This window comes from Paenibacillus sp. PvR098 (genome assembly GCF_017833255.1).
Lineage (GTDB): Bacteria > Bacillota > Bacilli > Paenibacillales > NBRC-103111 > Paenibacillus_G.
On the sequence record NZ_JAFIBU010000001.1, the window covers coordinates 2,485,001 to 2,600,343 of the forward strand.

Genomic DNA, 115,343 nt, shown 5'->3' on the forward strand with positions numbered 1-115,343 from the left:
TCAGCTTCGGTATTTCGACCGAATTGCCTAAACCTCTCGTTTGCAAAGGGCGGCACTGCAGAAGATTCACCTTAAAATGGTTGTCCTCCGCAAAATTGGCTGTAAATTCAATGTCCACCGGGTAATCATAAGCCTTAGACAATAGAGCTAGCATATCCCTCATCAGACTGGGGAATTCGGTATTCTTAAGCAATTTTTGAAAATCAAGAATATAAGGCGCTTTACTGTCGGTATATCCAAGCTCGTGAAGGCGATTTAGCGTTTGGTAGTCCAAAGAGGCAAACAACTCTTTATCTACCTTTAAGTCATAGGGGATGACGTCTTCCAGGATTCTACTTGTTAACTTATTTTCTTTTAGGGAAAGAAGGTCAACATCATGTTGAGAAAATTTCTTATGATCTTCAGCATTCATCAGCGGTATGCGCTCAGGATGATCAAGGGTTACAATTCTTGCATAATCACCGACCGTTCTGTCTACCGCCCTTGTGCCAAGTCCAAACACTAAGCGAAGCATGCCTGCGTCCATATCCACACTTTTGTCCCATACATAAAGGTTGGAGGAGTTTCCTACGCCTGCAATATGGGGAAAAAATTCTTCATGATAATGATCTCCGGAAACACGCTGAATCAATATGGCCATCTGCTCATCACTCTCAAAAAGCCCTCTGTTCATCCTGTAGACAAGCGCATCCTCATTCATTGTGCTGGCATAAACGGTACGTATCGCCTGTTCAAAGGCTTCATATCGTTCCTCGGGCGTACCCTGATTCGCGCAGAACACACTGTCATATTTTCCCGCAAAGGCATTCCCGTAATTATCCTCAAGCAAGGAGCTGGAGCGCACAATAATAGGAGACTGCCCAAAATATTCGAGAATTCGGACAAATTTCTCTTGAATATTCTCCGGAAACCTTCCGTGTACAATTTTCTCTTTCAGCTCAGGCGCATATTTAAAATATCCTTCTTTCGTCTTTTGCTTTGTGCGAAGCTTCCAGCAGCCGTTTTGAACAATATAGGTGTAAAATACATCCGAGCCCAAATAGTAGGAGTCATGGGGCTCCATAAAAGGTGCAAAGCGATCGTTTCCATCCCGCTCCAAAATCTTTCTGGCCACAAGCATACCCACGCTTTTTCCTCCGATAAAGCCTGTTCCTACCTCTCTCGATGCGATCGTCAGAATATCGTTTAAGGTAAAATATCGGTCGCAAAGCTCGAACATTCTGGATTTCTTGAATATGAGCATGGACATTAAGAGCCTTTTGGTTGTTTCCTGCTGCTCAAGGTCAAGCGTGAGCGCTTCTTTTGCCTTGATAAAAAGAACATCCCAGTAATCAAGCCGTTCCTCACCGCGATGGATGCTGGAGAACAGCTCCGCGGCCTTGGAACTTGCTGTGATGCAGATTGACTCTTGTCCCCGTATTAAATGCGGAAAGAACATGGTAGGGGAATATCGCTGCCACGCCTTGAGGGGATGAATATAGTAATTCTCATTCACTTGATATAAATCAAGCAAAAGCTGAGTCGTTTCACGGATACCTGCAATGGTGCTGTAGGTATGAGCATTTCGTATGATAGCAAAATAGGCAATCGTGTCCAGCTCATATAAATACGGGCAGGCCACCTTAAAAAAGTTTCCGATCATCAAATCGGAATGCCAGTATTCTAACAAATCGGTCAGGCAATCAAAAACATAAAAGGCCTTCCTGCCCTCTTGCTCGATCAAATGATGCACCGCGGTCGCAAAGCTTTCAAAACCTTTTTCGGCCTCGACATGAACAATTTTGATATCCGGGCTTTCCTCCAGAATCGGTTTATGGCTGCCAAAACGGACGTAGACCAGCTTTCTTTTATCCAGCTTAGCCTGTTCGACATACGGTTCAACCATTTTCTTATAATTTGAAACTGAATCCACCTGCCAAACGACATTGTCCCCCAGCCGAAGCTTGTCGATGACTTGATCAAAACCCTTCAATCCCGTGCTTACCTTATCGTGTATATCCATTACGCACCTCCGCTTGCCTGACTTAATCTGTATACTGTCTTGATAAGAAATAAGGGAAAATGATTGAGGTTAAGGGGTTTGTCCCTTCTTCCTTGATTCCTTTTCCCTATTTTATCAAATCTTTAGCCCGATATTGTCAGGAATATTGTTTTTTGAGCCTAATTGTGAAAATATCGTATTTATATCCGTACCCCTCTATAATAGTAATGGATTGAATCCTTTATTTTTAGCAAGGAGCTTTGCTATGAGTTCTATTCCCGTTTTAAATGATGAGCAATGGTTGAAGCTGCTTGAGCAAGTAGCTTCAACCTTTAATGAGGTTACCCTTAGCCGAGGGTTTACTTATTTTAAACAGCAGCGCGTAGCAACACTGATCATTTCTGAGGATCGCTTGGTTCAGGCAAGGGTAACAGGCTCGGAGGAGTACAGGGTTACGCTGAATTTAGATAAGCTCAGATCCAGTTCCTGTACTTGCCCGGTCCAAACCTCCTGCAAACATCTGGCAGCGGTTATGATGGAGCTTGCTAACCGATTCGGTTATACAGCTACCCAGATTGTGAATGCCAAGCATCACCTCAAGCGGACGGATTCGGTTTCCGCCTCAGAGTCGTTGCTCAACTCACTGCCCAACATGGATGTTTTCGGCTGGCATGAGTTTCTGAACCAGTATACATCCCATGTTAAACCGGGTTATGATCAGGGGATGTTTACGGACCTACTACGGTATCAACTGCAAAATATCCGGAAGGGTGCCATTCCTTTTTTGGCAACGGACTGGATTTATTTCGAACTGCATCAAGAGTTATTCATCCTACGAAAGATAAAAGAGCAGAACGCTCAAGGCAGTGTAAACTACTACACCTCTTTTGCGCTGTACCGGATGTACGATGAAATTCATGCCTTGTTAAAGCAGAAATCAGCCCAATTCAACTTCACCCACTCTGGGGAACGTCTTAAACAAACGTTAAGTTATATAAGGCAGCAGCTAGCCGAAGAAACCGGTCATAAGTATCTGGATTATGGCCTGTATACGGCGCTGTGGAAGTACTGGATAGCCCCCCATCCCAAGGCCGACGACTGGGTGTCGCAAGAAATTAACGAGATAGAGAAGCAACCAACCGATTCGCCTTCCGATTCTCTCTCAACAGTGAGGGCTTTCTTGTATCTTCATCAATCCAGAAGCAACGAAGCATGGGCGGCTTTGGAAGCGAGCGGTTCGTTAAAAAAAGCGCCTGCGAGTCTATTTCTTCCTTTCCTGAATCATATTTCCGATACTCGCGACTGGGCAAATCTAGTGGATTGGTTGAAGAGGACTGCCTCTTACTTTTATGGCCAAAAGACCAAGGAGCTCGATGCCTATATAAGTTACTGGAAAGAAGCTATCGCGCATGATCCTGAAGCCGAGAAGCATTTGTGGAACGTGCTGGAAGGGATGCTGCCCCATTCTACCCCGATCATCGAAGATGTGCTGTACGAGCAGCGAAAATGGAAGCCTTGGGTAGAAATGCAAATCCTTCAAGGACATGATCCCCTCTACCATCGCGTCAGCGTCCTGCAGCCGATTGAGAAGGAAGCGCCAGGTCTCCTACTGCCTTATTACCATCAAGCCATCGACCATTATGTCACCCTTAAAAATCGGCATAATTACAAATTAGCGGTCAGGCTGCTGAAAAGACTGGAAAAGGTGTACAAGAAGATGAAACAAATCGAGCGCTGGGATCGCTTCTTAACCGGTTTTATGGAACGTCACAGCCGACTGCGGGCGCTGCAAGAGGAAATGAAGAAAGGAAAGCTGTTGGAATGAGCACAAAATTGTGTGATATGACCTTGCATGTGATTCTAACGGACAGCGGGGATGCCCTGCTATGGGGGCTTCAGGATGGAATTGATATTCCCGGCGATAAATTCCGTAAATTATTGTTCGCTTGGCACCAGCCATCCTGCTATGGTACAACTCTGGAGCTGCAGCAGGCTGGTGAACTGACCATGACGGTTCTCCCTGCGGAAATGGTGCTGCCCTTCTTCGCCGAGCCGAATTTCATGGACATCCTCCGGTGGGAAGGCGGAAATGAAGCAACTAAGGGATTACTTGAGGCAGCACCATTACTCTACAGAGAGGCCAAGGATGGCCGTTATTTACCAAGCTACAGCTCTTTCCGGAATGGGGTGCTGCAATGGACATGGGAGGCCGGATCCGAAGGGCTTAAAGAACTGGATTGGGATACACTGAAAGGCCTGGACGTCTTAGGCGAGGAAATGTCCGGTTTGCGCTCGGCCTTCTCCGCCACTGTTTCCACGGAGCACTATGCGGACGAAGCCGCCGCGTCCGATCTTCGGCGCGAGTATCCCGCGCTGTTTCAAGGACCCCCAGCGGCAGCCGCCTCGGCTGCTGCGTTTACGGAGGAAGAGTGGCTTGCAGCACTCGGCTGGAAGCCGGACACGGCCCCCTTCCGCCCTGCTTTGCAGCTGCTGGAACCGGACGAAGAGCAGTATGATTGGCGTCTCCGTTTAGTTTTGCAGGATAAAAGCGAAGGCTCAGCCCTCGTGCCCATCCGCCTGGCGGCAGACGGGCAGGCTTACGGCGCATGGGCCAGCGATTGGAGCCCTTACATCCGGGAGCGTTCTCCCGGATGGGCGGCAAGGCTTGCAGCTAGGCTTCCAAACGGGAATAGCAGCGGCGAGCTCTTCGCCGAGCCGTTAAGCGACGAAGCCGCTTGGCGGTTCCTGACTACGGACAGCCGTCAATTACTGAGTGACGGCTGGAACGTCATGCTGCCCGGCTGGTGGGAGGCCGCCTCCAAGCGGAAGCCCCGCCTGCGGGCACAGGTTACATCTGAAGCCGGCGGCAGAGGCCAGTCGTTATTCGGGCTAAACGCCCTTGTCAACTTCGACTGGCGGATTGCCATCGGCGATGCGGATCTGAACGAAGCCGAATTCGCAGAGCTGCTTAGCCGCAAGGAACGGCTTTTCCGCTTCCGCGGTGAATGGGTCTTCTTGGATCCTGCTCTGCTGGAGCAGATCCGGAGGTTCATGGAAAGCATGAACCCGGAAGAAGGATTGTCCTTGCAGGATGTCCTTCAACTGCATCTGTTAAGCGAATTGGAACAAGAAAAGCCGTTATCAAGTGATCCTACAACAGGAGAGGATGCGGAAGACGAAGAAGAACGGATCAAGCTGGAGGTTGAGTTAAACTCACACCTCTTAGCGCTGCTTCGTCAGCTTGGACAGCCGTCCGAATTAGAAGAGCTTGCCGTACCTGCCGGGCTGCGCGCAGAGCTGCGCGGCTACCAGCGTGAAGGCTTCACATGGCTGAGTTTTCTTAGAAAGTTCGGGCTTGGCGCCTGTTTAGCCGATGACATGGGGCTTGGCAAAACCGTTCAATTCATCACTTATTTACTGCATCACAAAGCAGAGTCTGAGTACCCTGCCCTACTCATCTGTCCAACTTCTGTGCTTGGCAACTGGCAGAAGGAGCTAGCCCGCTTTGCTCCCGATTTAAAGGTTTTGCTTCATTACGGGAAGGGACGGTTAAACGGTGAGGCACTTTCACCCGTTTTGAAAGATACGGATGTTGTCATCACCTCTTATACGACTGCTCTGTTGGATCAGGAGTCCCTGAAGGAAATCATGTGGAGTTCACTCTGTCTGGACGAAGCCCAGAATATCAAGAACGCGCAAAACAAACAGTCGACAGCTATCCGCTCGCTCAAAGCACGGCACCGCATTGCGCTCACAGGGACGCCGATCGAGAATCGATTGTCCGAGCTGTGGTCCATCTACGACTTCCTTAACCCCGGTTACCTGGGGAACCAGCGCGGGTTTCAGCATCGTTTTGCCAATCCCATCGAGAAGAATCACGACGAGGAGCAGACGGTGCAGCTCCAGAAGCTTGTCAAGCCCTTCATGCTGCGCCGTAAAAAGAATGATCCCGCTATCCAGCTGGATCTACCGGACAAGCTGGAGATGAAGGTCTATATCAACCTTACCGCCGAGCAAGGGGCACTCTACGAGCAGGTGGTCAAGGATCTAATGGAGCGAATGAAGAATCTAGAGGGGATTGAGCGAAAAGGAGCCATCCTCGCTGCCTTGACTAAGCTTAAGCAGCTATGCGACCACCCCGTGCTTCTAACGAAGGAAGCTCCGCTATCTGAGGAGACACTGCTGTCCGAAGAACACCGTGAAGCGTTCATCACGGGTTCGGCGAAACTGGAGCGGCTCGTTGCCATGGTTAGCGAGCTCCGGGACGAAGGAGATTCCTGCTTGATCTTCACCCAGTACGTAGGCATGGGCCGCATATTGGCTGACGTGCTGCGGACGTATCGGGGCGAGCCCGTGCTGTACCTAAACGGCAGCACGCCCAAGGCAGAACGTGATAAGATGATCGACACGTTCCAGGCGGCAGACGGAACTGGCCCCGGCATCTTTGTTCTATCGCTGAAAGCCGGGGGAGTCGGCCTCAACCTAACGGCGGCCAACCATGTGTTTCATTTCGACCGCTGGTGGAACCCCGCCGTCGAGAACCAAGCCACCGACCGCGCCTACCGGATGGGGCAGAAACGCAACGTGCAGGTGCATAAGTTCATTTCCCTCGGCACCCTGGAGGAGAAGATCGACGAGATGTTAGAGAGCAAGATGAGCTTGAGCGAGAACGTCATCTCCACCTCCGAAAGCTGGATAACGGAGCTCTCAAACGAGGAGCTGGGCGATTTATTTGCGCTTCGGCAGGCGTGGTGATACAGCTGTTAATGCGTCTGTATTAATTAGAGGCTTAAAAAACCCGAGCGACAGATAATGTCACCCGGGTTTCAATTTATCACTACAAACACTATAAACGTAACTCGGGGAGAGATAGCCTAAGAACTTTATCCCATAAACAAAAAGGCCCCGATTTACATGACCTTGAACAGGTCAGGTCGCAAACTTCCAGCGTTTAGATAAAATCCTGACTTATGAGAAGACCAAGTTGTTTGGATTTCGCTACAGCTTCCTTTCTAGATTTCACGTTTAATTTATGGAAAAGCTGTGTTAAAGAATATTCCAATGTACGTTGGCTTATGAACAGTACTTCAGCAATCTCTTTGTTAGTATTTCCTTTTGCTAGATTCTTCAAAATGGTAAGTTCTCTTTCATTGATCGGAACTGTCGTAGATCCTCTTACCGTACCATTTTCAGTATTTTCACTACGCAGTGCCTTGAATAAATGTGTCGGAATCACGGTCTCTCCGTTAAAAGCGCAACGGATTGCCCTCACCAGACTCTCTTTGACAGCCCTTTTAGGAACATAACCTGAAATACCTGCTTCAATTAACTGGTTATAATGAGGTTCGATATCGTAATCCGAATAAATCAAGATCATAGCATTGGGCACAATATGTAAAATTTCTTGTATCAAATCAACCCCGTTTAAGCCAGGTAAATCGAATTCGAGCAGCAATAAATCAAACATTTGGTGCTGCAATTGCTCCAGCGCTTGAATTCCAGAAACGGCATAGGATAACTTAATATCTTGTTCCTGTTCAAGCATTGCTCTAATTCCTTCCATTATAACAACATGGTCATCTATTAATAAAATTTGATTCAAAATTTTCACCTCAAAAAAATATATATAAAGCTCCCTGATGAGGGTGATCCTGATTGTAAAATTGGACATCCGTTCTGTGTGGCTGTTGTCTGTTGCCCGGCCTTTACCGTCCATCAAGACCTTGACACCCTCCTTCTCTAACCATTCGAGGTAAACGGCATTGGTGAAATGAGAGCCTTGGTATCTGTTCATAATTTCCGGATTGCAGCGGCTAAAGGCCCAGTTTTGCTTCGCGGTCCCACATTTGACCGTCCAAATCAAGCCTGGGCGCCGAGATTGCGTATCTACGGATAGGCAAGCGATTCATGTACTTTTTCAATAGTGCATGTGCAGTAATATTCGAATTCATTACGAAGGATAAGAGTTGATATGGAAATAATAATGACTTGATAACCATTGTTTGTATTAGACTCAAATTGAATTTGTTCGCAAATACGCCATTTAGCAATAAACATTGAGTTGAGCAGACTGCTCCTCCGTCTGCTCAACTCAATGTTTACTAATGTTAATCGTTTAATACCAAACATTGGGTTAACTTCTATTGCAAACAACATACGTATCCCGGTGAGATATTTTATACAAAAAGCTGCACTAAATCTCTTTGAAACAATGAAAACTTGAAGAAGCCTACGCTTCTTCAAAGTTTAGAAAAATGTAAAAATTGAATAGGAAAAGTTCATGATTGCAGTACTAAAAGCAACTTCTGAATCATTGATGATTTTTGAACGAGCTCCTTAGTTTCTGCAATTGTCCGTTTGGCGTCATCTATATTCTGGAGCATCACTTGTTCGATCTCCGTAATGGTAAGATCTAATCGCCCCATTTGTTGCAGCTCTGCCTTCGCTCCCTCCGTCACTTCGGCAGCTTGCTTGGTTACGTTGTATACAGATTTAATAATATCTTGTCCATGTCTCGATTGTTCTAATGTCGCGACCTTGATCTGATGGACCTGTTCGCGAGCATTATTAATTCCCTGAACGACCTCTTCAACGCTATGCGCCTGTTCTTTAGTTGCCTTGGCGATTATTTTTGCCCGCCTGGATACATTATCGGCCGCATAAACGATGTCTTTTCCATGCTCCGCTTGTTCGACGGTAGCAACATAAATTTGACGAACCCGCTCACGGGCGTTAGCTATTCCCTCAATCATCTTTTCTACGCCTGCTGCTTGTTCTTTTGTAGCCTTTGTGACTGTCTCTATTTGGTTGGACACATTGTGAACCGCACTGACAATATATCGCCCATACTTCGCTTGCTCAGCGGTTGCCAATGCGATTTGACGAACTTGTTCTCGGGAATTGGAAACTCCTTGGATAATTTCATCAACTCCGACAACCTGCGCTTTTGTGGATAAAGTTACCATATCCGCCTGAATTGTGACATTCTCTACCGCATTGATAATGTCTCGACCGTGTTTTGCCTGCTCAACTGTCGCCGCTGTAATTTGGCCGACCTGTTCACGGGCGTTTGTGACACCCTTAATGATCACGTTCATGGCCTGGACTTGCTCTTCTGTGCTCGCGGTGACCATTTCCGCCTGATTTGTTATGCTTTCTACAGCTAGGACAATACGCTCACCGTGTTTCGCCTGCTCCCCGGTAGCAATGGTAATTTGCCGCGTTTGTTCGCGGGTATTTATCACGCCCTTAATGACTTCTTTTACGTCCTGAGCTTGTGATTTGGTAGCTTGGGTCACCATTTCTGCTTGCTTAGTTACGTTCTCTGCGGCTTTCACAATGTATCGGCCTTGTTTGGCCTGCTCTACGGTTGCAGATGTGATTTGACGGATTTGTTCGCGGGCATTGGCAACTCCTTTGATGATATCTTCTACTCCAGCAGCCTGCTTTGTGGTCCCCTTTGTGACCATCTCCACCTGATTCGTTACATTTTCTACCGCTCTTACGATATGCTTGATTTGTTTTTTCTGTTCTACCATCGCTACAGTAACCTGACGAACTTTTTCCCGGGCGTTGACCACGTCTTTGATGATCTCTGTCACACCTTTAGCTTGTTCTTTGGTAGCGGACGTCACCATGTCAGCCTGTCCAGTTAATGCAACGACGCATTTAACGATTTCTTTGCTTGCTTTCGACTGCTGTTCGTTAGCGTTAGTTATCTGCCTAACTTCTCTAGTAATGATGTCTACCTCTGTATCTATGTTTTCAATTGCAACTCGAGCATCATCGGCTAGCCGCTTACTTTGCTCCACCTTGTCCGTACCTACTGCAATCACGTTAATAGCGTCACAGGTTTCGGATTGAATTGTCTTGATTAACTGAGTAATTTCCTTAGTTGCGTTCGAACTATATTGGGCCAACTTTTGCATCTCGCCAGCAACCACGGCAAAACCTTTGCCATTTTCACCGGCTCTGGCCACTTGAACCGCAACGTTTAAAGCGAGCAAATTAGTCTGTTCCGCCATATAGTAAATCAGTTCGATAATACTATCCATTTGTCTGGAACTTTTACCCAGATTCGTCATGGCATCAGATGCCTGACGGATCACCTCCTCAATATCCTTCATGCCGGATAAGGATTGCGTGATCGAATTTTGCCCGTTTTGCGCAGCGACTTGAATTTTTCTCGTCAACTCGTTCACATTGCCGACATTCTGTGCAACCTGCTCGATAGATGCCGTCATTTGTTGCACGGAAGCGGAGGTTTGCCATGCGGAATTCTGAAGCTGTTCTGCGTTACCTGCAACGCCTTTAATAGATTTATCCATTTGTTCAATGGAGGCAGAAATTTTTTCCACGGAAATTGCCGTAACTTGACTATCACCTTCCACTTGTTGAACCGAAGCAGCCATTTCTTCGATTTTGTCGGACATTTCTTTTGACGATGCCGTTAAGCTCGCGGCATTGTGGGCAACACCTTTAATGGATATTCCCATTTGTTCAATCGATACAGAGACTTGTTCCACGGAACTCGACGTACTATTGCTATTTCCAGCTACTTGTTGAATGCAAGCGACCATCTCTTGAATCGCATCCGAGGTTTCTTTAGCGGATGTAGACATGCTTTCGGCATTCTCGAGAACACCTTGGATTGACTCCCCCATTTGTTCGATAGATACCGATATTTCTTCCACCGACCGTGTGGTGCTTTGGCTATTTCCTGCTACTTGTTCAATGGATATTACCATTTCTTCAATAGCCACTGCAGTTTCTTGCGTAGAAGCAGTCAAGCTTTCCGCATTTACAGCTATTCCTTTGAGGGATTTGCCCATTTGTTCAATGGATATAGAGATTTCCTCGACCGATCCTTTAGTGCTTTCACTATTGCCGGCAACTTGATGGATGGAAGCAACCATTTCTTGAATAGCCAGAGATGTCTCTTGCGCAGATTCAGTTAAGCTTTGTGCGTTGTCGGCAACCCCTCTAATAGACTTCCCCATTTGTTCAATGGCAACTGAAACTTGTTCTACGGATCCCGCTGTACTTTGACTGTTGCCTGCCACTTGCTGAATGGACGTCACCATTTCTTGTATAGCATCCGAAGTCTCGTTTGCAGATGAGTTAACGCTATCGGCATTTCCAGCAACACCTTTTATTAATTTCCCCATCGCTTCGATGGATACGGAGATTTGTTCAACGGACCCCGTTGTACTTTCACTGCTTTCCGCCACTTGTTCAATGGAAGCAACCATTTGATTGATTGCTGCAGCGGTTGCCGCTGCAGAAGCGGTAAGACCTTCCGCATTCCCGGCAACACCTTTAACGGATTCAGCCATATCCCCAATGGAAGCGGAAATTTTCTCTACGGATTTGGAGGTACTATCGCTGTTTCCTGCTACTTGTTGAATCGAAGCGACCATTTCTTGAATAGCAGAGGCCGTTTCATCCGCTGACGAGGTTAAACTCGTTGCATTTCTGCTTACAGTCGCAATAGACTTAGATAATTCTTGTATGGTCTCGGAGGCAGATTCGAGCGCAGCCGCCTGATGCCCCGTTCCTTCCGAGATTTGTCCCGTAATACTGGATAGTTCCTTTAACTTTTGTTCCACAGATTTAGAATTTTCGAACGCCTGATCGACATATTGGGACATGCCGGTATAATTCATAATTTTGCGAACAAGTTTTTGTTTCAAATTCATGTATTGATTCCTCCGGTAATTGCACTATGAAACTAACTCCATTTTGGTTTCACCGGACATTTGGTCCAACCGAGAAGTATTATAATCTCCCTGCATCACTGAATAGTTAATCCGAATTTTCCGGAACTATTCTGCCATAGGAGTTCACCCAATACTTTTTAATTCGTGTCATTCCATAATGGTTTAGCATCTTTCGAAAATCATACTACTTTTTTTGCGAGTGGTAACCGCAAAACCGCTTTCGCTATACCGCAATTTTTTTGCGTGATCCATCACAGCTGAGAGGCACTAATTTATTGATATGACAGGCAGAAGATGGGTCCAACATTATTTTTAACGTGTGCTTCATGAGCATAATTGACATAAAAAAACAGCAGCCTAATTTGCAGCTGCCGTTCGATTATTACCTCCTGTTTTACACCGCCGTCAACCACAGGGGGCGAATGTAAGGAGCAGAGTTGAAATTTAAGAGTACCGGTCAATCGCTTCTATAATTATCGATAAGGCGTTATCTCTAAATTAATAAATAGTAAGCTCAAATACTTTTGCTTTTCCTCCGCCTCCTGCCTTGACATAGGACCCAACAGTTTTTTTCCTTTGTAGGTTATATAATATTGTTCCATCTTTTCTCACCTCTCAATTCTGGCAGGTCAGAAAAGTGGGTAATCCAGCCGTATGCCATAATGTCTTGTATTTTCACAGAACATACGCTCTAATTCATCCGCCGGAAGCGGCTTACTGAACAGATATCCTTGCGCCGCATTACATAAATGCTGTTTAAGAAAATCAAGGTGTTGCTTAGTTTCCACGCCTTCCGCTATGACATTGAGACCCAAGCTATGAGCCATGGAAATAATCATCTTTACTATCTCGGCGTCTTTTATATGAACAGTGCAGTCATGTACAAAGGACTGATCAATCTTTAATGTATCAATAGGGAATTCTTTCAAATAGACAAGTGAGCTGTATCCTTTACCAAAATCATCTATACCTAGATAAACGCCAAACTCTTTCAACTTTTCCAAAATTGCAAGATCACGATCAACATCCATCTTGCGGCTTTCGGTAATTTCGAGCTGAAGATAACAGGGATCCAAACCCGTCTGCTCTAGTACCTTTTTTACTAGTTTGATTAAATTACTTTTTACGAATTGGCTGGGGGATAAGTTGACCGATACGACCATAGGATCATAACCCATGTCTTGCCAAGCCTTGTTCTGAGTACAAGCAGCGTCTAATATCCATTCCCCAAGAGGAACAATAAGACCTGTATCTTCGGCTAACGGGATAATATCCTGCGCTGATACCATCCCCCTCTCCGGATGCTTCCAACGGATTAACGCCTCGGTACCTACAATTCTTCCCGAACGGAGATCCACCTGCGGCTGATAAAACAATATCAACTCATTCCGTATTAGCGCCTTGCGCAGCTCCTTTTCCATTGTCAACATGGATTGATATTCATTCCCTCGCTATAGAATTGATAGTTATTCTCTCCCTCATCTAATGCTCGCCGCATCGCGTGTACAGCATTTGCTAATAAGTTTTCGCCTTGGTTCCCATCCATTGGGTACAAACTTATTCCGATACTCGGCAAAAACACGATTTTCGAATTTTCATGAAAAAAAGGCATCTGAAAATCTGTAATGATACGTTCAGCTAGTAGCTGTATTTGAAGAACATTCAACTTGGGCAGCAAAACAGCAAAATTGTCCCCATTGTACCGATATACAGTATCCATAGGAAAGTGCGATGTCAATCGTCTCGAAGCTGCAGCCATAACATCATCTGCCGGGTCACAAATATGCGGCACGTCCACTATTTTAAAACGTTCTAAGTTAAGAATCATTACGGCAACATGATCGTTGTTACTTTTGGCATTCATAAGAAAATCATTCAGACGCTCTTTCAATTGTTTTTGATTTGATGTTAAAATATCATTATAGGCGATAGTAGTTAGTTGCTGTTCTGCCCTTTTTCTGCCTGTAATATCTAGAAGAAACACTGTCAATCCTTGCTTTGATGAATGAACATGCACTGAATACCATTGATTGGTTAACTTGAGATAGGTATCATAGCGGACGGTCATCTGTTCATACATTGCTTCATGTAACTTTGTAGAACTTAAACTCCCGACTTCTTGCGGGAAAATATCCCATATTGGAGCATCTAAGATTTCTTTGGCAGTTTTACCAGTGATTAGTTCAGCTTCTTTGTTCCAGTAGGTGATTCGCCAATCCCTGTCTATTGCGATAAAACCATCTAATATTGTGTCGAGGATTGCAATTTTGTGATCTCTTAGAAGCATTTCATGGTTCATGATTACACCAACTTTTCGTTTCGGTTGTGGTAATAAGCACTTACTCGATACGATTTGTTTTGGGATGCAGATCATGTTATAGATCAACAGAACCCCGGAAATCAGCCAATACCTCGGGCCCTAATATTTCAGGCAGTTGTAGCAGAGCAAATATTTGCATCACTTCCGCACTTAGATTCACGATTACTACAGTATTACCTTGTGTTTGTATATTCTGAACAAGTGTAATCAGCAAACCAATGCCGGATGAATCCACAAAGAGAACTTTGGAAAAATCGATTTCAATTTCGCTGCTCGTTAGTAACGCTGGGGTTAGTTCCTCTTCAATCAACTCCGTGACGTCGATATCCATATCCCCTTCAAATACAACAATGGTTGTAGAATCTATATTTTCAATCGTATATTTAAACAATTTAGACACTCCCTTTTATTAAATTAGCAAATCTCCGTCTTCACTAAGCCGCGCAAAAATATGAGAAGATTGATCGGAAAATTTATGGATTTTTGAACCGACTTGGATTACAACATCTTCCATAACCGAGTTTAACTTGATCGTTCCCTCTTTCGGAACCACAATCTTTGTTGGTACCCCACCCTTTGTTCCCGCCTCGCCAATCGTGACACTATGGGTTGCAAAAAATTCACCGCCACGGACATAACCTTCAACCTCGATGTCGCCGCCTGCGTGCAATTTTGAATTATAAACTCCTTGTCCAATTACTGTAATATCACCACTGGAATAGATCTTGCTGTTATGCACAAAGCTGGCTTTGATAAAACAATTTGTATTTTCCGGATCTTCCTCGATACTTAGCAATAGAGCCTCCGCTTGTTTTGTCATTTGAACCAATTCTTGTACCGACCTGAAGGGAGAAGCATGGGGCATCATAAATCCCTTATATATGTTTTCACCAAACTCTACCCATTTATGGTCTAAGATTTCGATACCGCTTTTGATGTTGTTTTTTAAGGCCATGGTTAAGGTTGGAACAGATTTAAATTTCCCGTCACATAAGATTTTAATCAAGGGTCCCAATCCGGTCTGGGTAAAAGATGATACCTTAAATGCCGACACGCTGGAAAGTTGACTGATTGCTTCTACCATTTGTTTCATTTGCGTGATCAGTTTTCCAAGAATTTGGTGAATCTCCGCGAGTAAAATGTTATTATTGCCCGCGGTAACTTCACTTGAAATGATATTATTACGAATAATCACCGAGTCTCCCGCACTGATTTTCGCCATATTCACATTTTGATGGATCATCACACTGCCTTGTGCTTCCACCACCATTCCATCCTGGACAGACCCGACGACTTCGACATCGCCTATGTAGTGCACATTTCCGTTATTTAGGTTGACATCGTTTGTAATCATCAATTTGGGAACTACTGAAATTTCAGCGAGGTTTCCTTTAACCTTGATCTTGGGTTGTCCCGCATCGGTCGCAACCACTTTAGTGCCTTCTTCTACTAAAACAACACCGTGCCCCTCTTTAACTGCGAGCGGGAAAACTTCCGGAGGGAGCACAGGGTCATTCGTGACCGTTTTACCCGGCGTTCCCGGAATAGGTTGATAAATAATTCCCAAAACTTGTCCGCGCTCGACCGAAGGGAACTCTTGAATTTCCCGATAATCGATCGTACCATCCGAACGCTCTTTCAATCCCCTTTTGATATCCACTTCAATCGCCGGTTTAAAATATCCGTTTTTACCCGGTGAAGGAGGCTCACCTTGCGCGATGATATAAGAACCCGCTTCATCATTCGTACAAGCCCGGACAATTTCGGAATAATTCACTCCATATACGATTCCCAGGTCGCTAAGCTGTTCCATGACCCGATGGGCGTCAATAATCACTGGGATTTTCTTTTCCTCTATCTCCAACTGTATATAGTTGCTTGGCTCCTTGTCTTTCAATCTTCTATAAATGCGAGCGCCTGTAGACACTACCTTCAAGAAAGCTTCCATTTTATTTGCACTGACATTGATTTCCCACTGGGGCAGCTGCTCTCTGTCCTGAAGTTCCACTTCCATAATATCTTTTTCGCTTACAATAACCGTCTTTTCAATCAATTTTTCGTTTATAAAGAGTTTCATTCCTTCTCCAGGCATCACGAGAGGATATTTATCCGGCGCATCCCTGCAGTGAATATGACCGCCAGACACCCATACCATCCCAGACAAATCAGGTTCTGTTGCTTTAATATCTATATCGGTGACAGCACTGGCAGCTGCAAATTCCTCGATGTACATGGTGGATTGAAGCATTTTTTCCAGCTCAGATCCGGTAAAGGAAGTGTTCGAAGTAAGATCTTCATTTATCTTATTAACCGTTACCCTCACAACAGCAAGCTTCGAACCAAAACCTAAAATCCCTCTCGATTCGTTTTCAATAATCTCTATTTCTGCGTCTTCCAGCGCAGCTTCCAATAGATTTAGAGCGATAACGACAGCCTCTTTTACGGTTTTCCCTTTTGAAACAACACTTTTTCCCTTTGCTATCAAGTTAAGTGCGCCTCCTTACTATCTTTGGTTCGGAGCGTTAAAATCGATTATCTTGCCGTAACTTTAAGTGTCACCATCGTTATATCATCTTTCTGCGGTAACCCCTCAGTAAAAACATTTATACTGTCAATCACGATTTGTTCAATGTCAGATGCCTTTTTATATCCATGTTCGATCAATAATTGGACAAGGCGTTCTATTTTAAACATTTGGCCTTGATTATTGCTGGCTTCCACGATTCCATCGGTGTAAAAAAACACAAGATCATCCTTTTGAAGCCGCAACTTCTCTTCCTTGTAATTCTGTCCCGGCAATCCGCCGAGCATAACACCTTTTAAGTCCGGTGGATCGATCGCACCGACACTGGCTCGAATGATAACCGGCAGGCTGTGGCCTGCGTTAGCATACATAAATATACCCTCGATTGGATCCCAATCCGCACAAAACACGGTTACAAATGACCCTAACGTCCTTAGGTCCTTGTATAAGGCCTTATTCATGGCGGTGAGCGTCTCTCCCGGTCCTCTCGTTACTTCCGCCGCGCTGCGAAAGGCCCCGCGAGTCAAAATCATAAGCATCGCCGCAGGTATTCCTTTTCCCATTACATCTCCGATAATGATTCGAATTTTCCCGTCTGAAAGAGGGTAAAAATCAAAGTAATCTCCGCCGATCATACGTGCTGGAATCGAAATACCTGACACTTCGCCACTTGGTAATTCAAGCTTCCCCCCATTTAACAGCTTGGTTTGAATGTTGCGCGCAAGATGAATTTCCCGTTGCAGCGTTTTATTCATTTCAGTCGAGCCAATTTCCCCAAGAGATTGAAACTTATTTTCGCGAATCATGTAAATCACCGTCCTCTTTTTTGCAGGGCCTCTATGATTCGAAAAACGCCAACGGTGTCAAATAACTCACCGACTGTTTCATTAAGACTTACGAACTCCACGACTATTCCTCGATCAACCGCTTTATAGATGATTGAGAGAATCGCGCCGATACCCGTAGAATCAATAAATTCCAAAGCCGAAAAATCGACGACAATTTCCGTTATTTTCTCCGGAATCTCTACATTGAAATTATCGATAGTTGAATAATCCATGAGACCGACAATCTTGATGTAAAAGATCGATCCTTTAGTTTCATACTGCGTTTCCAGCGACATATCCATCAGCCTCCTTTTATTTCATTATTTGGGTAAAGCATACTTATAACCGAATAAATCCGTAATTTTAATCACACCGTCCTCTTCAACGGAAGCAATAATCCACTTCCCTTTCATGCGGTGAAGCCATTCCCTTGCTTTACTTAAGGCTTGGTCCCAGTGGAAGATGTGTTTATAATCCTTGTCATAACGTGAAACATTTAACATACTAAAGCTATTCTTCTCCACCAGTACCATGTGGTGTAAAATCCACTCGAATTCGTTCGGGACAACAAGCCTAATTCCATCGTTACCTTTAACCGGAATGGGACGGGCAACTTTAACCGTTTGGGTTTCACTAATTCCTTCCTCCGATATCAAAGGAAACTGATAATAAAAAGTGAACTGCCCTGTCTCGTTAACGAGATCTACATCAGGAAGAAAATGATAGGCAGTCACGTCTATACGATCATTTTGATTCTGCAGCGCCTGGATCTCCCGGGCTGAAACCGCCGTCCTTCTCCGTTTGACATATTCGTTACGAACGAAACAACGAGGCTCAAACTCATCCACCGTGTAATACGAGTTAAATGAACCTTCAATTTTACGCAGCCTTTCCTGCGTCACTTTCATCGAAAGCGGTGTGTTATCGCATGCCAGCCATCTACGCCGTTTCTTTTCCGCTACGTAAGGCAAAGTTCCGCTTCCACAGTAAAAATCCGCTACCCAGTCGCCTTCCTTGGTCGCAATGTCTAAAATTCTTTCGACCAATTTCTCCGGTTTTTGCGAAGGGTAGCGGGTTTCCTCTTCTTCACCGTATTGATACCCTGTGATATCGTCCCAGACGGACGGCCAGTTGGTCGCAGTGTGCAACCGTTCCGCAAATCGGGCGGATTTGCTGTAAAACAAAACGGTCTCGTGTTGATAACCGACGGGAAAGCCCCATGGATTTTCCCAAGGGGTATCGCTATGTTTCCAGATGACCTCACACTGGAAATTTTCTCTGCCAAAAATCTCATCCAAAAGTACTTTTAAATGATGCCCGCAAACCATATTGGTTTGAAGCACGAAGATTCCGTCTTCGCGCAAGAGCTGTTTGGCCAGCGTAATTCGTTTTCGATAATGATCCAGGTAAAGCTGCAGGTTAAAATAGTTATGAATAGTTTCGTGTTGTGACCACGGATAAATGTACTCAAGTCCAAATTCAGGCTGGGTTGCAGAAAATAGCAGGCCGGAGTTAAAGGGGCCGTCACAGTATACTAAATGAAAAAGCTCCTCATATCCCTTTTTCAACAGGGATTGCATGATTTCGATATTTTCGCCCTCTATTAAGGCGTTTTTATCTGTAGACATTTCAGGGACGAACAGCATGCGCACACTCACACCTTTCTAATTTCCAAGCTTGAACTTTGCCAAATGCTGCAATAACGATTTCGATATATCGGACAAATCGCTGGACTGGTTGTGCAGTGATTTAAACAAATCAGACAGTGTAATCGTAATTTCCGTTGTATTATTTGTTCGGTCCCTGGCGAGTTGACGCATATGATCCAATCGGTCAAGAATTTCTTTTACCATGGCAGTATATTCTTGATTTTTGAGATGCCCCTCAATTAAATCGATAAAATAGAAAATCTCTTCAACGGATTCTCTGGCCTTGGAAGTAGTTTCCATCGAGATAGTAAACACCTTTTCGACAGATTGGTTTGCTTCAGTTTCCAGCAACACCGAAAGTCTCTGTGCTTTTGTTGCTTGATCATGCGTATCCGTTAATAATTGGTTCAAGGTATCTGTCATTTTATTTGTCGAAGCTGATAACTCACCAAGTTCACCGCCATCGGACACTGTGCTTTTTGCGGTCAAGTCGCCTAGCTCAAGCTGTTTGATTTGAACCATTATTTTCTGTATATCTTTGTAAATTTTGTTAAAGAAGCTGGCTGCAAACATAAACAGCGCAATCAATGAAACAAAACCGGACACGATCAATAGGAGCGAAAAATTCTTAAGCGGCGCACTGAGTTTTTTATAATCCAAAGCAATATAGATGACCTTTCCGTCATTCAATGGAAGGAACATTTTATAGAGGGATTGACCATTGATTTTTTGAATATACTTATGCTCTTCCTGTATTTCTCCTGTTTGGAGAAGTGCCAGATCTTGATCGTTTCTAAATTTATATTCTCCGTAAACGACTTGTTTCAACGGAGGATATATGTCTTTTTCGAGAGACGGATTCGCAAACACTCGCGGGTCCAAGACAGCAATTTCTTTGGCATAGGGATTCTCTTCCAATACGCTAGCAATCCATGTGTCTGTACCAACCTTCTGAATAAAGTTATAAACTTCACTTGCTTCAATCGAGGTACTGATAATGTAGTCCGTACCGGGCGGATGATAATAGGTATATTTGAAAAATGCCGGTTTATCCGAATGAACAACGGCTTGGGCCGCAAATAAAGTAAAGATTCCCTTACCCGTATAACTTACCGTTGGATCCTGTAAAACTTCGTCTTTCATGATTGCAGCGTACGAATTCATGATTTGCGCCCTTCCAACGGTTTTCCAGCTGAAGCCGACATCTTTGGCATCCGTCGATTTGACATTCACGAAATCGTCACCCTGCGGCGCAATAATCGTAATTCCTGCTGTTTCCATTTCATCTCGAAGCTGAAAAAGTTGTTCCGTGCTAATATTTTGATGGCTGCGCGCCTGTAATCGGTCAACGATACGCCTCACATGCAATTCCAATTTCAAGTCAATCTGATGCTCTATGTTTTTAGACGCCAAATCCGTCTCTGTGATGCCGTGTTCAATCGTCCCGGCGATCATGGATGCTTGCTGCATGGTATCCTCATTGATTTTATTGTATAAAACGTATCCTTGAATCGCTCCAGAGACAACCGATATTAAGACGAGCAGAAGCAGCATTCTGGAAATAAATTGCTTTAGTAATGTTTTCTTCGTCTTCAATTTCATTTGCTTTATCCTTTCTTTGCTAAAAACATTTTCCGTAATGTGATTTTATCCGCTTTACCTTGCACGATGGGAATTTCAGATAATACCTCTATGGCATCGGGGACTTTATAACCTGCGATTCGGCCGGAACAAAACGGATATAGTTCCTTTACAGAGGTAGCGTCATGCAAAACAGTAAAAGCTACAACTTGCTCGCCATACACAGGATGCGGTGCGCCGAGTACAACCGCTTGTTTCACATTCGGGTGCTGAAGCAGGATATGTTCAACCTCCCCAGGCGCAACCTGTTGTCCCCCTTTTTTAATGAGATCCTTCTTCCGCCCGATGATTTCAAATTTGTTATCTTCGTTCATACGGACCAGGTCCCCCGTACGAAACCATCCATCGAGGGTCCAGACCTGAGAAGTTAGGTCCTCACGCTTATAATAGCCCAAAAAGCCATGAGGAGTTCGAACGAGCAGTTCCCCGTCGAGGTCTATTTTGTAATCTATTCCGCTGTAAAGGGACCATTGCGCCTTTTTACGCAAATCACAATCTAGAATGCCTCCATGTTCACTGCAGCCGTAAATCCCGCTGATCCGGCATTTATCATTAAATGAAAATTGATTGGATATTTCTTCCGTGACGACTTCCCCGGCAAGACCGCAAAACTCCAGATTTGCTATCGTTACAGGCGCCATTTGTTCCGCGAAGGGGTAAATGGCTTTCAAGATGGAGGGAGTCGTGAGCATTTTATTTATGTTCGAGTCCTTCATAAGTTTGACCATTAAAGGCAGTTCGAAAGAGTCAGGCAATATAATTTGCGCACCTTGTTTGAATCCTACGCTTATGATAGCTAACCCCATCACGGAGCTTGCAGGTGCTGTGACAAAAAGCCGATCGCCTGCTCTCATATCGGAAGTGTCTTTGAAACACTGACCGAGCGCTTCAAGATTGCTCGTTTGTAACATGAGTCCCTTGGGTACTCCCGTGCTGCCTGAAGTGAAGCTGATAAAGTCGATTGGGGCAGCTTCGTCCGGTTTTTCCCTGCTCATATCTCCGATATTCCTTTCTTCCCATTGAAAGCTATCGTCCGACTTATAGAGCACGGTGTAATTGTCGCTGGATTTTGCCCATTCCTCGACTTCATGGGCAAACGGAAAACCGCCATGCGTTGTTATCGTAAAGACAATATGCGGATCAAGGAAGCTCAGAATCTGCTTTAAATCATCGCTACGGTACGAGGAACTGATAGGAGAAACAACGCCTCCAAGTTTATTGATCGCCATGATTAGAGAGACGTATGAGAATACATGGGGCACGAGCACCGCGACCCTTTTCCCGCGAATTTTCTTATTATGGAGAAGATCCACATAGGCATCCATTTGTTGTGTCAACTCCGCTGCATTATAGCTTCCCGTAAATGTGGTCAAAATCGTTTTTGAGCGATCCTGAGTTTGCATGTATCTATCGAAAAATGTGTTCATTTAATTTCCCCCCTATGCAGTGCCCGATAAAGATTGCCTACTGTCAGCAGGTCATCGGCACTTTCAATCACTTCGACCCCCACTTGGAATCGCACTGTAAGTTGTGTGAATAAATTGACCATTTGCAAGGAATCGATTCCCAAATCCTCCCTGAAGCGGGAACTTTCCCGTACATCTTCAAGCCGCACGTTAGTTATGTCTGAAACCAGTTGACCGAACTGTTCAAATCTCATTTTTCATCCTCCAAAAGCCACTTCCCGGAAATTTGTCGCAATGTTTCCAATTTAAAGTTACAGCAATGCCCCTCGTTGCTATATTCAATAAGCTGCTTTCCTTGGGGCAGCTTCTCATACAAGCGATAAATATCTTCATCTTTCACCATCACATCTTTATTCCCATGGAAAAGCAGCACCGGTTTATCTGTTTTGAAATGTTCAAAATCGGGCAGGATGGTATCTGTCCCTTCCTCCAAAACATAAGACAACCGCTCGGTGAAATAATCCGGTAATTTCACATCGTTTTGGCAAGCAGGACTCACGGAAACGACCCTGCTGACTTGGGGGTGGACACTGCCGTACACAGCCCAGGCTCCCCCGGAGCTTGTTCCGAATAAATTCACGGGAAGTTCAGGAAAACGCTCTGCAGTGAAATCGATCACTTGATTGACAAACCGATTCCATCTTGAGCGTGTAGCTTTATGTTCGTTACATACGTAAGACTCCCCCTGTCCTGGACCATCAAAACTGACCGTCACAAGGTTCATCGCCGCAAAATCCATTTCGTAGGTAAACAATTCCTCTTTTGAAGAATCTATAGGGTTAATAATGACAACGCATCCCCTCGGTTTCTCAGGGATACGAATTCTCCCGATACAATCCTTGCCCTCAACTTGAATAACATTGTGTAAGATTATATCCGTTGAAATGACATCAGCCAGCGTAAACATTGCGATACAGCGAATAAACCAATTTCGCTTTTCATTACTAGTTTGTGGAAAAATCCATTGGATCAAATTATAGTGCAGACCAGCTTTGCGGTAAAAATATTCCGCTTCTCGCCTAAACCCCTCCCCAAGTAAGGCATCTGCCTGTTGTTCATACTCCTGCGCAGTTTGATCCCAAAAGCATTTCCATTGCTCCAAACTTTTTAACTGTGTTCGAAATTGATTAACCTTCTCTCTTTCCAAGCCATGGGCAATCCAGCGGTCCCAAAATCCCTCGAAAAGCAGGCTCGTCATCAACGTTTTTTGTACCGTATCTGTTACAATGAGATTATCCGACAGATTGCTTTTCAGCATTTTGTTCTCCCCCTTTTCGGTTAAAAACAAGTATTAGTGTAGAGCCCTCGTCGGGGACTGTTGATAGTAATACCTGATCCGTCATTTTCATCATTAACGTAAACCCTTGCCCAAGCGATTTTTTTGTGGAGTAACCCGCCATAAGGGTTGTATTTGGCAAAAGCTTGAGCGGAAATCCGGATCCTTTATCCTCAACCAGAACATGGATCTCCGTGTCAGTCGCAACAATGAACATTATTCCTTCTTTCGCATGCTTAAGGATGTTAGTTATCGCTTCGGAAATGACAAGAATCTGACTCATAACAACGGACTGGGAAAAGCCCAATTCAAGCAGATTCTGTTTTGCCAAATCTCTGGCTTTGGGTATATCGGAACGTTCCGTGATGGAGACTCTGCACAATAAGCTGCCCTGCTTGTATTCGTCCACCTCGGTTTTTCGAATAAGCAGAAATTTGCGCTGCGTCGCCGCGAAAATAACATCACGGTAGACCTGCCAAATTTCATCGTCTTCCGTCACATGCGAAATTTCGGGACTTCTTCCCTCAGGTATATAACGGCCTATGTCCTGCTTAATTTCCTCATAAATCTCCAGCAAACAAACATGAAACTTATCCGGAAGACGCATTTCCTTTAGACTGAGGTAAACGTCGCCTGTCAACCACTCGACTAAACAAGAAGAGAGATATAATAAGTATTGCTGCTCATCGTTCGGATTATTGGTAACAGAGTCGCTTGTAAAAGAAAGGTAGATTAGGGCACCGGCCTGCTTATTATCCATTTGAAGCTTCTGCCCCATGCGATTGGCGATCCACCCGACCAATGCACGTCTTTGATTATCGTGAATGTTTTCTGTGGACAGAGGTGTAGGCAACTCCGCATCTAACCCTCGTCTTCCTCCATCGGAAAAACCCATTAATTTGTTAAATATGGATTTCACAAATCGGAAACCCCCTTTATAAAATGCCGAGGGGAGGCATAATCGTTACTTCATCTACCACTGCACCGCTAGGCTGACACAAAATATAAACCAGATGTTTAGCTATTGTCTGTGCGGGTATCATCTGCGATAGATCCGGTTTTTGTTCCATCTTGTCCCAAAATGAAGTATCTACTGCCCCGGGCAGCACAGCCGTAACCTGAATACCTTTATCTCTTAATTCTGCTTGCAATACTCTCGTGAGTCCTAAGACTCCAAATTTAGAAGCTGAGTAACCCCCGCATCCGGGCAGTGCCATCGTTCCTGCAATAGAGACGAGATTGATTATTTTCCCTTGTCTGTTTTGATTCATATGCCGGCCAAAGGATTGGCAGCAAAGAAACGTGCCTTTCAGGTTTACCGAAATCATTCGGTTGAAATCTTCTATGGACAGCGAAAGCAGGGAGTCGAAAGTACCTACTCCGGCACAATTGATCAGTGCGTCAATTCTTTTGAAATGCGATACCGCTTCTTTCGTAAATGTGTTTACAGACGTTTCATCGGATACATCCAAAGGTAATACTAATGTTCGCGAATTCATTTGGTCGGTAACCGATTTTAAATCTTCTTCGTTTCTTGCCCCAAGAACAAGATTCGCCCCCAGTTGACTGAGTAAACCTGCCGTTTCTCTACCGATTCCACGGGAGGCCCCTGTAATGGCAATAGTTTTCCCTTTGAGTTGTTCAAAATCAATCATCTTTATTCTCCTGGTCCATAATATTCAAAATAATTTTTTTCGGTTTCCCAAAGTCCGATCTTATAAAGTTTAGGAAGATGCGGTTGCAGCATGTTATAAATGACCAGAGCAACGACTTCCGAAGTCGGATTCAACTCTTTAAATTCATCTGTATCCAGGTTTAAATGTTTATGGTCGAACTTAGCAAGTACGACCCTCTCCACAATTTCATCCAGTTCAGCCAAATTCATAATCATTCCCGTGACGGGATCGGGTGTCCCTGTGACTGTTACGTCAAGGTAGTAATTATGGCCGTGTCCGTGGGGATTATTGCACTTGCCGAACAACTCGAGATTTTCTTCTGCCGTTAAATGATCGCTGTGTAAACGGTGTGCCGCGCAAAAGTGATACTTTCGAGTAAGCCGGGTCAATGAGCCCGCCTCCTTTTCCGAATATAAAAAGTCGTTTTCATGCAATCTAATCCGATGCAGTTCACATCCGTCAAACTGAGACTCAAGGGAAAACCAAATATACTCTACAAGGCTCTCCGTAGTCGGTATGTGAATTTGAAAATATGGGTGTTCGCGATCCAAAAATTTACCGTCGAGTTCCCGTTCGACAAACGAATTCACGATACGCTTAATGTCCGTTGTATTAACCACGATGCCCGTGCTTTCGTTTAACAATCCTTTGGCCATAACTTCAAGTTTATAATCGTGTCCGTGTCCGCTTGGATTATTACAAAGCCCAAAAATTCGGCGATTTTCTTCATCACTCCATTGCGGAACGCGATAAACATGGGTTGCGGAAAAATCGACTCTTCTTGATAAATAAAGCATAATGGTGTCCCCCGCCTCTGTTATTGAACGATTCAAATGCGCGAAATGGAACGGTCAAATTCTTCACATAAAGCAACGCTTTCGGTGAATATCCCTTTTTTCACCGTTGTCACTGTAGCAGTGCCAGGTTTTTTAACCCCTCTTGCACACATACATAAATGGGTTCCCTCAATCGTCACGATGACACCTTTTGGTTTCAGCACGTTTATAATGGCAGCTGCGACTTGCTGGGTCATTCTCTCTTGTACTTGCGGCCGCTGGGAAACGAGCTCCACTAATCTGGCAAATTTGCTTAAACCTACAATTCTTCCGTCCGGTATGTAACCGATATGGGCTTTCCCATAAAAAGGAATCAGGTGGTGTTCACAGAACGTATAATAAGTAATGTCTTTTACGGTTATGATTCCTTCATAATCTTCCTCAAACGTTGTGGTTAATGCCGTTTCGGGATTGACCTCGACACCGGCAAACACCTCCCTGTACATTTTTGCTACTCGTTTTGGGGTATCCAAAAGGCCTTCCCTGTTTGGATTTTCACCAATTTCCTCAAGAATCGCCCGAATGTTTTCTTCAAGAATATCGTTGTTTTTTTTAAAGTTGTTTTTAACAAGAGCCACTGGTTTTTTCCTCCTTAAATTTAAAAATCTAGTCCGAATAAGGGACTGGATTCGTGTATAGAAATCCTCCTAATTCGGTAACCCGGCTGCCGTAGCGTGTTACACGCCGTTGACCCTTGGCTTTGCGTCCCCACCTTTCGAATGGGTTGGCCGTTATCGTTAAGAAATGAATAGAATGGTGCACATGCTGATTGGACTATTAAAATAAGAACCTTTGTAACCTTTGTACTATCCATACGACTGTTTCAACTTCATTCGAGACTGGACTTCGATACAACGACCTAGGTATATAACCCTATTACAAAGTATACAATGACATCATTCGACAGTAACCGAAAAATAAGCCTTTTTCACGCACATTTCACCGCGTGAGTCACGCTTGAAAAAGCGTGTTTTTCACGTGTGGTTACTACGCGACTTACGCAAAAAAATGCGTTTATCACGCACTTTTTAATGCGCGATAAACGCAACCATGTAAGCAGTTCAGTACTTCAAAAACAGGCTTCCGTGCCTCCTCCGCATCTCCAGTTGCTCTTTACCAATGCTGTATGCTGTACATCGAATGATCCAAAATAGAAAGCTGCTTACTCGTTTAGCATGGCTTTATTGCAGAATATAAGCAATTTGGCTAACCTCATCGCAAAATCTAGCGCAAAGTCGGAGTCCATTAAAGATGATTTGGCTATAACGCCTATTAGCAAAATAATACAACAGGTGAGATTTATTAAGAACATTAACTTCGAAGGAGAGAGAGTGATGAAACGGTTAACGTGTTTGGTTTAAGCATTGCTGCAATGATTAACATGTAATCTGTGGTCTTCGCCGATGAAAAAGAAAGCTTCTCGATTGAGCAGGAATATACGAGTCTTTACGGCTTTAACGATGTACAAAATACATTTAGCGAAGGCATGGCTTGGGTTCAATTGTCCCGTTACGGCAACATGGGAGTCATTGATAGACAGGGAAATTTGATTATCGACGATCTGTTTTTGGATACGAATAAATTATTCAGGGTGTATATATTCAGCGAGGGATTAGCTCGTTATCAAAATAAACAAGGCGAGTGGGTCTACCTGGATAAGTACGGGAAGGAAGTCATTAAAACATCTTATGATGAGGTACTTAATTTCAGAGAAGGCCTAGCGGCGGTAAGAAAAAATGGAAAATGGGGTTTTATCGATAGGAAAGGGAAGGAAGTCGTTCAACCCCATTATGATGAAATACGTGACGATGATGGATACGGTATTTCTGTTGAAACCGCCGGATTTTATGATGGTCTATCGGCAGTAAATAAAAATGGCAAGTGGGGATTTATCGATAAGAGCGGAAAAGAAGTCATTCCACTCAAATATGACTGGGTGAATAATTTCCATGAGGAATTAGCTGTTGTTTCGAAGAATGAAAAATGGGGTTAGATCAATAAAAATGGTGATGAAGTAACTAAGATTGTTTACGATGATGCCGTGAATTTTAGTGAAGGAGTAGCAAGTGTATTACGTTTCAATAATATAGGTAACGGATATAACTGGATGTTCATAAATAAGAATCAATAGCTTCCTATCGTGAGGATAGTCCGGATGATATTTATGTTATCCTGGATAAGAACGGTAACCAAGTGGTGAATTTAGGGAAAAAGTACGCTCAGGTGGAAGACTTCAGCGAAGGCTTGGCTCGGGCAGAGAAATTAGATGGCGGAGTAGTTTTTATTGACAAAAATGGCACCGAAGTAACTGGGCAATACGCAAGGGCGCATAGTTCCAGCCAGGGATTAATCGGAGCAAAAATTAACCACGGTGATAATTATGGTTTTATTAAAAATCCATTGGATGTTCCTTCAACATGGGCATTACCAGAAGTTAGTTCAGCGACATCATTAAATCTCGTACCCATAGAATTAGATTATGGTTACAAGACAAACATTAATCGTGCGGATTTCAGCAAACTTGCATTGCATTTGTTATCGGTTAAAACCGGTAAAACCGTTGACGAGATGCTTGCTAACGCCGGTAAAAAGATAAACTACGATACCTTTGAAGACACATTTGATCCCACTGTATTAGCCGCTAATGCTCTGGGTATTATCGGAGGGAGAGGCAACAATAAACTCGACCCTAACGGATTCATTACCCGTCAAGAAGCGGCAGTCATGTTATCAAGAGTTTCAGGAATGTTAGGAATAACCAAAGGTACCAACGTTGTCACTTTTACTGATGAGGAAAACATGGCGAACTGGTCGATAGAATCGATAGCCCTTATGAGTTCAATTGTTGATAATACTAATCATGCAGCAGTGATGGGCAGCGTTGGCAACAATAAGTTCGGTTCCACCGAACATTTCACAAAACAACAAGCATTCATCACAATGAAGAGATTATTTAATGCGAAGTAGTTTGGGTACAAGACATTAGCCCCGTCAAGTAGATAGTAAGAAAAACAGAATAAATCTATGCGGCGGCCATTTCCCGTTATTCAATCGGAGAAAGGTCGCCTCATTTTTTTCTGGAAGCGCTCATTGTTATTGAACAAGATGTATTCCGTGATATACCTTTCAACCTGGGCTTGGCTATTTGGCTTTTCAATTCAGGTTCGATTGCAACCATTTGCTGTTGCGCGGCGGCGACTGGATTCATCGGGGGAGAGGGTAGGGCTGCAAGTGCAGTTTATGCGCTTATTCTCCGGGAATCGCGTGAATACCGCAAAAAAATGTGTCGGGGACCGTTGTATAGCCTTGTATTTATTCCCCCATAATGAATGAGGAGACGCTAATAAATGCCATCTGGAGGAAAACTATATTGGAAGAAGTAAGCATCGGTTTACTGTCAATCAAAGTCGTCATAGGTTTTATCACCTTATTTTTTATCATAATCGTAACAGGGAGAACTTCCATCCTGCAGCTCACCCCTTTTCACTTGATTTTCGTGTTGGTGCTCGGGGATTTTTTGAGAAATACGATTTATGAAGATGAGATAGGAGTTTTTTATTTTATACGCGATCGGATTATGGACGGTTCTCATGTTGGGCGTAGAGTTTTTAACCCAAAAGATGAAATCGGCTCGTTCCCTGCTGGTTGTCAATCCTTCCATTATTATTCGAGATGGAGTCATTGACCGGAAGACGCTTAAAAAGAATAAAATAGACGTAAATCAAATATTGAGTATACTACGACAAAGTAATGTTTTTTCAGTGCGTGAAGTCAAGTACGGAATACTGGAGCCTAATGGCCAAGTAAGTACATTGCTGAAATCCAAGTATCAAAAACCGACAAAGCAGGACTTTAATTTTCCGGATCGCACGAAAGATCTCCCGACCACCTTGATTATCGATGGTGAAATTTTATGGGATAATTTGCACGCGCTCGGATTTGATAAGCAATGGTTGGATAATGAATTGGTTTCTAACGGATATAGCAATGAGAAGCGTATATTCTACGCCGATTGGCGAAATAGTGAGGGCATTCATATCAGCCCCAAATGATAAGACATTGTGCAGGGAATCGCTGATCCAGGCGGTATCGTGACTGAATTATGGAGCACTTCCCCTCTCATCCAATGGAGTGAGCGGAAATAACCCCTCACGCTCACTCCTTTTTCTAATAAAATCGAGCTGCCATTCACATAGGCTATTTACGTCCCAATCACAACGACACGCCCAGCAATCCTCGCGTCAATTGAAAATCAACGTTACCCTGTTGATAGAGACGCGGAGTATAGCTATGCTCAATGATTTGCTTACAGCTTTCGAGAATCTGGTTGGTCCAAGCGGCGGGATTCCCGGTGAGTAACAGATCCAAATCATTGGCATATTGCTGCATAGTCGGCTCCGATGCCACTTGCAGCATAGGCACGAACGGATGCGTCTGCATCGGGCGACGATCGACCAGCGCTATAATTAACTCTACACCCGTGGCTGCTAAGCCCGTGACGTTCTCCACCCAGTGCTCGGTCGGTGTTTCCATGATATGGAAACCGGTTTGGCGGGCATGTTCGCCATAGGCCAATGACGGCTGGACATTGGAAGTAGTCAATACATTCTCACTGTAAGCAGGCGTTGAAAACAGATCACTGTTCTCGGGGACAACCACCATGCCGCCTGCGCCGACAATCATTTTTGTCAACATCGCCAGTTGTTCACCGGCTGCGTCTGCCACGGAACCATCACTTAAGATCCCAATACGCAATGCTTCTAGCCCGACATTCTCCTTCGTGATTGGCCCGGCTGCTGACAATTGATCGACAAACCACGCTTCCACCTTCTGAGTTACCTTATCTATCCCGCCGTCAAGTTGAATACTGGCAAAGCCAAGACGGCTGGGGTCAACCCCCATCTCCTCCATCTGGTGACGCATAAAGTCATTGTGGGTTTTCTCGCAGCCATGCTCCAGTAACAGACAATGCTTGACTAGCGGATGGGTAACATAGCCAATCATTGTGCGAGCATACAACTGCTCTGGTTGGCCAGCCGAATTACCGCATCCTTCCGTGTGAGCCAAGGCCACAAAGCGTGAGAGGTGCTCGGATTGACCAAGCCCCTGTTTGTTCATCCGCAGCGCAATCATATTCGCCACCTGTCCGGCGCAAAGACTCGTGGGCAGGATTAAGCCGATGTGATCACTGGCTCGATGCTCTTGGTGACGAGTGATTGTGAAGCGGATGGGGTTGGTGGCCGCGGCTGCATCCGTTCGAATCGCAATAGGTTCTCCCGCCGGCAGAGGTGCATTGAGCAAGGTATCCAGTTGGATTGCATCGGTTTGCCGCCAGTTACGCCAGATCTGCACCTGTGCATGGCCAGCCTTCTCACCAACGCTTCGCTGACCAGAGGCTATTTGTATCGAATGTTCAAAGGCATGCTTGCCCAACTCATCCATGGACATGCCGTCTTGATACTGACCGGCGTTGATATCCATATCATTGGCTAGCAATTGGTAACGACGTGTAGTCGTCACCACCTTGACCGTCGGCACAAAAGGAAAGTTGGTGATCGAGCCGTTACCTGTCGTAAAGAAAATCAGGTTGCAGCCTGCAGCCACCTGCCCCGCAACGCTCTCGAGGTCATTACCCGGGCTATCCATAAAATAAAACCCGGACTCTTTCATGGGCGAACCATAGTCAATCGCATAGTCGAGGCGAGTAGCCGGATCTTTCTTGCGGGCAGCCCCAATGGACTTGAGATAGATATTATAAAGGCCGCGATATTTATTCCCACCGGATGGGTTTCCTTCAGCGTTAGCGCCGTGCCAAGCCGTACGCGCCCTGAATTCCTCTACAAGCGTCAAGAATTTGCGAGCGGTTTCAATATCGCGTACCTTCTGCAGGACATAAGGCTCGGCGCCAATTAATTCATCGGTTTCAGCCAGATTGGCGGCGCCGCCGTAGCGTATCAATTCCTGTGCAATCCAACCCAGCAGAGGGTTAGCAGAAATGCCGGAAAAGGCATCTGAGCCTCCACATTGCAGTCCAATCTTTAGATGACTAATGGATTCAGCGGTCCGTTCCATGGCGTTGACCGTTGGTAACCAATCTTGCACAATAGCTTCCCCTATGGTCAGATTATCTTGAAATCCTCCTTTGATGGACAGGAACCGATGCAGCACTTCGTCTAACGGATAGTTATGTTCGCGTAAATACGCTTCTACCATCTGGTTGGTCACGGATTCAATGCCATAATCTACGATTAAAACCGCACCCACGTTGGGATTGACAATAAATCCGGCCAACGTGCGCAGCAATAGTGCCAGGTTATTAGGTTGTTCCGTGTCCCCCTCCGTATGCGCCACGGGGACAATCCCATCCACTTGAGGATAGTTCTTCAGTTCATCTTGCAAACGAGCAGCGAGCTGCTTGACATAGCTCCCTGTGCGTGAAGTGGTGCCCAACAAGACAATCGTGTTACGGGTACCGACGCCTCGCGCTTGGCTGCGCCGATAACCCAGGAAGGTGCGCGTCTCCGGGTAAGCGGGTAAGGCCGGGGCCGATTGGAAATTCGCCTCGTCAAGAACAAAAGGAGGTACTTGATCGGCAAAATTGGGCGTCGCCGGCAGCGCAAATCCCAGCGAACGCATACTAAGCGCCTCCAACACACCCTTGTTGATCACATAATTGCCGGGCTGAATCGATTGCAGAGCCACACCAAAGGGCAATTCCCAGGAAAGCAAGGCATCACCTGCGGCAATCTCCTTCACCGCAAAGCGATGGCCTTCCATGACCGTATAATCCAGGGTCAGCGTTTGACCTTGATAGTAAATGATAGTGCCAGCGTCCAGTTGACGAGTGGCAACGGCGACATTATCTCCGGGTAAAGGAAGTCTGCCGACTTCGTCAAAGTGATAAGATAGGTTCATAGATTCATAACTCCTTAATTAAGATTTTTACTTGAGTTAAATATAAATCATTAGCCGCACTGATCTTTGAAGAGCTTGCTGAACACCAATAGAAAAGAGTTGAAACCGATTACATGAAGTTGCAGCCGAAAATTGGCTCCAGCGCATATTCATGCCAGTATTGTATCATAAATTCAAATAACTGGCTTATATTTTCTGTACAAGGGAAGGTGCTTTATGTGGGTTTTAGTGAAAGGACAGCAACACCGATGGCCCTAGTCATGTTGGTTTTCGAAAGTTTCGCCTTTAACATAAATGCTATAAATCCTTGCTACTAGAGATAAGAATATCTCCAGACACCTTATAAGGTAAAATTTTCTCCCTGCATCTGCCTGAACAAACTTCTCTCTTTCCCAAAAATGTTGCCATATGTCATCAAATCCACTAAAGAAGCTTTTTGTTTACAATTCGTAATGAAGGTGCAATATGACATAATTAATGATTCTGTACTCCGCGGCGCATATTCGAATGACATCATGACATGATTTTTGTCACTTTTTCTGATGATTCAGTTCCTCATTGTTAATTTTAAACGTGACATAATGATAAGACCCCAAACGATAATGTATTTTCAATCGTTCGGGGTCTTTCTGGACTATAACAATATAAAAGCAAATAATTTCTAGTGCCTTTGCCTGGAAAATTTCGTTGATTCTTCGTTCTTTGTTGTTAAACTATAACCCCAAATCACCAATGGCCAGTACTCATAACCGTATTCACATCTTGCTGTTTTGGCGAAAATCCCCTTTGTTAACAAGGCCTTTTCAGCATCCCTTACCAGCGAATTAACACATGCACCGTATGCGGGAACATAACTAAATTCGACTGCGGTTATTGAAGTTGATTAATGCATTGACCCTATAAGGATTCTCTCTATTCCAGTGGTTAATTTAGTTACTCCATGTCCAGAAAAAACAGTTATCCCTCCCCAATTAAAAAAGAAAAGGTTATCTGTCAAAGTCCTAAATAGTCGTATCACGCATGTCACCTTTGCCCAACCGCCGCTCCGCCTTACAGCCACAAGGCTTTTCCCGCCCTCCCTCGTACCTATCCCCAATCCCTTCGAGCAATTAAAGTCGTACTACAAATAGGGGAAAAACAGGGGCTACGACCGAGAAAATCGGAGTCAAAAAAGCAATTAAAGTCGAACTAAGAGCAGGGAGAAAAACAGGGAAAGACTGGGTATAGGGCTAAAGATAATCGGAGAAAAAATCGGAGGAAAGCCAGATTTATCAAGAGGTTTCGGGTCTTGCGACCCTTATGAAGAAGAGAAATGAGCCGAGGAAAAACAGGAGTGGATCCCTGAATTTCGCTCGGCTCGTAACATGACTTTTTAGGCTTTAATACGACTATTTAGGCTTTGAGATGACTTTGAGTGCTTTTTACATAGTAGGGAATAGGAATTAGGTAAAAGCTCAGGATAAACTTGGAATAGAAAGTGCCCTACTGATTGAAAGATAACGTTAAATCTTCCTTTAAAAGCTGTTTTAATTCATTTCTTGCATTCGGTATAACCATCGTTTTTAGCTCATTAATTGCACGTAAATCCTCAGAATCAAGTGGGGCAATTGGCTCAAGATACTCAAGGTATTCCCATAAGAAATCGAGTAATTTCCTCGCTTGTCCAGCTACCCTTTCACTAAAGTAAAGCTCATTGTAAATAAAAAAGTCGTTTGCTTCGTGCCAAAGCTCGTAAGCTTCATTGTAACTTATCATTTTTAGGACTTTTCTTATTCTTAGTATCGCATCATTCTTGGTGGCATTATTATTCCATAATTGCAGGATATCATCCTTATCTTTTGCAGTAACATTCAATGACTTCAGATAGTCCTCCAAATCTTCACTACTAACATTTTCAAATGACGGAAAACGGGTTTCGCCCTTTAATCGCATTATTTTTCCAATGGCTTTTTCTAAACACTTGTAAAGCTCTGGATACGTTTCATGTTTCTTCGTAGTATATAGGTCAAAATCCTTTAATATTTTCTGTTGTTTATGCTTTAATTCCTCTAATTCCGAGTTCAAATGTTTTTTGAATTGGTCGTTTTCAATCATTAGTTGAGATTTGTGTCTTTCAAGGTTTTTATTGAAAAAATTCCCTACTGTTAACCTTGTAATTAATGCAATAAGAGCACACAAAACCGTTAATAATCCAACTATCGAGAAAATATTCGGGAGATTTGACGATAAGAAAACCCACACTTTTTGTATCATTTTTCTCTCCTCACTACTTAACGTCTAAACACACGGTTTACTTTTATTGTGTAAGGTTTAACGTAACATCTTTGAAACGTGGAGAAAGCTCCAAACAATCATGGAGCTTTCATGGGTTAAAAATTATTTTTTAACAACCTAATAGTAGGCTCAGGTTCTTTGTAATTTAGAGTTCCTTCATCAAGATTACATAGCATCTCAATGTACTCTTGCGGAACGGATACTTCTTGGATCAATTGTAATTCATTTTTGATCTTATTCTCCAGTAACATTAAGATGCTTTTCCTTAGAACGACAGGTTCTTGTAATGGAACGACATCATCGAGAGGCTCTTTAGTTCTCATCTTCTTCATAGACATTTGTTTGACTAAAGAGGTGTACTTACTCTCGTCAATGATTTTCAAATCTAAGCACCTGAACAACATAGCGGCAATTGACACATTCCAGTACTTTTTCAGATCTACAAAATGGAGCAACGAAGTAGAAGTTACTGTCTTAGCAAAAGCTTCTGCTGGCATTAACAAGGCTGACGCAAAACGATTCGCTTGGTTCTCCATATTTTTAAATTCATCACGGTTAAGTACATCCTGATTATCAATTTCCTTATGCATCAATATGTGTCCTAATTCATGAGCACCATCGAATTGCCGTCTGAATGCGGACTGCTTATCATTGCCAAGAAAAATAAAAGGTCTGCCTTTTCGGTGCTGACAAAAAGCATCGACCTTTTCGCTATCAGTATCTACTGAAAACACAATGACCCCATATCTCTCCAATAAGTGAACAATATTCGTGATTGGTTTATCACCCAAGTCCCAATACTTCCGAACTTGTTCGGCTAATTGCTCAATTGAATTATTCTCCCACTCTGAGTCGAGGCAAAAGGAACTGTCTGGCAAGTTTAGATCAGGGAATTCGATATACTCGGATAAATACTCATAGATATACCCCGCTAATAATGTCTTTTGAAATTGGACTTCCTTGCTCTTCTTTGTAGCTGTAGCATTGGCACGAAAAAATGTGTTACCAACATATTGTTCAGTGAACTCTCGATAAAAAAAACTTTTAGGGAATTTGAGTGTATTGATTAACGCCAACACTGTCTCTTGTTTTGGGGAATGCTCTCCCAGCTCAAATTGGGATATTGCTTGTTTTGATACTCCAATCTTTTCTGCAAGACCACTAATTGTCATGCCCCGTACTAAACGTGCCTCCCTTAGCCTTTTCGGGTTAAACTGCGGCTCTTGTTTTACATTCATAATAAATTTCTCCTAATCTGCAGAAGTCTTTCTAAGTTGAAGGGGAATTCTTTAATTTAACCACAATATCGCTGTCTTCTTTTGGTGTTTTTAGCCGAGGTTCGATATCAGAAGCTCTGTAGTTGTTCAGTGGAATAATGCCTTTTGTATTGTCGATGATTGAATCCGTAATATCTTCCTTGTAGATCCATTCTTCTTGGTCGGGTCTTAAAGCCCCCTCATAAATGACATCGCTGTCCCGATCATAACTTATTACGATTCCAAAGGGGTGATTGTCTGGACCTTGAAATAACGAGGGTTGATAAATGGTATCCCCCATTAAATCTTCTTTTGGTGCACCTGCATCAAGCAGACGATCAAAATTCGATGAAGCAAAATCTCCTCGATATCCGCTTGGGTTATAAATATATTTGTTTTTCGGCAACTTTGACACCAGGATAAGTATGTTTCTAATTGTATCCTGAATCACGATATATGGGTGGAATCCTGCTTTTTTCTTGAAAACTTTCATTTGTGTATGTGGGTTGCTCAATATCATTCTTTCAACATGTGAATTTACGGCATCATATTGTAAACGAGGGGCATATGTATTTGTGGTGAATTCTGGAAGCAACGCCTTTATTGACTGATACTCCTTTTTGCCTTCTTGTATCCCCCTTACAATAAGGCTCCTCTGCTCGTCCAACAACGTGCATTCCTCAAGATACGTTTTCATTAAACGACCCCTCCCACGCTCCAATATATACCATAATTATTTACCACTTTTACTATATTGTCAAGTAACATTGGTTTTTTATATTAAATTTCAAGTTTCGAGGTTTTTATAAATCTTTCTATTTAGACTCAAAGTGATCATTTATTCAGTCAGCTCGATTTCTATTCTTCCAAAGTCGTTTAAGTCTGGCACAAAAAAGCCCCCATCCTTCCTTACAATGATTCTACGGAGAAAGCAATTGGGGAACTACTGATTTATTGTCCGAGTAAGTTTCGACCTTTAGATCGCTAAAGTATTTATATGGAATAAGGACAAAGAGGTGTTAAAATAGATTTATAACAGTCATTTACGGTAATGTCATCGGGGGTCGGGACTTAGGTGAATGGTAACTTTGTAAGTATCATAGGCTATCAGTTTGAAAGGGTACATACAGGTGTAATCTCTTGGATTCTTGAAACAAAAAATGTTTTGGTTACAATGGACCGTAAATATGAAGTCCTTCGTAGAATCTATCGTATGTGCAATCAAACCATCAATTTCAAGGAAACGGATATACAGAATATTACCTGCTCACCTGAATACTCTTTTGGTCGCAAGCGGAAGATCGATCTTGTCGTAAGGGTTGATCTAAACAATCAGAGTACAAAATATTTAGTTATTGAAATGAAGGTAGATTCAATCCCCTACAGTGAACAACTTAACGGAACACGAAACGATTTTCTCCAAGACAAAAACTGCAATCCTGATGATGCCTCATTTTTGTTATTCCTTTTTGGCTCGGCTCAAGTTTGTGTTCAGCCTGTCCTTCACTCTTTTATAGTGTTTCGACTCCCAGAAATTCGTGAAGTTTTTTCGGGTTTATATATCGACCATCATGTTTATGATGATTGGATTGAAGCTTTGACAGATGAGGATTTCAGAAGAATGGACATAATGAAAGAACTGGAGATTACCCCCAAAATTTTTGATGAAAAGTATTGGAAGGGTCGGGGATACCACCTTTGGTTTCCACTGTTTTACTATATATATTTCGAATTAAAACGATATTCAAAATATTCTGTTCAGTGGGATATATATAGCGGCAGTAATAATCCTGTTATGAATTGGAGGGATGGTTGGCTCAAGAAGAAAATCTTGGGTTATAACGTTGAGTTTTATTGGGAGTTCAACTATGAGGATTTCATATTGAAGGTATTATTGGATGAGAACAATAAGATGCCTCAAGACGATCTGAACTGGCTGAGGGATGAAATAGCAACCTTTTGTAACTATGAGACAATGAAGTGTGGAAAAAGTACTCAAAACCGTTATGGGAAGTTTAACTCCCTATACAAATGGAAATTCGATTTCAAGACACAAGATTTTGCTCAAATCATGAAAGAAGTTGATGAGATACTTGATAAGGTACATCCAAAGGTAATTTCTTTATAAATAGGAATCGTACCGCAGTTTTCAACTTAGTGAAACTGCGGTTTATTGGAGCATTTTATTTTAAATTTCATCAGGACAGAATAGTATCATGCCTTTAAAAATGGATCTTCCGAGTTTATCATTGTCTCAATTATAGAAGCATCTATGATTTCAGGACGCACACCAGCCTTTCGTAACACCTCCCATCTTGTAATCCTCCTACCTTCCCGTTTCAGTTCTTTAATAGCCCATTTTAATCTCCGCAATCGATATTGTTCGTTGCTCCCAACCACGAGTTTTAAATAAGCCTTAGTTAGCGGCAATTTATCAAGATACTTGTCCAAGAGAGTTCTATTACCAATTTCAAGCCCGATAGAATTTATACTTATTTGTTTTGGCTTTCCGTCCCTGGCTTGAATAGCGACGACTGAGATTTTAATCTTCTCAACAAGATCTCTGTCCCGACTATTCCAATTAATCCTGGTTTTCGAAGCACCTCTTCTCTTTACCTTCGTTGGCGATTCCCGTTCGAGCCATGACCGATCTAAACGATACAACCGATTAAATAGTGTGGGATTCAGTTTTCTCAGTTCTGTTCTGGACAAACACGGATACTTATTTTGCATAGTCTTCCATTCCGCTCGATCCTCTATTCTTTGCTTTTCCTCCTCTAACTGCCTTTCCTTTTTTCCTCCCCCCTCTTCCTTATCTATGTATTTTTTTACAGTGCGTATATTGGCTTGAATTCGTATACCAATCTCCTGCAAACTCATGCCTGCCTCAGCTAACCTCTTACACTCTTTTTCCCATACCATTCCAAATCGCTTTACTCTCATACTTGTCTTTGCGTCTTCCCCAGCCCGTAGAGTATATACGAATCCACATGAGCAATGGAATGTCCCAGTAGCTTTCTTATCTTGTACGGTCAAATAAATCTCATTAACAACAAGACTTCCATGATGATCAGCGGCGGGATTCATACACATCCATGGTCCATTACCAAATGGTTTGTACGATCCACAATTTGTGAAGAATTCCTCTACATCGGCATTGAGAAATTGTATTAATAGAAGATGGCGAATCGGGTGGAAAGTTCTATGATGCTTCCTGGTTAGTTGTTTTAGCCAATTATTTTTTGTATGAATACCAGATTGCAAATGTTCAAGAAAGTTCTCACCAAAATTAGAAATAAAATCTCGATAAAGCCTATCTTGGTCAACCTTATGTCCAATGGTACTGGAATAACCATATTCTTTTAACTTATTCCAATACTACTGTTCAAACCAATCAAACGATCGATTCGGATACCGATTACTAAGGAGCATCTTTATATTGTTGCTAAGATGTTGGTATTTCCCGATTTCGTTCAAAGATGTTATCTCGGTAACACCATTAAGCGGACTATTACTTGCATCCGCCGCTATAAACTTATATTTGTTTTCTCCGTGCAATTGAATATCACTATCTAAAAGAATAGTTCCATGTTCGACACATACATCTAAACCAGGGATTTGATGCATTCTGTGCCAGTATCTTTCGCCATAGGTCTTGAGGTCTTGAATTAGGCACTCTCTGCAAAATCGGATCCTCTTATTCCGACGTATTGAACTGCCCATAATACCAAGCCGAGAATAAACTTCGTTTCCAATACCCTCAACCATCGATCTATATACTGCATCTGCTTGACCAGGAGGCAAGAATGCCGAATAAAATGGGAACAAGGTATGTTCCATAATCAATTGTTCTACTGTTATTTGGGACGTAATCGGCAGTCTCTCAACTAATCCGCCAATTTTTGTGGGGAGATCAACGGAAGCAGTAATATGCTTGTCTCCAAAAATATGTTGCAACATGTTGCGGTGATTCGGTTCTCCTGACCATTTTTTCAGCCTACCTATAATTGAATAGAGTAGCTCGTCAGGATAGGGGGTCGGGAAAAATAGAAGCATTGCCAATTATCACCCCGTATATCCAAAATCATGTCGAATTATTCCCGCTCGTTTTAACGATTCATAGGCAGATATGCCTTCTTTTTCTCCAACCTTCACAATGTGCCGAAGATCCCCTTCCCATTTTTTTTGAATCCCTTTCTCCTCAAGCTTCTCCTTCCCCTTGTCTATTGAAATTTGATACGTCGCTTGAACAAGCTCATTCAAGTCAGTCATAGTTGGTTGTAGATTCAGTACCACATTTACCAGACGATCCGCTTCCTTCTCTTTAATCCCCAGAAGTTGTAATCTGTTCACCGCACTCTCCCTAAGATGTGTGATTTGTTGTTGTCTGGAGTCTGAATGCTTTCGCGTTTCCTTAATGAAGGTTTGTACTTGGATCTGGGTCTGCTCCTTGTGCATAAACTCCGTGATATCTGGCATAACGATATCTTGATAATCAATTAATTGAGATGTTCTTCCGCTTCTAAGTGCATCCAGCATTGGACGAATCAACTTTAACTCATTTGCCACTTTACGAATCATTGCTCCAGTAATGGTTTCCTTCCCCGTTGATATCGCCCGTACTTGTATCATCATGAACAGCTTAACCACAATATCAGGTATGCCTTGCGTTTCGTCGTAAAGAACAGATAAAATTTCATCAGTCAATTCAACTGGCTTTTGGATCCATTGATACTTCCACAGTCCTGAAAGAAATAAATCGAACGATGCATCCTTCTGGAGCCGATCCCAGAAAAAATTCCCATGTCCACTAATATTTCTCCTTGCCTGACGAAACTCGGATTGTAATACATTTAACGATTTTGGCGTGCCGACTAACAAAATGGGAATATTGGCCGTATTGATTAAAGTCGTAAAAAAGTTGAGAACAGCTGCACTACCTCCACTTTTGGCAAGGCTAAGGTGTTGTATCTCGTCGATCACAAGTATTCCAAGACCTATGTTCTGCAAAAGCTTGGATATGATCGGAATCATGATATTGGTTGACTTATGACCGCTTCCATACCTCTCCATGTAATTAGTTCCAAGTAAAGCATCGATGGTCATGAAAAACTGTAGACAAAGGGCTTTCAATGATCCGTCATAGCTCGTCTCAATTCGAAGGTATGAAACCATATATCTTGAGAAGTCAATTCCCTTGTATTTCGAATGAACAATAACTTGCGGGGTAAGGGAGAGAATTCTTGCAAGGGAACTGGTCTTTCCTGATCCCGAAATGCCAATTAAGGTTAAGGACTTAGATGATGAGTTTTGATGGGGAATGGCGGTTTGACTTACTCTTCCCTCTCCCTCTTTGCCCAATCTCCACCTGACATAACTCGGAGAAATAGGATTCCGATCAACGTATCCATTCCGAAGCATGGTGGAAATCGCTTGTTCAAGCCGAATGTGTTCATGAGTCGGTTGGAAATATTGAAATAACCTTTGAAGTAAATGAACACGCATATATGGCTCCAGCAATCGTTCATTCGGATCGAATGCAGGATAATATGCTAACTGCTCAATCACCTGCTTAGGTGACAAGATCTGTGGCAGACATTCAATGAATGGATTCCCTTCATAATCCTTGATGAGCTGTTCCTTATATTCTGCTACTACCGCTTCTGTCCCATTCGGCAAACTAACGATTTCCATGTAGCCCCTCCTGCTGTAACTGCTTCAATAATTCAAGATGATTGGGCATATCATTATCATCTTTTTGTTCGTTCGAATCAGCGGCAGGGGCATTCGGTTGCCTTACTCCCGATAAAATAATGCTTTCCTGCTCTCGATTGTGTTCCGTCTCTTTTCGTCTATTTTCACGAATATCCCTCAGCTTTTTGGCATTGGATTCTGGAACTGCTTCCGCTTTTGTTTTTTTGACTGCTACTTGGACGATCTCCTCTATCTCCGCCGCTAACGAAATACGTTGCCCTAATTCTTGTTCTTTGAATCCTGCCTTTTCCTGTTGTTCCATGGCTAACAAAAATATAACATCATCTGTTGACCTGTCCTTATATCGTAACTGGGACTCCAGCAAATAGCAGACATCATATTCGTTACGTCCTAACCGCAAATATATTTGAGTCACGCATCGGGGGTCGTAAGAAATATCCACTTTGAATGTCCCTTTCCTTGCCCGAATAAACCATTTTTCTTTTAGAGCTGTTTCACAACTGTACAACATGCCGTTGAACCTGATTCCTTTTGGAGTCACAGTTGCTCTTTCGGATGGAAGGAGATTAAATCGAAGAACATCTTGAGATACCCTCCGAAGCTTGCCAGATTTATATTGAATACCGTAATTCCACAAATGAATCGGAATCGGCGGGACATTCTCTGCAATTTGGTTTTCATCACGTTTATAGTCTGCAAGATGATGAAAGTTGTTATAGTGGAGCACGCATTTAATGAGAATTCTGGTCACATCTGCTAAGGTCAAAGATGTGTTCAAACGTCTATCCTTCACGCCTCGATCATTTGCATCTTTATATACCGCACCTGGCATGAATGGCTTTGCATGGTTTTGAATTATTCCGAAGTATCGTTCTACTAACGGCTTCCAATCTGGGGAAATGGAGTGGTGTTCTTTACCGCAATCTGCAAATGCTCGATCATTGATATTGCCTTAGAAGTTAACATTTCCCCACGGTCTGCCAAAACAGACTCAGGAATGAATCCCGAAACTGGCCACTCTTCTTCCTGTATTTCGATTCCAAAACGCTTACAATATTCCACCTTATCTTCAGATACATTCATTAGGGCCATCATTGCCCCACCTGCCCAACTTGGTGACTCCAGCGAAACATGTATTCCAGCGATAAGATGGCTGTATGAATCAACCACAATGTAACAAGTCGGTCTTCCCAAAATCCTATTTCTGAAAAATTCTGATACAACATGTACGTCGAGAATAGTAGCATCTATTTGAAAGACCGCCGCTGGAGCGTAAGCATCTTGTTGCGTTGACCCCAACACTGGTCGGTAATTCTGTTGAAACTTCCTTGTCCCTTCTCGACTCGTAACCTCTCGCTTCGGATCTCTCCATTTATTGAACCAATATCGAAACTGCCCGAACGACGGAAGTGGAGACCCTTCTTCCACAACAGGGATTATACTTCCACTTTCCGTATTTTGTTCTATGGCAAAATACTCTTTAATCATCTGTTCATACGCCCATCGTAAAGATGGTCGATTGGGTTTTGCGGTGTAATAGAATTTATCTAATGCAATGCGAAATAACCGTTTCACTTCATCTGAAATCACCATCTCTCCATACAAGGAAGAATATTTGCTACGACGACCCACTTTCAAGCTAAGCTTTCTCTCTTGCCCAGCTCCCCCACAGGAATCGTAATCCGATAATAGTGCGTAGAAGTTTTTCCCACGTTTCCAATACCGCTTCAGATACTTTGCAATAGTAACAGGACTTAGACCCGATTGTTCGGATGCATTTTGAATCAGTTTTGCACGCTCATTGGAGAGAAAAATATTAGGTTCAGACCCGTTAGCAGCAATCATTTGGATGACTTCCTTGGCCTGATTCCAACGCTTTTGTTCCTTTTCCGACATCGTTTCAAGACCAACAATTCTGAACCAAGGATCTGTTTCTTCTATTATATATGTACCTTCTTTGATCCCCTCTTCAATGTCCAACACTTGTCTTGGATCAGGATAGGAGTTGTTGTAAATGTCTACGACAAAGCAAGCTTGTCGATCCGAACTGATCCAAACAACACGTTCTATCTGATTTCGATCATCCGCATACCGATAAAGTGTATTAACCACCAATAACATGCTTTTTCCCCCTTCCTTCGCTCCTCTGAACTATGGCCCCGATCTCCGATGGAGTTTTATCAAGTTTTATCTCTATGTCCATATTGATTCGAATCCTTCGGCTGGCTATCAGGTATCGAAATACGAGCAATCCCGTCCCGACTTCAACTTTCATATGCCGATCAAAAGAAGTCAGAACAAAATTTAGGGGATTATCTGTTGTGGAAATGATGTCTATTAGTTGCTCTGCATAATTAATCATTTCAGTTTTCGTTAGACCATAGTCCTCTATGTTCAGAGCAGGTAACACCCATTCAATGTTCTTGCTTCTTTGCACGGGGATTTCATTCGGTGTGACGATACCAAAATCTACTTTGCGGGATTTCCAGAATAACCTCTGCAATTCCAGCCGCTCTATTGTTGCCTTCTTCCCCAACTCTGCCGCATCTTTTATCGTTCTGGCAAATTGATATTCCTTCCCCTGCTCATTGATCGCTGTCACCAGAAATGTTGTAAGCATGACATGAGGTAAATTTGTATCTCTATCCTTCAGTCGTTTTAAAAGTGGGTCGTCCAATTGATCAATGATAGACTCCATACCCAACAAGGGATACTGTTCGTTGAGATCGATCAAATTCTCGTTATGGTTCCATTCAAGAAGATAGAAATATCTAAGCTGTGAATCAGTAAGAAGATGGACAACTCGATTGGCTATCCTTGAGAAGATTCGGGTAGACCTCCCTCTACTTGGAATATCCGACACAGTGAGCCACGGACGGTAGTTCTCTTTTTTTCCTTGCCCTCTTCCTTCTGACAGAAATCTTTCAAATTTGGCTTCTGTCCAATCTGAACTTCGTGCCATCTTTAATTCCCTCCATTTCCCCTCAGTGGATACCCCCTAATTAAATTTGCAATCCATCTACTGCCCGCTGTTTGTCCTCCGCATTACTGCTCACATAAAATCGATACACAATGTCGATGGAACTATGCCCCGATAATAGGGCGACCGTCTTAGGATCAACACCGCTTTTGATTAATTGCGAGCAGAAAGTATGCCTTGCGGCATGCGGATTTACCCTTACTTCTAACTGAGCTTTTTTGCTGTACTTGTCCATTATTTTGTTAATTGCCATTCTACTGAGTGGCCCTCTTTGTCCGATAAGCAATCTATTTGATTGGTCATGTGCTCTGACTTCTAAATATTCCTTTATTGCAGTCACAGCGGCGGCATTTAGGTTTACTTTTCTGGATTTGTTACCTTTCCCGCTTCGAATAAGAACATGACTATAATTGTTCTTCCCATTGCGATCCGTCAAAACTAAATCATCAACCTCAATTCCCACCATCTCCGAACAGCGTATTCCCGTACCGAACAACAGATAATATATGGCGATATCACGCTTGTTGTTTTCCGCTTCAATGGTTCTCTTAAATCGATACAATTCTTGTTTCTCTACCACTTTTACTTCGTGATCGAGATCTATCGTATTTTTTAACAACACCCTCTTTAATCCGATCTCTTCTTTGCAAATACCCCGCTTAAACAAAAACCGCTGAAACAGTACAACGCTCTTCATTTTCCGATTGATGCTGGTTGCCTTCAGTTTTTTCTGCAAATTCAAATATTGACGATACTCCCTAACGTCTGTCTCCGTGATGGCATCAGTTTCATATCCGAGTGTATCTTTCAACCAGCTTGAAACTGCTTAATGTCAGTTCGATACGCCTCAATTGTAAGCAAACTTTTTCCTTCCCTTTGTAATTCCTCTCTAAACTGATTCAACAAATTCTTATCTCCTTTCTTCGTGTGAAGTATTAATTGAGATATGGTAGGTTTCCGTTAATGAAGAGTGTATTTGACCAAAGCGATAGTTCGTTAAAATTACATTTTTGAGGAGATCACCATCAAAAAACTCCCTAACACTTCTCACTTCCCATTTTTTTAATTCTTCATCTTCTACCCATCCTCGAATATGACCACTTCTAAATGAAACTACTATTCCATTCAGATCATAAAATTCTATGGAAGCTCGGCTGATAATTTCGCCATTGTAGAAGTCAGAGAATTTACCAACATTATTATCGATATAATCAATGGATTTAATTGGTATCGTAAAAGGAGAACCCATTAAACCCTTCACAAGATCCTTAAAATTGTTCAACTCGATTTCGAAATCAAAAATAATGACAGCAGTATTCTTGAAACCTTCACCTGGATCATACTTTACAATCTTGCAACTAAATTCAAATTCCATTGGGATCATCCTTTCGTATTATAGGCAATAAAAAAAGTGCCCTGTCCTATATGCAATACGTTTCCTTTTTTTAAAGGAAACTGCACATAAGACAAAGCACTCTTGTTTTTATTTTACTATAATCAAATTATAGTGACTGCCCGCTGGTATGGCAACCTTCTTTTCAGTGTAAATATAATCTCGCAACATAATTATATGTTCTGAATAGAGTCTCTCTTTTTCCAAGTCCGCTAACCTTCATTCCTTCGTCGCCATCTTGAAAATAAGATATAAAAAACTTGTGACATAACTTTTTTAGGAATTTTTTCTTCCAACTTTACTTCCCATAAAGCCATCATCCTGATACACTCTCCCCTCTTGCCCCAAAATTGCCTTTCAGAAAAAATGCAAAAAAGCACTTCAGTTGGGCAACGAATCTCGTTTTTTTTTGCCCGCACCGAAAGTGCTTCTACTTGTTTTATGAAATTAAAAACAGAATAGCACAATCATCATAACCAGACAACCGTGAATTCATTGGGCTGTTGCAAACTAAAAAAATGTCGAGTATAATTTGTCCAGATTACAGGAACGTATATTCCCATTAGGGTTTATGAAGTAACATTATTGGATTACCTCGAATATGGGGGGGATAACAGATGGTTAAGTATGAAATTCCTTGCAATGGCGATGGCAGGAAAACCAAGGTTTTGGATTTAGGGTCCGTGGGTCGCATCTTTGTAACTACTGATTGTGGATGTCCATTCTGTGAAAAAGGTGTTCAGTTCATGGACGAGGAATATGGAGATTGCGAGGGTCAAGTTGATGAATATTTCGAGGAAAGACTATCGGACTGCGTCGAATGATGGTTAGATGAAATCCACGGACATTTATTCAGCAGAATGCGTCGCACATTATTGTCCAAATACTGACGAAGTTGCCTGTCCAGTCATTGACTAATGCATGTCCAATTGAAAACATTAATTCCGCATATGTAATGACCAAAAATTGAACTTGGTCATATATTAATTTGCTCAATATGTGTACAACACTTAATTAAACTAAAGTCTTTTACGCCAGCTTCTTTCCGCTAACTTCTGCCTTTACTTTTTTCATCATAGCAACAAGCATTTTACGCAGTTCAATCGCTTCATTATCCAAACATTCGAATGTGGCTCGATCCATTAAGCCAGCTTTATAAGCCACTTCAAACCACATCATGCTTTCAGCGGCGGACCCTAAAGCGTTGTTAATAAAGTTTACTTCTTTCTGCAAGTAAAGTTGTCCGTTTCCCTCAACCAGATTTGCAATTACTGAGCTGGAAGAACGGAGGAGTTGAAGACCGATCACATGTTTGTCCTCCCAACTCCAGCCTTTAACCATCTCTCTGATTTCTCCTATCCAAACCATTCCCTTTTGGTACAATTGCCAGTTTTCGAAAATCCCTGATCTGTGGTTCTCTCATTGATTCCAGATTACATCACCCTACTCTTTAATGCTCTGGGGAACACTCACTCATTATCTATTCCCCAGGCATCATGATTATTTATCTGTCCTGTCTTCTCCCAATTCCTTGACCGTACGAAACCATTAACATATTAAGCTTCTCCAGACGTTCAGCCAACCTGTTCCTTTTCGTTTCCAATGCCTCCGCTCGTTCATTAAGTCTCCAGATGATGTTGCTTATGATTAGTTCATACCTGTACTCGCTCTCATAATCTACCTCTGCCACTTCCCTCGAAATACTTTTGTGTACAACATCACAATCTGAACAGTTGAACGTTCTATAAATCGTATCGAAGGTTTTAAAGGTCCCGTCATCAAAAAGAAAAACCTCCTTGTGAAGCTCCCATTCCTCCTCATCTTCTTCATCGGAAGAGTCCTCGATCATTACTAATACCTTTACCCCTTTCAGGACATTGCCCTCATCATCAAGGAAATAATCCTCTACCTGTGCAACTTCTTCATCTTCATCATGGAAAAAAGCCGTCTTGTTAATCACCTCAAACTCTAATCCATTCACGGCAACATGAATGATTTGGTTTAGTTTTTCTTGAGCACTAATAGCAATCATGCTTTCCATTTCAGCCACCTCTTGATCCTTCTTTTGTATGCCCTTCACTAATGCTACTACCGTTTCCATTCTCATTCTTTCATTCTCCTTTTTTGTATAATTTATTGCTACTTGCTATGATTCTATTGTATATATGAAATATGTCTGGAGGCTTGCCTCACAGGCAACAACATGAGGAGGCAGAATAATAATGAGGTACAAAGAATTAAAAGAAAAGATATCAATACTTATCTCATCAGGCTCATTGGTTGAGAGGTACCTAAAAATCTATGAGGATAATCTTGAAACAGACGATTCATCACCTGTTTTTGGACATAGTTTAAGTAGTTATCAAATAGAAAATGTTCGATCCAGACTAAAAAAATCAAAGCAAACCAAATCACTTGGAAAATATATCCAAATACTTGCCGCAAGTAAAGGACATTTTCAATATGATGCAGGCTTTTTTGGGCAAGCTCAAATTACAAATCCCACTTGGTCCAAATTAATTAATGACAAAAGACCAAACCCAGAGAGAGAAACCATTTTAAGAATTGCTATCTTGTTGAAATGTAATTTAGAGCAGACGCATGAACTACTTGCAAAGGCTGGATATGTCGCATCTGACTGTAATAATAGAGATCAATTGGTTTTAGGTTGTATCGAGATGGGGGTATATGATTTTGCAGACATTGAAGAACTGATAGCAGAAGAGGGATTAAAATCTCTTTTTAGATAAGCTCTACAAGTTATCAACACATTACTATGGCAGTTGCAAGAATAAAGGGCCGTACTTCCAGGTTATCCGCTTGGTAAAATATGGGTTGAATAAATAAATATCTATTACTAATGTTATTTTTTCTACTCACCCAGGTAATAAAGAAATCTTCTACCCAATCAACTATGGACATAATCCTTCATACCTTTTCGTACTTGATGTGATGCCTTAGACTACGAAGTAATTGGCAAACGTCTTCCGTCCGTGGTATCAATAAACGCCTACGCTTTAATAAATTTTAAAGTCGGCTGGCATTATTCATTGGATAGATAAAACACCAGTGGTTTCCAGCCGTCAAAGATTTTGGAATCATCCAAATAATAAATCAACATCAACAATCAGGAGATTTCTGCAATCATTAAATAGGTTTATACACATTGGACTATACTTCAATCATCAAAAGAAGAGCGAACCAACTTTAATGCATTAAATCATTATAGTGTGATGATAAAAATAGACGAAGCATTGATTTTGCTTCGTCACCTGACTGCGGTTATTCAAAAGGCAATTCGTCATCCTCTGGATGCCCCTGGTTGTCATTTGGTTCATATCCTTCAGGAAAGCGAAAATAAATACTCTTAAACATTACTCCCCCAAGAAATTTGCCTATGTTCTTTTTACTTACATCCCTACCATCACAGATCCCGACTGTTTCAAGTTTTTTCGCCATCTTTTCAGCCTGAAGTAAAACATCAGCGTTTAATGGCGGAATCTGATAAAAGGTTACATATCGAAAACCTTTGTTGTTACCTCGAATCCCCTTTGCAACAGCTTGGATATCTGCCGTGAGATCGTCGAAAGGGATCTTCTTTATTAATCCGAGTAATGCCAACAGGTTAACAGCCCTGTTTACAGCTGGTTGATCCAATCCCAGTGTTTCTTGCTTAGCCAACTCTGTTGTTGACACATAAAAAATATGCTTATCTCTATGGGTAAACATTCGATTGGTGTGCTTTTTTCCGTAATCATTCAGAACTTTAAGTATTTCCATTTGTTTCTGTACATATCGATACAAAGTCGGGTATTTTTTCTTTATCTTCACCTCATTGCCGTTGAGGTAATCAATGTTAGCCTGGTACTTTTCCCGCTGAACCATTTCCCATTCATCTTGTAAATTATTGAGATCTAATAGTCGGGCTAATTCCTCAGTGGCATACTGAAATCCTCTAACACCGTCCACAATCTCGATCAAATCAAAAATACTGAGACTATAGGGCTTTTCACCAGGGTGCATAGTGAAATAACGATGCTTACCCGTTTCCTCACTCTTGGAAATCCACGCTCTGTTTCCTTCAATCAACTCGCACGGGAATACACGATCGATTTCAAAATTCTTGAGATTCTCAAATATCAATTCAAACATGTTGACTCGGTTTGCTATACGGACAAGTTGTTGCTTTGTCTCAATCAGCATATACAACTGCGACCGTTGTTGAATCTTTTTAAATCGATCAATCGCTCCTGATTTCTTTGCCATATCCCTGATTAATTCTTTATTTTCAGGAGTTGATTTAATATATCTCTGACTTCTTGCTCGTTGCTCTTCTATCATCTTGATCTGATAAGACCTATTCCGAAATTCCTTTCCCTCAAGCCCTCGATCCTTCAAATTCTGAATCTTTTTATTGATTCGTTTCCTTACCGCTATTCCCCCATTCTCCCTGATTTGTTTGTTTACCATGATGATTCCTTTCATTCATAATTCCCCCTTTGTGATGTTGTCTACATCATCATACGGGGAAATCAATTGTCTATGGGGCAATAAATGGTCGAACCAGGTCGGAGCATAATGGGGTTGACACAGCAAAGTAGGAAGATACATGGGGAGAGGAAAAGGGAGAAGTCTGTCCGCAACGGACAGACCTCTTAGCCTCTTATATTCATTCAGCTACAGCAGATAATGATGAGCTATTAAAACCAGGTGACAACGATTGCTGGATGACTTCTGGCTACTACTGGATCATCTAAGTAAGTTCGGCTTAATAGATGAGCAATTTTGGCAAGTGGTAGATGTACTGCTTCTTTACGCCGTATTCTAAAGCGTACATACCTTGTTAATGGAATTACTCTATTTTTTTCTTGAATGTAACTATCATTCTATGATTCCTGCACCCACACATATACCTTTGCAAGAGCCATCCACTATATATTGTCTCAACTTATTCCCCTCCTTTTCTAATAATATTTGCAATAACTAATTCAAGTAGACTGCTTATCATTGGGGTTTTCGAATTCATCTTGGATTGTAACTCTTTCTGAGGAAAGGCATACTATCTGGATCTTTAACGTAAACCAATTGAATTAATGCTTAATACTAAAATCTTTACGAAAATGCTTTTCATTGAAACCTGGAACGCTGGTTTTGGCATTCCCATAAACGTTAATGTATAAATCCAACATGACGATTACTTTTTGCAACAAACAGAAAGACGGTTGCAATAATTCAAAAAGCGAAGGCGAATATTGAAATCCAATACGAATGATTATTGCCAGTCATCTTAGGAAGAAGGAAAAAAGAAAGAAATGCATTCTTCCTACGATGACTGCAACGCCATAAGAGTTTTGCGTAAAATCAAAGGAAGGTTGAACAAGCAAAAACCTCTCGAAGAACTTTTTAACACCTATATATAGGTTTATTGTATTCCGAAAGTTGTTTTACCCATCAGATGTATCTAATATCCTCTTTGTTATCTGCTTATTTCTCATACCTTTCCGTCCGACATCATCGCTCGTTGTCCGACAACATCAGACCAATCCGTACGATAACGTCCGATTAAGTCGCCCATCCTGTGCATATAATCTATAAAACTATCAAACAAAGGGGGCTACTAAATTGCACAACACATTCTTAATAGCCGTGGACAGCGGCAAGAGCACGACCAAGGGAATTATGAGAGAAGGGATACTGCAAAGAGTTAAGTTTCAAACCAAAGTCGAGGAAATCAGTAATCTGGGAGCTGAGATAACTCCAGGTTCATTTTCTGTCGAATTCGGGAATAAAAACTACCTTGTGGGTAATATGCTTGACGAAAGTAAGATGGACTTCAATCTAAGCAAAAAAACGGATACGCATCGAATATGCATCTATCTCGCTATCGCCCAACTGCTTATGAGGTCAAAGCAAAATATCGTACTAAGTAAAATATCACTGGCCGTCAATATTCCGATTAGCCTGTATAAAAATGAGAAGCAAAAGACCGAGTTCAGTGATTTCATTCGAAACAACGGGGAAACCATCAATATAATCGTCAACAATAAACCATTCCTATTCCGAATCGATAAAATACACCTCTTCCCTGAAGGCATCGGCCCGATCTACAGTAACCTTAATCTCTACAGGGGGAAACGGGTATTAATTTTCGATGTGGGTTCACTTAACGTCAATATCCAAGAGTTTAATAACTTGATTCCTATATATGATAAGATGCTCACAGCCGATCTTGGCGTAAACATCCTACGCAGTAAAATTGCCGATAAGCTCTCAACCGAATATGGGATCACTGTGACCGACGAGGATGTGGAGGCGGTATATCGGGATAAATACTTGATTCTTAACGGTGAGAAGATGGAGGAGAGCAAACAAATTGTTGACCAAATGCTGACTAACCACGTTAAAGAAGTATTCAACTTTGCTCGAAGCAGAAAAGTGAGCTTCTCAAATACTGAGGTCATATTCGTAGGCGGAGGTTCACTATTGCTGAAGGAATATATAAGTGCAGAGTATTCCGCCGCTGTTATTCCACAAGACCCGCAACTGGCAAATGTACAGTCCTTCCTTACTATTCTGGAGGCGAAGCATCATGGGCAATCGTAATCGTTTATCTATCTCCTTCAAGAAAGAGCATCAGCACATTTATGATCATTTGCAGAGTATTCCTAACAAAAGCCACTTTATAATGAGTGCATTAGAGCTTTTCCTCCGCCGCGGCGGAGGAAACACAGCAATTTCGCATGAAGAAGTAAGAAAAATTGTTACCGACATCCTAAGAGAGCAAAACATTTCGTCACCAGCAATCAGCCCCCCACCTCTTAACCTGATTTCAGAGGAAGATGCCGATTTCATTTCGCAACTCTTCTAATTTCACTAAATATAAAGGAAAAGTACCTAAGAATCGGCTTAAATCACCGAAATCTGCGGTACTTTTCATTGATTTACCTTACTTTACCCTCGTTCATTTCTTACCATCGAATTAAAAACGAGAAGCGATGAAAAAGGCATTTATTATTTATACTGCTCTTCAGACCGAAAACCTACCCTCTACCGCCCTGACAACTCCGATTTCAATCCCATTCACGAACATGGAACTGGCTAAAAGCTGATAACTCAACGAGCTTCCGTGTTATTTCTAACTTGCTATACCCAAAGGTTTCCCCAACCTCTTCAGGTTTACCATCAAGCAAATAGATGGTCTGTAAACGGTATATAGTGTCCTCTTTGTCTAACCAAAGATCATAACACCTTTCTTCCCCGTCAGGATCGGTATAGGTAATGGTAAAAGCAGAACCATCATCAAGCTCAGCAATAATTTTATGTACTTTATCCTCCATATGCTTATCCTACCCCCAACGCCTTAAACACAGCATCGGTCGGATCCGAATAAAACACGGGTTGTACCTTTATGAGTAAATCAGGTGGCACAGTCTGAAAGTCAACTACAGACGAGGCTGGTATCAATACCTTCTTTGCTCCTGCATCCACACAAACCTGGAGTGTATTAGCGAATTCATCGACTTTAGCAATCGTACCTCCAACGGTCATGTTGCCTAAGACAACCATGCTTTCTTGAACTGGTCGTTCTAATGCCCCTGAACAAAGCCCGATCAGTTCAGCAATTGCCAATTCATCCGTCAATCCGATACCCTGAAGGTCGCTTATATGCATCAAATAATCCTTAGTCTTCGTGCTAATCGAGCCGCTGATACTCTTACTGTTTGAAGTAAAGTAGCGAAAGGCGGTATCCAAACTCTCTTTCGCTCCTCGATGGGATCCGACACCCGACTTCTCGAATTTCCCTGTCCCAGAAACGACCTGGTTCTCCAGTTTATAAACCCCAATCATACCCGAATCCCCATGCCCTACGGTGTAGACATGCCCTGGTTTGCCCATTCCCTCTGGAATCAGCTTGCCACCGCCTTGCTCTGGCACTGATACATACTCTTCGCTCAATGTTTCCTTGTCGATATAGGAGAAGTGGACATCGTAAAATTCCATCCCGCCTATTTTTTTGAGCTGTTCCTTTACCCGTCTTCTTCCTTCAAGGGCATATTTTAAGATTTCCTCTATGTCATCTCTGGTGTATTCCCCGTTTGGATACAGGAGCTTCACCATACCTGATACCGTTTTACGAACCGCTATTACATCACGCTGATTCAAATTATTACCGAGTCTAAAGTAGCGATCCAAAGAATCAGCAAACGAACGCTTACGCATTTCCCTGAAGAATTCAGCCATGTAATCAACGATAAAGCCGTATTTGTCCGTAAAGAAATCAGGACGCATCTTCGGAACTTCCCAACCTGGCAGGTAATAATGCATGCGATCAAAAAACGCTGAATCATTCGCCATCGCTTCAGGGAATGGTGCAAATAGATGGGATGTCTTGATTAAAGAATCAAGGCTCTGATTAATGTTCCCTACAAAAACCATGGAGGCGGAAGCCGCCTTTTCTTCTCTCCCCCGTGCAAAAGATCCTGATGCCATGTAATCCTTCATGATTTGCACGCCATCTTTGTCCTTGAACGTGATGCCCGCAACCTCGTCGAAAGCCACGGTGTCCCATAACCCAACAAGCCCAACCTTCTTCGAAGACATGTTGTAAAAAAGGTTCGCAACCGTCGATTGGCCACCAGAGACAAGAATCGAGTTTGGCGATATCTCTTTGTAAACATGCGACTTTCCCGTTCCCCGTGGACCAAGTTCACACATGTTATAGTTGTTCTCAACGAGCGGTACAAGTCGAAGCAGAAGATGCCATTTCACTCTGTCCTCAAGTTGTGTCGGTTCCATCCCCGTAGACCGAATGAGTACGTCTATCCATTCCTCTTTCGTGAAGCTCTTCCTACCCTCAAACACCTCGTTCAGATCCATGTTCGGCATCTGAATCGGCTTTAAACTACTGATACTAAATGGATTCATGTTGCGAACTTCCTCATCGAAGAAGTAATCCATCTTCAACATGCACCAGATTCCGCCTGCCAAGAGCTTATCGAATTCTTTGACATAACTCGGCGAAATCGGAACCCCTTTAAGCCCCAGGTTCGAGAATTCCGCTACGTAGGAATCAATCTTCTCATTAAGCGTGACGGTTATCTTATCAATAACCGAATACTGTCCTAATTCTCGAATTCTTGATTTAACCTTTTCCGCTTCATCTGGTCTTACAAAGTTATCTGAGAGTATCTTCTTTACCCGCTCGATTCCTTCACGAATGTTATCTTCATCGTCGGTTGCCGCATACATCCCAAGTAAATATTCAAGGACATAAACAGGGACATTCGCCCCCTCTTTCATTAACTTCGTCAAATCTTTCCGAACGACCCTTCCCGAAAATACATCGTTCAGCTTGCGGTCCAAATCAAATATCTGCTCGCCAGTCATCGTCTCCATCCGTACTCCTCCCCTCCACTAAAAATCAAACTCACTAACGATACCCAAATTTATTGTAAATGCCGATTTTTCCACAACAACATTCGTTTCAGTGTCTTTGGTAATGAGATAATAATTATTACTCTTGTCATAAGCTATCGACTTTAACGCAAAGCGAAGCTTAAACGTCCGTTCTTCTGGCTTATCTGATGTACGGTCACAGATCAGCATTTCCTCATTACTAATAACGGCATCTTTATCATCCACCATGTAGATCTTGACGGTCCGTGGTACTCGCTTATCCTCTACTTTTTCCGTTTGGAAAAAGGTAAGGTTGAATAAACTGTTCGTAATTTTTCTTGTGGTGTTCGTGAGCTTAACATCCACCTTTTCGATTTCACGACTGTTCTTTTGTCCACTACGGATATTCTTAAATTGTATGAGCGGAACAACGATCTCTTGAAGGCTGGCTCCACCATGAACAAAATTGGCTCCAGCACCCTGGATTTTGAAACGGATTGTTGCTTTCGGAACGTACGTCGTGATCTGATGTTCATTCTGGATCAGCCTGTCCATATTAATATCCAGAAGACCGCTCCGCTCTCCTTTTTCTTGCGAGAACAGATATCGCCTTTTGACTTCAAAGGCTTTAATACCTTCCTTTTCAATCTTGTCACTCTCTTCCAATGCATCACGTTGATATACGAAACCATGATCCGCAGTAATGAAAATGTTCGTACCGCTCAAATCATCCTTAATGATTTTAACTATATCGTACAATTCATCAATGGCCTTCTCCGCCGCTGTGAACGTATAGACTTCGGTCGATGCCTTATCTCCAGTAGCATCGATGCTATCATGGTAAATGTAAATCAGTTTTTTGCCCTTAAATGTCTCCCTACGCCCCGCTTTATTCATGTTTTTCAGCTCTTGAAAATGAATTGCCGTACTATCGGGTACTGCTGATTGGAGAATTCCGATTCGATTGTCGATTCCACTTGAAAACTTGCCATTCACTAATACATTACCACTCAAATCGATTTGCAGATTCTTATGTGGGAGAAGCGATGCCATGCCCATTTTCGTGACGGATGGAAGTACGCCTAACAATGGCTGAATGTCGCAAGCCCCCGTTGTCTCCGAATTCAGCTTATCCGCCAACTCCGCCGCTATCTCATAACGCAGGGCATCTGAAATGATAACAAATACCCGATCACCATTGGAGATTTTCGGAGCAACAAAGCTTCGATAAAAATCTTTCTGACTTTGAATCCCTGGCAGAACCCAACTTGATTTCATCTCATCGTGTACAGCGGCGGACCAGTGCGAGCTTAATTCGCTCATATACCAGTTGGTATATAGGTTCTCAACCATGACTTTGAGCTTCTTCAGGATTTCACTGTTCGAATCATTGTCGTAAGCGAAATAGAACTTTCTGTAGTACATATCCATTTGGTGATAATCATTCACATACGTTTGGTACATGTCCACAGCTTGCGTTCTCGGAATACCCATGCTGTACTTCTTATGAAATTCGAACATCTTAACTGTATAGAACAATGCTTCATAAATGGATTGATACCGCTCATAATAGTGCTTTGCTCTCCGTAGGTTAATCAGCTTCGTATATGCATCATAATCCTCAAGCCGATCTTCCAAACTGTTGGCGATATAGATGATAATTGCCTTATCGAAGTATGGGAATGTATCCGCCGCCTTAAACTCTTCAACAGGGAGTTGGTTTACGATATCCGATAGCTTGATTTCTCTCTCGGCAATTTCTGCATACTGATCATACATGTGATAATCCGTTTTATGATGCATCCAATGATCGACGAACACCAAAGCATTGGACTTGTTTCGAGTAGCAATGTAGCCTTTAACCAATGAAAGACGTTCCTCACTAACCGCATGGCTAAGTGCAGTGACCGTCAAATGGATAAACAGCGTTTTAAGTGACTTTTGACTTTGCTCATAGCCATACCGCTCAGTTACCGCATTCCAAAACACTTCTAACCCTACATACTTTGCAATCGAATCCAGATGCTTATTTTCGCTGTCATCAAGTGAATCCATCAGTACAACCTTTAGAACATCCTCAAAATCTGGAGTCTTGATGTTGCATAACGCACTCATCATCATAAGTTCAATTGTTCCTTCAGAATTCGCCTTAAACTCGAATCCTTTGAATTTCTTAATCCGATCCTTACTCCCAAAGAACTTCTCGTATTTCTTTACTGAGCTCCGAAGAGAAGTATCGATGTTCAGTTCATTCATAATGAGGGATATCCTATCCGCATAGAACGTCTTCGAATACAGTATTGTATCCAACAACCAATTGTCTTCCATTCTCATGTCGAGGTTGGAATAGATCAAATAGTTCGAGGTCTGATCCTCTTCTTCGAGCAACACCTTAGTATAGAAGCTATTACCTTCAGTCAGCGTATGTACATTGACGTTCTCAAGGGAAATCTCATTTATGTATTCAGCAAACATCTGGTCTTTATCGATCCAGAAAATTATTTTCCGATGTTCGCCCTCATTAAGTGGCTGAAGAAAAGCTTCTTGCAATGCCTTTGTAACCTCATCCATATTCATTATTTATCAACACCTTTTTTCATCGGGCTAAAAACAGGGATATACCAAGAAGAACTGGCATATCCCCATTGTACCTAATTTATTTAATTGGAGCGAGCAAGCCCTCGAATTTAGCATAGTTAACAGCAACACCGTCGTCGAGATCAATCTCGATTTGCATGTCAGCCATGTGATGGAGTTTTTCATCGTATGCCCGTAGCTCTTCAATCTTCAAGTCGAGCGACTTCAGTTCTTTTTTTGCATTAGCAATCTCCTTAGTAGTTCCATCCCCGTTAATAATATCAAGAAGTGTTTTTTTCTCCGCATCCATTCGCATCTGAAGTTCATGTAGATAATCAGTTCTAATTCTGGACAGAGTTGATTTGTCATAACGGTGCATGTAGATTAGGCAGTTAAATGCTTTTTGTTTACCAGATGTGAAGAGCCAGTAAATCGGTTTCTTCTTATAAGTTTGCAAATGTTCAAAAAAGAAATCATTTAATAGATACCTTCTTATTGTTTCTTTTGCTATCTCTCCCTTCTTCTTACCAATTAATCTGGCGATATATTCAAGATTTTCAGCTAACATCTCTTCACCGAAAATACCTTTAACAAATTCGATAAACTTTGAAACTATATCATCATCAAAATAAGCCCCAGTTAGGATCGGTAAGATGTTATCTTTATCAACTTCAAATTTTTGATATCTATTATGTTGGAATTCCCCACCAGCGTAAACAAGACCCTCTTCATCTAAAGAAAAACGTCCAAACATACAACCTATTGCATATGATATAAAAGATTTGATATCTCTTTCTCCCTCTGCTTTACTAATAGTTATATCATCGTCAACTAACATTGGATCTATTTCATTCTGCAATCCATAAACATCTATGAAAACTCTATTAAGCTCTTCCTCATTTCTTTTCAATTTATTAAATCGATTCTCAGTTTCTATGACCCAGTCTTTCAAAACATCTTCAATTCTTGTATGGTTTTTTTTACATGTTAGGATCGGGTGGTTACTAAAATCAAACGAAAATTCGTAAGAGTCCCAATCCTTCTTGGAAATAGATATATTTTCGTTCACTAATTCACACACATAATCCTTTTTACTCTCGTCAAGTATAATAGGCAATTCCGCCAAATCACCTGGATTAAAATTCATGGTTGGCGACAAAATACTTAGAAATACTTGGCTGACCTTAGAATTTATAAAAGCATTAATATAATCTTTATACTTTTCTTCTGTGAAAATGCATCCACCTGCACTCGAAAACAAGAATCCATAACCAAAGTCTCTAACACTTAGTTTACTTGATCCTATCGCAGTCCAGGTAAGACCAGGGTTAAAATTATACTTGGGATTAACAACTCCAGACCTCTCAAATGCTTTAATTTCCTCACCATCGTTTTCCCAGTTAACTACATCCTCATTGTTACCATACCACTTTCTATATTTCCCCCCGTTATTATAAGGAAACCATTTTTTTGATTTTATATCCAAATTGATATGTTCATTTGTTGGAAAATGGAATTTATTAATGTCAACTTCACTCCATAGTCTAACGAACCTAAGGTTATCTGATGTAAACATCCCCTTTTTAGGTTCAGCAATCTTGCTTAATTTATCGGCTTTATTAAATGTTTGTTTCATATTTTCACTAAGCCAATATGCAACTATATTACGTGGTATATTTAAAAAACTCTTCGTATATTCTGAATATCTATAATCAACTGATGGATCTTTTATCGCTTCAATAGTTTTTATCTTTTGAACCTCTACTCCAGGAAAATCAGATAATCTAATATATTCTCCCCTGATGTTAACATTAGTGTTTCTAAATGTGAAACAACAAACTGGAACCGTCACTCCTGGAAATGAATTATATTCAAGTTGTATCAAGGAACTAATTGATTTCTTCGTGGTAATAGATTTCCTGAGATTTTCATAAGATGAAATAAACATCCATACATACGGTGTTACAAAGCCCAAATGTCCTTTTATATACACCTTTTCTGAGCACATTTCAATAAATGCCGAAAATATATCGAATTTAGTGTCAGGGTAATTCTCTTTCACGTAATTACTCAACTCTAAATTCATATATTTACTACCCATATAGGGAGGATTGGTAACTATGATGTCATACTGGTTATTAACTATTTCAATCTGATGGATTAACTGTGGAAGTAGTGTCAAAACTTTATCCCGTACTTCTACCTCAAATAAATCTTTAGCAGGATTGTTCTTAATAAAGTCCAACCTTTTTTTATAAAAATCAACATCGCATTCTTTAATTTTAAGTAGTGAGCCTAACGATTTTGCATTTCTACATTGTTCAATAAATCCTTTGGTATTTTCAAATTTTTTCCCGTTTTTTTCTCCTGCAATGTAAGCTATTTCATCACCATGAATTAAGTTTGTCTCCTGGATAGAAGCTAAATTTATTTGCAATGGTTCTTTCTCGACGCTTCTCAAGAAACGGTTGTTATACTCTAATGCTTTCATAACAAGAGAGAAACAAGCAAGCTGATAAGCCCGATCATCAATATCCAACCCATATAAATTATTCTCTATGATAAGTCTTGGTATTTCCCTTTCCATATACCCACATTTGCAGTAAATTTCATATAGTACATCAAACATATAGATAAGAATATGTCCACTACCCATAGCAGGATCAAAACATTTAATGTCTTCAACCTTTAGTTCCTTATTAAGATAAGGAGCAAGCCTTACTTCGAAATCTGGTTCTTGGTTAGGATTATTGAGATAGAACTCCCAGTTCTTTATTAACTCCTGATGTTCTGAATGTGATTCCACCCAATAACGCCCAAGTGTGTTCTGTACCATGTATCTTACAATCCAGTCAGGCGTAAATAACTGAGTCGCAAAAGGGATTTCCTCTGTTTTGTATTTTTTCTTTGCTTTAATTACACGATCTTTCTCTTCCGCAATATAGTATTGATATAGCCACCCTATGATCTCAACCTGCTCCCAATCTGTTTCGGGAATTACTTGCGTGTCGGTCATCTGGCGAAGGAAAGAATCTTTCGCCAACAATCCCTCTGGAAAAAGTATCTCTTTATAATCATCAATCGTTTCAAACATAAATGGAAGAACCTTATTTAAGCCATTGCACTGCTTAATAACCAAATACTTAAAAAGCTCATCAGTCTGATTATTAAGCTTCAGATCATAAACCAACTCTTTATCAATCTCTAACTCAACCGTCAATGCTTCTTTAATAATATCAGGCTCAGAACTGTCGACATTGCTGGATGACAAAACTCTTACCTTAGTTGGGAGATAGTTATTTACTTCCATAAAACGTAGTGCAGTAAAACGGTTAAACCAAGTATACGCAACTTCCTCAACAACCTGGTTATAACCTATTTCATTAATTCGAGAAATCAGCTTTTCCCGTTGCTTCTTCTCTGTTGCTGAGAGCTGTTTTCCATCAATATAAAGGGAATCTGAGCTTTCAAATTGAGCCCTCTTGATGTTCTCTTCTGTAATTCCTATTTTAAAAGCTTTAGCTTTAACTTTCTCAATCAATTCTTTACGTGCATTCGTCGCAAAGTTTTTCAATGCTAACTTATTCATGGGCCTATTCACCAACCTAATATTGAAATGTAATTTACAATAACCACAGTGCCGCGGCCAAAGCCACGCACATTTTTTTAATCAATAAATTCGATTTGCTTATTACTTTTAATAATCTGTTTCAGCTTTGCAGACAGCGTATTCAACAACATATCTACTTCTTCCTCTGTCCGCAAAGTCTTGGTTGAAAGTAAGCTGTTCACTTTCACTCGTTCACGTTGAGGAGCTGTTTTAACTGCAACGTAAGTCTCGCCACCTTCAACAACACCTTCAGGTTGCTTCCCTTGTTCTCTGTTCTCATATTCTCGGATCTCACGATTAATAATGGTTTCTTCCCTATCTTTGAAAGCCGAGCTTTGTGTTATTGTCGCATCCACCTTAAAGATATCGACAAGTTCATTCATACTGCTAAACAAATTTCCATAATAAGCCTGGATTCGATTTTTTGTTTCCTCAGATACACCATCTTCATTAGCACGTAACGTGAGATGATTTATATCCAATTGAATAACGTTTTTCGCCGCTACTTTCTTCCCTTCAAGAACACTTTGGATATACTCGTCGATTTTATTCACTAATTCAGGGATGTCCTTGATTTTCTTATACGGCTGAACGTCCGTTAAGATCTCTTGGAGTTTATCCGCATAGCCTTTGATCTCGTTACCCGTTAAGTAAACATCGTTCTCTTTGTACATCTCAATTGCACGAAGTCCTTTATCAAAGATATCTTTTTGGGAAGCGAAGAAGCTCTTTACATAAGTAACATCTTCCTCCCAATCCAATAAATTGTCTTCCAAGTCACGTAGTTTGGTAAAGAACGAAACATTGTCCAAACCCTTCGTAAACTCACCAAAATATTCAAGGCCTTTGTTCAAAAGACTACCGCCAGGATATTTCCTACCCTCATATCGACTCTTCAGTGCATTGATCTCTTTTACCTGAGCTTCGATCAACCCACGAATGTCCCTAATCAGTCCATCTTCATCATCTGCAACATCTGTTTTATTGAACACTTGTTTACAGATATTCTTTGCAACTTTTAATAACGACTCGTCGACGAAATGCCGCTTTACGACAATTACTTTATCGATCTCACTCGTCTTAGTTAAAGCATTTAAGACATTGCCATCTTCTGGTTCCAAATACTCAGAATTAAGTCGTAAGCGAATCCGCTGTTCTTTCATTAACTCCGCAATCAAACCTGATATATCGATATCTTTCCAACCATATGGTTTATCCTTGTAACGATCCAATATCGTTTTTACTCGTATTTGCTTTTGGATACTATCCTGCAAGCTTATAAAGTCCATAACTTCTTTTACAGCCAACTCATTTGAATTCAACGATCCGCCATCAATGGTCAATTGCTCATTATTTCTTCTCAAAATCGAGATGAGATCCTTTTCCGATTCCAAGAAGTTCTTCACATATCCAAGTTTTGTATACACATTTTCGACCAATGAAAGGAATCCAGCGTTAATCCGCTCTTTAACCGTCGAACCCTTGATCTCCGCCTTATTACCATTAATGAAGAACGTGCCGCCCTTGATCGCCTCTTCCAGCATATCCCTTACCCGACGCTTGCGATCTCTTGCTTCGGCTTGTTTATTGTTCAGGATGTTTTGAATGCTCTCTGGAAGCTGAGTCGGATTTTTCTTCTTCCGATACTCTTCGATTTTGAGGACCTCTTCCATCTCCTCAACATAAGCCTCATTCGCACCCAATTTCAGAATCATCTCGCCTGTACCAGACGACATAAGCATTAGTTCTTGTTCGGATTTGGCATAATGATCAGACAGCGGCGAGAGAATATTGATTCCGATACTCGATGTTTGATTACCGATGTTCTTCTCGTCCATCTTCTGATTATAGGAAAACTGGTATTGTGCCGAATAGCGGTATCTCTTGTCATCATACAGGTCTTGATAAATGTAATTCGCAAGCTCACGCTTGATGACATCCTCTTCAATCTTCATCGCCTTAATCTCACGATTTATATCTTGCTCGTCATCCGTCAGGAATAGGTAGAACTCACCGTTCTTCTGGATGAGCGTTTGTGAAATCAGCTTTCGAAGTGATACCTTGATTTTCTCCTTCAACGCCAACTTATCTTCATCAATTTGCGTGACCATTAATGTTGCAATATTATCTATATTGGCAGGAATCTCTTTGATATATTTAATCATGAATAGCACTTTAAGCAGATCCATATTAAACTCATCGTCTCGCAATGCAGGGTTTTCATATGCACCTTCAATAACCCTTGCAATAGAAGGGGTTAAGAACTCTTTAATCGTATCGTAAAACGCATAGAAAGGAATTAATGTCCCTTCCTCCGCATCTTTGAATCGCAAGCCAGCTTCTTTAAATGCGGAGAGCATAGAACGCTCACCTTCAGACAAGTGCTTGCCTGAACTCCCGTGTTTACGTACTTGCTCAAAAACGTTTTGTAGGAGTTTAAACTGGTAAGGAAGGAATGGATATACATCCGCAAATTCCAGATCATTCTCATACCCTCTCAAATCCGCAGTGCTATCCTTAAAGCTCATGAGGTTCTTGAGTGTTGCACTCTTCTCAAGATGAAGAAGCCTCAGTTTGTCAACGACATGCTCCTTCTTTTCAAGTATCCGCTTCTTAATAACCTCATCAACTGAGATCGAAGAAAGCGACAGCCTCGTATCGAATCGTCCTTGAATGCGGGAGAAGTCATCGCCTTTTACCTTTACAATGCTATCGATGCTTTCCTGCGAAGTAACCATGATCCACACTTTGCCCTGACAATGTGTTCCGAGATCCTCAGCCAATGTTTGAAGGTTAAGCATCAATTGTCGGCTATCACCGATATATTGTCCAATTTCATCCACCAAGAAAATAAGGTGAAAGTTGTTCCCCTTCTGTGCGACGTATTCCTTTACATCCTTTGAGAACTTTTCGATGCTGATTTCGAAGTTGTTTACACCGTTCTCAAACCAATTTCTCGCTGTTTCTTCGGACATGGATGTTACCTTAGTCAATGCTCCAATGACATAATCCGCATCAAAATAGAAGGTGTTTCTGCGTTCTACCCACTCTTCGCCTGCCGCCGCTCTAAATTCCCTCTTAAAGTCTTCATACACGCCTTCTTTGGTCAGATACTTCTCCATCTCCGCTACACCAGGAATATCACCATAGAAGCCCTGGTGCTCATAAAAAACTTTAGAGAAAACCCGAAGGATAGCATCCTCTTTAGATTTATTATCCAAGGAGCTTTTCGAATCAATATTGAATAGGATAACCTCTGTTTCAACGTTTGAAGTTCTTTTCATATTAGCGAGAACGATTGGATCCTGAATTTTGTCGGCGAAGAAATCAACTGCACGCTTGTCTTTCGCCTTCTTGTTCTCAAGCAAGTAAGCAAGAATTTTCAAGAAATGCGATTTACCCGAACCAAAAAAGCCTGAGATCCAAACACCCATCTTATCGGTAGTACCATCAATACCCTGCTGATAGTTCTCATAAAACTTGGATAAATGCTTATTCAATTCTCGTGTTACTACATATTCATCAAGTTCTTGGTAAATATTGTTTTCATCGGTTTGTGCAACCTTGATTACCCCTTTAATGCTACGTTCAATATCTTTCACAAACATATCTTTAATACGCACAGAACTGCCCCCTCAAAGTTAATCCACTAAACGAAATGCCCTGTAGTAGTTGTCATCTTTGAATCGATCAAACAAGCGAAGTGATAAACCGTCATACTTTCCTGGAAAGAACATGATCACAGGGATCTTATCCAGAATTTCTTGAAGATTGTTCAATATATTATGAGAACGTACAAACGGATAAACCTTGCCAACACCCGTGATGAACACAACATTATTATCGGCTATTTGCTCCTTGATTTTTTGAAGAAATATATCAGGCTTGGCGAAGTTAGCCATTGCTTTAAATAAAGCATCTTTCCCCTGTTTCTCTTCCATTTGGGGGATCCGATCGTAGATCCTCTTCTCCTTTGCGATCTCGATTAACAATTTATACAGGTCAAACTCAATAATCCTGCGGTTAGAACCCTCATAACTGAACTCTCTTAAAATGTGTGCTACATAATCCCGAACAAGCAGTTCCTTTTCTGGCTCATAATCAAACACGTAGAAGCTGATTTCATTCCCCAGCCCTCTACCCTCAATAAACTTATCTTCCTTGATCTTTGGGATAATCTTATCCAATCTGCTATTTAAATTCGCCATGCTTCTACCCTCGCTCACCCATCGCTCTTACATATGCGATGTCTCCAATATGAACCAAGTGTTGCTTTAACTGATCATCCATTAGGAGACGACTTAGCTCGCCTGTCTTCTTGTCTTTTAATACGCCTGACTCAAGTAATATCCGCTGAATTACATTTTTTAACTTTGTTACGGTCTGTTCTGTCCAACCTCCTACCCCTGTGTCCTGTTCCGCTTTAGACACGAAGTAAAGGTTCAAATCTTTTTTCTCCAGTAAATAATGATTCGATTCAAGCTTCTCACGGATAACCTCATTCACGAACTCAAAGAAGAGCCTGTCCGTTTTCATTATGGCATACAGGTTAATGAGCTTCCCCGCTTCCAATGATTGCTCTAAAACCATTTGACATAACATTTCATCAAGGATGCTTACCCTCCGTAATACCGAGGGCAAGCTACGTTTTAGACTTGCATTAACCTGATATTGAAATAGGTTTTCTAAAAGAACCTTTTGCCTTATTTCCTGCTCGCTAAACCCCTTCATTCTAAGACTTACGACCTGCTTAAATTCATAAAACATGAATGAAGCCCCAGTTAAGGTGGCACTATATTCTAATTCTGTAGACATAATTCAACTCCCTGCTTTTTCTTCAGTGTATTTTTCATCCTCTAACATTCCAGTCATTGTTAGTACCCGTTCAACAACCTCCAACCGTCGTTTGCCACATTGTTGCTTGAGAATTGTGGTGAATTCCGCTTGTTTCAATATCTTTTGTGGATTGTTTTTATACATGTTTGCTATGTTCTTTTTCAGCAAATCTTCGCTTACATTATCATCCCAATAGGCATCAATAATTTCGTTAATTGCCATGGCGAGTTCCCTTTGCGTTTTATAGAAAAGCTTTAGTTCCACGTGACCACCTCATAAGTATCACCATTTATACTCAATTCTTACTTCATTCTTATTCCTCTATTATACCTTGGTGCCTTAAAAAGAAAAACCGCTTGTTCAGCGGTTTTTCCGACCTTTATCTAAGACCAGCATACAATTCTGGTCCCATCGTCTTCAACATCTTATCAAAAAGTTGAGATAGCTTCTTGATCGTAGTATCCAAATCATTGTCTGGCTTAAAACTAACCCCTATTTTTCGAACCTCAGCTTTTAGCATGGGGTCTATAAACTTCTGAAGTTCCATAATCCTGCTCTCGAAGGTACGATACAGCACTTCCTGATATTCTTCGAAATGCAAGTATATCGAAGCATGTCCATATTTGTTTCGAGCACTCACTTTAAAGTTTACTCCGCTTCGCCCACCTCCAATTGAGAGTTGGCAATCATTGCTGTTATGCTTCTTCGATTTCCATACGTTAGTCAAGTAGGGAATGTGGATTCTAAACTTTTCAAGCATGTATTGTTTTACATCCTCAACACGCTCAAAATCATAATTGACTTTTGCTATTGTCCGACCAGTATGAGCAGACGGAACCTGGGAATATGCATAATATGTTTCCAGCGGCGGATATTGAGAACTTCCAATTCTGTGTAAGTTATTCCATACATCAAGCTTATAGAGTTTGTTAACCTCACTTGACCGCTTGATAGCTTCCTGAGTTAGACGTAATGCAAAAAAATCAATATATTTATGTTTCTGACTTTTCATATATCCACTGACTTCTTCAAGATGACACTTTTGAAAATCAGAAGCAAGCCAGACAATAGTACCTTCTGATGTCGCATCGATAATCTCAAGTACCTTCATTAAATGGCGTTTATCAGATGGATTTACCTGACTTTCTATAAATATCGGCAATCTCCGTGATAGATTAACTGCATACAAATCGACTTTCCTTCTACCAATCGGGACCTCTGCTTCTGTTTGTTCTAACTTTTGCCCAATAAGACTCTCTAAATACTGAGGATGCTTCAGTAAAAACAGCGTCAGAATAAACTCTTTCTCGGATCCATATCTGCTCAACCATCTTCCCCCCAATAAAGAATAAAAAGAAGGAAGGCAAAGCTTCCCTCCCCCTCATCCACTTATATTGCCGCTTTAAATTCATCCAGCATTTCAGAAAGCATATACAACTCCTTCACTTTCGTCTCGGCATTCCATTTGCAGTCCACCAAAAACTCGTTGATTCGGATCAAAATGGAGCGTGCCTCTTTGCTTAACTGTTGATCGTTTAGGACAAAGTTGCTTTGGATCAAGACATCTGAAATTGATGGTTGTCCATGTTCTTCAGCCTTTTGAAAAATAGTGGCCATTAGAACGGAATACGGGATCTCAAGGCTCTCTGCCAATGAAAAAACTACGGGCAAGGAAGGTGACGTTTTTTCGCCCCTTTCGAGTCTGTTGATGTAAGAACTTGAGACTTGGCTCATCTCTTCGAGTTGCTTCAACGACAGATCCTTTACTTTCATACGGTAATGGCGAATCAAAATTCCGAAGCTATCCGCAATAGCATATCCTCCGCCGCTGTTGCTCTCCTCATTTGCAATACTTATGGCCGAATTACTTTGCTTTTTGTCATCTACCATTGTTAATTGGCTCCTTTCTACTTATCTCGTGATGAGAATCCTATGTTCTGTGAACTTTATATTTTAAGCAGAATCACGATGTTCAATAACTTTTGAAACCTCAATTCTTCTTACCGAAAATTGTTCCACGAAAGATCTGCTTCAATACAGTTCATCTTCGAACGGTATTAAAAAAGCATGCTCTCCATTTGCTTACTGGAGGCATGCTTCTGATTTTATTGGTTTTGAAATATTTCATTTCGACCACAGCTCTTCCATTTCATATTTTGCCCCCTCCACAAAGGAACACTTGTTTGCATATAAGTATAAACAACATGCACCCTTTGGAACAATACTTGTCCAAATGAAATTTTGACACTCAATTGACTGCGAGGCAGCATCAACCATAGAATCTACTATAGGGATGTAAAAGCTATTAAGATGTTATGCACAACAATAGCTATGATTAATGTGCATTAGACGTATACCACTATCGACAGAGGTAATTTATCACAATTCAGGTGGATCTCCTCATATCTTGTTCACATATCCTCACAACTATTTCATAACTTAAGCATCCGCCACGTTCATAAATGTTATGTAATTCTTATGCACTTTATTGGAAAGTACGCAGGTGTAACCCATACAACCCAAGAACATGTCTACACAATGCTAATCGTAGTCTATTATCAAATTTCTTCTCTCTCAAGCTCTTCGATTACCTTCAATGACTGCTTATCGTAATATTCCTCGCCACATTCTCTACAGGATGCTCCATATAACTTAATACTAATGATGTGTTTGTGCTTCACTGGAATCTCCAGTTCAGTAGGCGGAACATCTGTACAGCCACACACCACACAAATTTTTACATTTACCAAGTCAGCTCACGCTCCTTGCTAATACAGCGTTCTACTCTGATTATGCAAATTGTTTGTAGTACCACTCATGCAACTCCTTGTTCGTCCTAAAGTCAGGTACGTTGCCTTCAATTTGCCGCCGCCAAAAAATATTGAACTCCTCCAGTGAAGCTACTCGAAATGTCATAACGTGTCGTTGCTCCGTCAAAAAGACAAATCCGCCCTCTTCTTTAACCAACAATTCCCCTTCGAATCCTCTGCCCCTGTTCGTATCAAAGAAACTAACCCGTGCCTTCCCGTCATTCTCCTCTACTTGAACGTCCAGAGCCAGCAAGTAGTTGTTTCTGGTGTTAACATCAACGAAGTAGAGCTTTCTTATGTCCCTGGATGCTGGTTCATACAATCGATACACTCCATGTCCAATTCGCTCATAGTCGTTATACGTTACAGCATGATTAGCATTTGCGTTCACGCAACACCTCGACCCAATATGTGTCCGAATGGTCGATTCGTTATAGTTCGGATTCTTACTTACCATATAGTCGATGACTTCTTTTACCTCAAACTCATTTTGCCCTTTCCTTTTCACAATCTCGTGTACAGACGCTAATATCTCATCTCGATAATTTACCATTTGACGATCCGACACCCTGTATCCTCCTCATTTATCACTATTCATTACTTAAAATCTTGCAATCTCCCGCTTCTTTATCTTCTTTTGTGATTGCCGATATACAAGATAGTTCATTTCGGTCAAGTTCACCAGACCCAATCCCCGCTCTTCCTGAATTATATAAGTATTCGATCCTAAATCGCAGTTTAATCTGATCCCATCAAAATAGATTCTCTCGACAGGAGTATGCCCATGGACAACTGGTTTATCCTGAGTTAAGCTCATGAGGGTCTCATTCGAGATACTGTAGGATTCTGACTCCGACATCCATAATATATCCCTGCTTTGCTTTTCCAGTGGCTCAAAGGGATTTAAGCCTGCATGCGTGTAAACGAATTCGTCATCTTGGAAAACAAGCGGCAGATTACATGCCCATTCTATATGCTCATCCATTTCCGCCTTGGAGAATGTTCTCTCAAAATCCCTCAGCGTTTCCATCCCTCCGTGACTCAACCAAAGCTTATCCCTTTTATGAAAAAAATCCCTCATCATCTCCTCATGGTTTCCAATCAGAGGATAAACGTTTTCTGGATATTTCTGAACTAACCCCTTAATAAATTTGACAACACCCGCACTATCTCTGCCCCTATTAATCATATCCCCGCCAATAACAAGCTGATCTTTTAAAAAATCGATTCCTGCGTGCTCCATTAACAGCTTCAGCCCTTTATAATCACCATGAATGTCCGTTATGAAGTATTTCATAATCTCAACCTCTCAAATCAGTCACTTTCATCTCTCCAGCAAAGGAATTAACCGAACCAAAAAAGTAAGACAAGAATCCCCAGGCAGTTTGAATCTCCGATAGTGAGACAGACAGCACCTCAGCTTGCTGTTTGTAGCTATTAAATAATTCTGGACGTTCACTAAGTAACAGTACGATCCTTGGTATCAAGGAAAAAGGTGTATCTCTCATAAATATTTTCTCAGTTCTGACATATCCACCTGTAGTTTTTTCTATCAATCCATACCGTTCCAAGAAACCAAGTTTCTTGAGCGTTCCTGTATATGACTTTCCATATAAACGAGATATCTCTGTTTTAGGCATTCTACAAATTGTGCCTGGTTCATTTCCAATGATCTCAAGTAGTCTTTCATATTCACTAATTGTTGCCTTTATCTTTTCTGAAATAGCTTCCAAATTATCTTCCATACGAATTGCCCTTTCATCGGTCTATTATTAGCTTTCATTATATCATCGCATGTTTTTGAAATGAAAAAAGAGCGGATAAATCCCCTCTCTTTCCCTCTTCCCTCTGGTATTGTCCAATTATTTCAAACTCCCCCCGTGTGATCTGCTCCCAATAGCTCCTTCAGTATGCCCTTTGACTCCGCTGGTAATATCTCAAGAAAGTGTCGCAATCCCATGTTGTAGACCAAACAGACAGCGAGTCTATCCCTCTCAATTCCATCGGGACCAAAGGCTATACCCTCCCACAACTCCCATTTATGTTCGTCACTTGTATTTATGTCCCACGTTTCTCCATCTAATGATTGAGCTTCATCCAATGGTACTAATTTTCTGATTTCATGCATCGCTAAATCCCCTGTCTATAGTTGAATACCTACCAAAAATAACATTTGCCGATATATGTGATTATGAGTTTATTCTATTTTTCTGCCAAATTTCCTTTGTCATCTTCATTCATTTTTCTATCCCTCTGGTTGTGTATGATTACTTTCATGGTTTCTCTTCATCTGCTCCATATGCTGATGTTCAATCAATTTAAGCATTAACACTAAATCATCTCGTGTTATTCTTGTTGAAAATATGACATCGTTCATTTTATCAACCAGATCCAGATCATTCATCTCTCTCAACATCTTGAAATACTCCGCCTTTATCTGGTCAAAGTAATGATCCATAAATCTTTGCATAGCCTTCGTCATGCCGTAGCTTTGTCCTAACTCCCAAGTGGCCTCGTCCTTGATTGATCGTTTGCTCATAATCCCTCCCCCTCTACTTCAAACGTATTTTAGTACCTCCTTGATAAGGACCCTACCAGCCTTCATTTTCCCATAAATGGCCTCATTATTTGTGCACAGAATTACAAACTCATCATTTTCCAGATCATTCACAGAAGCTCTAACAGCCAACTTCTGTTCATCTGTTAATCCAACCTTGTAAACAATAACCATTCAAATCTTCACCTCATACAGCCAGCTTCCAATCGTCTGAACCCTTCTCCAGCCTTAAAACATCAGCATTTTTAAGTAATAGCCAAACACAATGCCCAAAGTAAGCATAGTTAGATCAGCAGTTACCTCAATCACAAGGTTCTGTACAAACCGCCGCTACTTCAACTTGCCTAATACCATTCTCATCGAGTCCACCTCCATCATATTGTTGCTAACAAAACTCCAACAAAAACAAAACCACTCAGCCGATTAGACTAAGTGGTTCATTCGATCCTTTTGGAATTGTTTTGGGATACACTGCACATCAGATTCATTCCCGATTACCTTCCTCATTTATGTTATGTAGATATATACTAATCCGAGCATAGGGAACTGTCAACAGAAATGTAATATTGTTACTTTTATAACCATATTGCCTATTGAACTATCCAACCCCCGTACTTCCTTTCATTGACGAGCCTCAACAGCTTTTCATTCATAGATTTCACTTCATAAGTCGCCTTCGTTGTGGACTTGTCTGAAAGGCGTGTTATTTTCCGTTTTTCTGTTGAATTGTTTATAGATTGCATCTTAGCACACTCTCCTTTTGATCTTAACTCTTTATCCCTTCGATCTTTATTTCAATTGTTCTCAATAATCGACTAATATCAGATGAATAGCTGTTGTCGTACCCACTCGCCGTAGAAACACTTAGTCACAGAATCTCCGAACATTCATTTGACTACTTCTCGTCGTCTTGATAATAGTCGCTACTTCCTACTAAGTACATCGAATAGATATCTAAAATATTGTCCAAACCGTCCAATAAATCTTGTGCTTCAGGAGTGCGTAATGTAAGAACATGAAGAGCAGATGAACACTCATTCTTTAGAAAATAATCAGCAGGTAAGTCGAACGCCTGATTTATCTGTAGAATTTGCGAATTGTACCTTATAACATTACTATTGCCACCATTCAAGAGTTGATCAATCGCTGGTCGAAGAATCCCTGATAGTATAGACAACGATAACCTTGAGCAACCCCTTTGACGCATAAGTGCAATTAATTTCTTGGCTATGGCTTCTTGATGCTCGTAATAAGTAAATGCCATACATGACACCCCCGTCCCCATCTCTAAACATCTCTGACCAACCTATTACTATTCCTGTGCAATTGCCGCTATAATCCTCCATATTCTACTGAGTTCCTCGTAAATCTCTGGATCATCTTCCGAGTAATTGCTTTGTTCAAGCCTTTCAAGAATGCTTTGTGGTAAATGGAAACTTGATGTTGAAGAAGCCTTTTTCATGTAATAGTAAAAGACCTTTAATAAGACAGAAGCCTCTGTCGGTTCCAAATTTGAATCAAGAATATCAACAGCTTTATAGAATCCGTCCAGATCGTTTTGAGTGATCTCCACGCTTAACTCCCCCTATAAAATAAGAGAAGTAATCCGCCCCAACCCTGGCAAGTTGACGGATTACTCTTTTTGAGATAAGGGGCGAAGCAACCCTATACCATTGTTATATATAGGGATTTATTTGTCAATTTGGATGGAGTTAGGAATGTAACTGGATAAACGAAACATGCATGATTATTGATTAGGGAGAACAATCGAGAAAGAAAACGGAGAACCCTGCTTTAATGTCCAGTTTTGGTTACCCTCTTGGAAGTGAGTTCATAAATGCTTGATATCGTTGTTGCTCCTTCTCCATAGTTGCTAAAGCGTACGCCGAAAATCCTTTTGCATCTTGCTTTTCAAGAAACTGAATGTATTCATTCTTATCATCACTTAAAATCACAAGTGGCAGAACTTGATTACGCAACAAAAGATGCATCATAAGCAATCGTCCTGTTCGACCATTTCCATCCGCAAACGGATGGATTCTTTCGAATTCTATATGACTGGAACAGATCGAAAGAATGATATCGTCAGTTGATATTGCTCGTTGAATCTGATCGTTAAGATTTAAAATCCACTGGTACATGAGGGCAGGCGTTTCCTTGGGAGAAACTGTTTGAAAGCCCGCCCCTACAATCACATTTTCCTGTGACTTGAATTGTCCTCGCTCATGATGAAGCCGATCCATTAGAAGGGAATGAACATCGTGGATCATAGTGATCGTAAGCTCTTGATCAATATGTTCGACAATATAGTAGAAAGCCATCCGATGGTTTTCAATTTCAAAAAATTCACGCACAGTTACTTTGCCAGGAATTGTACGATGAAGTAGGATGGAAATGGTTTCACTAAGCGTTATGGTATTATTCTCGATTGCAGAAGAATGATATGTCATTCGAACTAAAAGATCATCCAAATAATCTTTTGGAAGATGCATCATTCAATCCTCCTTACCTAAATTTCGAATCCATTATACCTTGCTTCCCATACTGTCACAAAGGCAAGTTACATCAGCTTTAATAACTGACGAATGATTCGATGAAAAGTAATACGCAAATCTGTAACAGTTTAACGGAGGACAGGGAAAGCAGAGGGAGGAAACTCCTGAAAATGATTTAGGTTGGGAAATGGCTTGGGTCTACAAGGGTTTCGAGGGTTAATGCTCTGCTCATGTGGGCAATTAATCTAAAGATTCATGTTTACAGAATAATCCTATTCCCTTACCCCAATGCAAACAGACTCGCTAAGCCTCCAAAACCACTTTTGAATTCCCTACTATGTCAAAGTCCTAAATAGTCGTATCACGCATGTCACCTTTGCCCAACCGCCGCTCCGCCTTACAGCCACAAGGCTTTTCCCGCCCTCCCTCGTACCTATCCCCAATCCCTTCGAGCAATTAAAGTCGTACTACAAATAGGGGAAAAACAGGGGCTACGACCGAGAAAATCGGAGTCAAAAAAGCAATTAAAGTCGAACTAAGAGCAGGGAGAAAAACAGGGAAAGACTGGGTATAGGGCTAAAGATAATCGGAGAAAAAATCGGAGGAAAGCCAGATTTATCAAGGGGTTTCGGGTCTTGCGACCCTTATGAAGAAGAGAAATGAGCCGAGGAAAAACAGGAGTGGATCCCTGAATTTCGCTCGGCTCGTAACATGACTTTTTAGGCTTTAGTACGACTATTTAGGCTTTGAGATGACTTTGAGTGCTTTTTACATTATCCTCCAAGCATTGATCGCTTGAAGAATATCCTTAGAATTGCAAGGTGTGACGATTAATCAACACTCAGACTTCAGAAGGAGTCTCTGAACAATAGCGGCAATTTCTGCTCTTGGAATGTAAATGTTATATCAAGATTAACAGCAACATAACACAGCATTCCCCATGCACCGAGCAAATAATGTAACCACCTAATTACAGCCTAAGCCAAGGTCACCCAAATCAGCAACCTTAACTCAGCTTCATTCCTATGCTCATGATTTACCGGTATATTCCTTAGTCGCTGTATCCAGCATGGATTTCCAATCAGTGAAATCCGTCTCTCTTGCAACATGTCGATCAAAGAGCTCATCAGGAATGTTATTGATCTCTTCATGTGTATCCGCTTGAAAGTTGCCTTTCTCTAAAAACTCTCCAAAACTCTTAAAGCTGGAATGCTTACTCATGAACGATTCATTAAACAACTTGTCTAATGAAATATGATTTGGATCTTCTTGAATCGTTTTCTGGCCTTGTAATTCCTTCAGCAGTTCGTCAAATGGCATTGGTTTTTGCTTTCTCAGAAAATCACCCCTAAAATTATTTTATCCATTCCAGCCTACCTTCTCGATAGCGAAGCCCATGTGTTTTCAAGCCACTGATCAAAGTCAGCGCCCTTTTCACCTTCGTAGGTATCATATACATCGAGTCTCATCTTTTTTAATTTCTCTTTAAATTCTTCAAAGGAATGACCTTCCGGCAAGCTTTTCTTAATTCTTACCAGGATTTTAGTAACTCCTTTAATCAATTCGCCTTTTTTCCTTGGCGGCAGCTGAATATCTTCGCCAAATTCTTTGAGCTTACGGAAAGCAGCCTCTTGAACTTTAGACACGGCATCGTTATTCATTCTATGCGTTAGTACATCGATGGTTTGTTTGTTTTTCCACTGACCTAACTCTTCCACAGCATCTAAACGTTCTCTCCAATTGGACGTTCGATTCGCAGATATTTTTAATTGTTCATAATTTGAAGGCAATTCATTATTCACTTCACTTTTATCCAAATGATCACATCCTGTTCTATTTATGATTTGTCGCCTTTATGATTACTGGAAGCACCAGCGCTATCCTGATTTTTAGTGCCCTTGCTTTTATAAGGTTTCGGTGCACTTTTTGCTCTGTTGGCACTAGCTTGCCATCGGTTCCAGCCCTTTTTGTCTGTTCCCCTGCCTGTTCCGCCTTTGCCCTTAGCTTTACTCAAATCATCACTCCATTATGATTTGTACTTAACTTCTAACTAGCAGCACACAGCACTCTACGTGCACCGTGTGCGGAAACATATCCACCGGCTGCACTTCCACCGTACGGTACCCTCCATCCTCCAACACGCGTAAGTCGCGTGCTAGCGTCGACGGATTGCACGACACGTACACCACTCGCTCCGGCTGCATCGCAACGATCGTCTCCAGCAGCGCGGCGTCGCAGCCTTTGCGCGGCGGGTCGACGACGATGACGTCGGGCGTCACGCCCTGCTGCTTCCACGCGGGGATAACCTCTTCCGCCGCGCCCACCTCAAAGACCGCATTCCGCACGCCGTTCAGCAGCGCATTGCGCCGCGCATCCTCGATCGCCTCGGGGACGATCTCGACGCCATATACCTTGCCCGCGCGCTGCGCCAGGAAAAGCGAAATCGTGCCGATGCCGCAGTACGCATCGATTACGACTTCCTCACCGCTTAGCTGCGCGTACTCCAGTGCTTTCCCGTACAGCACTTCCGTCTGTACCGGGTTGACTTGGTAGAACGAGCGGGCGGAGATGGCAAAACGTATATCTCCTATAGTATCATAAATCACATCGTTGCCCCATAGCACCTTCGTCACATCACCGAAAATCACGTTTGTCCGATCTACATTCACATTCTGACAAATACTGCGAACACCCGGGATCTCTTCGCGGATCAAGCCGACGAGCTCGTCCGCGCGGCTGATATCCTTGCCGTTCGTCACCAGGACGACCATGATCTCGCCCGTATTGAAGCCGTAGCGGGCGATAACATGCCGCAGCAGGCCTTTGCCGCTCTCCTCGTCGTAGGGACGGATGCCGAGCTGGCGGGCAATGCGTTTGACGTTGGCGACCACCGTATCATTGTTCTCGTGCTGAATGAGACAAGCCTCCATGTCGATGATGCGATGGCTTCCTTGGGCGTAGAAGCCTCCGACTAGGCCTCCCTCCATGCTGGCTAAGCCGATAGGCACCTGCGCTTTGTTGCGGTAGCGCCACGGGTCGGACATGCCGAGGGTGGGCTTGATCACCACACCCTCTTCCTGCTCCCCGCCGACCTGCAGCTTGCCGATCCGCGTCAGGTTATCGATGACCAGCTGCCGCTTCCACCGCATCTGCGCCTCGTAGCTCAAATGCTGGAGCTGGCAGCCGCCGCACTGCTTGTAGATTGGACACGGCGCGTCGATGCGGTCGGGGCTCGCCTCCAGGATCTCAAGCAGCTTGGCGTAGCCGTACTGCTTCTTAACCTTCAGCACCTTGACCCGAACCTTCTCACCCGGCAGGGCGCCATGAATAAAAAGGGTAAAGCCGTCCACACGGCCTACCCCTTCCCCGTCGTGCCCGATGCCGACCACGTCGGCGATGTATTCTCCGTTCTTTTCCACCGGCACATCTACAGGAGACTGCTCCCGTTCCAAGCGTTGTGTTCTCTTCCTTGTCATGTTCAACCTCACAGATTCGTTTCTTCTATCGTTCATGCCGTAAGCTGCTCTAACCAGCGCTGGCTTCCGCCGAGTGATTAATGTTCTTCCTCTTTATGCCCATCTGCTTCAGGCTTTTGCTTCCAAGGTAGCTTAATTTGCAGCGGGTGCGTCTTATAGGTGGACTGGCCCGTCTCGTCCACGAAGATGTGCAGGTGCTGTGTCAGATTCGTAAACACACACGGCAGTGTGCCGCCAAATTCCCCGTCGAGGTTCATCTGCACATAATCGGGTGACGTGACTTGAATTTGCCGCGTCTGCAAATAAATGACGTTCGGATCGGCGATATGCTCGCCGCGCAGCGCCAAGGAGACGACGCGGATGAACTCCGCAAGGTTGCACTTGCGCAGGATCAGCACATCGAACAAGCCATCGTTGAGCGAAGCGTCCGGCGCCAGGCGCTCAAACCCGCCGACCGAGTTGCTGTTGGAGATGAGGAACAGCATCACTTCCTCGTGCAGCTCGACCTCCGCGGTCTTGATGTACAGCTCGATCGGCCGCAGCCGCGGCAGCTTCTCGAGCCCTTTCATATAATAGGCCAGCTGGCCGATCATTGTCTTCAGTTTGCTCGGTACTTCGTAGGTCAGCTCCGTCAGGGATCCGCCGCCGGCAATATTGATGAAATATCGCTGGTTCACCTTGCCCACATCGATGACGCGCGTGTACTGGCGCAGGATAACATCCACCGCGCCATCCCAGCTGCGCGGAATGTTCAGCGCCCGGGCAAAATCGTTCGTCGTCCCCAGAGGCAATATCCCGAGCTGAGGCCGGTAGTCCTTCTCCGCCATCCCATTGATGACCTCATACAGCGTGCCGTCCCCGCCTGCCGCGATGATGATATCAAATCCCCGTTTAACCGCATCGGCGGCCGCCAGCGTAGCATCGCCTTGTCCCGTTGTCGCATGGGTGCTGGTCTCCAGTCCCCCCCGCTCCAATCGCTGAAGAATCTCTGGAAGCCGCTTCTTCATTTCCTCACGGCCGGAGGAAGGATTATAGATCAGCCTTGCCCGTTTGGTCTGTCCCGTCATTTCTCTCTCACCTGTTCACTTCAGAATCAAACCGTGTCATGATTTCCACTGCAATACCATGTATATAAGGCTCTACCTGACGCTCGATCCATCGCGAAATCCCCGGATGCGGCAGCAGCGCTTCCCCGTTGTATCTGTACTCGTATCCGCTCAAGCGTTCCGGAATGACCTCCCCGGTAAAATAGCCCGCGCTTAGAAAAAGCGGCGCTACAATCACCGTATGCTCAGGCTTGCGGTCTAGCCACCATTTCATTTTGCGTGAAATTTGGTCCGGGAGCAGCATCGCCACTTCCGCTTCATCGAAACCTCCCAGCGCCTGAAGCCGCATCGCCAGCTTCTCCATCCCTCTGCGCCAAAGCAGATGAAACCCTTTCTCGATACTCCCGTGCCCGACAAGCAGCAGAATTTCCTTTTGCGGGTCACGTGATAATGCTTTGATTTTAGCATAAATGATATCCGCAATAATCGGATCATCATCGATAGGCGATGTAAAATGGATCCGCGCGCGAATCGCGAACGGCTCCAAGTCCGTCGGCAGCAGCGGCTTGTCCTTAACCCCGAGCGCATAGCTGATCTCATCGATATGCGTACTGCCGGAGGATACGAACAGCGGAACCACGATAATGTCCGTAACGCCGAGCGACTCCAGATGCGTGATGCCGTCCTGAATGAGCCGCCCTTCCACGATTTCAAGAAAGGAAGAGTATACCGGTACGCCTTCCGGCACGCGGACAGCCTCAACCGCTTCATCGACAAGCCGAACCCAGTCCCCGCTCCGGGAACCGTGGCTTATGACTAATATCCCGTATTTTACCAAACCCTATCCCTCCTTGCCAAAAAGATACGCGCACTCCGCCGTCGCTATGCACGATTACCGATCCATACGCATCTTTCATTAACAAGAAAAATCCTGCTCGGGCCCACCGGGCGAGAAGGATTCGTGCGCTCATTCGTTCAACTTGGAGCCTATTCTCCGTACCGATAGTTTAAGCTTTTCCGCTCGTCAACCCAGATGAGTTCGAGATATTGGAGGGGTCCCCCTCGAATTAACGCCCAAGCCGCTCCAGCGTCATTTTGTAACCGTCATTGCCGTAATTGAGGCATCGCTTCACCCGGGAGATGGTCGCCGTGCTGGCTCCGGTTTCCGCTTCGATCTGATTATACGTGTTGCCTTTGCGCAGCATTCGCGCTACTTCAAGCCGTTGGGATAGTGATTGAATCTCGTTCACCGTACACAAATCGTCAAAAAACACATAGCATTCTTCTATATCCTTAAGTGTCAAAACCGCCTCGAATAGTTGGTCGATCGCTTTATCGTTTAATTTTTTCAATTGCATTGCTTTATTCAACCCCTTGATGTTCTGCTTCGATTCCTGTGGACTCTTATTTCTTGTATTCGACGTACAGGGAACGATATCCTCCCTTTAGATTAGCAAAACGTTACTATTTTTATGCGGTAGTGGACTAAACTGTCGATAGGCAAAAATCATCAGGACCATGACAGGAGTCCAATCCAACCATTCGCCTATTACATACAGTATACTAGGAAACCGACGATAGGTAAAAGTCCGGCCAGACGAATTGTGCGACATTACTATGAACAAAGAGGGTTGTGAAGCCATGAGTTACCAAAGACAAGTAATTGGAAACCGGGGTATAATCCCCCATATGCATAAGTCGCATCGCCCATCCCATCCCGTACACACGAGAAGCCTTGCGCAGGGCGCCGGTTATCCCGGCACCTATCCAGATTATACAGGTTACCCTGGGCTAGGCCAAAGCCAGTTTCCCGTTCAGTCACCTATTACCCCAGAGCCCGCCTCTGGATCAGGGGGCGGCCTCTCTACATTGTTTGGCGGGGGAGGCAGTAGTGCGGCAAGCACCGGCAGCGGTATTAACATCGGCCAGCTGAAAGGTATTGTGGACCGTCTTGGCGGCGTAGAAGGGATTGTAGATACCTTCGGCAAAATGCAAAAGATGGTGCAGAGCGTCAATCAGATGGCTCCAATGCTCAAGCTGCTGATGGGCGCCTTTGGGAAAAAGAAATCAGACGATGCCAGCGAAGGCCTCGTCTCTCCAGGCCGTAGAAGACGGCGCAAGCGCAAAGGCTCCGTACGCGGCCAAAGGCGTACCCGCAGATAGAAAAAAGACCGGATGGTTCACCGTGCATGTACACGGCCATCCGGTCTTTTTTCTATGACACTCCAACTACTATTTTAACAACAAAGGAGTGAGGTGGGTAGAATAAAAAAAGGTTAGACAGGAGGTTGGAACCCATGCGGGCAGACCGATTGCATCGAACTGCCTATTGCTTCAAAATCATGAGGCTATACAAATAAAAGCCGTCATGCACGCTGGGGGAGAAGTGCTCCCTTCCGGCATGAATAACAGCCCGTAGAATTATATAATTGCAGCTTTCACTGTAGGCGTAATGGGCTGTGAAGCGGTAGATGATAGCCCCTGGCTTACACAATTGTCGGATTGACATTCACTATAATACACCGTAACTTTACGAGTTTCCTGCGTTCCTATGATTTGTTGGCAATGCTTACAAAGAATCGTTCCGAGATGCAGTTCGTTTACACTAAAGCTTCTTTCCACGATTCAACACGCTCCTTATTCATAGATTCAGAAACAGTAGAAGCCAAATCCATAACCCGGCTCGCATAGCCCCATTCATTATCGTACCAAGCGAGCACTTTAATTTGATCTGATGCCGTCATGATCGATTGCCCGTCGATGACGGCGGACTTATCGCATCCGATGAAATCGGTGGAGACAAGCGGTTCGTCGCTGTATCCCAGAATCGGCCCCATCGGTCCTTCAGCCGCTTTGATGAAGGCCTGTTGTACCTCATGGATATCAACCGGGCGATTCACTTGTACGGTGAGATCGACGAGCGACACATCCGGTGTCGGGACCCGAACAGCAATACCGTTGACGAGCGGCGCCAAGTGCGGAAGCACATCGACAAGCGCTTTGCCAACACCCGTACTGGTGGGGATGATCGATTGCGTGCAGGCGCGAGCCCGACGTAAATCACTATGCGGATTATCCATATGCTTCTGGTCGTTCGTATATGAATGAACCGTCGTCATCCAGCCACTCTTCACCTGAAACGCTGAATCCAGCACATGCAGTACGGGAGCCACACAGTTGGTCGTGCAGGATGCGGCGGACAGCAGCGTATGTTTCTCGGCATCATACTTATCGTCGTTGACTCCCATAACAACCGTCAAGTCCATCCGTTTGCCCGGTGCGGTGATAATGACTTTGCGCGCGCCGGCGTTCAAATGCTTCGTTGCGCCCTCTTTGTCGTTGAACTTGCCTGTTGCATCTATAGCAATATCTACACCAAGATCTTTCCAAGGAATCGCTTCAGGGTCGCGTTCAGACACGATTCGTATGCGGCGTCCGTTAATGATCAGTTCGTCGCCTTCCTCACGCACATCCGCTTTCCACGTTCCATGTACAGTGTCGTATTTTAACAGATGAGCAATGGTACCGGCCGGATACGCGGAATTGATCGCTCTCAGTCCCATCCCGTCTTCACTTCGCTCAAAAGCGCGTCTGATCAATAGCCTGCCGATACGTCCCACCCCACTAACGCCTAACGTCCCTGCCATGCCATTCCCTCCAGTGCGATTTGTGGTTTTTACTTCCTGTATATAATATATACCATATAATTATATAATACACAATATATAAATTCACCATGACTATATGACACAACGAAATCCTTATAATCGCACACATTGATCAAGAAAAAGAACATACTTTTAGACCAATACTCCATCAGTATGTTTCATTAATCTCTCGTATTCCATAAGCATCCGCCCGTGTCCTAACAGGGATACAAAGCAAAAAGCCCGTCAGGAACATCCAGTGGATGCTCGCTAACGGGCAAGACTTTATAACGAGTTGATATATGAGGCTTCAATTCCTTATTGAGGGAGATGTAGTACACAACATTTCCCCCGGACTCTCCATTTGGTGTATTATACCTTGCTCTTTTCTTTGATCGTCTCCAAAGGCTTATGGTTGCCGTATTTTGGATATTCGCGGGTCGTCGGGGCGGCCCACTGCACGCCGTTGCGGATCACGCGGCGCACCTGCTCGTTGTAATAGGTCGGATACGTTTCGTGACCCGGACGGAAGTAGAAGATTTTGCCTTGGCCGCGGGAGTACGTGCAGCCGCTGCGGAATACTTCGCCGCCTTCGAACCAGCTCATCAGGATCAGCTCTTCAGGTTGCGGAATATCGAAGTGCTCGCCGTACATTTCCTCTTCCGGCAGCTCAAAATATTCTCCGATGCCTTCCACGATCGGATGTCCCGGAGAAACGACCCAAATGCGCTCTTTCTCGCCGGCCTCGCGCCACTTGAGATCGCAGGAGGTGCCCATCAGCTTTTTGAACACCTTCGAGAAATGACCCGAGTGCAGTACAATCAGCCCCATACCGTGCAGCACCCGCTGATGGACGCGATCGACAATGGCGTCTTGGACATCGTCGTGCGCTTTGTGTCCCCACCAAATGAGGACATCTGTGTGGTTCAGCCTCTCCTCGGTTAAGCCGTGCTCCGGCTCATCCAACGTCGCGAAGGAGATTTCAACATCCGTTCCCAGACCTTCGCCGATTGCTTTATGAATGCCCTCCGGATAGATGGCGCGTACTTCTTCGTTCTCTAATTCATGACGGAATTCGTTCCAAACGGTAACTTTCAGCTTTTGACTCATGGTGGTGTCCCCCCCCCAAAGCTTAGTGTGTTTCATTACTACCTAGTATAGTGATTCAATGGCTCAAAAGATATGCTCAATCTTGTTTCATCCTTATGCAAAAGTGCCATCATGCCTCGTTTCGTGCTATACTGAATGCTGATGAGGCTTAGAGATATAAGTCCACAGCTATTCAAAAATGGTTTATCCAATGTATGGAAAAAGTGAGGTGCGCATTCTGTCCTATGGAAGCTGCCGTCGAACTGAATAGGGAAACAATGAGCAGGGAAGCCATAAATATCGATGCGATTAACGAAGAGGTCATATACCAGAACCCTCTGCTGTTCTTAAAAATATGGGAGATTCACGTCGGATCCCCTTTTTTCGGCATACCCGAGACGTGGCCTTGGCATTATCATAAAGAGGTCGAGTTTCTTGCCGTGACGGAAGGGCATCTCGGCATTCAAACCAAACACGACTACTACCTCCTCGGTCCTGGAGACGTACTGCTGCTCGGCTCTTCGCAGCTGCATCGCACGCATAAGAACAGCGCTGAGGAGCTTCGTTATGTCGTATTCCAGGTCGATTTGTCCCAGCACTTCGATCAGAGCACGATGCCTTATTTACACTGCTTCTCAGAGCTGACGCAGCCGCTGGGGACGATGAATTATATCTTCCAGGAGAATGAAGCCGCCCGACGGGAGACGTTCTCCTTCATAACGGACATCTTCGATGAATCGCAGACCCGGCAGCGGGGATACGAAATGGCCATCAGCTCGGCCATCAAGCGGCTGATGCTCTTGATGATGCGCAGCGACACCCGCGGCATGCTTCGCGGCTCTGATGAAAGCGAGCTGATGCGTCTGCGGCCGGCGCTCGATTACGTTGACCGTCATCTTGGCGAGAAGATCGCCGTGGAGGATGTTTGCAGCCTGCTGAATCTGAGCTACCATTATTTCATCAAATATTTCAAGAAGGCGATGGGTCTGTCATTCGTCGATTACGTCAACTACAAGCGCGTCAAAAAGGCCGAGCGCTTGCTGCTGACCCGCGATCTCAGCATCATGGAGGTTGGCTTCGAGGTCGGCATCCCGAATATGGCACAGTTCTACAAGCTGTTCAAGCGCCATAACCACTGCTCTCCGAAGGAGTTCAAGCAGCGCATGCGCGGCGGTGCCGGCCTCGGCGGGAGCACAATGCAAGCCCAGACATAACCCAGCTGGATATAAAAAAAGATCGGTTCCCAAGGGCCGATCTTTTTTTATTGGCTAAAATATCGGGTTTTGTCTCCCAATCAGCTTCGTCACGTTTTGTATTCGGGACATTTTCTTTTCCAATCGACTACTTTTACATGACGCTCTTTTTCGATTGTTGTATACTAAATTTATCCATATGGGTTTAAGAAACGGAGTGACTTCACCATGCTATTATTCACCATAGTTAAATTCCTGCACGTGCTGGCCGGCTTTACGGCGCTGGCTATTTTTTGGGTCCCGATCGTTACTCCCAAAGGCGGTAAGGCGCACGTCCGGTTCGGCTGGATTTATGTCGGCGCAATGGGAACAGTGGCAGTGAGCGCTTCGTATATGGGGGTTTGGCGCATCGTCTTCGATCCGGAGCGGAATACGGAATCGATCTCGTTCGCCTGGTTCTTAATCTTCATCGCCATCCTCAGTGCGGCTACCGCATGGTACGGACTTCGGGTGCTTCGCTTCAAACGGAGAGCAGATGCCCACCGGCATCCGCTCGAGATTGCGCTCCCCGCCCTTTTGTTATTGTCCGGCATCGGAATCAGCGCATATGGTTTTTATTTAGGCTTTCCTCTACTTGCTTATTTTCCGATCGTCGGCATCTTCCTCGGTTCGACTCAGCTCGCCTACTGGCTGCGTCGCCCGAAGCAGCGGATGCATTGGTGGTTTGAGCATATCAGCGGTATGATGGGCTGCTGCATCGCAACCATCACCGCGTTTACCGTCTTCGGGGCGCCGCGTTTGCTGAACCTCAGCTCCGTATCTCCGATCGTGTGGTTCGTGCCGACCCTTGTACTCGTACCGGTCATTATCGCCATGAATATTCATTACCGCAAAACATTTGCAAAATAAGGTTTCAGTGATTTTAAAGACCGAAACCGATACGTTCAGATCTTCCGCTGATTGTGCCAGACTTTGAGAGGTAGCCGCCGGCAAACTCCATGGGAATCTATTCAAATAGCAGAACATAGCTCCAGGTAGCGAAAATGATTTACGTGAAAACGCAAAAATGAGGAGCCACTCCGGATCGTCGGCTGCAAAAGCACGCACGTTTTTTGCGGGGGGATCGCAATGTTTTTGCGGTTACAAAAAAAACCTAGTATTCTATACTAGAACTATTCATAACCTTGGGATTTTCAGTCATTCCCATGTTGTCCGAGAGGAGCTTCACACAAGTCAATGATATCCAATCACGATGGACTCGTTTTTTCTTCGATGGAGGATGAAGCAAATCGTCTTCAGGAAATGAAGGATTTGCAAATTGTAGATACCGATTTCGAGGAAGCCTTTGATCGTATTACTTATACCGTGAGCAAAATATTTCATGTGCCCACATGTTTAATATCATTCGTGACCGATGATCGCCAATGGTTTAAATCATGCATTGGTTTGCCTGAAGACTTGGAACCATCACGCTCAACGGAAAGAAAATTATCTTTTTGCCAATACGTTGTGGCCACTAAAAACATCGTCGTGGTTAACGATGCACGTACTCATCCATGGTTCTCCAAAAACCCGCTCGTTGAAGAGTATAACCTGCTTTTTTATGCAGGCGCTCCGATCGTTACCAAGCAAGGAAATATACTAGGGTCCCTTTGCATTATTGATAGTAACCCGCGGGAATTCAGCTTCGAGCAGCAGGTGATTCTCAATAACCTGAGCAATTGGGTTGCGGCAGAGCTTGAACTTCGCAAGAAAAACCTTGCCGATGGCATATCGAGCCGCAGTGAAAAGATTATAAGTATAGCTTCCGCAAAAAAAGCCGCCTCACTTTCAAACACAGTAGCCAGCAGAATGGCCATGTCAGGAGAAGAGGCTGAACTCTTTGAAAGAGCCACGGAAGAAATATGCACCAATCTGTGGTTGTACTATAAAAAACCATTTGTTGTCTATTGGAATATTCATGAAAATCAACTCGTGTTTGTCATTCATTATGATTTTCCTGATATATTCATCCAAGAAACATTGCATGAAATACAAGGCATGGATACGATGAAAAAAGTGATGGATGAAATTATCACGACCGATACCACTAAAAAATACGAAATCAGGTTTCGAAAGAAAATCCGAAATGTAAATGCAGCTTTTCAAGCCTAATAACACAAAAAAAAAGAGGCAGGCTAACTCTCTACAGGTAGAGAATGTTAGCCTGCCTCTTTTTTTTGTGTTCAGACCCCTGACGTTGATTACATGATTAGCCGCAGCCAATAGGTACCCGGGTTCACCTCACGATGAGTGGGACGAAGAATAAAAGGAAAGGTTCCCTCATCCGGAAAAATAGTTTGCGAGTTTCACTTCAGTTTGTCCAGGGTAAGAAGAAGCAAGCAAGACAAACCTACAAAGGGAGCGTGAAGAAGATGTTAAGCTTAATCATCACGATTGTTATGGCCATAATTATTGGAGCAATTGGTTCGGCCATTGCACCAGGAGCGATGCCAGGAGGAATTATCGGGGCAATGATCGCCGGATTTGTCGGGGCTTGGATCGGTACTCTACTGCTCGGTTCTTGGGGTCCTGTCATCGGCGGGTTTGCCATCTTACCTGCCATCATAGGTGCAGCGTTGTTCGTCTTCCTGCTTGGACTGTTAGCTCGAGGCTTCAATCGCACTGCTTAAAGCGAACTTAGGCCGCCTCCGAGCGGCCACTTATATTTCATTTGATCAGAGGAGTGAGAAATCATGACAACTGTAAATACGAATAGGGAAATGAATACGGACACGGGAAGCAGCAACAATGTTCTGCTTGGAACGGTGATTGGTGCCGCTGCTGGCGCTATCATCGCCTTGATCATGGCCCCGAAGTCCGGACGCGAGCTGCGAAGTGACCTTATGGATGTGATGAACACGGTGCAAACCAAAGGCGCTGAGTTCATGGCAACCTGCAAGGACAAAGCGGCCGAAACCGCAAAGCGGGTTCAAGAACAGAGCTCTCAGTTGGTTGACAAAGCCCATGATGTGACCGAACGCGTAGCGGAAGCGTCACATCAAGCTTTGGACCGTGCTTCCAGCTCCTCTCAAGAGATTCTCGGCGAAGCGGCGTCCAAAGCGCATAAGGCGTTGGACAAGGCGTCGGGCGCGTCTCACCAAACGCTGGATCAAGCGGATCAAACCGTTAAAACCTCTACCAACACAAACCATTAATAAAGAGAAGCTTAAGGCCGACTCCCTCGTGGAAGTCGGCCTTTTATTTTGTGCTTGCGTATAGAGATTGCTTTGTACATTTCCTTATTACTGTTGTTGGATCGTAACGGCTCTGGAGCCTCGTACGATCCTTCTTCAGATACGTGCAGGAAGAGCAACCGAACCGGCAGAACGTAATCCAAAAGAAAAACCGGGGAGATTATCCCCGGCTCATGAGCTCCTTCCAGTCTTCCTCCTACATTCGTTCGCGCAAGAATCCCGCTACCGGAATATTCTCACAGTCCGCTTTGACGAATTCATCGTTCTCCAAATGATAACCGTCCTCTTTCTTTTCCGCCAAAAGCTTGCAAAACAGCTCCGCTCCTTTTATTGCGGTTTCTATATCTGAAAACGTTTCCAGTACATTTCCGAATCCCAGTGGATTGTTCGTTGCTTGAATCGACAGTTGATATGTTTTATCCTCTGCCTCGCGAACCAATACTTCACTTCCGTTACATTTGATTTTATGCTTCACTGTCATGACATCCACCGCCTTTTGATTTAGGTTAATTGTTGTTTTGCTTAGTTGTTATTACCCCCTACAGGTGGGAATGAACCATCGACGAACGAGAACGATGTCCACGATATACTTTCCTATGTACGTAAATCTTTAGCCGCACGCTGTGTCGTTAAAGTCACTGAAGGACCGGTGCGGCACGCTTTACGGTTTAGAGGCCGCTAGCTGCCACTCGTACGCACTTCAAGCCTCCCATGCCGGTCAGCTTGCACAAACAAAAGAACGCGTCCCTGTTAGATGGGCGCGTTCATGCATTCTGCCTTCCGCTGTCAGTCTCTTCAAAGTAGTTCTTTAATTTATCCAGTGCGCGCTTTTGGATGCGGGAGACGCTCATCTGCGAGACGCCCAGCTGCGTCGCGATGGTGCGCTGCGATTGGCCTTCCACATAAGCGAGCTGCAGCACCTTTTGCTCCTCCGGCTTCAGACGCACAAGCGCTTCTTGCAGAGCGAGCCGAGTTTCCACTCGCGCGTAGGCGTCGCTCGGGCTGCCGATGACATCTCCGATCGTGGAGCCGCTATCATCACTCGATAAAGGAGTATCCAGCGATACGTAGTGATAGTAATCGCGGCCAGCGAGAATTTCAATTGTCTCCTCCACCGACAACTCCATCTCCGAAGCGATTTCGTCCACGTTAGGCGAACGCTCAAGTCGAACGGTAAGCCTGTCGATCACCTGCTGGATTTGATTTCCTTTTTCCTTAATACGCCTAGGCACTTGAACGTACCACGATTTATCGCGCAAATAATTTTTCATATGCCCGATCACGCTCTTCATCATATAAGCCTCAAATTGAACGCCCATTGATAAGTCAAACTGCTTCAGCAGCTTAAGCACGGACATTTGCCCCACTTGGAACAGGTCTTCAAACAGATCGGGGCGATTGCGTGACATTTTGCCTGCTGCCATCTTGACCATAGGCTCGTACTCCTGAAGCAGGACCGTTGCCGTCTCGTTACATCCGGTTTGTTGATAGATTATGATGAGCTCCTCAGCGCTCGTGTTTGCAAATCGCTCCGAATTCATTCTCATACCATTTCCTCGCTCCTGGAGACTCGCTTGGTCAGTATGACCTCGGTGCCGACGCCGGTAATCACTTCTACCTCGTCCATTAGCGCCTGCATTAAATAAATGCCAAGTCCGCCCACGTTGATTTCATTCAGCGTTTTTTCATGCAGCGACCCGGCTCGACTTACTTTTTCATTAAAGTCGAAGCTTGGACCATGATCCTTGATAATTATCCGCAGTCCGTCCTCAATGCGTTCAAAACTCACCTCCATCTGTCCAGAGATACCCGGATCGTAAGCATGCACTACTGCATTATTGCAAGCTTCCGCTACCGCCACCTTCATATCCTCAATTTCTTCGTAGCTAAATCCAAGCTTGGAGCTAATCCCGTAAAGCGTCAAGCGCACCAAATCTATGTATTCAGCCTCAGCAGGAAGTGTCAAAGAAACAACATGGGCTTCAAGTTTCATACGTCGCTCCTATCCTTTCAAATCGTTTATGGTCTTGCCCGTTGATGCCTCGCCCGCTTCATCCGCATGCAGGAACGGAGTGATCCCCGTTAAATCGAATAATCTTTGAATTTTCGGCGGAATGTCGTCTACCGTGAAAGGCGCTTCAAGGACGTTACGCGCTTTTAATACCGATACAATCACACCAATACCGGTACTGTCAATATATTGCAGCTGTTTTAGGTTCAACACCAGCCTTCGATTGGTATCCGCGATAAAAGAGTCCAGCGCAGTGCGCAGCTCAGCCACCTTGGATAGGTCAAGCTCCCCTTGTAAATAAACGGTGTTCGCTTTCTCAGTTTTTTGTATATCTACCTGAAACGATTGCGGCCTATTCATCTATGAAAATCCTCCCTCGGCTGTAGCTTGTCATCGTCACCAATTCCAAGCGGCAACCTGTTTATCTGAATGTACTTACCCTCGATCCAACCCTTTGAAACAGCTTGTTGACCCATTTCAAAAAGAAAAACTCCTGATATAGGAGTTGTCCCGCTCAATAATGAGTTAAAAGCTAGCCCTCCTGGGGCGACAGCTTCTTCTTTCGGTTTCGGAATGAGTTCCATAAATCGAGCACAACAGGCAGTGCCTGCATGATTCGAACGACAGCATCGCTGCCCCGCGGGTTATCTTTGGCCACCTTCATATCAATCTGATCGGCTACGGTAGCTGAAGCCTGCTTCAAGGAAGACGTCACCTCCTGAACAGCATCGCCAATATTCTTCACGGAGTAAACAACCGGGTCGATCGAATGCAGCTTATTGCGCACATCCATCGTCACCTCGTTCGTATGACGCAGCAGCTCGGCAGCTTCAGTGCTGATGCCCTGGATTTGCCCTTGAATCTCTTGAATCGTTGTATTCGTCTGGACCAGCAGCTCCGACACGGAGCGAAGCGTCATAATAATAAAAATAACCAAAGCAACAAAAGCCCCAGCAGCAACCGCTACACTAATTGTAATAATCATGTTATCCATATGGCATTCATCCCTCTCTCATTCATATTTAATGGTTGATTGTACTTTTTTACCCTTTCACTGCCTGCTTGAAACGTTGCGCGCCTTAAGGATCTGCTTGTTTCAAATCACGGGCCTAAGGTTAAGGATAGACAGGCAGGCACGGGCAACCGGGTTTTGCCGTTCCGGAGGCAGTTCGAACGAAAAAACCAGGCTGTCCGTACGAAACCGAATATACGAATCCAGGAGGTATGATCTATGGCTAAGGTAATGGAAAGAGAAGCAAAGGAAACGAAACAAGAAAAAAAAGGCAAGGACCTGCAGGCTCTGATCAATCAACAGGTTGCCAACTGGGCGGTTCTTGATATAAAGATTCACCAACATCATTGGTTCGTGAAAGGACCGAATTTTTATCCGCTCCACGCCAAATTCGAGGAGCTATATAATGAAGCTGCGCTAACAATGGATGAGCTCGCTGAGAGGCTGCTTGCCTTAGGAGGCACCCCTGTATCCACGACCAAGGAGATTACGGAACTGGCGTCCGTGAAAGAGCACGCTCCGCTCAAATCGGCGGATGACATGGTACAAAGCCTGTGTGACGATTTCTCGCTGCTGATCGAGGAAACCGGTCAAGCCATGGAAGTCGCGGAGAAGGAAGAAGACGAAGGTACCCACGATATGCTGAACGAACTCCGTACTAAGCTGCAGAAGCACGTATGGATGATGAAGGCGCATTTAGGTAAATAAAATAATGAGTGCTTCTAATGCAACTTGAAGATAGACCGTACTTCGGCGACCTGCGCTGGAGTACGGTTTTTTTGTGACCTCTTCTCCGGAAAATGTCATAAGGAAACAAAACTTGGTGAATACTATCCTCTGCTGGAATGATACCCAATGGAATCCATTCGAGGAGGATAAATCAATATGAAAAAAAAATGGATATCTCTTTGCTTTATCGGCATTTTGACTACCATGCTGACTCTCGCAGGATGCGGACAAAATCCGGCACCCGCCAATGATGGCGGCACGACGGGGAACGCCCCTGCTGCCGGCGGCGGTACGCAAGCAGGCGGAAATGTCAATATCGGCATGGTCACGGATGTAGGAGGTGTGAACGACAATTCTTTTAACCAGAGCGCGTGGACAGGGCTGCAGAAGCTGGAGAAGGATACCGGCGCCAAGGTCAAATATTTACAAAGCAAAAGCGACGCCGATTTTATTCCGAACCTGAATCAGATGGTCAAGAACAACTATAGCCTGACATGGGGAATCGGGGCCATCATCGGAGATGCCATGAAAACCGTAGCAGTACAAAATCCGAACGCTCACCTGGCCATCATTGACAATACTGTGGACGCCCCGAATGTTATATCCGTGACGTTCTCAGAGAATGAGGGCTCCTACTTGGTCGGCGTAGTGGCCGGGCTGATGACCAAAACGAACAAGGTCGGTTTTGTCGGCGGTATGGAGCTTCCTGTAATCAAGCGCTTCGAAGCAGGTTTCAAAGCGGGTGTAGGGGCCGTGAATCCGAGCGCCAAGGTGACGATTAACTATACTGGCGTGTTCGACAAGCCAGATCTGGGTAAAGCGGCTGCAGCCACCATCTATAATGACGGAGCGGATATCATCTTCCATGCCTCGGGCGCAACCGGCAATGGTGTGTTCAACGAGGCCAAGGACCGGGTAAAAAACGGCCAGAAGGTATGGGTCATCGGCGTAGACCAGGACCAGTCCATTGTATTCGGAGATGACGTTACGTTAACCTCCATGGTCAAACGTGTCGATCAGGCCGTATATCAAGTATCCAACGATCTGATCGGCGGCACATTTGAAGGCGGCAAAACAATCGTACTCGGGCTCAAGGATGATGGCGTCGGCCTGCCGGAAACGTCGAGCAAGAACGTGCCGGAGGATGTGCTGAAGAGGGTGGACGAGTACAAGCAAAAAATCGTGAGCGGGGAAATCAAGGTACCGGAAACATGAGCAATCCCATCAAAGTGGAGATGCGTGGTATCACCAAACGTTTTCCTGGCATTGTAGCTAACGATGACATCAGCCTTACGCTGCGTCAAGGGGAGATTCTCGCACTGCTTGGAGAGAACGGAGCCGGAAAATCAACGCTGATGAACATTTTGTTCGGGCTCTATCAGCCCGATGAGGGCAATATTGCTGTAAACGGGGAGCGCGTGACCATCGCTAATCCTAAGACGGCGATCCGCCTCGGTCTGGGTATGGTACACCAGCACTTCAAGCTCGTACAGCCTTTTACCGTAACGGAAAACATTATCCTCGGCCTTGAACCGAGGCAGCGTCTCAGGATCCACTATCGTGAGGCAGAACAGGAGGTTGCGAGGCTATCAGAGCGATACGGCTTTCGCGTCGATCCCCGGGCACGTGTTCAGGATATCTCCGTCGGCATGCAGCAGCGTGTGGAAATTGTGAAGACGCTGTACCGCGGAGCCGACATCTTGATCTTCGACGAGCCGACGGCCGTACTGACGCCGCAGGAGATCCAAGAGCTGATGGACATCATGCGCAGGCTTGTGGCGGAGAACAAATCGATCATTCTCATTACGCATAAGCTGAAGGAGATTATGACGATCGCAGACCGCGTGACGGTCATACGTCGAGGCAAAGTCATGGATACGCTCACCGTGAAGGAGACCAATCCGGACGAGTTAGCCGCCAAAATGGTCGGCCGTCAGGTTTCTTTCCGGCCGGATAAGAAGCCTTCGGCTCCGGGTGCCCCGGTGCTCTCCGTGCAGAATGTGACGGCGACAGGCTCGAACGGTCTGCCTGTGCTCAGCGGACTTTCCCTGGAGGTTCGCACCGGTGAAATTCTCGGACTCGCCGGTGTGGACGGTAACGGACAAAGCGAGCTGATCGAGGCGCTATCTGGGCTTCGCACCGTGGACAGCGGCCGAATTCTGCTCCATGGCAGCAATATCGCGAATAAATCCCCCCGGCAGATTTCGGAAAGCGGCGTTGCGCATATCCCGGAAGATCGTCACAAACGGGGGCTGGTGCTTGATTTCTCCATGAGTGAAAATATGGTTCTGAAGACGTACTACACCTCCGCCTATAATCGCGGAGGCTTTCTCGACTACGGGGCGATCGATAAACAAGCGCAGCGCTTAATTGCAGAGTTCGACGTACGAACGCCGGACACGCATACGCCGGCTCGAGCGCTGTCGGGAGGCAATCAGCAAAAGGCTATCATTGCCCGGGAGGTGGATCAGGACCCGGAGCTGCTGATTGCAGCTCAGCCTACGCGCGGGCTGGATGTCGGGGCGATCGAATTCATCCACAAGCGGCTGCTGGAGCAGCGTGATCAAGGCAAAGCCGTGCTGCTTATTTCACTGGAGCTGGATGAAATTCTCGCCTTATCCGACCGCATCGCAGTCATCTATGAAGGCCGCATCGTCGGCGAGGTTGATCCTGAAGAGACATCCGACAGGGAGCTCGGTCTCATGATGTCCGGCTCCGGCAGATCAGCCGTCGGAGCGGCGTCCTCCCCATCTTCCGGAGGTGAAGATGGTGGCTAATGTCATCCGTATCATGACCAAAGATTCAGCTCTTGTCCCCCTTGTTGCGATTGTCCTCGGACTGCTCGTCGGCGCATTGATTATGCTCACCGGGGGCTACAATCCTATCACTGCTTACACTTCACTAGTCGAAAAAGTCATAGGCGACCCATACAGCATCGGTGAAACCGTCCGCGAAATTACGCCGCTTATTTTCACAGGATTGTCTGTGGCCTTTGCTTTTCGTACCGGTCTGTTCAACATTGGCGGTGAAGGTCAATTCATCATGGGGATGACAGGCGCGACCTTGGTAGGTGTTAAGCTGGACCTGCCTTTCTGGCTGCATGCGCCGCTCGCCATCCTCGCGGGAGCTGTGCTTGGAGGACTATGGGGAGGGATAGCGGGATATTTGAAAGCGAAGCGCGGGGTTAACGAAGTGATCACCACGATTATGCTGAACTGGATCGCTCTGTATCTCGCCAACTATATCATAAGCCGGTATTTACTGCAGCCCGGTCAACAGCGCTCTCATCTGATCCGGGAATCGGCAATGGTCAGCCTGCGCGCCTTGAGCGAAATATTCGGCAATGCCCGGCTTCATTGGGGCATCCTGATCGTTATTCTGGCCGCCGTGGCATTCTATATCATTCTGTGGAAGACCCGTCAAGGCTACGAGCTGCGCGCCGTCGGCCACAGTCCTTATGCCGCGGAATACGCCGGCATGAGCGTGAATGCGAACATCGTCAAAGCGATGTTCATCGGCGGTATGTTCGCAGGGCTTGCCGGCGTTTTCGAAATTCTCGGCGTCTTCCACTATCAAGTGATAGCAGCTGCTTCCCCGGGCTACGGCTTCGACGGCATTGCGGTGGCGCTGCTCGGCGGTAACCATCCGCTCGGCGTCGTTCTGGCAGCCGCGTTATTCGGGACGCTGACATACGGCTCAGCGGGAATGAGTTTCGGTGCCGATGTGCCGCCGGAAATTGTTCGCGTCATTATCGGAACGGTTATCTTCTTCGTTGCTTCACACGGCTTGATCCGCTCCGTGCTTAAGCCGCTGAGAGACAAACGCAAAACCGGGGAGGTGACCTGACCGGCATGGATTTCTTACGTATTCTCGGCGAATTGATGCATACGACACTCGTTTTTTCGACAGCACTGATCTTCACAGCCATGGGCGGTATATTTTCCGAACGGTCCGGAGTCGTCAACATCGGGTTGGAAGGGCTTATGGTCTCGGGGGCTTTCGCTTCAGCAGTGACAGCCTACTATACCGAACAAGCCGGTTTCTACAGCTTGGCGCCTTGGCTTGGCCTGCTCGGCGCGCTGGTCTTTGGCTTGCTGGTCTCTGTCATCCATGCTGTGGCGTCCATCACCTTCAAAGCCAATCAAGTCGTCAGCGGCGTGGTGATTAACTTTCTCGCAGCCGGTTTTACGGTGTACCTTGTAAAAATGTTGTTCGCGGGCTCCGGCCAAACAGAAACCTTGAACGCCGTATTTCACAAGGTGGCCGTCCCTCTGCTTTCGGCGATCCCGCTGCTGGGCTATGCCGTGTTCTACGCTTACCCAACCACATACCTTGCCCTCGTGCTGGTTGTCATCATATGGTACGTGTTGTTCAAGACTCCGTTCGGGCTTCGGCTTCGCGCGGTCGGCGAGCACCCGGGCGCGGCAGACACGCTCGGCGTGAACGTCTCGAGGATTCGCTACATCTGCGTGCTGCTCAGCGGGGCGCTGGCCGGACTCGGAGGAGCGACGATCACACTGACGACGACCAGCAGCTTCTCGCACAATACCATATCCGGCCAAGGCTTCATTGCTCTGGCGGCTATGATTTTCGGCAAATGGCATCCCTTCGGCGCCTTGGCTGCAGCCCTCTTCTTCGGCTTCGCCCAAGCGATCAAAAACTTTGTCCAGCTGTTCGATTGGGCCAAATCCATTCCGATGGAATTTCTCTATATGCTGCCCTACATATTGACCATTCTCGTGCTCGCAGGCGCTGTAGGGCGCGCTTACCCGCCGGCTGCCCTCGGCGAGCCTTACGATCCCGGCAAACGCTGAAGCCTGCCAGAGCTCTCTAATATCAGCAAGATACAGACAACCAGATTACAGTACGAGCGGACTTCCTCCCTAGCCTGCCGATGCCACAGGAGATACGGCGGGCTTTTCTTGAACTGACGGCTGTGAGCTGGCCTTCGATTCGAACGTCCGCGGCAATTAAACGAAAAAGGCGCCGCGCTGCCGGGAAACCCGAACTTAACACCGCACCTTTTTATACTTCTCAACTGTTTTGCTCCAACTGCTTGACCAGCACGATCCGGTCAGAACCCTCTCCTTCGGCTGGCACCAAGGTTACCTCGTCTACCAACGCTTGCATCAGATACAGCCCGAGCGGGGCGCTTTCAAGTGCATTTAAGCTGTCCGCATCACCTTCTGCAGGCCCCTTCCAATCCGTCTGTTCTCCGAAGCTCACAGCTAATCCCTCCGAATCGATATGAACGACGAGCTCTTGGGGGCGAATAGTAAACACGAGCTGCAGACAAGCAGCTCCGATGGCGTTATGGCCATGCTGCACCAGGATATGGTTGCACGCTTCCGTAACCGCCACCTTCAAATCCTCAATCGATTCATAGGTAAATCCCATCCTTACCGCAACTCCATAAAGCGTTAGCCGAACCGTATCCAATTCATCGGGATGCAGGGGTACCCTCAGTATGACTTCCTTCTCTAACAGTCCTGCACTCCCCTTCATACGGCTTCACTCTCTATAGTCAGAAATTTGGATAGACCGGTCATATCGAACAGCCTTTTGATTTTGGCGGGTACGTCCTGTATGATGAGCGCCCCTCCTTTCTCTTTCCTGATTTTCAATACCGCAACAAAAATTCCGATGCCCGTGCTGTCAATGTAGCTTAATTCCCGTAAATTCACCTTAAGCGGCACGCTGTGGTTTGCTGCCAAGGGTTCCACCGCCATACGAAATTCGTTCACCGTTCCAAGGTCGAGCTCACCCGATAGAAAAAGGACATTCGCTTCAGTACTGGCCAGCACCTCAACTTGAAATTTTTTGGCATCCATCCTCAACGTATCCACTCCTCTGGTCGTATATAGAACTCATCTAAAAATAGAATACCAGATTCCCAACCATATTTCACGGACATTCATGAGGTTGATTCATCTGGTTTTGGGACGGGTAATGGAAGGTAAGGATGACGGCGCCGAAACTACTCTGATTCCTAAAGGAGTGATAAGGTATGGATCAAATGAAAAACGTTGATGTCGAAAAGAGAAGTGTGGAGAAAAAGATGGATTCCGGGATGGTCGCTTCCACTTTCATTAAGTATGCAGCCTACATCCTCATCTTTTTCGGATTCCTTTACTTCCTGGTCCGGTTCGTATTTCCGATGTTCTGATGAACGAGATAACTACACCCAGAAACAAACGTACATGGCCAAAGCCTGTACGTTTTTTTATGATCAAATACCTCTGTAAAAAATAAAAACTTAAAGGCCTGAGCGGGCCTTCAAGTCCAATTCGATCATATGCTCATCGCGTGGAAATAGTGTACGGATGTCAGTTCCCCCGTTCCTGGTTGAATGAACAGCTTCAATACATTATTGCCGCTGCGGTATACCAAGCCATCCTCTGCTACCCAATCAGGCTGGCCCAACGCCTCTCTCAGCTGATCCGTTTGCATCGGGAGCGTCTTGCCGTCCAGCTCGAATGTGCCGGTTTCGGGCAAAATTACAACGTATTGAATAAATTGTTCGTAGAGACCGACTTTACAGTCTTCATAAACAAGAATTCTCTCATGTTTAAACAAGGGATCTTGTTCAATGGACAGCGGCTTTCCTTTGATTTCATAAAGCGTATTCAGATCATCTGTAACCGCAATTCCATTAGCTCTCTCGAGCTTGAACGGAGCCTGCACTGCAGCCTTCGCCAACGGTTTCTCCGCAATCGCCGTTTCCACCTGTGCCAAGTTGGTGGTGGGCTTGTCCGATGTTGACGGCATGTACGATACCGTTCCCCACGAAGCTCCGTAGATGCCAAGTAACAACGTGCCAGTCATAAACCATCTTTTCATTGCGCTCACCTGCTTATAGAATAAGATTCGGCTGAGGTTTCCGAAGGCTGTCGGCTCGGTAACGTTCAGGCCGTCTTAATAATACTTGGTCAACAACGATTGGTCATCCACAGCAATGACGATTCTACCTTGTGTCATTTCCTGCTCGTAATACTGTATTGCGGTTGGAGACAAACCCAAGGACTGTAGTTTCTCCCGAAGCGCAGCACCTTCACATTTATAGCACGGTGTCACCGTGTGGGCCATCGATTCCCCGACAAAGCCGATACGACTGGCATATTGGGGCCTAAACAGCTGATCCGTATTCACATTTTCATGTGCCAGAATTTGAATTTGATCTACTTGGCGGCCCGCAGATTGAAAATCACGAACCGCCTGCTTCACTTCCTGTTCGCCATTGGCAACAACGATGGAATGAAACATTCGGGAAACGCCTCCTTTAATAACACGATTGGGTGACTTTATTTGGCATGCTCCCATTGGAGCTGGACTTGAGGAATATAAATTTTGGGCATTCTCTGGTTCTTATTCCTCACCGTCTCGGCATCGCCGACTACAGCGACCAACCCATGAGACGGAATTTCTACAGATACTCCGTCCTCCAGGACGGCGTCTTCCCCAATAATGGCGTTACGTAGATATACATTGCTGCCTATCCTTGCACCGGGCATCACGACACAATTCTGAAGCACGCTTCCGTGCCCTACATATACGTTATGGGCTACAACGGACTGTTCTACATGTCCCAAAATCCTGCAACTGCTTGCGATAATGGACTGTCTGATGCGAGCTGCCGATTGCACATAGGCTTGTCCTATGGTCGCCGCTTTGGATGTGTACATCGGCCACTTCGCTTCGGTACAGCTAAACTTAGGCTTCTCGCCGATGAGATCCATATGCGATTCCCACAGGCTTTCTATCGTACCTACATCACGCCAATATCCTTCGAATAAATAGGTTTGAAGCTTAGCACCCGTCCTCAGCATAGACGGAATGACATCCTTTCCGAAATCTCGGCTCGATTGCGGATCAAGAGCATCCGCTTCAAGCACCTGCTTTAAATAGGATCGGCGGAAAATATAGATGCCCATGGAAGCTAATCTGCTCTTAGGCTGCTTCGGCTTCTCAGAGAATTCCAGGACACGTCCCCTTTCGTCCGTTCGCATAATGCCGAAGCGATGGGCTTCTTCCCATGGAACAGGTGTTACGGCTATTGTCGCATCTGCTTGTGTCTGTACATGACGTTCCAAAAGCTTGCGGTAATCCATACGATAGATGTGATCTCCCGACAAAATCAGCACATGCTCGGGATCATGACGCTCGAGAAAAGCTTGATTTTTGTACACTGCATCAGCGGTTCCTTCATATACTCCGTTCTCGGGAGGAAGCATAGAGATTCCGTCCGCATCTTCCGACCACGCTGTCCCCTCTCCGATATGCTCTTCTAAAGAGGCAGCCTGATATTGAGTTACTACCCCTACCGTGCGAATCCCTGAATTTTTGCAGTTGCTTAATCCGAAATCAATAATCCGGTAGGCTCCGCCAAAGCGCACCGCAGGTTTGGCCTTTGAACGGGTCAATACGCCCAGTCGGCGTCCTTCTCCGCCAGCAAGCAGCATGGCTACACAAGCTTTAAAACTCATAAATTCATCTGCCCCTTTCACCTGGAGATTGGTTATCGTCATAATCATTTGGATAGTTATGATTAACCGAATATCCTTGATTTGAAACAGAATCTGCCATATTTCGAGAGGGTACCGTGTATCGAATCATGAGCGTTTTCCACTGATCTGACCATATCGACAAAAGACTCCAAAAGCCAAAAGCATCCACATACCCATTTTTACGCGCTTATCCGTATTATCCCCACAGCTCAGAGATTACACTTTTTTTCTTTGCTAATCTCGTTGCCAAATCGGAAAAATGTCAGCAATTCGCACAAAGATACCCATAAAAAAAAGCCCTCCCCGCATTCATTATGTCGGGTTCAGGCATGTTCTCACTTCATTGCTTACGTGATCAGGTCGTGTTCCTCACACGCCTTAACGAGAATTGAAAACACAAACTCCGCTCCAGGACGTCCATGATCCTCAAGACCGATGCGACCGCCCATCAATTGGACCAGATTTTTGCAGATAGCCAGCCCCAGACCCGTACCGCCGTACTTGCGAGTCATGGAGGAATCCGCCTGGGTGAACGGCTCAAACAGCATGCTCCTCTTTTCCTCGGGAATGCCTATACCCGTATCCGTTACGCGGAATTCAAGCTCCTGCATCTCCGCCTCGCTGTTCAGATGCGATACGGAGACATGAACACCGCCTTGTTCGGTAAATTTCACTGCATTTCCGACCAGGTTAATCAAGATTTGCCGCAGTCTAGATTCGTCTCCAAGCACACAATCGGGAACCATAAGATCAATGTCGTAGGTGATCTCGAGCGATTTGCGGCGGCACTCGGCATAAAACATCTCGAACGTTTCGATTAAGCAGATGCGAAGATTGAGGAGATCCTCTTTGACCTCCACCTTGCCGGACTCGATTTTAGACAGATCCAGAATATCGTTGATCACATGCAGCAGAGCGACCCCACTACGTCGGATCGTCTCTGCATATTCACGCTGATCACTGCTGAGGTCGGTCTCTACCAGCAAATCGGCCATCGCGATAACTCCATTCAGCGGCGTCCGAATTTCATGGCTCATTACCGCCAGAAACTGCGATTTTGCCAGTGCCCCCTGCTCCGCCTCTTCCTTAGCCTTCTCCAGCTCCCGCGTACGTTCATTCAGAAGCTCGGTTTGCTGCTGAAGCTTTTTTTGCGCTACATACATGGCGACGAAGCCCTCAATCTTCGACTTTAATATTCGCGGTACGAACGGCTTGACGATGTAATCGATAGCCCCGACGGAATACGCTGTGAACGATTGCTCCTGTTCATCGGGCGCCGCGGTAACGAATATGATCGGAACCGTCCTTGTCTTTTCGCGTGATTTAATCCATTGCGCCGTTTCGAAGCCATCCATACCCGGCATATGAACATCAAGCACAATAACGGCAAATTCATACTTCAGAAGACACCGCAGCGCTTCCTCACCGGAAGCTGCTTTCACTAAATGATAATTTTGGTCTTCCAGCACCGCTTCCAGAGCCAGCAGGTTTTCTTGCTGGTCATCCACGAGCAGAATGCGAATCGGTTCGTTCAAAAGGCCCACCTCATTTGATCTTACGGAATATTTTATCTTCATTGACCAGAGCTTCATATTTTTGCGCATGCTTTGTAAAGGTAATCGATTCCTTATGCCCCAACACCAGAATACCCGATGAACTTAAGCTCTCATAAAACAAGTCATGTACCTGGTTTTGCAGCATCGAATCAAAATAAATCAGTACATTACGGCAAAAAATAACATGAAACTCGTTAAACGATCGATCCGTGACCAAATTATGCTGGGCGAACACAATCTTCTCCCGCAGGAAGGGATGGAACGTGGCCGCATCCCCCGAAGCGTTATAGTATCGGGAGAAATCGTCTTTTCCTCCGGCACCCAGGTAATTTTTCGTATATCCTTGCATTTTTTTTAATGGATAGGATGCTCGCTCCGCGACATGCAGTACTTCTTCATTAATATCGGTTGCGTAGATGCGGGCCCTGTCGTACAAGCCCTCCTCATAAAGTAAAATGGCCGTGGAATACACTTCTTCTCCTGTAGAGCAGCCAGCATGCCATATACGGATGGACGGCGCAGCTTTAAGCAGCGGCACAACCTGCTCACGAAGCGCAGAAAACAATGTCGGGTCACGAAACATCTCGGTGACATGGATAACCAGATCTGCGATTAAGCGTTCCATACAGTCACGGTCATGCAGTATTCTCTCCTGCAGCCCCGAAATGGTTCCCAGTCTTTCCGCATGGATACGATGCCATATCCGGCGTTGTATCGAAGGATAGGCATAATTACGGAAATCATAACCGTACCACCGGTAAAGGCCTTCCAGCAGCAGACTGATTTCAATCCGCTCCCGCTCCTTATCCTTCGGCTCCTTGCCCTCGTCCCGGGCAGTGTATACCGCATTTTGTTTCAGCAGCGCACTCATGTCCTCAGCCCCTTTGTTGTCCTTTCCGCCGTTTATTTGCACAGCCAAACCCTCATGAGCGAAAGCAGTTGTTCCGTATGAACCGGTTTCGTAATATAGTCGGAGGCTCCCGCCTGTATACATTTGTCACGGTCGCCCTTCATGGCCTTGGCTGTCAATGCGATAATCGGCAGCTTGTCGAACCGCACGTCCGCACGTATCGCACGCATTGCATCGTAACCGTCCATAACAGGCATCATAATATCCATAAGCACAATATCAAAATCCGGCTCACGGTCGAGGAGCTCCAGCGCCTGCTTGCCGGTTTCCGCGAAAGCGACCTGCATATCCAAACCTTCAAGAAGGTTAGAAAGCGCGAAAATATTACGGATATCATCGTCAACGAGCAGTACCTTTTTGCCCGTAAATACCGCTTCGAAGCTGTGCAGCTTTTGCAGCACCAGCTTCTTCTCATCCGGTAGGCGCTCTTCCACCCGATGGAGGAACAGCGAGGTTTCATCCAGAAGCCGCTCCGGGGACTTCACGTCTTTAATGATGATGGATTCAGCGTATTTTTTTAAACGCAATTGTTCCTTCTTATCAAGCGTCTTGCCTGTATAGATAATGATCGGCAAACGCCGCAAACCTTCATCCACTTTGATTCGGTCCAGCAGTTCGTACACGGACATATCCGTTAAACCATAGTCAAGCACCATACAATCGAACGGCTGCTCCGAGATCGCTGCTAACGCTGCCTCTCCGCTGGAAACGCCAGTGATGCTTATATCATCGTGTGCGATCAGCTCGATCAAGTTGCCGCGGTGCTCCTCATCAGGCTGAACGATGAGCAGATTGCGAAGGTCGCGATTCAGGAACGATTGAATGTGTGCAAATGCCTGCTCAAGATTCTCCCTGCTCGATGGTTTCTTCAGCCAGGCAATTGCCCCCATGGACAGTCCCTGATGAATTTCATCCACAACTGAAATAACGTGTACCGGAATATGGCGCGTTTCGGAATCGTTCTTTAACTTCACTAGTACCGACCAACCGTCGATGACGGGCAGCTGAATATCTAGCAGTATTGCATGGGGCCTGTACCGTTTGGCAAGCTGCAGCCCCGTATCACCCTGCAGCGCTACCAAGGCCTTAAAATTACGGCTGCGCGCCATATCTAGTAATATCGCGGCAAAGTGGGCATCGTCCTCGATGATCAGCAGCACTTTATCGCCTTCTTCAATCCGATCCCTGTCATCGGAGAGATGATGGCCTGTCGTCAAAACCTCGGATTTCTTGGGATCATAAGCGGCATGTGCCTGCAGATCCACGGCGGGGCTCTGCGTCTCCTTGGCCGCAGCCGCGGCAGGAATGCCGGCGGATGCGAATTCTTCGAAGCTTTGGACGGTTTCCATCGGCAGGTACAGCGTAAAGCGGCTGCCGCTGCCTTCCTTGCTCTCAAGCTCAAGGGATCCACCCAGCAGGAAAGCCAATTGACGGCTGATCGACAGCCCGAGTCCAGTTCCTCCATATTGACGACTCGTCGTCCCGTCCGCCTGCTGGAACGCTTCAAATATCATCTCCTGCTTCTCGGACGAGATTCCAATACCCGTATCTTCTACCGCAAAGGCCAGCATTAGTTCGGATTTCTGAGCATGACGTATTTCGAGCACCACACCGCCGCTGTGAGTAAATTTAAAAGCATTGGAAAGCAAGTTTTTCAATATTTGCTGAAGCCGTGAAGGATCTGTCTGGATGCTGGCGGGAAGGTTCTCCCCCAGTCTGATTTCATATTGAAGCTCCTTGCTGAGAGCAACCGGATCGAACGCCTTGTGCAGAGTGTCTGCTATTTCCTGAAGCAAGACCGGTTCTGAATTCACTTCCATGCGACCGGATTCTACCTTGGCCAGATCGAGCACATCATCAATCAACCGGAGCAAATCACATCCGGAGGAATAAATGGTCTCCGCATATTCCACTTGTTTACTGGACAAGCGTCCTTCTTTATTTTCCTTTAGCAGCTGGGATAAAATCAGAAGGCTGTTCAGCGGAGTCCGAAGCTCGTGCGACATATTCGCCAAAAACTCCGATTTATACCGAGAAGCCAGGGCAAGCTCAAGCGCTTGTCTCTCAAGGGATTCTTTGGCTAGTTCGACTTGTCGATTGATCTCCTCCGTTTCCTTGATCTGCACCTCCAGCTCCGCCGTTTTGTTCATAAGCGCTTCGTTGCCCTGCTCTAGCTCCTCCTGCTGACGCTGCAGCGCCTCTTCCGAGGCTTTCAGCTCTCTGGTCTGCTCTTCCAGCTTCTCATTTGAAGCTTTAAGCTCGTCTTGCTGAGACAATAGCTCTTCGGATTGGCTCTGCAATTCATCGTTGAGCGCTTGATGAATCCGCAGCAGCTCCTCAATTCGGATCCGCCCCTGAATACTATTGAGCAGAATGCCAAATAACTCAGCCATTTGTACAATCATTTTTTGCTCTATCTCATTAAAAGAAGCTAGTGAAGTCAGCTCAAATGCGCCAAGGATCTGCTCGTCATATTTGATCGGCTGAATCGTAAGGGTCATCTCTTGAAGCTCGCCGAAGGAGGAGCGGATTTTGCCGTATTCTCCCTTATATCCTTCCACGCTGATCGGCTGACCGTCTTTGGCGCACTGGCCGATCAGACCGGAACCAACCTCCAGCTGTTTGTCGGCATCGCTTTCGGATCGTGCGTAAACCCCCATGAGGTCCAGCTTTCTTTCGGCCCCCGATCCTTTAATCACATATAAAGCGCCGTCATGCGCGCCAACAATACGCACAAGCTCTGATATAAACGCTTCACCGATCTCCTCAAGCTCATCGATTTGCTGAAGATTATAGTATACTCTGGACATTTCCGTTTGAAGCCACAGTGAATCCTCATTGATCTTGTTCAGCCTTCGCTCGGTAATGGCCGATTGTTCAATCTTATCGACCATTTCATTGAAGACGACGGCCAGCCGCCCGAATTCATCATTCGTGGTAATCGGGATCCGATACGATAATTCAGCCCGTTTCGCGTTTGCGAAATTCGTGATCATGGTGGAGAGAATATCAAGTCCGCGGTTCAAGCTGAAAGCGATCCAGTACATGATGCCCAGACCAATCAGCAGACCGATCGATGTTATGACTGCAGTGGACATATACGCTTCTCGGTTATCATCCAGCACTTGGGAGACCTCGTTGTTCAGGGCCTCCTCTTGATAATCGCCGATTTCCCTCATACTGAGAAAAAATTCCTCCTGGAGAGAATTTCCCGTCTGCCTCTGTAAATCGTCTGCCTCAGTTTTGTTACCTGTTTCATACATCCGCAGCACTTGATCCTTGTATTCTAAAAATTGACTGCCTTTCACTCTCAGCTCCACAGCCAATGCCCTTTCTGTCGGGTCTGTAAACAAGGTGTTCATTTGCTGCATTTGAGAAGAAACTAATTCGGAAGTCCGATGTATAATTTGAATATTTTGCCGCTCGCTTTCCGGCAAATCCAGCTGGACCAAATCTGCCAACGCCTTAGCCAGAACCGAAGCGTCATTTTGAATTTGGGTGCTCAATTGCACCTTTTTGTAGCGATTTTCATAAACCTCCTTCATGCTGAAATCGGAATCATTCATCCGATTGATGCCGATCCCCCCTACAACAAACAACACTAGGAGCATGATACTATACCCCAAGTATAACTTCGTCTTAATCCTCATTGCCTATTTCCCTCTTCCATTCTGAAGCTTGTTTCTACGTGTACCGCTTCCTTACTTGGCTGTAATCAACACCAGGCAGATATCATCGCTATACGTTTCCTGATCATTGGGCTGCAGCAGGCTTTCCACAAGCTTTATCGGATTATGCTCGCCGCGAATGCGACTATGCAGCCGCAGCGCGAGCAGATCTGATTCCGGGGAGTCCTCCGGGTGATCCTCCGGCAGTGGCAGCGCCTCCAGCAATCCGTCCGTGTACAGCACAACCCGAATTGGATTCTGGTAAGTGAACGTGCTCTTGGTAATCTCCATCTGATCGAAAAAACCAACGGCGCAGCTTCCTTGGCCAAGCTCAATTGGCGCCTTCCCTTCTTCAAAAAGAAAGCCGGGCGGGTGTCCGGCATTAACGTACTCAATTGTTTTGTCCTTCGTATCAATGAGCAAGTAAATGGCCGTAAAATAATAGCTAATCGAAGGATTTTTATGATTCAGTTGCTTCATATATCGATTCAGCTCCGCGATAACGAATTCCGGCGAAACGAAACGGGTAATCGTATCCTGAATGACCGAAGAAATGAACATGCAGACTAGAGAAGATGAGATGCCATGGCCCATGATGTCGAGAATTATCGCGCCATGCCGGTGATCGTCGACTCGGTACCAAGCATAAAAATCACCAGCCAGCTCAGAGGAAGGATAATACGCGGCACTGATTTCGAGGAGCTCCTTCTGCAGAGGCGGACTCAATACTCCGCTCTGCACTTTTTTCGCCAGCTCCAGCTCCTCGCGAATGCGGGCCTCGTTATGCTTGTGCCAATCTTTTTCGTATTTCAAGCGAAGAGCCACGCGGATGCGGGCGATCAACTCGACCTTGTTGACCGGCTTCATCACATAATCGATCGCTCCGGCCTCCAATGCTTCCGCCAGCTTATTAGAATCACCGAGAGCGGTCACGATGATGACCGGAATATCTTTGAGTACTTCATCCTGTTGAATGCGGCGGCAAGCTTCTATCCCGTCCATCTCCGGCATCATCATATCCATCAAAATCAGGTCAACGGGCATTGCCCCCGTATGGGCATGCTCGTTAAGACGATTAAGCAATTCCTGCGCCGAAGAAGCCTTCCAAATCGATTCGTAACCTGCGCTTTTTAATATTTTTTCAATAACGATAATGTTGACCGGGTTATCGTCTACGATGGCAATGTTCATGTGATGGTTTCCCCCTATAGGTTCTAAACGCGTCCAATCCGGCTGAAGTCCGTTCCTTCAATTATAGCGATTTTTATAAATATGTAACCATAATTGGCTGTTTTGAAACAGCTCGAGCCATGTTTCAGGAAAGAAAAATGAGGTTAAGAAAAAATAAGCAAAAAATTAAGGAGGGATCCAGCATGAGCTTGAGAACAAAAATCAGATTGGTTAACGATGAAGAAGCCGTGATCAGGGCCATTCGCGGCTTTCGTGAAGAAGGGCATTCCTTAAATGAGATTTATGTTCTGGCACATAATGACGAGCAAACCGAAGGGCTCAGCCAATTAACGGATACGAATACGATTGGCATCATGGAGGAAGGCATGGCAACGGCTTTCGCCAACCTGTTCCGCTCTCGCGGCGACCAGCTGCGCGCCAAACTCGAAGGCCTCGGCATCTCAGCTTCGGAAGCAGACCGCTATGAGTCTGAGCTGGACAAAGGCCGCATCATGGTGCTTGTATGGCTTGAAAACGATACCCGCACGCTGGAACGAGAGGAGGAGGATGCGGCCCGTCGACACGAACGCGTGGAGGATGTAGCCATCCCGCCGATGGGTATTTACATGGAGGGTAAACGGGGGGCCGAACGAACAACATAATGATACAGCAAGCAAGCCCTTGACAGGACTCTCACGATTCCTGCTCAAGGGCTTGCTCTGTTGCAGCATGCTCACCATTCCGTAACAGTGCCATCCTCATTCCGCCAAACCGGGTTGCGCCAACGGTGCCCCACAGCCGCCATTTCACGCACCTTTGATTCATTGATCTCCACTCCTAGTCCTGGTGCGGCAAGCCGGCGGACAAAACCGTCCTGATAATGAAACACAGCAGGATCAGCTAAATAATCCAGCAGGTCTGAGCCTTGATTGTAGTGGATACCTAGGCTCTGCTCCTGAATAAATGCATTGGGCGTGCAGAAATCAAGCTGCAGAGACGCAGCCAGCGCGATCGGCCCGAGCGGACAGTGCGGTGCTACCGCGACGTCGAAGGCCTCCGCCATCGCCGCAATTTTGCGCACCTCCCATATGCCTCCGGCATGACTGAGATCGGGCTGGATAATATCCACGCCGCCTTGTGTAAGCAGCCGCTTGAAATCCCAGCGCGTATACATGCGCTCTCCCGTTGCAATCGGCACACTGATGCCCCTGGTGATCTCAGGGATCACCTCATTGTTCTCAGGCAGCACCGGCTCTTCGATGAACATCGGCTTGAACGGCTCCAACTCCTTGATAAGCACTTTGGCCATGGTTTTGTGGACACGGCCATGCAGATCCACACCAATGCCTATGTCCCAGCCTATGGCTTCACGCACCGCTGCCAATCGTTCCACAGCCTCCTGCACCTTCTGCGGCGTGTCGATCCATTCCATCTCCGCCGTACCGTTCATTTTGACTGCGGTATAGCCTTCCGCCATCTTCTCTCCGGCTGCCTCCGCAACATCTATAGGCTTATCGCCGCCGATCCAAGCATAGACTCGCATTTTATCCCGGACTGGACCGCCAAGCAGCTCGTATACGGGCACACCCAGCCGCTTACCCTTGATATCCCACAACGCCTGTTCAATACCGGAAATCGCACTGGTCAGAATCGGCCCTCCCCGGTAAAAACCTCCCCGATACAGCACCTGCCACAGGTCCTCAATGTGTCCGGCGTCTTTGCCGATCAGGTAATCGCTCATTTCCTCCACTGCGGCGCGCACCGTATCGGCTTTCCCTTCGACGATCGGCTCCCCCCATCCGACAATGCCGTCATCCGTCGTCACCTTCAAAAACAGCCAACGCGGCGGGACTTGAAAAAGCTCCATCGATTTGATTTTCATCCAATGTCCTCTCCCAGGTTCATTTAATGACTATATTCGATCGTTAGCCTAAATGTTTTGGCGAAACCCCAACAGCATATCCTCCATATGGCTTTTCATCAACGTTCTCGCTTGGGTGGGATTACACTGTACAATAGCCTGCGCGATCAAGTGATGATAGGAGGCCGCCTTCTTGTCCATCCCCTCCCATTTCATCGAGCGCCTACGGCTGTCTGTAAGCAGATCGCTGATTCGCTCCAGCATGTGAAACATGACTTCATTATGAGATGCTCTGGCAATCAGCTCGTGAAACAGCAAATCTTCTTTAAAAAAGTTCTGCTTTTTTCGAATTTTGCGCCGCATCGTATCAGCTGTCCGCATAATGGCCTCCGCCTCGGCTTCCGTCGCTTTCTCGGCCGCTATCGCCGCCAGCTCCGGCTCGATGATCAGCCTCGCCTCCGTAAGCTGCAGCATGGTCGCCTTCTCGAGAAAATCAAGCGTTCTTTCTCCATCGCTGCCGGTCACATCGTTCTCGACATAGGTGCCTCTCCCCTGCTCCACTCGTAAAATCTTCTGCTGGCCGAGAATGCGCACCGCTTCACGAATAGATGATATCCCAACGCCAAGCTCCACTGAAAGCTGCTCCAGTGGTGGAATCTGCTGGCCGGGCTTCCAGATGCCGCTTTCAATTTTCCGTTTGATTTCGTCGTAAACGGTTTCATAAGTCAGTTTTTTGGTCATACTCAGGTTCGTCTTTCCCCTCCACATTCATCTGATGTTTAACATTATAATCACCAAACATCTGATGATCAATGATTTTTTTTATAGAAAAAACATCTGCCCCCCTTTATAAAGGCAGACGTTCAAAGTAAACTGGTAAGATACTGTAATCCTGAACACTCTTTTGCACCATTCCGAACGCGTTATTGAACCGGTACCGCCGGAAGATCGTCAAACATTTGAGGTGGCAGCTTTGGATTCGAAAGCAAATTTTGAATATTTGAAGCATTTGTCGGAAAGCTCCGATCAGAAAGCAATTTTGCATGAACTGATGACGGCTTACGGCAAAGACGTATGGAACTACGCCTATAGCATAACCCGTAAGCGGGATCAGGCAGACGATATCACCCAAGAGGTGTTTATTAAGGTATACCGCAATCTTTTCACATTCCGCTGTGAATCCTCCGTCAAAACGTGGCTGCTTGCCATCACGCGCAACATGACACTCGATTACCGAAGGGCGGCCTTTTACCGTAAAGTCACTTTAGTCGATTTCCTCACGTCTTTCGGCGAGCAGGCGGCTACCTCGCAGCCGGAGAAAGAGGTCATAGAGCGTATAACGGTTAATGAGATGTGGGAGCTGGTGCTGAAGCTGCCCGTCAAATACAGGGAAGTGCTGATCCTTTATGCGCATCATCAGCTGTCTATGAAGGAAATGGCAGAGGTCCTTGGCGTAAGCGAAGGAACAGTGAAATCGAGGCTGTACCATGCCAGGAATAAAATTTCGAGGATGAAGGAGGGGCGGGGCCTTGGATCTGATGGACAATGAGCTCAAGAACAAACTGGCTGATGAACCGCTCACTGAGGAAGGGTTTACCGACAGCTTAAGACAACGTATCGAAGCACGCATAAACGAAGAGAGTATCAGACCAATGCCTTGGAAGCCATGGCTCGGCGCCACCTGTGCCCTGCTTGCGTTCATGGCTATGCTCCTGCTCGTCGACGGGCAACGTTTAACCTCCCTCCTGCGTTTTAACCAGCCTACGTTCGAGGATCATACCCAGCATGCCGGCGTGCGGCAGCCAGTAGAGGATCATTGGGAGTCCTCCATTCGTTCCGCGCTTCTCCTTGGTTTGCGTACGGACCTTCCCGCAACCGGCAGCAGGCAGGAATACAGCACCTATCGAACTGTACTTATCGCTCCGGAACACAACCGGCTGCAGAAAACCGCGGAAGGCGAAGGCATCCTGATGCCTTACAAAATGGACTTTTGGAAGCTGGGTGGTCAGCGGCTGATGACGGAGGAGAAGGAGGCTCGGATGATTACCGCCGCCAAAGCGGCGGCGAAGCCAAAATTAGAAGCTGCACTGGCTTCCGCGGAATCTATTGCCAAGCCGTTCAAGTTGTCGGAGAAGCTCCTTTTTGCCGGGAACCGCTATATCACCGTTGCTCAAACGGTGCAAACCCAGGACCCTGCTTCCGGGAAGCCCGTCAAGTACGAGTACGTGTGGGTCAAAGAGCTGCTGCATATTGCCCCGCCCAAGAGAGAGATATCGCTCAAGCCGTTGGAAGAGCCCCACGTGTCATTACGCGGGCTGCTGGCCGCCTACGCGGAGCCGATACTTCAAGAGCTGCAGCCTACGCTGCCCTCCCAGCCGGGAGAATCGGAATCGGCTGCCGGAGTCCCGGATACGTCGGGGGAAAGCTGGACGATCGTTCGCAAGCAAGGGCAGTGGATCGCACAGCTAGCTGACTATGGTTCGGCGGAGAACCTCACCGGCACCTTGGGATACCGCCTGAAGGATGTGCCGATTGAATTACCTTCATCTGTCGTCGCTCATGACAAGTTGGCCGTTTCGTGGAATGAAATCAAACGTCTGCAGCCGTCGGCTGTTGATGTCTTCACTTCACCGAAACATGATTTTGTGGCGGTCGTTACCGATCGCAGCATCATTGTCTACCCTTATATCGACCAACTGATTCCTTCCCAGCTTATGACGATGCCGCTTCAAGCGAATGAATCTGTCGTCATGGCGCAGTGGGCGACGGACCAATACGTCGAGTCATGGAAGCGGCAGGCAAAAGCCTTTCTAGAGCCGCAATGAAAGGGCCGCAGCGGTTATGGCTTCTGCCCGTAGTCCACATGGCTCTCAAATGACGGCGTTTCCGGCACGATCATGATATGCGTTTGCCCTTGCTGGAAAGCTGCCTCGCGACCTTGATCATAGAAACGGATCGGGTCGCTTGCTTTATCCCGCTTCCACTCCACTTTCTTCACCTTGCCCCGTTGGAACAGAAGAGCCGGGCCGTTTCCGGTCAGCTTGACGTCCAGCCTTCCGACATTATCCAGCGTATGATGCTTCGTGCCCATAACGATCACACTGGCCGCACTCAACTGTTCTTTGTTGTTCAGATCGATATGCTTGTTTCCATTAATCGATCGTTTGTACGAACGGCTTGCTTCATCAAATTCATAGGACACCTTATAGCTCTGCATCAGGAAGGTAATGTCCACTTTCGGTGCATCCTCCGCGTCTGTAGTCATTGTCTCAACGGCTCCCGTGCCGTCCTTCACAAAGGTGTATACCGGATGGGTCAGAGGGTTACCTGTAAAGCCTCGTTCGTTAGCAGTCTCACGTATTTTCTCCAGGTCCGTATATAGATTATGGGGAGCTTTACGAGAACGATCTCTCCAAAAAGCAGAACCGGCATTCGTAATTTCATCAAGTGCGGCGATCCGCTCCTTCTTCAGCTTCTCATAACCGTCAGGGCTCCCGCCCGCGTGAACTTGAATAGCCCCGAATGATTTACCAATTTCAATAAAATAAGGACGGATGCTTCGCACCGGTCCAATCGGCTCTTTAGATATACTGCTTTGGAAAATACCGACGATCCGGGTAATTTCACCTTCAGCCAGCACCTCAAGCAGCATATCTGCTTGCGTCAGCCCGCTTTGCGGCCTTGCTTGAGGCGCGTTATTGATCATCACCATGACCGTTCTGTCCTCGATTTTCCGGTCGCTCGGCATTCCCGTCAAGGGAGCACGGAAGGCGGGTTCCGCTTTTACAGGGGGAACAGGCGGTGCCTCTTGCTCCAGAACGACCGGCTTGACGGTGTCCTGCAGCACTCCCTCCGAAATCTGGCAGCCGGCTGCTATCCAAGTCAAGCATCCTGCCAGCAGCACAAGCCCTCCCTGCCGCCCTATACGGCTTAGTTTCCACTGCTTTTGTTTCATATCCGTCACCTCATCTGCTTGTCCTCTACTAAACTATATAGTATCAAACTCACTTTTAGAATCGTATTTTTCAAATTCAGACAAAAAAAGGCACCTCTCCTTACATTAATATCGGAAAGCGCCGCAATTTTATTTCCTGTTTTTTTCTATGATTATATGGTTTTTTTTGCAGTTTACTGAACTTTAAAATACTGTAACGATAAAAAGAACCTTATATTTCCCATAAGAACAGGGAGTTATAAGGTTCTCTGCATTCAGCTAAACATCCAACAGTTCAGACCTAGTGTTCCATATTGATATTGTTGATGAAGAAGCGTTGCTTTCCGCTTCTCATCAGCTGCTCCCATACTGATCAGCAAAGGGGCGAAATGTTCTTTCGTCGGTACGGCCAAGCTTGCATGAGGGGCTTGGCGTTCATAATCGAACAATGCTTCCAGATCCCAGACAAGGATCCTTTCCGCTAGCCATTCATCAAAGGTTAGCGCCCAGGCCTCCAGCTTATCGTGGGTCCAGTTCAATTTGGATAAATTGTGCGTAGTCCCCCCGCTTCCGATAAGCAAGTAGCCGTCTCTCCTTAAATCCATTAATGCTTTTCCGATTCGATACTGCTCTTCGGGAACGAGTCTGGCATTCACCGACATCGACACAATAGGGATATCCGCTTGCGGATACATGAGGGAAAGCAAGGACCACGCACCGTGATCCAAGCCTCTCTGATCGTCTATATCACAATGGATGCCATCCTCGGACAGCATGCCTTGAATGTCCAAGCTGAGCATGATGTTACCTTTTGCCGGATAGGACCATTCATAGAGCTCTTCCGGGAAGCCCCAAAAATCCTTAATGGTCTCAAGCCTTGCAGCGCCGGAGATCCGTTGTGTCTGACTCTCCCAATGCGCACTCCATATAACAATCCCTGCCGGAGCAGGGAGGGTTCGACCCAGATTTTTAATAAATCGGGTGTATGGATGGTTTTCCGTGACAAGTGTAGGCGTACCATGGGCCATGAAAAATGATGGATACATACGTATCCCCCTAACCTTAGAAGATTAGCAAGGCCCAGCTGCCCGAATTACAACTGCTCCCGAACCCAAGCTTCCAGCTCGTTCAGTGGCCTAAAACCAACGTTTGAACCAACCTCAACGCCATCTTTAAACAACTTCAAGGTCGGAATGCTCATCACTCCGTAGTTTCCTGCGGTTTGAGGATTGTCATCGACATTGACTTTGGCAATCGTAAGTGCATCTCCAAGCTTTCCATTCAGCTCCTCAAGCACCGGCGCGATCATTTTGCAAGGTCCGCACCAAGGCGCCCAAAAATCAACCAGGACAACGCCCTCTTTCACAGTGTCTTTAAATTGTACATCATTCACATTAACAATGGCCATCTTAAACCACTCCTATTATCTAATTTATCGAATGAATACGAATCTATGCTTTAATTCCCCAAATCCCCGTTAATTCAAACGGGACGGGGGCTGTAAGAGAAAATCCGTCTCTAAACGGTTTTTCTTCATCCGTTTGTCCGCTTGATCCGCGGTGGATGCGGCCA

General features: G+C 44.7%; 109 protein-coding genes, 1 pseudogene and 1 riboswitch (2 of these 111 running past the window's edge). Of the genes and pseudogenes, 27 read left to right on the plus strand and 83 right to left on the minus strand.

Features of this window, described 5'->3' with window-relative positions; genetic code table 11:
* Positions 1-2,002, minus strand: the 5' portion of a protein-coding gene (locus tag JOE45_RS12350) for a PEP/pyruvate-binding domain-containing protein (protein WP_210019922.1). The gene continues 548 nt to the left of window position 1, outside the view; the window shows 2,002 of its 2,550 coding nt (coding positions 1-2,002); the start codon lies at positions 2,000-2,002; the stop codon falls past the left edge of the window.
* Between the two features lie 244 nt (positions 2,003-2,246).
* Between JOE45_RS12350 and JOE45_RS12355 the strand changes: the two genes are divergently transcribed.
* Both JOE45_RS12355 and JOE45_RS12360 read left to right on the plus strand, forming a co-directional pair.
* Positions 2,247-3,806, plus strand: a complete 1,560-nt coding sequence (locus JOE45_RS12355; RefSeq protein WP_210019921.1) for an SWIM zinc finger family protein — start codon at positions 2,247-2,249, stop codon at positions 3,804-3,806.
* On the plus strand, positions 3,803-6,736 hold the full coding sequence (locus JOE45_RS12360; RefSeq protein ID WP_210019920.1) for a DEAD/DEAH box helicase: 2,934 nt from the start codon (positions 3,803-3,805) through the stop codon (positions 6,734-6,736). The genes JOE45_RS12355 and JOE45_RS12360 overlap by 4 nt, the downstream gene beginning before the upstream one ends.
* 196 nt (positions 6,737-6,932) lie before the next feature.
* On the opposite strand, the gene JOE45_RS12365 is transcribed toward JOE45_RS12360, so the two are convergent.
* The 17 genes from JOE45_RS12365 to folE all read right to left on the minus strand — a co-directional run bounded on the left by JOE45_RS12365 (position 6,933) and on the right by folE (position 26,493).
* The gene (locus tag JOE45_RS12365; RefSeq protein WP_245247297.1) at positions 6,933-7,697 is read right to left on the minus strand and encodes a response regulator; all 765 of its coding nucleotides are present in this window, start codon (positions 7,695-7,697) and stop codon (positions 6,933-6,935) included.
* Between the two features lie 562 nt (positions 7,698-8,259).
* Complete coding sequence (locus JOE45_RS12370) at positions 8,260-11,679, minus strand: methyl-accepting chemotaxis protein (protein WP_210019918.1); 3,420 nt, start codon at positions 11,677-11,679, stop codon at positions 8,260-8,262.
* 650 nt (positions 11,680-12,329) lie between these two features.
* A complete protein-coding gene (locus JOE45_RS12375) occupies positions 12,330-13,130 on the minus strand; it encodes a putative bifunctional diguanylate cyclase/phosphodiesterase (RefSeq protein WP_210019917.1) in 801 nt (266 codons plus the stop codon).
* Entirely contained in the window at positions 13,124-13,999 is an 876-nt protein-coding gene (locus tag JOE45_RS12380; protein ID WP_210019916.1) for a diguanylate cyclase domain-containing protein, read from the minus strand. Before JOE45_RS12380 ends, JOE45_RS12375 begins: the two co-directional genes overlap by 7 nt.
* 76 nt (positions 14,000-14,075) lie before the next feature.
* Positions 14,076-14,411, minus strand: coding sequence for an STAS domain-containing protein (locus tag JOE45_RS12385; protein ID WP_210019915.1), 336 nt, complete (start codon positions 14,409-14,411; stop codon positions 14,076-14,078).
* An 18-nt stretch (positions 14,412-14,429) separates the two neighbouring features.
* On the minus strand, positions 14,430-16,505 hold the full coding sequence (locus JOE45_RS12390; RefSeq protein ID WP_210019914.1) for a FapA family protein: 2,076 nt from the start codon (positions 16,503-16,505) through the stop codon (positions 14,430-14,432).
* A gap of 47 nt (positions 16,506-16,552) precedes the next feature.
* On the minus strand, positions 16,553-17,350 hold the full coding sequence (locus tag JOE45_RS12395; protein ID WP_210019913.1) for a PP2C family protein-serine/threonine phosphatase: 798 nt from the start codon (positions 17,348-17,350) through the stop codon (positions 16,553-16,555).
* Positions 17,351-17,355: 5 nt separating this feature from the next.
* Complete coding sequence (locus tag JOE45_RS12400) at positions 17,356-17,667, minus strand: STAS domain-containing protein (protein WP_210019912.1); 312 nt, start codon at positions 17,665-17,667, stop codon at positions 17,356-17,358.
* Between the two features lie 24 nt (positions 17,668-17,691).
* The gene (locus JOE45_RS12405; protein WP_210019911.1) at positions 17,692-19,017 is read right to left on the minus strand and encodes a DNA methyltransferase; all 1,326 of its coding nucleotides are present in this window, start codon (positions 19,015-19,017) and stop codon (positions 17,692-17,694) included.
* 18 nt (positions 19,018-19,035) lie between these two features.
* Entirely contained in the window at positions 19,036-20,622 is a 1,587-nt protein-coding gene (locus JOE45_RS12410) for a methyl-accepting chemotaxis protein (protein ID WP_210019910.1), read from the minus strand.
* Positions 20,623-20,627: 5 nt separating this feature from the next.
* Positions 20,628-22,088: a class I adenylate-forming enzyme family protein gene (locus JOE45_RS12415; protein WP_210019909.1), complete on the minus strand. Its 1,461-nt coding sequence runs from the start codon at positions 22,086-22,088 to the stop codon at positions 20,628-20,630.
* The gene (locus JOE45_RS12420) at positions 22,085-22,321 is read right to left on the minus strand and encodes an acyl carrier protein (protein WP_210019908.1); all 237 of its coding nucleotides are present in this window, start codon (positions 22,319-22,321) and stop codon (positions 22,085-22,087) included. The genes JOE45_RS12415 and JOE45_RS12420 overlap by 4 nt, the downstream gene beginning before the upstream one ends.
* On the minus strand, positions 22,318-23,385 hold the full coding sequence (locus JOE45_RS12425) for an alpha/beta hydrolase (protein ID WP_210019907.1): 1,068 nt from the start codon (positions 23,383-23,385) through the stop codon (positions 22,318-22,320). Before JOE45_RS12425 ends, JOE45_RS12420 begins: the two co-directional genes overlap by 4 nt.
* Positions 23,360-24,322 carry an ATP-binding protein gene (locus JOE45_RS12430; protein ID WP_210019906.1) on the minus strand — a complete coding sequence of 321 codons (963 nt, stop codon included), beginning with the start codon at positions 24,320-24,322 and terminating at the stop codon, positions 23,360-23,362. The genes JOE45_RS12425 and JOE45_RS12430 overlap by 26 nt, the downstream gene beginning before the upstream one ends.
* Positions 24,323-24,338: 16 nt before the next feature.
* A complete protein-coding gene (locus JOE45_RS12435; protein WP_210019905.1) occupies positions 24,339-25,058 on the minus strand; it encodes an SDR family oxidoreductase in 720 nt (239 codons plus the stop codon).
* Between the two features lie 2 nt (positions 25,059-25,060).
* On the minus strand, positions 25,061-25,876 hold the full coding sequence (locus tag JOE45_RS12440; protein WP_210019904.1) for a 6-carboxytetrahydropterin synthase: 816 nt from the start codon (positions 25,874-25,876) through the stop codon (positions 25,061-25,063).
* A gap of 32 nt (positions 25,877-25,908) precedes the next feature.
* The gene (folE, locus tag JOE45_RS12445; RefSeq protein ID WP_210019903.1) at positions 25,909-26,493 is read right to left on the minus strand and encodes a GTP cyclohydrolase I FolE; all 585 of its coding nucleotides are present in this window, start codon (positions 26,491-26,493) and stop codon (positions 25,909-25,911) included.
* A gap of 73 nt (positions 26,494-26,566) precedes the next feature.
* Positions 26,567-26,655, minus strand: a riboswitch (cyclic di-GMP riboswitch).
* A gap of 650 nt (positions 26,656-27,305) precedes the next feature.
* On the opposite strand from folE, the gene JOE45_RS12450 reads away from it, so the two are divergent.
* The 5 genes from JOE45_RS12450 to JOE45_RS12465 all read left to right on the plus strand — a co-directional run bounded on the left by JOE45_RS12450 (position 27,306) and on the right by JOE45_RS12465 (position 29,967).
* Positions 27,306-27,908 (plus strand): WG repeat-containing protein, encoded by a 603-nt coding sequence (locus JOE45_RS12450; protein ID WP_210019902.1) that lies wholly within the window; start codon positions 27,306-27,308, stop codon positions 27,906-27,908.
* Complete coding sequence (locus JOE45_RS24205) at positions 27,909-28,046, plus strand: WG repeat-containing protein (RefSeq protein ID WP_210023321.1); 138 nt, start codon at positions 27,909-27,911, stop codon at positions 28,044-28,046. It begins immediately after the preceding gene.
* A gap of 65 nt (positions 28,047-28,111) precedes the next feature.
* Positions 28,112-28,882 (plus strand): S-layer homology domain-containing protein, encoded by a 771-nt coding sequence (locus JOE45_RS24005; RefSeq protein WP_210024688.1) that lies wholly within the window; start codon positions 28,112-28,114, stop codon positions 28,880-28,882.
* Positions 28,883-29,240: 358 nt separating this feature from the next.
* Positions 29,241-29,600, plus strand: coding sequence for a DUF421 domain-containing protein (locus tag JOE45_RS24010; RefSeq protein ID WP_348632528.1), 360 nt, complete (start codon positions 29,241-29,243; stop codon positions 29,598-29,600).
* On the plus strand, positions 29,506-29,967 hold the full coding sequence (locus JOE45_RS12465) for a DUF421 domain-containing protein (protein WP_245246915.1): 462 nt from the start codon (positions 29,506-29,508) through the stop codon (positions 29,965-29,967). Before JOE45_RS24010 ends, JOE45_RS12465 begins: the two co-directional genes overlap by 95 nt.
* A gap of 160 nt (positions 29,968-30,127) precedes the next feature.
* Here the strand turns inward: JOE45_RS12465 and JOE45_RS12470 are convergent, their stop codons facing one another.
* The 4 genes from JOE45_RS12470 to JOE45_RS12485 form a co-directional block, all read right to left on the minus strand.
* Positions 30,128-32,830, minus strand: coding sequence for a UxaA family hydrolase (locus JOE45_RS12470; protein ID WP_210019900.1), 2,703 nt, complete (start codon positions 32,828-32,830; stop codon positions 30,128-30,130).
* A 1,482-nt stretch (positions 32,831-34,312) separates the two neighbouring features.
* Complete coding sequence (locus JOE45_RS12475; RefSeq protein WP_210019899.1) at positions 34,313-35,083, minus strand: hypothetical protein; 771 nt, start codon at positions 35,081-35,083, stop codon at positions 34,313-34,315.
* Positions 35,084-35,199: 116 nt separating this feature from the next.
* Entirely contained in the window at positions 35,200-36,342 is a 1,143-nt protein-coding gene (locus JOE45_RS12480; protein WP_210019898.1) for an XRE family transcriptional regulator, read from the minus strand.
* A gap of 31 nt (positions 36,343-36,373) precedes the next feature.
* The gene (locus JOE45_RS12485) at positions 36,374-37,057 is read right to left on the minus strand and encodes a hypothetical protein (RefSeq protein ID WP_210019897.1); all 684 of its coding nucleotides are present in this window, start codon (positions 37,055-37,057) and stop codon (positions 36,374-36,376) included.
* A 378-nt stretch (positions 37,058-37,435) separates the two neighbouring features.
* Between JOE45_RS12485 and JOE45_RS12490 the strand changes: the two genes are divergently transcribed.
* Positions 37,436-38,488: a PD-(D/E)XK nuclease family protein gene (locus tag JOE45_RS12490; protein ID WP_210019896.1), complete on the plus strand. Its 1,053-nt coding sequence runs from the start codon at positions 37,436-37,438 to the stop codon at positions 38,486-38,488.
* An 86-nt stretch (positions 38,489-38,574) separates the two neighbouring features.
* On the opposite strand, the pseudogene JOE45_RS12495 reads toward JOE45_RS12490, so the two are convergent.
* The 8 genes and pseudogenes from JOE45_RS12495 to JOE45_RS12530 form a co-directional block, all read right to left on the minus strand.
* Positions 38,575-39,726, minus strand: a pseudogene (locus JOE45_RS12495) (TnsD family Tn7-like transposition protein); the annotation flags it as partial.
* Positions 39,727-39,738: 12 nt separating this feature from the next.
* On the minus strand, positions 39,739-40,416 hold the full coding sequence (locus JOE45_RS12500) for a TniQ family protein (protein ID WP_245247301.1): 678 nt from the start codon (positions 40,414-40,416) through the stop codon (positions 39,739-39,741).
* A 9-nt stretch (positions 40,417-40,425) separates the two neighbouring features.
* Entirely contained in the window at positions 40,426-42,054 is a 1,629-nt protein-coding gene (locus JOE45_RS12505; RefSeq protein ID WP_210019894.1) for an ATP-binding protein, read from the minus strand.
* Complete coding sequence (locus JOE45_RS12510; protein WP_210019893.1) at positions 42,041-42,853, minus strand: Mu transposase C-terminal domain-containing protein; 813 nt, start codon at positions 42,851-42,853, stop codon at positions 42,041-42,043. Before JOE45_RS12510 ends, JOE45_RS12505 begins: the two co-directional genes overlap by 14 nt.
* A gap of 98 nt (positions 42,854-42,951) precedes the next feature.
* On the minus strand, positions 42,952-44,196 hold the full coding sequence (locus JOE45_RS12515) for a hypothetical protein (protein ID WP_210019892.1): 1,245 nt from the start codon (positions 44,194-44,196) through the stop codon (positions 42,952-42,954).
* On the minus strand, positions 44,180-45,037 hold the full coding sequence (locus JOE45_RS12520; protein ID WP_210019891.1) for a TnsA endonuclease C-terminal domain-containing protein: 858 nt from the start codon (positions 45,035-45,037) through the stop codon (positions 44,180-44,182). Before JOE45_RS12520 ends, JOE45_RS12515 begins: the two co-directional genes overlap by 17 nt.
* 40 nt (positions 45,038-45,077) lie before the next feature.
* A complete protein-coding gene (locus tag JOE45_RS12525; protein ID WP_210019890.1) occupies positions 45,078-45,866 on the minus strand; it encodes a tyrosine-type recombinase/integrase in 789 nt (262 codons plus the stop codon).
* 99 nt (positions 45,867-45,965) lie between these two features.
* Positions 45,966-46,430, minus strand: coding sequence for a hypothetical protein (locus JOE45_RS12530; RefSeq protein ID WP_210019889.1), 465 nt, complete (start codon positions 46,428-46,430; stop codon positions 45,966-45,968).
* Between the two features lie 635 nt (positions 46,431-47,065).
* On the opposite strand from JOE45_RS12530, the gene JOE45_RS12535 reads away from it, so the two are divergent.
* Positions 47,066-47,272, plus strand: a complete 207-nt coding sequence (locus JOE45_RS12535) for a hypothetical protein (protein WP_210019888.1) — start codon at positions 47,066-47,068, stop codon at positions 47,270-47,272.
* A gap of 205 nt (positions 47,273-47,477) precedes the next feature.
* Here JOE45_RS12535 and JOE45_RS12540 read toward each other — a convergent pair whose 3' ends face one another.
* Together JOE45_RS12540 and JOE45_RS12545 are read right to left on the minus strand one after the other, a co-directional pair.
* On the minus strand, positions 47,478-47,831 hold the full coding sequence (locus JOE45_RS12540; RefSeq protein WP_280873784.1) for a four helix bundle protein: 354 nt from the start codon (positions 47,829-47,831) through the stop codon (positions 47,478-47,480).
* A gap of 121 nt (positions 47,832-47,952) precedes the next feature.
* Positions 47,953-48,555, minus strand: coding sequence for a hypothetical protein (locus JOE45_RS12545; RefSeq protein WP_210019886.1), 603 nt, complete (start codon positions 48,553-48,555; stop codon positions 47,953-47,955).
* Between the two features lie 115 nt (positions 48,556-48,670).
* On the opposite strand from JOE45_RS12545, the gene JOE45_RS12550 reads away from it, so the two are divergent.
* Entirely contained in the window at positions 48,671-49,198 is a 528-nt protein-coding gene (locus JOE45_RS12550) for a hypothetical protein (RefSeq protein WP_210019885.1), read from the plus strand.
* A 532-nt stretch (positions 49,199-49,730) separates the two neighbouring features.
* Here JOE45_RS12550 and JOE45_RS12555 read toward each other — a convergent pair.
* On the minus strand, positions 49,731-50,933 hold the full coding sequence (locus tag JOE45_RS12555; RefSeq protein ID WP_210019884.1) for a hypothetical protein: 1,203 nt from the start codon (positions 50,931-50,933) through the stop codon (positions 49,731-49,733).
* 1,137 nt (positions 50,934-52,070) lie between these two features.
* Between JOE45_RS12555 and JOE45_RS12560 the strand changes: the two genes are divergently transcribed.
* Both JOE45_RS12560 and JOE45_RS12565 read left to right on the plus strand, forming a co-directional pair.
* Complete coding sequence (locus JOE45_RS12560) at positions 52,071-53,051, plus strand: ParM/StbA family protein (protein WP_210019883.1); 981 nt, start codon at positions 52,071-52,073, stop codon at positions 53,049-53,051.
* Complete coding sequence (locus JOE45_RS12565; RefSeq protein ID WP_210019882.1) at positions 53,038-53,316, plus strand: hypothetical protein; 279 nt, start codon at positions 53,038-53,040, stop codon at positions 53,314-53,316. The genes JOE45_RS12560 and JOE45_RS12565 overlap by 14 nt, the downstream gene beginning before the upstream one ends.
* Before the next feature lie 202 nt (positions 53,317-53,518).
* Here the strand turns inward: JOE45_RS12565 and JOE45_RS12570 are convergent, their stop codons facing one another.
* From JOE45_RS12570 to JOE45_RS12700, 27 genes are all read right to left on the minus strand, one after another.
* Positions 53,519-53,785, minus strand: a complete 267-nt coding sequence (locus tag JOE45_RS12570; protein ID WP_210019881.1) for a hypothetical protein — start codon at positions 53,783-53,785, stop codon at positions 53,519-53,521.
* Positions 53,786-53,789: 4 nt separating this feature from the next.
* Positions 53,790-55,844 (minus strand): protease Lon-related BREX system protein BrxL, encoded by a 2,055-nt coding sequence (gene brxL / locus JOE45_RS12575; protein WP_210019880.1) that lies wholly within the window; start codon positions 55,842-55,844, stop codon positions 53,790-53,792.
* Between the two features lie 18 nt (positions 55,845-55,862).
* Complete coding sequence (gene pglZ, locus JOE45_RS12580) at positions 55,863-58,421, minus strand: BREX-1 system phosphatase PglZ type A (protein WP_210019879.1); 2,559 nt, start codon at positions 58,419-58,421, stop codon at positions 55,863-55,865.
* Positions 58,422-58,500: 79 nt separating this feature from the next.
* Entirely contained in the window at positions 58,501-62,010 is a 3,510-nt protein-coding gene (gene pglX, locus JOE45_RS12585) for a BREX-1 system adenine-specific DNA-methyltransferase PglX (RefSeq protein WP_210019878.1), read from the minus strand.
* Between the two features lie 77 nt (positions 62,011-62,087).
* Entirely contained in the window at positions 62,088-65,654 is a 3,567-nt protein-coding gene (brxC, locus tag JOE45_RS12590) for a BREX system P-loop protein BrxC (protein WP_210019877.1), read from the minus strand.
* A gap of 18 nt (positions 65,655-65,672) precedes the next feature.
* Positions 65,673-66,239, minus strand: a complete 567-nt coding sequence (locus tag JOE45_RS12595) for a DUF1788 domain-containing protein (RefSeq protein ID WP_210019876.1) — start codon at positions 66,237-66,239, stop codon at positions 65,673-65,675.
* A gap of 4 nt (positions 66,240-66,243) precedes the next feature.
* Positions 66,244-66,846 (minus strand): DUF1819 family protein, encoded by a 603-nt coding sequence (locus JOE45_RS12600; RefSeq protein ID WP_210019875.1) that lies wholly within the window; start codon positions 66,844-66,846, stop codon positions 66,244-66,246.
* A gap of 3 nt (positions 66,847-66,849) precedes the next feature.
* Positions 66,850-67,131, minus strand: a complete 282-nt coding sequence (locus tag JOE45_RS12605) for a TIGR04540 family protein (RefSeq protein WP_210019874.1) — start codon at positions 67,129-67,131, stop codon at positions 66,850-66,852.
* 115 nt (positions 67,132-67,246) lie between these two features.
* Complete coding sequence (locus JOE45_RS12610; RefSeq protein WP_210019873.1) at positions 67,247-68,194, minus strand: hypothetical protein; 948 nt, start codon at positions 68,192-68,194, stop codon at positions 67,247-67,249.
* Positions 68,195-68,256: 62 nt separating this feature from the next.
* Positions 68,257-68,757, minus strand: a complete 501-nt coding sequence (locus JOE45_RS12615; RefSeq protein ID WP_210019872.1) for a helix-turn-helix domain-containing protein — start codon at positions 68,755-68,757, stop codon at positions 68,257-68,259.
* A gap of 668 nt (positions 68,758-69,425) precedes the next feature.
* Positions 69,426-69,617: a YgiT-type zinc finger protein gene (locus JOE45_RS12620; protein ID WP_210019871.1), complete on the minus strand. Its 192-nt coding sequence runs from the start codon at positions 69,615-69,617 to the stop codon at positions 69,426-69,428.
* A 40-nt stretch (positions 69,618-69,657) separates the two neighbouring features.
* On the minus strand, positions 69,658-70,245 hold the full coding sequence (locus JOE45_RS12625) for a DUF7669 domain-containing protein (protein WP_210019870.1): 588 nt from the start codon (positions 70,243-70,245) through the stop codon (positions 69,658-69,660).
* A gap of 33 nt (positions 70,246-70,278) precedes the next feature.
* On the minus strand, positions 70,279-70,974 hold the full coding sequence (locus tag JOE45_RS12630) for a metallophosphoesterase family protein (protein WP_210019869.1): 696 nt from the start codon (positions 70,972-70,974) through the stop codon (positions 70,279-70,281).
* A gap of 4 nt (positions 70,975-70,978) precedes the next feature.
* A complete protein-coding gene (locus JOE45_RS12635; protein ID WP_210019868.1) occupies positions 70,979-71,422 on the minus strand; it encodes a hypothetical protein in 444 nt (147 codons plus the stop codon).
* Between the two features lie 122 nt (positions 71,423-71,544).
* The gene (locus tag JOE45_RS12640) at positions 71,545-71,805 is read right to left on the minus strand and encodes a hypothetical protein (protein WP_210019867.1); all 261 of its coding nucleotides are present in this window, start codon (positions 71,803-71,805) and stop codon (positions 71,545-71,547) included.
* Positions 71,806-71,922: 117 nt separating this feature from the next.
* Positions 71,923-72,216: a hypothetical protein gene (locus JOE45_RS12645; protein ID WP_210019866.1), complete on the minus strand. Its 294-nt coding sequence runs from the start codon at positions 72,214-72,216 to the stop codon at positions 71,923-71,925.
* An 18-nt stretch (positions 72,217-72,234) separates the two neighbouring features.
* Complete coding sequence (locus JOE45_RS12650; protein ID WP_210019865.1) at positions 72,235-72,408, minus strand: hypothetical protein; 174 nt, start codon at positions 72,406-72,408, stop codon at positions 72,235-72,237.
* A 721-nt stretch (positions 72,409-73,129) separates the two neighbouring features.
* Positions 73,130-73,498 carry a helix-turn-helix domain-containing protein gene (locus tag JOE45_RS12655; RefSeq protein WP_210019864.1) on the minus strand — a complete coding sequence of 123 codons (369 nt, stop codon included), beginning with the start codon at positions 73,496-73,498 and terminating at the stop codon, positions 73,130-73,132.
* Between the two features lie 48 nt (positions 73,499-73,546).
* Positions 73,547-73,807 (minus strand): hypothetical protein, encoded by a 261-nt coding sequence (locus tag JOE45_RS12660; protein WP_210019863.1) that lies wholly within the window; start codon positions 73,805-73,807, stop codon positions 73,547-73,549.
* Positions 73,808-74,045: 238 nt separating this feature from the next.
* Entirely contained in the window at positions 74,046-74,729 is a 684-nt protein-coding gene (locus tag JOE45_RS12665; RefSeq protein WP_210019862.1) for a Fic family protein, read from the minus strand.
* Between the two features lie 1,029 nt (positions 74,730-75,758).
* The gene (locus JOE45_RS12670; RefSeq protein ID WP_210019861.1) at positions 75,759-76,049 is read right to left on the minus strand and encodes a hypothetical protein; all 291 of its coding nucleotides are present in this window, start codon (positions 76,047-76,049) and stop codon (positions 75,759-75,761) included.
* 53 nt (positions 76,050-76,102) lie between these two features.
* Entirely contained in the window at positions 76,103-76,546 is a 444-nt protein-coding gene (locus tag JOE45_RS12675) for a HEAT repeat domain-containing protein (RefSeq protein WP_210019860.1), read from the minus strand.
* 20 nt (positions 76,547-76,566) lie between these two features.
* A complete protein-coding gene (locus JOE45_RS12680) occupies positions 76,567-76,743 on the minus strand; it encodes a DUF3934 family protein (protein WP_210019859.1) in 177 nt (58 codons plus the stop codon).
* Between the two features lie 25 nt (positions 76,744-76,768).
* A complete protein-coding gene (gene rlmD / locus JOE45_RS12685) occupies positions 76,769-78,205 on the minus strand; it encodes a 23S rRNA (uracil(1939)-C(5))-methyltransferase RlmD (RefSeq protein WP_210019858.1) in 1,437 nt (478 codons plus the stop codon).
* A gap of 77 nt (positions 78,206-78,282) precedes the next feature.
* A complete protein-coding gene (locus JOE45_RS12690; RefSeq protein WP_210019857.1) occupies positions 78,283-79,272 on the minus strand; it encodes a diacylglycerol kinase in 990 nt (329 codons plus the stop codon).
* A 7-nt stretch (positions 79,273-79,279) separates the two neighbouring features.
* The gene (locus tag JOE45_RS12695) at positions 79,280-80,089 is read right to left on the minus strand and encodes a sirohydrochlorin chelatase (protein ID WP_210019856.1); all 810 of its coding nucleotides are present in this window, start codon (positions 80,087-80,089) and stop codon (positions 79,280-79,282) included.
* A 229-nt stretch (positions 80,090-80,318) separates the two neighbouring features.
* A complete protein-coding gene (locus JOE45_RS12700) occupies positions 80,319-80,609 on the minus strand; it encodes a YerC/YecD family TrpR-related protein (RefSeq protein WP_028549983.1) in 291 nt (96 codons plus the stop codon).
* Between the two features lie 283 nt (positions 80,610-80,892).
* On the opposite strand from JOE45_RS12700, the gene JOE45_RS12705 reads away from it, so the two are divergent.
* Positions 80,893-81,414: a hypothetical protein gene (locus JOE45_RS12705; protein WP_210019855.1), complete on the plus strand. Its 522-nt coding sequence runs from the start codon at positions 80,893-80,895 to the stop codon at positions 81,412-81,414.
* Positions 81,415-81,672: 258 nt separating this feature from the next.
* On the opposite strand, the gene JOE45_RS12710 is transcribed toward JOE45_RS12705, so the two are convergent.
* The 3 genes from JOE45_RS12710 to JOE45_RS12720 all read right to left on the minus strand — a co-directional run bounded on the left by JOE45_RS12710 (position 81,673) and on the right by JOE45_RS12720 (position 84,008).
* Entirely contained in the window at positions 81,673-81,873 is a 201-nt protein-coding gene (locus JOE45_RS12710; RefSeq protein ID WP_348632530.1) for a GapA-binding peptide SR1P, read from the minus strand.
* Positions 81,852-82,898: a type I glyceraldehyde-3-phosphate dehydrogenase gene (gene gap / locus JOE45_RS12715; protein ID WP_210019854.1), complete on the minus strand. Its 1,047-nt coding sequence runs from the start codon at positions 82,896-82,898 to the stop codon at positions 81,852-81,854. The genes JOE45_RS12710 and gap overlap by 22 nt, the downstream gene beginning before the upstream one ends.
* A 372-nt stretch (positions 82,899-83,270) precedes the next feature.
* Entirely contained in the window at positions 83,271-84,008 is a 738-nt protein-coding gene (locus JOE45_RS12720) for a ThuA domain-containing protein (protein WP_210019853.1), read from the minus strand.
* Positions 84,009-84,232: 224 nt separating this feature from the next.
* Between JOE45_RS12720 and JOE45_RS12725 the strand changes: the two genes are divergently transcribed.
* The 5 genes from JOE45_RS12725 to JOE45_RS12745 all read left to right on the plus strand — a co-directional run bounded on the left by JOE45_RS12725 (position 84,233) and on the right by JOE45_RS12745 (position 88,377).
* Positions 84,233-85,201 (plus strand): helix-turn-helix domain-containing protein, encoded by a 969-nt coding sequence (locus JOE45_RS12725; RefSeq protein ID WP_461480192.1) that lies wholly within the window; start codon positions 84,233-84,235, stop codon positions 85,199-85,201.
* Positions 85,202-85,408: 207 nt separating this feature from the next.
* Entirely contained in the window at positions 85,409-86,089 is a 681-nt protein-coding gene (locus tag JOE45_RS12730; protein ID WP_210019852.1) for a DUF2306 domain-containing protein, read from the plus strand.
* Positions 86,090-86,452: 363 nt separating this feature from the next.
* The gene (locus JOE45_RS12735) at positions 86,453-87,334 is read left to right on the plus strand and encodes a GAF domain-containing protein (RefSeq protein WP_210019851.1); all 882 of its coding nucleotides are present in this window, start codon (positions 86,453-86,455) and stop codon (positions 87,332-87,334) included.
* A 260-nt stretch (positions 87,335-87,594) separates the two neighbouring features.
* On the plus strand, positions 87,595-87,852 hold the full coding sequence (locus tag JOE45_RS12740; protein WP_210019850.1) for a GlsB/YeaQ/YmgE family stress response membrane protein: 258 nt from the start codon (positions 87,595-87,597) through the stop codon (positions 87,850-87,852).
* Between the two features lie 63 nt (positions 87,853-87,915).
* Positions 87,916-88,377 carry a YtxH domain-containing protein gene (locus tag JOE45_RS12745; RefSeq protein WP_210019849.1) on the plus strand — a complete coding sequence of 154 codons (462 nt, stop codon included), beginning with the start codon at positions 87,916-87,918 and terminating at the stop codon, positions 88,375-88,377.
* A gap of 235 nt (positions 88,378-88,612) precedes the next feature.
* Here the strand turns inward: JOE45_RS12745 and JOE45_RS12750 are convergent, their stop codons facing one another.
* The 5 genes from JOE45_RS12750 to JOE45_RS12770 all read right to left on the minus strand — a co-directional run bounded on the left by JOE45_RS12750 (position 88,613) and on the right by JOE45_RS12770 (position 91,421).
* Positions 88,613-88,897: a hypothetical protein gene (locus JOE45_RS12750; protein WP_210019848.1), complete on the minus strand. Its 285-nt coding sequence runs from the start codon at positions 88,895-88,897 to the stop codon at positions 88,613-88,615.
* 283 nt (positions 88,898-89,180) lie between these two features.
* On the minus strand, positions 89,181-89,963 hold the full coding sequence (locus tag JOE45_RS12755) for a sigma-70 family RNA polymerase sigma factor (RefSeq protein WP_210019847.1): 783 nt from the start codon (positions 89,961-89,963) through the stop codon (positions 89,181-89,183).
* On the minus strand, positions 89,960-90,409 hold the full coding sequence (gene rsbW, locus JOE45_RS12760; RefSeq protein ID WP_210019846.1) for an anti-sigma B factor RsbW: 450 nt from the start codon (positions 90,407-90,409) through the stop codon (positions 89,960-89,962). Before rsbW ends, JOE45_RS12755 begins: the two co-directional genes overlap by 4 nt.
* A gap of 9 nt (positions 90,410-90,418) precedes the next feature.
* Positions 90,419-90,787 carry an STAS domain-containing protein gene (locus JOE45_RS12765; protein ID WP_210019845.1) on the minus strand — a complete coding sequence of 123 codons (369 nt, stop codon included), beginning with the start codon at positions 90,785-90,787 and terminating at the stop codon, positions 90,419-90,421.
* Between the two features lie 172 nt (positions 90,788-90,959).
* Positions 90,960-91,421 carry a DUF948 domain-containing protein gene (locus JOE45_RS12770; protein WP_210019844.1) on the minus strand — a complete coding sequence of 154 codons (462 nt, stop codon included), beginning with the start codon at positions 91,419-91,421 and terminating at the stop codon, positions 90,960-90,962.
* Between the two features lie 237 nt (positions 91,422-91,658).
* On the opposite strand from JOE45_RS12770, the gene JOE45_RS12775 reads away from it, so the two are divergent.
* The 5 genes from JOE45_RS12775 to JOE45_RS12795 all read left to right on the plus strand — a co-directional run bounded on the left by JOE45_RS12775 (position 91,659) and on the right by JOE45_RS12795 (position 96,982).
* Positions 91,659-92,147: a Dps family protein gene (locus tag JOE45_RS12775; protein ID WP_461479697.1), complete on the plus strand. Its 489-nt coding sequence runs from the start codon at positions 91,659-91,661 to the stop codon at positions 92,145-92,147.
* Between the two features lie 177 nt (positions 92,148-92,324).
* Positions 92,325-93,383: a BMP family lipoprotein gene (locus tag JOE45_RS12780; protein WP_210019843.1), complete on the plus strand. Its 1,059-nt coding sequence runs from the start codon at positions 92,325-92,327 to the stop codon at positions 93,381-93,383.
* A complete protein-coding gene (locus JOE45_RS12785) occupies positions 93,380-94,945 on the plus strand; it encodes an ABC transporter ATP-binding protein (protein WP_210019842.1) in 1,566 nt (521 codons plus the stop codon). Before JOE45_RS12780 ends, JOE45_RS12785 begins: the two co-directional genes overlap by 4 nt.
* On the plus strand, positions 94,938-96,014 hold the full coding sequence (locus tag JOE45_RS12790; protein WP_348632531.1) for an ABC transporter permease: 1,077 nt from the start codon (positions 94,938-94,940) through the stop codon (positions 96,012-96,014). The genes JOE45_RS12785 and JOE45_RS12790 overlap by 8 nt, the downstream gene beginning before the upstream one ends.
* A gap of 5 nt (positions 96,015-96,019) precedes the next feature.
* Positions 96,020-96,982: an ABC transporter permease gene (locus JOE45_RS12795; RefSeq protein WP_210019841.1), complete on the plus strand. Its 963-nt coding sequence runs from the start codon at positions 96,020-96,022 to the stop codon at positions 96,980-96,982.
* Between the two features lie 220 nt (positions 96,983-97,202).
* Here JOE45_RS12795 and JOE45_RS12800 read toward each other — a convergent pair whose 3' ends face one another.
* Positions 97,203-97,673: an ATP-binding protein gene (locus tag JOE45_RS12800; protein ID WP_210019840.1), complete on the minus strand. Its 471-nt coding sequence runs from the start codon at positions 97,671-97,673 to the stop codon at positions 97,203-97,205.
* Positions 97,670-97,999 carry an STAS domain-containing protein gene (locus JOE45_RS12805; RefSeq protein WP_210019839.1) on the minus strand — a complete coding sequence of 110 codons (330 nt, stop codon included), beginning with the start codon at positions 97,997-97,999 and terminating at the stop codon, positions 97,670-97,672. Before JOE45_RS12805 ends, JOE45_RS12800 begins: the two co-directional genes overlap by 4 nt.
* 176 nt (positions 98,000-98,175) lie before the next feature.
* Between JOE45_RS12805 and JOE45_RS12810 the strand changes: the two genes are divergently transcribed.
* Complete coding sequence (locus JOE45_RS12810; RefSeq protein WP_210019838.1) at positions 98,176-98,334, plus strand: hypothetical protein; 159 nt, start codon at positions 98,176-98,178, stop codon at positions 98,332-98,334.
* Positions 98,335-98,459: 125 nt separating this feature from the next.
* Here JOE45_RS12810 and JOE45_RS12815 read toward each other — a convergent pair whose 3' ends face one another.
* The 7 genes from JOE45_RS12815 to JOE45_RS12845 all read right to left on the minus strand — a co-directional run bounded on the left by JOE45_RS12815 (position 98,460) and on the right by JOE45_RS12845 (position 107,997).
* A complete protein-coding gene (locus JOE45_RS12815) occupies positions 98,460-99,008 on the minus strand; it encodes a hypothetical protein (RefSeq protein ID WP_245246926.1) in 549 nt (182 codons plus the stop codon).
* 75 nt (positions 99,009-99,083) lie between these two features.
* On the minus strand, positions 99,084-99,431 hold the full coding sequence (locus tag JOE45_RS12820) for a YflT domain-containing protein (RefSeq protein WP_210019836.1): 348 nt from the start codon (positions 99,429-99,431) through the stop codon (positions 99,084-99,086).
* Between the two features lie 38 nt (positions 99,432-99,469).
* The gene (locus tag JOE45_RS12825) at positions 99,470-100,651 is read right to left on the minus strand and encodes a glucose-1-phosphate adenylyltransferase (protein WP_245246928.1); all 1,182 of its coding nucleotides are present in this window, start codon (positions 100,649-100,651) and stop codon (positions 99,470-99,472) included.
* A gap of 368 nt (positions 100,652-101,019) precedes the next feature.
* Positions 101,020-102,216, minus strand: coding sequence for an ATP-binding protein (locus JOE45_RS12830; RefSeq protein WP_348632598.1), 1,197 nt, complete (start codon positions 102,214-102,216; stop codon positions 101,020-101,022).
* 1 nt (position 102,217) lies between these two features.
* The gene (locus tag JOE45_RS12835; protein WP_210023314.1) at positions 102,218-103,099 is read right to left on the minus strand and encodes a CheR family methyltransferase; all 882 of its coding nucleotides are present in this window, start codon (positions 103,097-103,099) and stop codon (positions 102,218-102,220) included.
* A 32-nt stretch (positions 103,100-103,131) separates the two neighbouring features.
* Entirely contained in the window at positions 103,132-106,788 is a 3,657-nt protein-coding gene (locus JOE45_RS12840) for a response regulator (protein ID WP_210019834.1), read from the minus strand.
* Between the two features lie 51 nt (positions 106,789-106,839).
* Entirely contained in the window at positions 106,840-107,997 is a 1,158-nt protein-coding gene (locus JOE45_RS12845) for a PP2C family protein-serine/threonine phosphatase (protein ID WP_210019833.1), read from the minus strand.
* A gap of 182 nt (positions 107,998-108,179) precedes the next feature.
* On the opposite strand from JOE45_RS12845, the gene JOE45_RS12850 reads away from it, so the two are divergent.
* Positions 108,180-108,638, plus strand: coding sequence for a YflT domain-containing protein (locus tag JOE45_RS12850; RefSeq protein WP_245246930.1), 459 nt, complete (start codon positions 108,180-108,182; stop codon positions 108,636-108,638).
* Between the two features lie 71 nt (positions 108,639-108,709).
* Here the strand turns inward: JOE45_RS12850 and dgoD are convergent, their stop codons facing one another.
* Positions 108,710-109,858: a galactonate dehydratase gene (dgoD, locus tag JOE45_RS12855; protein ID WP_210019832.1), complete on the minus strand. Its 1,149-nt coding sequence runs from the start codon at positions 109,856-109,858 to the stop codon at positions 108,710-108,712.
* A gap of 48 nt (positions 109,859-109,906) precedes the next feature.
* On the minus strand, positions 109,907-110,578 hold the full coding sequence (locus JOE45_RS12860) for a FadR/GntR family transcriptional regulator (protein WP_210019831.1): 672 nt from the start codon (positions 110,576-110,578) through the stop codon (positions 109,907-109,909).
* Between the two features lie 232 nt (positions 110,579-110,810).
* Between JOE45_RS12860 and JOE45_RS12865 the strand changes: the two genes are divergently transcribed.
* Both JOE45_RS12865 and JOE45_RS12870 read left to right on the plus strand, forming a co-directional pair.
* Complete coding sequence (locus tag JOE45_RS12865) at positions 110,811-111,386, plus strand: RNA polymerase sigma factor (protein WP_210019830.1); 576 nt, start codon at positions 110,811-110,813, stop codon at positions 111,384-111,386.
* Positions 111,367-112,662: a hypothetical protein gene (locus JOE45_RS12870; RefSeq protein ID WP_210019829.1), complete on the plus strand. Its 1,296-nt coding sequence runs from the start codon at positions 111,367-111,369 to the stop codon at positions 112,660-112,662. Before JOE45_RS12865 ends, JOE45_RS12870 begins: the two co-directional genes overlap by 20 nt.
* Positions 112,663-112,676: 14 nt before the next feature.
* Here JOE45_RS12870 and JOE45_RS12875 read toward each other — a convergent pair whose 3' ends face one another.
* The 4 genes from JOE45_RS12875 to JOE45_RS12890 form a co-directional block, all read right to left on the minus strand.
* The gene (locus JOE45_RS12875; RefSeq protein WP_210019828.1) at positions 112,677-113,792 is read right to left on the minus strand and encodes a DUF3048 domain-containing protein; all 1,116 of its coding nucleotides are present in this window, start codon (positions 113,790-113,792) and stop codon (positions 112,677-112,679) included.
* 254 nt (positions 113,793-114,046) lie between these two features.
* The gene (locus JOE45_RS12880) at positions 114,047-114,817 is read right to left on the minus strand and encodes a DODA-type extradiol aromatic ring-opening family dioxygenase (protein WP_210019827.1); all 771 of its coding nucleotides are present in this window, start codon (positions 114,815-114,817) and stop codon (positions 114,047-114,049) included.
* 47 nt (positions 114,818-114,864) lie between these two features.
* Positions 114,865-115,179 (minus strand): thioredoxin, encoded by a 315-nt coding sequence (gene trxA / locus JOE45_RS12885; protein ID WP_210019826.1) that lies wholly within the window; start codon positions 115,177-115,179, stop codon positions 114,865-114,867.
* 69 nt (positions 115,180-115,248) lie between these two features.
* Positions 115,249-115,343 carry the 3' end of a hypothetical protein gene (locus JOE45_RS12890; protein ID WP_210019825.1) on the minus strand. It continues 295 nt past the right edge of the window, so 95 of the gene's 390 nt are visible here — the last part of the coding sequence; its start codon lies beyond the right edge, outside the window; its stop codon occupies positions 115,249-115,251.

Coding starts and splice junctions, on each gene's coding strand:
- JOE45_RS12355 (WP_210019921.1), top strand. CDS start 2,247: ATGAGTTCTATTCCCGTTTTAAATGATGAGCAATGGTTGAAGCTGCTT.
- JOE45_RS12360 (WP_210019920.1), top strand. CDS start 3,803: ATGAGCACAAAATTGTGTGATATGACCTTGCATGTGATTCTAACGGAC.
- JOE45_RS12365 (WP_245247297.1), bottom strand. CDS start 7,697: ATGGACGGTAAAGGCCGGGCAACAGACAACAGCCACACAGAACGGATG.
- JOE45_RS12370 (WP_210019918.1), bottom strand. CDS start 11,679: ATGAATTTGAAACAAAAACTTGTTCGCAAAATTATGAATTATACCGGC.
- JOE45_RS12375 (WP_210019917.1), bottom strand. CDS start 13,130: ATGTTGACAATGGAAAAGGAGCTGCGCAAGGCGCTAATACGGAATGAG.
- JOE45_RS12380 (WP_210019916.1), bottom strand. CDS start 13,999: ATGAACCATGAAATGCTTCTAAGAGATCACAAAATTGCAATCCTCGAC.
- JOE45_RS12395 (WP_210019913.1), bottom strand. CDS start 17,350: ATGATTCGCGAAAATAAGTTTCAATCTCTTGGGGAAATTGGCTCGACT.
- JOE45_RS12400 (WP_210019912.1), bottom strand. CDS start 17,667: ATGTCGCTGGAAACGCAGTATGAAACTAAAGGATCGATCTTTTACATC.
- JOE45_RS12405 (WP_210019911.1), bottom strand. CDS start 19,017: ATGCTGTTCGTCCCTGAAATGTCTACAGATAAAAACGCCTTAATAGAG.
- JOE45_RS12410 (WP_210019910.1), bottom strand. CDS start 20,622: ATGAAATTGAAGACGAAGAAAACATTACTAAAGCAATTTATTTCCAGA.
- JOE45_RS12415 (WP_210019909.1), bottom strand. CDS start 22,088: ATGAACACATTTTTCGATAGATACATGCAAACTCAGGATCGCTCAAAA.
- JOE45_RS12420 (WP_210019908.1), bottom strand. CDS start 22,321: ATGAGATTTGAACAGTTCGGTCAACTGGTTTCAGACATAACTAACGTG.
- JOE45_RS12425 (WP_210019907.1), bottom strand. CDS start 23,385: ATGCTGAAAAGCAATCTGTCGGATAATCTCATTGTAACAGATACGGTA.
- JOE45_RS12435 (WP_210019905.1), bottom strand. CDS start 25,058: ATGATTGATTTTGAACAACTCAAAGGGAAAACTATTGCCATTACAGGG.
- JOE45_RS12440 (WP_210019904.1), bottom strand. CDS start 25,876: ATGCTTTATTTATCAAGAAGAGTCGATTTTTCCGCAACCCATGTTTAT.
- JOE45_RS24010 (WP_348632528.1), top strand. CDS start 29,241: ATGAATGAGGAGACGCTAATAAATGCCATCTGGAGGAAAACTATATTG.
- JOE45_RS12465 (WP_245246915.1), top strand. CDS start 29,506: ATGTTGGGCGTAGAGTTTTTAACCCAAAAGATGAAATCGGCTCGTTCC.
- JOE45_RS12470 (WP_210019900.1), bottom strand. CDS start 32,830: ATGAACCTATCTTATCACTTTGACGAAGTCGGCAGACTTCCTTTACCC.
- JOE45_RS12475 (WP_210019899.1), bottom strand. CDS start 35,083: ATGATACAAAAAGTGTGGGTTTTCTTATCGTCAAATCTCCCGAATATT.
- JOE45_RS12480 (WP_210019898.1), bottom strand. CDS start 36,342: ATGAATGTAAAACAAGAGCCGCAGTTTAACCCGAAAAGGCTAAGGGAG.
- JOE45_RS12485 (WP_210019897.1), bottom strand. CDS start 37,057: ATGAAAACGTATCTTGAGGAATGCACGTTGTTGGACGAGCAGAGGAGC.
- JOE45_RS12500 (WP_245247301.1), bottom strand. CDS start 40,416: ATGCTTCTATTTTTCCCGACCCCCTATCCTGACGAGCTACTCTATTCA.
- JOE45_RS12505 (WP_210019894.1), bottom strand. CDS start 42,054: ATGGAAATCGTTAGTTTGCCGAATGGGACAGAAGCGGTAGTAGCAGAA.
- JOE45_RS12515 (WP_210019892.1), bottom strand. CDS start 44,196: ATGTTATTGGTGGTTAATACACTTTATCGGTATGCGGATGATCGAAAT.
- JOE45_RS12520 (WP_210019891.1), bottom strand. CDS start 45,037: ATGGCACGAAGTTCAGATTGGACAGAAGCCAAATTTGAAAGATTTCTG.
- JOE45_RS12530 (WP_210019889.1), bottom strand. CDS start 46,430: ATGGAATTTGAATTTAGTTGCAAGATTGTAAAGTATGATCCAGGTGAA.
- JOE45_RS12535 (WP_210019888.1), top strand. CDS start 47,066: ATGGTTAAGTATGAAATTCCTTGCAATGGCGATGGCAGGAAAACCAAG.
- JOE45_RS12545 (WP_210019886.1), bottom strand. CDS start 48,555: ATGAGAATGGAAACGGTAGTAGCATTAGTGAAGGGCATACAAAAGAAG.
- JOE45_RS12550 (WP_210019885.1), top strand. CDS start 48,671: ATGAGGTACAAAGAATTAAAAGAAAAGATATCAATACTTATCTCATCA.
- JOE45_RS12555 (WP_210019884.1), bottom strand. CDS start 50,933: ATGAAAGGAATCATCATGGTAAACAAACAAATCAGGGAGAATGGGGGA.
- JOE45_RS12565 (WP_210019882.1), top strand. CDS start 53,038: ATGGGCAATCGTAATCGTTTATCTATCTCCTTCAAGAAAGAGCATCAG.
- JOE45_RS12570 (WP_210019881.1), bottom strand. CDS start 53,785: ATGGAGGATAAAGTACATAAAATTATTGCTGAGCTTGATGATGGTTCT.
- brxL (WP_210019880.1), bottom strand. CDS start 55,844: ATGGAGACGATGACTGGCGAGCAGATATTTGATTTGGACCGCAAGCTG.
- pglZ (WP_210019879.1), bottom strand. CDS start 58,421: ATGAATATGGATGAGGTTACAAAGGCATTGCAAGAAGCTTTTCTTCAG.
- pglX (WP_210019878.1), bottom strand. CDS start 62,010: ATGAATAAGTTAGCATTGAAAAACTTTGCGACGAATGCACGTAAAGAA.
- JOE45_RS12595 (WP_210019876.1), bottom strand. CDS start 66,239: ATGGCGAATTTAAATAGCAGATTGGATAAGATTATCCCAAAGATCAAG.
- JOE45_RS12600 (WP_210019875.1), bottom strand. CDS start 66,846: ATGTCTACAGAATTAGAATATAGTGCCACCTTAACTGGGGCTTCATTC.
- JOE45_RS12615 (WP_210019872.1), bottom strand. CDS start 68,757: ATGGTAGATGACAAAAAGCAAAGTAATTCGGCCATAAGTATTGCAAAT.
- JOE45_RS12630 (WP_210019869.1), bottom strand. CDS start 70,974: ATGAAATACTTCATAACGGACATTCATGGTGATTATAAAGGGCTGAAG.
- JOE45_RS12635 (WP_210019868.1), bottom strand. CDS start 71,422: ATGGAAGATAATTTGGAAGCTATTTCAGAAAAGATAAAGGCAACAATT.
- JOE45_RS12640 (WP_210019867.1), bottom strand. CDS start 71,805: ATGCATGAAATCAGAAAATTAGTACCATTGGATGAAGCTCAATCATTA.
- JOE45_RS12645 (WP_210019866.1), bottom strand. CDS start 72,216: ATGAGCAAACGATCAATCAAGGACGAGGCCACTTGGGAGTTAGGACAA.
- JOE45_RS12650 (WP_210019865.1), bottom strand. CDS start 72,408: ATGGTTATTGTTTACAAGGTTGGATTAACAGATGAACAGAAGTTGGCT.
- JOE45_RS12655 (WP_210019864.1), bottom strand. CDS start 73,498: ATGGCATTTACTTATTACGAGCATCAAGAAGCCATAGCCAAGAAATTA.
- JOE45_RS12665 (WP_210019862.1), bottom strand. CDS start 74,729: ATGATGCATCTTCCAAAAGATTATTTGGATGATCTTTTAGTTCGAATG.
- JOE45_RS12670 (WP_210019861.1), bottom strand. CDS start 76,049: ATGCCATTTGACGAACTGCTGAAGGAATTACAAGGCCAGAAAACGATT.
- rlmD (WP_210019858.1), bottom strand. CDS start 78,205: ATGACAAGGAAGAGAACACAACGCTTGGAACGGGAGCAGTCTCCTGTA.
- JOE45_RS12690 (WP_210019857.1), bottom strand. CDS start 79,272: ATGACGGGACAGACCAAACGGGCAAGGCTGATCTATAATCCTTCCTCC.
- JOE45_RS12700 (WP_028549983.1), bottom strand. CDS start 80,609: ATGCAATTGAAAAAATTAAACGATAAAGCGATCGACCAACTATTCGAG.
- JOE45_RS12705 (WP_210019855.1), top strand. CDS start 80,893: ATGAGTTACCAAAGACAAGTAATTGGAAACCGGGGTATAATCCCCCAT.
- gap (WP_210019854.1), bottom strand. CDS start 82,898: ATGGCAGGGACGTTAGGCGTTAGTGGGGTGGGACGTATCGGCAGGCTA.
- JOE45_RS12720 (WP_210019853.1), bottom strand. CDS start 84,008: ATGAGTCAAAAGCTGAAAGTTACCGTTTGGAACGAATTCCGTCATGAA.
- JOE45_RS12725 (WP_461480192.1), top strand. CDS start 84,233: ATGGAAGCTGCCGTCGAACTGAATAGGGAAACAATGAGCAGGGAAGCC.
- JOE45_RS12730 (WP_210019852.1), top strand. CDS start 85,409: ATGCTATTATTCACCATAGTTAAATTCCTGCACGTGCTGGCCGGCTTT.
- JOE45_RS12735 (WP_210019851.1), top strand. CDS start 86,453: ATGGAGGATGAAGCAAATCGTCTTCAGGAAATGAAGGATTTGCAAATT.
- JOE45_RS12740 (WP_210019850.1), top strand. CDS start 87,595: ATGTTAAGCTTAATCATCACGATTGTTATGGCCATAATTATTGGAGCA.
- JOE45_RS12745 (WP_210019849.1), top strand. CDS start 87,916: ATGACAACTGTAAATACGAATAGGGAAATGAATACGGACACGGGAAGC.
- JOE45_RS12750 (WP_210019848.1), bottom strand. CDS start 88,897: ATGACAGTGAAGCATAAAATCAAATGTAACGGAAGTGAAGTATTGGTT.
- JOE45_RS12755 (WP_210019847.1), bottom strand. CDS start 89,963: ATGAGAATGAATTCGGAGCGATTTGCAAACACGAGCGCTGAGGAGCTC.
- rsbW (WP_210019846.1), bottom strand. CDS start 90,409: ATGAAACTTGAAGCCCATGTTGTTTCTTTGACACTTCCTGCTGAGGCT.
- JOE45_RS12765 (WP_210019845.1), bottom strand. CDS start 90,787: ATGAATAGGCCGCAATCGTTTCAGGTAGATATACAAAAAACTGAGAAA.
- JOE45_RS12770 (WP_210019844.1), bottom strand. CDS start 91,421: ATGGATAACATGATTATTACAATTAGTGTAGCGGTTGCTGCTGGGGCT.
- JOE45_RS12775 (WP_461479697.1), top strand. CDS start 91,659: ATGGCTAAGGTAATGGAAAGAGAAGCAAAGGAAACGAAACAAGAAAAA.
- JOE45_RS12780 (WP_210019843.1), top strand. CDS start 92,325: ATGAAAAAAAAATGGATATCTCTTTGCTTTATCGGCATTTTGACTACC.
- JOE45_RS12785 (WP_210019842.1), top strand. CDS start 93,380: ATGAGCAATCCCATCAAAGTGGAGATGCGTGGTATCACCAAACGTTTT.
- JOE45_RS12795 (WP_210019841.1), top strand. CDS start 96,020: ATGGATTTCTTACGTATTCTCGGCGAATTGATGCATACGACACTCGTT.
- JOE45_RS12800 (WP_210019840.1), bottom strand. CDS start 97,673: ATGAAGGGGAGTGCAGGACTGTTAGAGAAGGAAGTCATACTGAGGGTA.
- JOE45_RS12805 (WP_210019839.1), bottom strand. CDS start 97,999: ATGGATGCCAAAAAATTTCAAGTTGAGGTGCTGGCCAGTACTGAAGCG.
- JOE45_RS12810 (WP_210019838.1), top strand. CDS start 98,176: ATGGATCAAATGAAAAACGTTGATGTCGAAAAGAGAAGTGTGGAGAAA.
- JOE45_RS12815 (WP_245246926.1), bottom strand. CDS start 99,008: ATGAAAAGATGGTTTATGACTGGCACGTTGTTACTTGGCATCTACGGA.
- JOE45_RS12820 (WP_210019836.1), bottom strand. CDS start 99,431: ATGTTTCATTCCATCGTTGTTGCCAATGGCGAACAGGAAGTGAAGCAG.
- JOE45_RS12825 (WP_245246928.1), bottom strand. CDS start 100,651: ATGAGTTTTAAAGCTTGTGTAGCCATGCTGCTTGCTGGCGGAGAAGGA.
- JOE45_RS12835 (WP_210023314.1), bottom strand. CDS start 103,099: ATGAGTGCGCTGCTGAAACAAAATGCGGTATACACTGCCCGGGACGAG.
- JOE45_RS12840 (WP_210019834.1), bottom strand. CDS start 106,788: ATGAGGATTAAGACGAAGTTATACTTGGGGTATAGTATCATGCTCCTA.
- JOE45_RS12845 (WP_210019833.1), bottom strand. CDS start 107,997: ATGAACATTGCCATCGTAGACGATAACCCGGTCAACATTATCGTTATT.
- JOE45_RS12850 (WP_245246930.1), top strand. CDS start 108,180: ATGAGCTTGAGAACAAAAATCAGATTGGTTAACGATGAAGAAGCCGTG.
- dgoD (WP_210019832.1), bottom strand. CDS start 109,858: ATGAAAATCAAATCGATGGAGCTTTTTCAAGTCCCGCCGCGTTGGCTG.
- JOE45_RS12860 (WP_210019831.1), bottom strand. CDS start 110,578: ATGACCAAAAAACTGACTTATGAAACCGTTTACGACGAAATCAAACGG.
- JOE45_RS12875 (WP_210019828.1), bottom strand. CDS start 113,792: ATGAAACAAAAGCAGTGGAAACTAAGCCGTATAGGGCGGCAGGGAGGG.
- JOE45_RS12880 (WP_210019827.1), bottom strand. CDS start 114,817: ATGTATCCATCATTTTTCATGGCCCATGGTACGCCTACACTTGTCACG.
- trxA (WP_210019826.1), bottom strand. CDS start 115,179: ATGGCCATTGTTAATGTGAATGATGTACAATTTAAAGACACTGTGAAA.